Source organism: Streptomyces sp. NPDC026092 (assembly GCF_040638605.1).
Lineage (GTDB): Bacteria > Actinomycetota > Actinomycetes > Streptomycetales > Streptomycetaceae > Streptomyces.
In genome coordinates this window covers 114038-228929 of record NZ_JBEZYN010000014.1, presented here as the reverse complement: position 1 = coordinate 228929, position 114892 = coordinate 114038, and the positions used below count along the sequence as shown (strand labels likewise).

At 71.2% G+C, this 114892-nt stretch carries 102 protein-coding genes and 1 pseudogene (2 of these 103 cut by a window edge); 43 read left to right on the top strand and 60 right to left on the bottom strand.

Going from position 1 to position 114892, the window contains the following annotated elements; translation table 11 throughout:
- From AB0F56_RS23450 to AB0F56_RS23440, 3 genes are all read right to left on the bottom strand, one after another.
- On the bottom strand, positions 1-1151 hold the 5' portion of the coding sequence (locus AB0F56_RS23450; RefSeq protein WP_362012914.1) for an ABC transporter substrate-binding protein. It extends 184 nt beyond the left edge of the window; only the first 1151 of its 1335 coding nucleotides appear in the window; the start codon lies at positions 1149-1151; its stop codon lies off the left edge, out of view.
- Positions 1152-1189: 38 nt separating this feature from the next.
- Positions 1190-2866 (bottom strand): glycoside hydrolase family 13 protein, encoded by a 1677-nt coding sequence (locus AB0F56_RS23445; protein WP_362012912.1) that lies wholly within the window; start codon positions 2864-2866, stop codon positions 1190-1192.
- Positions 2867-3094: 228 nt separating this feature from the next.
- Positions 3095-4366 (bottom strand): ABC transporter substrate-binding protein, encoded by a 1272-nt coding sequence (locus AB0F56_RS23440; protein ID WP_362012910.1) that lies wholly within the window; start codon positions 4364-4366, stop codon positions 3095-3097.
- Between the two features lie 162 nt (positions 4367-4528).
- Between AB0F56_RS23440 and AB0F56_RS23435 the strand changes: the two genes are divergently transcribed.
- The 3 genes from AB0F56_RS23435 to AB0F56_RS23425 are packed head-to-tail and all read left to right on the top strand — an operon-like array spanning position 4529 to position 8240.
- Positions 4529-5035, top strand: a complete 507-nt coding sequence (locus tag AB0F56_RS23435) for a PadR family transcriptional regulator (protein ID WP_362012908.1) — start codon at positions 4529-4531, stop codon at positions 5033-5035.
- Positions 5032-5799, top strand: coding sequence for an ABC transporter ATP-binding protein (locus AB0F56_RS23430; protein ID WP_362012906.1), 768 nt, complete (start codon positions 5032-5034; stop codon positions 5797-5799). The genes AB0F56_RS23435 and AB0F56_RS23430 overlap by 4 nt, the downstream gene beginning before the upstream one ends.
- A gap of 11 nt (positions 5800-5810) precedes the next feature.
- The gene (locus AB0F56_RS23425; protein WP_362012904.1) at positions 5811-8240 is read left to right on the top strand and encodes an FtsX-like permease family protein; all 2430 of its coding nucleotides are present in this window, start codon (positions 5811-5813) and stop codon (positions 8238-8240) included.
- 5 nt (positions 8241-8245) lie between these two features.
- On the opposite strand, the gene AB0F56_RS23420 is transcribed toward AB0F56_RS23425, so the two are convergent.
- Together AB0F56_RS23420 and AB0F56_RS23415 are read right to left on the bottom strand one after the other, a co-directional pair.
- Positions 8246-9679, bottom strand: a complete 1434-nt coding sequence (locus tag AB0F56_RS23420; protein ID WP_362012903.1) for a HAMP domain-containing sensor histidine kinase — start codon at positions 9677-9679, stop codon at positions 8246-8248.
- Positions 9676-10365 (bottom strand): response regulator transcription factor, encoded by a 690-nt coding sequence (locus tag AB0F56_RS23415; RefSeq protein WP_362012901.1) that lies wholly within the window; start codon positions 10363-10365, stop codon positions 9676-9678. Before AB0F56_RS23415 ends, AB0F56_RS23420 begins: the two co-directional genes overlap by 4 nt.
- 289 nt (positions 10366-10654) lie before the next feature.
- Between AB0F56_RS23415 and AB0F56_RS23410 the strand changes: the two genes are divergently transcribed.
- From AB0F56_RS23410 to AB0F56_RS23400, 3 genes are read left to right on the top strand one after another with little or no spacing between them, the layout of a single operon-like run.
- Positions 10655-11941 carry a ferredoxin reductase family protein gene (locus AB0F56_RS23410; RefSeq protein ID WP_362012947.1) on the top strand — a complete coding sequence of 429 codons (1287 nt, stop codon included), beginning with the start codon at positions 10655-10657 and terminating at the stop codon, positions 11939-11941.
- A 32-nt stretch (positions 11942-11973) separates the two neighbouring features.
- Positions 11974-12420 carry an FMN-binding protein gene (locus AB0F56_RS23405; RefSeq protein WP_362012899.1) on the top strand — a complete coding sequence of 149 codons (447 nt, stop codon included), beginning with the start codon at positions 11974-11976 and terminating at the stop codon, positions 12418-12420.
- A gap of 1 nt (position 12421) precedes the next feature.
- A complete protein-coding gene (locus tag AB0F56_RS23400) occupies positions 12422-13171 on the top strand; it encodes an FAD:protein FMN transferase (protein ID WP_362012897.1) in 750 nt (249 codons plus the stop codon).
- Here AB0F56_RS23400 and AB0F56_RS23395 read toward each other — a convergent pair.
- Complete coding sequence (locus tag AB0F56_RS23395) at positions 13161-16112, bottom strand: BTAD domain-containing putative transcriptional regulator (protein WP_362012895.1); 2952 nt, start codon at positions 16110-16112, stop codon at positions 13161-13163. The two genes, AB0F56_RS23400 and AB0F56_RS23395, sit on opposite strands and share 11 nt — an antisense overlap.
- Positions 16113-16192: 80 nt before the next feature.
- Here AB0F56_RS23395 and AB0F56_RS23390 point away from each other — a divergent pair, with 80 nt between their 5' ends.
- From AB0F56_RS23390 to AB0F56_RS23335, 12 genes and pseudogenes are all read left to right on the top strand, one after another.
- Positions 16193-16735: a carboxymuconolactone decarboxylase family protein gene (locus AB0F56_RS23390; RefSeq protein ID WP_362012893.1), complete on the top strand. Its 543-nt coding sequence runs from the start codon at positions 16193-16195 to the stop codon at positions 16733-16735.
- 13 nt (positions 16736-16748) lie between these two features.
- Complete coding sequence (locus AB0F56_RS23385; RefSeq protein ID WP_362012891.1) at positions 16749-17750, top strand: GNAT family N-acetyltransferase; 1002 nt, start codon at positions 16749-16751, stop codon at positions 17748-17750.
- Positions 17751-17796: 46 nt separating this feature from the next.
- The gene (locus tag AB0F56_RS23380) at positions 17797-18372 is read left to right on the top strand and encodes a dihydrofolate reductase family protein (protein WP_362012889.1); all 576 of its coding nucleotides are present in this window, start codon (positions 17797-17799) and stop codon (positions 18370-18372) included.
- Positions 18369-18746, top strand: coding sequence for a VOC family protein (locus AB0F56_RS23375; RefSeq protein WP_362012888.1), 378 nt, complete (start codon positions 18369-18371; stop codon positions 18744-18746). The genes AB0F56_RS23380 and AB0F56_RS23375 overlap by 4 nt, the downstream gene beginning before the upstream one ends.
- 68 nt (positions 18747-18814) lie before the next feature.
- On the top strand, positions 18815-20032 hold the full coding sequence (locus tag AB0F56_RS23370) for a glycosyltransferase (protein WP_362012887.1): 1218 nt from the start codon (positions 18815-18817) through the stop codon (positions 20030-20032).
- A 43-nt stretch (positions 20033-20075) separates the two neighbouring features.
- Positions 20076-21275 (top strand): annotated as a pseudogene (locus tag AB0F56_RS23365) (glycosyltransferase); the annotation flags it as partial.
- A gap of 9 nt (positions 21276-21284) precedes the next feature.
- Positions 21285-22016 (top strand): methyltransferase domain-containing protein, encoded by a 732-nt coding sequence (locus AB0F56_RS23360; protein WP_362012945.1) that lies wholly within the window; start codon positions 21285-21287, stop codon positions 22014-22016.
- Between the two features lie 138 nt (positions 22017-22154).
- Positions 22155-23033, top strand: coding sequence for a hypothetical protein (locus AB0F56_RS23355; RefSeq protein ID WP_362012885.1), 879 nt, complete (start codon positions 22155-22157; stop codon positions 23031-23033).
- Between the two features lie 373 nt (positions 23034-23406).
- Positions 23407-24492 (top strand): UDP-glucuronic acid decarboxylase family protein, encoded by a 1086-nt coding sequence (locus AB0F56_RS23350; RefSeq protein ID WP_362012884.1) that lies wholly within the window; start codon positions 23407-23409, stop codon positions 24490-24492.
- A gap of 108 nt (positions 24493-24600) precedes the next feature.
- A complete protein-coding gene (locus AB0F56_RS23345; protein WP_362012883.1) occupies positions 24601-26490 on the top strand; it encodes a glycosyltransferase family 2 protein in 1890 nt (629 codons plus the stop codon).
- A gap of 35 nt (positions 26491-26525) precedes the next feature.
- Complete coding sequence (gene galE, locus AB0F56_RS23340) at positions 26526-27548, top strand: UDP-glucose 4-epimerase GalE (protein ID WP_362012882.1); 1023 nt, start codon at positions 26526-26528, stop codon at positions 27546-27548.
- A gap of 55 nt (positions 27549-27603) precedes the next feature.
- On the top strand, positions 27604-29040 hold the full coding sequence (locus AB0F56_RS23335) for a UDP-glucose/GDP-mannose dehydrogenase family protein (protein ID WP_362012880.1): 1437 nt from the start codon (positions 27604-27606) through the stop codon (positions 29038-29040).
- Between the two features lie 93 nt (positions 29041-29133).
- Here AB0F56_RS23335 and AB0F56_RS23330 read toward each other — a convergent pair whose 3' ends face one another.
- From AB0F56_RS23330 to AB0F56_RS23290, 9 genes are all read right to left on the bottom strand, one after another.
- Positions 29134-30807, bottom strand: coding sequence for a right-handed parallel beta-helix repeat-containing protein (locus tag AB0F56_RS23330; protein WP_362012943.1), 1674 nt, complete (start codon positions 30805-30807; stop codon positions 29134-29136).
- A 156-nt stretch (positions 30808-30963) separates the two neighbouring features.
- Entirely contained in the window at positions 30964-31752 is a 789-nt protein-coding gene (locus tag AB0F56_RS23325) for an alpha/beta hydrolase (RefSeq protein ID WP_362012878.1), read from the bottom strand.
- Positions 31753-31796: 44 nt separating this feature from the next.
- Positions 31797-32813 (bottom strand): TIGR03842 family LLM class F420-dependent oxidoreductase, encoded by a 1017-nt coding sequence (locus AB0F56_RS23320; protein WP_362012876.1) that lies wholly within the window; start codon positions 32811-32813, stop codon positions 31797-31799.
- A gap of 12 nt (positions 32814-32825) precedes the next feature.
- Positions 32826-34229, bottom strand: a complete 1404-nt coding sequence (hydA, locus tag AB0F56_RS23315) for a dihydropyrimidinase (protein ID WP_362012874.1) — start codon at positions 34227-34229, stop codon at positions 32826-32828.
- Between the two features lie 29 nt (positions 34230-34258).
- Positions 34259-35539 carry an aspartate aminotransferase family protein gene (locus AB0F56_RS23310; RefSeq protein WP_362012873.1) on the bottom strand — a complete coding sequence of 427 codons (1281 nt, stop codon included), beginning with the start codon at positions 35537-35539 and terminating at the stop codon, positions 34259-34261.
- Positions 35536-36378 carry a nitrilase-related carbon-nitrogen hydrolase gene (locus tag AB0F56_RS23305; protein WP_362012871.1) on the bottom strand — a complete coding sequence of 281 codons (843 nt, stop codon included), beginning with the start codon at positions 36376-36378 and terminating at the stop codon, positions 35536-35538. The genes AB0F56_RS23310 and AB0F56_RS23305 overlap by 4 nt, the downstream gene beginning before the upstream one ends.
- 180 nt (positions 36379-36558) lie before the next feature.
- Complete coding sequence (locus tag AB0F56_RS23300; protein WP_362012868.1) at positions 36559-37818, bottom strand: UL36 very large tegument protein; 1260 nt, start codon at positions 37816-37818, stop codon at positions 36559-36561.
- A gap of 127 nt (positions 37819-37945) precedes the next feature.
- Positions 37946-38326, bottom strand: coding sequence for a PPOX class F420-dependent oxidoreductase (locus AB0F56_RS23295; RefSeq protein WP_362012867.1), 381 nt, complete (start codon positions 38324-38326; stop codon positions 37946-37948).
- A 34-nt stretch (positions 38327-38360) separates the two neighbouring features.
- Complete coding sequence (locus AB0F56_RS23290; RefSeq protein ID WP_362012864.1) at positions 38361-38612, bottom strand: helix-turn-helix transcriptional regulator; 252 nt, start codon at positions 38610-38612, stop codon at positions 38361-38363.
- 46 nt (positions 38613-38658) lie between these two features.
- Here AB0F56_RS23290 and map point away from each other — a divergent pair, with 46 nt between their 5' ends.
- Complete coding sequence (gene map, locus AB0F56_RS23285) at positions 38659-39426, top strand: type I methionyl aminopeptidase (RefSeq protein WP_362012863.1); 768 nt, start codon at positions 38659-38661, stop codon at positions 39424-39426.
- Between the two features lie 37 nt (positions 39427-39463).
- Here map and ggt read toward each other — a convergent pair whose 3' ends face one another.
- Positions 39464-41266 (bottom strand): gamma-glutamyltransferase, encoded by a 1803-nt coding sequence (ggt, locus tag AB0F56_RS23280; protein WP_362012860.1) that lies wholly within the window; start codon positions 41264-41266, stop codon positions 39464-39466.
- Positions 41267-41370: 104 nt separating this feature from the next.
- Between ggt and AB0F56_RS23275 the strand changes: the two genes are divergently transcribed.
- Positions 41371-42102 (top strand): hypothetical protein, encoded by a 732-nt coding sequence (locus AB0F56_RS23275; RefSeq protein WP_362012858.1) that lies wholly within the window; start codon positions 41371-41373, stop codon positions 42100-42102.
- Here AB0F56_RS23275 and AB0F56_RS23270 read toward each other — a convergent pair.
- Positions 42053-43327, bottom strand: a complete 1275-nt coding sequence (locus AB0F56_RS23270) for a cytochrome P450 (RefSeq protein ID WP_362012855.1) — start codon at positions 43325-43327, stop codon at positions 42053-42055. The two genes, AB0F56_RS23275 and AB0F56_RS23270, sit on opposite strands and share 50 nt — an antisense overlap.
- Before the next feature lie 44 nt (positions 43328-43371).
- Positions 43372-43962 (bottom strand): hypothetical protein, encoded by a 591-nt coding sequence (locus tag AB0F56_RS23265; RefSeq protein ID WP_362012852.1) that lies wholly within the window; start codon positions 43960-43962, stop codon positions 43372-43374.
- 160 nt (positions 43963-44122) lie between these two features.
- On the opposite strand from AB0F56_RS23265, the gene AB0F56_RS23260 reads away from it, so the two are divergent.
- Together AB0F56_RS23260 and AB0F56_RS23255 are read left to right on the top strand one after the other, a co-directional pair.
- Positions 44123-45307 carry an Ig-like domain-containing protein gene (locus tag AB0F56_RS23260; protein WP_362012849.1) on the top strand — a complete coding sequence of 395 codons (1185 nt, stop codon included), beginning with the start codon at positions 44123-44125 and terminating at the stop codon, positions 45305-45307.
- A gap of 137 nt (positions 45308-45444) precedes the next feature.
- Complete coding sequence (locus tag AB0F56_RS23255; RefSeq protein ID WP_362012848.1) at positions 45445-47010, top strand: alpha/beta fold hydrolase; 1566 nt, start codon at positions 45445-45447, stop codon at positions 47008-47010.
- A 52-nt stretch (positions 47011-47062) separates the two neighbouring features.
- Here the strand turns inward: AB0F56_RS23255 and AB0F56_RS23250 are convergent, their stop codons facing one another.
- The 11 genes from AB0F56_RS23250 to AB0F56_RS23200 all read right to left on the bottom strand — a co-directional run bounded on the left by AB0F56_RS23250 (position 47063) and on the right by AB0F56_RS23200 (position 56969).
- On the bottom strand, positions 47063-47935 hold the full coding sequence (locus AB0F56_RS23250) for an amino acid ABC transporter permease (RefSeq protein WP_362012847.1): 873 nt from the start codon (positions 47933-47935) through the stop codon (positions 47063-47065).
- Positions 47932-48576, bottom strand: coding sequence for an amino acid ABC transporter permease (locus AB0F56_RS23245; RefSeq protein WP_362012845.1), 645 nt, complete (start codon positions 48574-48576; stop codon positions 47932-47934). Before AB0F56_RS23245 ends, AB0F56_RS23250 begins: the two co-directional genes overlap by 4 nt.
- Positions 48577-48589: 13 nt before the next feature.
- Positions 48590-49507, bottom strand: coding sequence for a glutamate ABC transporter substrate-binding protein (locus AB0F56_RS23240; RefSeq protein WP_362012842.1), 918 nt, complete (start codon positions 49505-49507; stop codon positions 48590-48592).
- Positions 49508-49524: 17 nt separating this feature from the next.
- The gene (locus AB0F56_RS23235) at positions 49525-50271 is read right to left on the bottom strand and encodes an amino acid ABC transporter ATP-binding protein (protein ID WP_362012839.1); all 747 of its coding nucleotides are present in this window, start codon (positions 50269-50271) and stop codon (positions 49525-49527) included.
- Positions 50272-50409: 138 nt separating this feature from the next.
- Complete coding sequence (locus AB0F56_RS23230) at positions 50410-50847, bottom strand: DUF6278 family protein (protein ID WP_362012836.1); 438 nt, start codon at positions 50845-50847, stop codon at positions 50410-50412.
- 87 nt (positions 50848-50934) lie between these two features.
- Complete coding sequence (locus tag AB0F56_RS23225) at positions 50935-51714, bottom strand: exodeoxyribonuclease III (RefSeq protein WP_362012834.1); 780 nt, start codon at positions 51712-51714, stop codon at positions 50935-50937.
- A 30-nt stretch (positions 51715-51744) separates the two neighbouring features.
- Complete coding sequence (locus AB0F56_RS23220) at positions 51745-52392, bottom strand: MBL fold metallo-hydrolase (protein WP_362012831.1); 648 nt, start codon at positions 52390-52392, stop codon at positions 51745-51747.
- 25 nt (positions 52393-52417) lie between these two features.
- Complete coding sequence (locus AB0F56_RS23215; RefSeq protein WP_362012828.1) at positions 52418-53722, bottom strand: alpha/beta fold hydrolase; 1305 nt, start codon at positions 53720-53722, stop codon at positions 52418-52420.
- A 42-nt stretch (positions 53723-53764) separates the two neighbouring features.
- A complete protein-coding gene (locus tag AB0F56_RS23210) occupies positions 53765-54439 on the bottom strand; it encodes a class F sortase (RefSeq protein ID WP_362012825.1) in 675 nt (224 codons plus the stop codon).
- Positions 54440-54543: 104 nt separating this feature from the next.
- Entirely contained in the window at positions 54544-55053 is a 510-nt protein-coding gene (locus tag AB0F56_RS23205) for a sortase (protein ID WP_362012824.1), read from the bottom strand.
- 248 nt (positions 55054-55301) lie between these two features.
- Positions 55302-56969 carry an FAD-dependent monooxygenase gene (locus tag AB0F56_RS23200; RefSeq protein WP_362012822.1) on the bottom strand — a complete coding sequence of 556 codons (1668 nt, stop codon included), beginning with the start codon at positions 56967-56969 and terminating at the stop codon, positions 55302-55304.
- Between the two features lie 231 nt (positions 56970-57200).
- On the opposite strand from AB0F56_RS23200, the gene AB0F56_RS23195 reads away from it, so the two are divergent.
- The 7 genes from AB0F56_RS23195 (at position 57201) to AB0F56_RS23165 (ending at position 62526) form a co-directional block, all read left to right on the top strand.
- On the top strand, positions 57201-58322 hold the full coding sequence (locus AB0F56_RS23195; protein WP_362012819.1) for a SchA/CurD-like domain-containing protein: 1122 nt from the start codon (positions 57201-57203) through the stop codon (positions 58320-58322).
- A 66-nt stretch (positions 58323-58388) separates the two neighbouring features.
- Positions 58389-58859 carry a cupin domain-containing protein gene (locus AB0F56_RS23190; protein WP_362012817.1) on the top strand — a complete coding sequence of 157 codons (471 nt, stop codon included), beginning with the start codon at positions 58389-58391 and terminating at the stop codon, positions 58857-58859.
- On the top strand, positions 58856-60124 hold the full coding sequence (locus tag AB0F56_RS23185) for a beta-ketoacyl-[acyl-carrier-protein] synthase family protein (RefSeq protein ID WP_362012815.1): 1269 nt from the start codon (positions 58856-58858) through the stop codon (positions 60122-60124). Before AB0F56_RS23190 ends, AB0F56_RS23185 begins: the two co-directional genes overlap by 4 nt.
- Positions 60121-61368: a ketosynthase chain-length factor gene (locus tag AB0F56_RS23180; RefSeq protein ID WP_362012812.1), complete on the top strand. Its 1248-nt coding sequence runs from the start codon at positions 60121-60123 to the stop codon at positions 61366-61368. Before AB0F56_RS23185 ends, AB0F56_RS23180 begins: the two co-directional genes overlap by 4 nt.
- A 24-nt stretch (positions 61369-61392) precedes the next feature.
- Positions 61393-61653, top strand: coding sequence for an acyl carrier protein (locus AB0F56_RS23175; RefSeq protein ID WP_362012809.1), 261 nt, complete (start codon positions 61393-61395; stop codon positions 61651-61653).
- A 2-nt stretch (positions 61654-61655) separates the two neighbouring features.
- Complete coding sequence (locus AB0F56_RS23170) at positions 61656-62135, top strand: SRPBCC family protein (protein ID WP_362012805.1); 480 nt, start codon at positions 61656-61658, stop codon at positions 62133-62135.
- 58 nt (positions 62136-62193) lie between these two features.
- Complete coding sequence (locus AB0F56_RS23165) at positions 62194-62526, top strand: TcmI family type II polyketide cyclase (protein WP_362012803.1); 333 nt, start codon at positions 62194-62196, stop codon at positions 62524-62526.
- A 90-nt stretch (positions 62527-62616) separates the two neighbouring features.
- Here AB0F56_RS23165 and AB0F56_RS23160 read toward each other — a convergent pair whose 3' ends face one another.
- Together AB0F56_RS23160 and AB0F56_RS23155 are read right to left on the bottom strand one after the other, a co-directional pair.
- Positions 62617-63645 carry a methyltransferase gene (locus AB0F56_RS23160; RefSeq protein ID WP_362012801.1) on the bottom strand — a complete coding sequence of 343 codons (1029 nt, stop codon included), beginning with the start codon at positions 63643-63645 and terminating at the stop codon, positions 62617-62619.
- A gap of 53 nt (positions 63646-63698) precedes the next feature.
- Positions 63699-64763 (bottom strand): right-handed parallel beta-helix repeat-containing protein, encoded by a 1065-nt coding sequence (locus tag AB0F56_RS23155; RefSeq protein WP_362012798.1) that lies wholly within the window; start codon positions 64761-64763, stop codon positions 63699-63701.
- Positions 64764-64951: 188 nt separating this feature from the next.
- On the opposite strand from AB0F56_RS23155, the gene AB0F56_RS23150 reads away from it, so the two are divergent.
- Positions 64952-66499, top strand: a complete 1548-nt coding sequence (locus tag AB0F56_RS23150) for an MFS transporter (protein WP_362012795.1) — start codon at positions 64952-64954, stop codon at positions 66497-66499.
- A 33-nt stretch (positions 66500-66532) separates the two neighbouring features.
- Here the strand turns inward: AB0F56_RS23150 and AB0F56_RS23145 are convergent, their stop codons facing one another.
- From AB0F56_RS23145 to AB0F56_RS23115, 7 genes are all read right to left on the bottom strand, one after another.
- Positions 66533-67108: a hypothetical protein gene (locus AB0F56_RS23145; protein ID WP_362012793.1), complete on the bottom strand. Its 576-nt coding sequence runs from the start codon at positions 67106-67108 to the stop codon at positions 66533-66535.
- On the bottom strand, positions 67105-68283 hold the full coding sequence (locus AB0F56_RS23140; RefSeq protein WP_362012790.1) for an ROK family glucokinase: 1179 nt from the start codon (positions 68281-68283) through the stop codon (positions 67105-67107). The genes AB0F56_RS23145 and AB0F56_RS23140 overlap by 4 nt, the downstream gene beginning before the upstream one ends.
- A 94-nt stretch (positions 68284-68377) precedes the next feature.
- The gene (locus tag AB0F56_RS23135) at positions 68378-69169 is read right to left on the bottom strand and encodes an ATP-binding cassette domain-containing protein (RefSeq protein ID WP_362012787.1); all 792 of its coding nucleotides are present in this window, start codon (positions 69167-69169) and stop codon (positions 68378-68380) included.
- The gene (locus AB0F56_RS23130; RefSeq protein WP_362012785.1) at positions 69166-70221 is read right to left on the bottom strand and encodes an ABC transporter permease; all 1056 of its coding nucleotides are present in this window, start codon (positions 70219-70221) and stop codon (positions 69166-69168) included. Before AB0F56_RS23130 ends, AB0F56_RS23135 begins: the two co-directional genes overlap by 4 nt.
- A complete protein-coding gene (locus AB0F56_RS23125) occupies positions 70218-71237 on the bottom strand; it encodes a sugar ABC transporter substrate-binding protein (protein ID WP_362012782.1) in 1020 nt (339 codons plus the stop codon). Before AB0F56_RS23125 ends, AB0F56_RS23130 begins: the two co-directional genes overlap by 4 nt.
- Before the next feature lie 83 nt (positions 71238-71320).
- Positions 71321-72040, bottom strand: coding sequence for a GntR family transcriptional regulator (locus tag AB0F56_RS23120; protein ID WP_362012941.1), 720 nt, complete (start codon positions 72038-72040; stop codon positions 71321-71323).
- 129 nt (positions 72041-72169) lie between these two features.
- Complete coding sequence (locus AB0F56_RS23115) at positions 72170-72883, bottom strand: hypothetical protein (protein ID WP_362012780.1); 714 nt, start codon at positions 72881-72883, stop codon at positions 72170-72172.
- Between the two features lie 202 nt (positions 72884-73085).
- On the opposite strand from AB0F56_RS23115, the gene AB0F56_RS23110 reads away from it, so the two are divergent.
- Positions 73086-74090: a Gfo/Idh/MocA family oxidoreductase gene (locus AB0F56_RS23110; RefSeq protein ID WP_362012777.1), complete on the top strand. Its 1005-nt coding sequence runs from the start codon at positions 73086-73088 to the stop codon at positions 74088-74090.
- Positions 74091-74120: 30 nt separating this feature from the next.
- Here the strand turns inward: AB0F56_RS23110 and AB0F56_RS23105 are convergent, their stop codons facing one another.
- The 4 genes from AB0F56_RS23105 to AB0F56_RS23090 are packed head-to-tail and all read right to left on the bottom strand — an operon-like array spanning position 74121 to position 77647.
- On the bottom strand, positions 74121-74555 hold the full coding sequence (locus AB0F56_RS23105) for a PaaI family thioesterase (protein ID WP_362012774.1): 435 nt from the start codon (positions 74553-74555) through the stop codon (positions 74121-74123).
- A 4-nt stretch (positions 74556-74559) separates the two neighbouring features.
- Positions 74560-75744 carry a cytochrome P450 gene (locus tag AB0F56_RS23100; RefSeq protein ID WP_362012772.1) on the bottom strand — a complete coding sequence of 395 codons (1185 nt, stop codon included), beginning with the start codon at positions 75742-75744 and terminating at the stop codon, positions 74560-74562.
- Positions 75745-75764: 20 nt separating this feature from the next.
- Complete coding sequence (locus AB0F56_RS23095; protein WP_362012770.1) at positions 75765-76433, bottom strand: response regulator transcription factor; 669 nt, start codon at positions 76431-76433, stop codon at positions 75765-75767.
- Positions 76430-77647 carry a histidine kinase gene (locus tag AB0F56_RS23090; protein WP_362012767.1) on the bottom strand — a complete coding sequence of 406 codons (1218 nt, stop codon included), beginning with the start codon at positions 77645-77647 and terminating at the stop codon, positions 76430-76432. The genes AB0F56_RS23095 and AB0F56_RS23090 overlap by 4 nt, the downstream gene beginning before the upstream one ends.
- Before the next feature lie 146 nt (positions 77648-77793).
- Here AB0F56_RS23090 and AB0F56_RS23085 point away from each other — a divergent pair, with 146 nt between their 5' ends.
- The 3 genes from AB0F56_RS23085 to AB0F56_RS23075 all read left to right on the top strand — a co-directional run bounded on the left by AB0F56_RS23085 (position 77794) and on the right by AB0F56_RS23075 (position 79799).
- On the top strand, positions 77794-78012 hold the full coding sequence (locus AB0F56_RS23085; protein ID WP_362012765.1) for a hypothetical protein: 219 nt from the start codon (positions 77794-77796) through the stop codon (positions 78010-78012).
- Positions 78013-78145: 133 nt separating this feature from the next.
- Positions 78146-78880 carry a hypothetical protein gene (locus tag AB0F56_RS23080; protein WP_362012762.1) on the top strand — a complete coding sequence of 245 codons (735 nt, stop codon included), beginning with the start codon at positions 78146-78148 and terminating at the stop codon, positions 78878-78880.
- 79 nt (positions 78881-78959) lie between these two features.
- Complete coding sequence (locus tag AB0F56_RS23075; protein WP_362012760.1) at positions 78960-79799, top strand: hypothetical protein; 840 nt, start codon at positions 78960-78962, stop codon at positions 79797-79799.
- Positions 79800-79802: 3 nt separating this feature from the next.
- Here AB0F56_RS23075 and AB0F56_RS23070 read toward each other — a convergent pair whose 3' ends face one another.
- The 3 genes from AB0F56_RS23070 to AB0F56_RS23060 all read right to left on the bottom strand — a co-directional run bounded on the left by AB0F56_RS23070 (position 79803) and on the right by AB0F56_RS23060 (position 81829).
- On the bottom strand, positions 79803-80177 hold the full coding sequence (locus AB0F56_RS23070) for a hypothetical protein (RefSeq protein WP_362012758.1): 375 nt from the start codon (positions 80175-80177) through the stop codon (positions 79803-79805).
- A gap of 11 nt (positions 80178-80188) precedes the next feature.
- Complete coding sequence (locus AB0F56_RS23065; protein WP_362012939.1) at positions 80189-81115, bottom strand: DMT family transporter; 927 nt, start codon at positions 81113-81115, stop codon at positions 80189-80191.
- Positions 81116-81217: 102 nt separating this feature from the next.
- Positions 81218-81829: a dihydrofolate reductase family protein gene (locus tag AB0F56_RS23060; protein WP_362012755.1), complete on the bottom strand. Its 612-nt coding sequence runs from the start codon at positions 81827-81829 to the stop codon at positions 81218-81220.
- Positions 81830-82061: 232 nt separating this feature from the next.
- Between AB0F56_RS23060 and AB0F56_RS23055 the strand changes: the two genes are divergently transcribed.
- Positions 82062-82811, top strand: a complete 750-nt coding sequence (locus AB0F56_RS23055) for an SDR family oxidoreductase (protein WP_362012754.1) — start codon at positions 82062-82064, stop codon at positions 82809-82811.
- Between the two features lie 217 nt (positions 82812-83028).
- Here AB0F56_RS23055 and alc read toward each other — a convergent pair whose 3' ends face one another.
- Positions 83029-84144 (bottom strand): allantoicase, encoded by a 1116-nt coding sequence (gene alc, locus AB0F56_RS23050; RefSeq protein WP_362012752.1) that lies wholly within the window; start codon positions 84142-84144, stop codon positions 83029-83031.
- A 3-nt stretch (positions 84145-84147) separates the two neighbouring features.
- Positions 84148-85482, bottom strand: a complete 1335-nt coding sequence (allB, locus tag AB0F56_RS23045; RefSeq protein ID WP_362012750.1) for an allantoinase AllB — start codon at positions 85480-85482, stop codon at positions 84148-84150.
- A gap of 335 nt (positions 85483-85817) precedes the next feature.
- On the opposite strand from allB, the gene AB0F56_RS23040 reads away from it, so the two are divergent.
- Complete coding sequence (locus AB0F56_RS23040) at positions 85818-86627, top strand: IclR family transcriptional regulator (RefSeq protein ID WP_362012747.1); 810 nt, start codon at positions 85818-85820, stop codon at positions 86625-86627.
- A 54-nt stretch (positions 86628-86681) separates the two neighbouring features.
- Here AB0F56_RS23040 and AB0F56_RS23035 read toward each other — a convergent pair whose 3' ends face one another.
- Positions 86682-87365 (bottom strand): ABC transporter ATP-binding protein, encoded by a 684-nt coding sequence (locus AB0F56_RS23035; protein WP_362012746.1) that lies wholly within the window; start codon positions 87363-87365, stop codon positions 86682-86684.
- Positions 87362-88447, bottom strand: a complete 1086-nt coding sequence (locus tag AB0F56_RS23030; protein WP_362012744.1) for an ABC transporter permease — start codon at positions 88445-88447, stop codon at positions 87362-87364. Before AB0F56_RS23030 ends, AB0F56_RS23035 begins: the two co-directional genes overlap by 4 nt.
- A gap of 112 nt (positions 88448-88559) precedes the next feature.
- Between AB0F56_RS23030 and AB0F56_RS23025 the strand changes: the two genes are divergently transcribed.
- Positions 88560-89729 (top strand): sensor histidine kinase, encoded by a 1170-nt coding sequence (locus AB0F56_RS23025; protein WP_362012742.1) that lies wholly within the window; start codon positions 88560-88562, stop codon positions 89727-89729.
- Positions 89726-90358 carry a response regulator transcription factor gene (locus tag AB0F56_RS23020; protein ID WP_362012739.1) on the top strand — a complete coding sequence of 211 codons (633 nt, stop codon included), beginning with the start codon at positions 89726-89728 and terminating at the stop codon, positions 90356-90358. Before AB0F56_RS23025 ends, AB0F56_RS23020 begins: the two co-directional genes overlap by 4 nt.
- A gap of 30 nt (positions 90359-90388) precedes the next feature.
- Here AB0F56_RS23020 and AB0F56_RS23015 read toward each other — a convergent pair whose 3' ends face one another.
- Together AB0F56_RS23015 and AB0F56_RS23010 are read right to left on the bottom strand one after the other, a co-directional pair.
- The gene (locus tag AB0F56_RS23015; protein ID WP_362012736.1) at positions 90389-91141 is read right to left on the bottom strand and encodes a class I SAM-dependent methyltransferase; all 753 of its coding nucleotides are present in this window, start codon (positions 91139-91141) and stop codon (positions 90389-90391) included.
- Between the two features lie 96 nt (positions 91142-91237).
- Complete coding sequence (locus AB0F56_RS23010) at positions 91238-91558, bottom strand: DUF5955 family protein (protein WP_362012734.1); 321 nt, start codon at positions 91556-91558, stop codon at positions 91238-91240.
- 169 nt (positions 91559-91727) lie between these two features.
- Between AB0F56_RS23010 and AB0F56_RS23005 the strand changes: the two genes are divergently transcribed.
- From AB0F56_RS23005 to AB0F56_RS22995, 3 genes are all read left to right on the top strand, one after another.
- Positions 91728-92342, top strand: a complete 615-nt coding sequence (locus tag AB0F56_RS23005; RefSeq protein ID WP_362012731.1) for a nucleotidyltransferase family protein — start codon at positions 91728-91730, stop codon at positions 92340-92342.
- Between the two features lie 237 nt (positions 92343-92579).
- A complete protein-coding gene (aceB, locus tag AB0F56_RS23000; RefSeq protein WP_362012729.1) occupies positions 92580-94211 on the top strand; it encodes a malate synthase A in 1632 nt (543 codons plus the stop codon).
- Between the two features lie 262 nt (positions 94212-94473).
- The gene (locus AB0F56_RS22995) at positions 94474-95646 is read left to right on the top strand and encodes a GDSL-type esterase/lipase family protein (protein ID WP_362012726.1); all 1173 of its coding nucleotides are present in this window, start codon (positions 94474-94476) and stop codon (positions 95644-95646) included.
- Positions 95647-95671: 25 nt separating this feature from the next.
- On the opposite strand, the gene AB0F56_RS22990 is transcribed toward AB0F56_RS22995, so the two are convergent.
- The 7 genes from AB0F56_RS22990 to AB0F56_RS22960 form a co-directional block, all read right to left on the bottom strand.
- Entirely contained in the window at positions 95672-97558 is a 1887-nt protein-coding gene (locus AB0F56_RS22990) for a hypothetical protein (RefSeq protein WP_362012723.1), read from the bottom strand.
- 97 nt (positions 97559-97655) lie between these two features.
- Positions 97656-99788, bottom strand: a complete 2133-nt coding sequence (locus AB0F56_RS22985; protein WP_362012721.1) for a DEAD/DEAH box helicase — start codon at positions 99786-99788, stop codon at positions 97656-97658.
- Entirely contained in the window at positions 99785-101116 is a 1332-nt protein-coding gene (brxD, locus tag AB0F56_RS22980) for a BREX system ATP-binding protein BrxD (RefSeq protein ID WP_362012718.1), read from the bottom strand. The genes AB0F56_RS22985 and brxD overlap by 4 nt, the downstream gene beginning before the upstream one ends.
- Positions 101113-103857: a BREX-2 system phosphatase PglZ gene (pglZ, locus tag AB0F56_RS22975; RefSeq protein WP_362012715.1), complete on the bottom strand. Its 2745-nt coding sequence runs from the start codon at positions 103855-103857 to the stop codon at positions 101113-101115. Before pglZ ends, brxD begins: the two co-directional genes overlap by 4 nt.
- A complete protein-coding gene (locus tag AB0F56_RS22970; protein ID WP_362012713.1) occupies positions 103857-107717 on the bottom strand; it encodes a PglY protein in 3861 nt (1286 codons plus the stop codon). Before AB0F56_RS22970 ends, pglZ begins: the two co-directional genes overlap by 1 nt.
- Before the next feature lie 126 nt (positions 107718-107843).
- Entirely contained in the window at positions 107844-108281 is a 438-nt protein-coding gene (locus tag AB0F56_RS22965; RefSeq protein WP_362012712.1) for a hypothetical protein, read from the bottom strand.
- 325 nt (positions 108282-108606) lie between these two features.
- Positions 108607-110013 carry a PIN-like domain-containing protein gene (locus AB0F56_RS22960; protein WP_362012709.1) on the bottom strand — a complete coding sequence of 469 codons (1407 nt, stop codon included), beginning with the start codon at positions 110011-110013 and terminating at the stop codon, positions 108607-108609.
- Positions 110014-110430: 417 nt separating this feature from the next.
- Here AB0F56_RS22960 and AB0F56_RS22955 point away from each other — a divergent pair, with 417 nt between their 5' ends.
- Complete coding sequence (locus tag AB0F56_RS22955; RefSeq protein ID WP_362012707.1) at positions 110431-111810, top strand: hypothetical protein; 1380 nt, start codon at positions 110431-110433, stop codon at positions 111808-111810.
- 78 nt (positions 111811-111888) lie between these two features.
- On the opposite strand, the gene AB0F56_RS22950 is transcribed toward AB0F56_RS22955, so the two are convergent.
- Both AB0F56_RS22950 and AB0F56_RS22945 read right to left on the bottom strand, forming a co-directional pair.
- The gene (locus AB0F56_RS22950) at positions 111889-113817 is read right to left on the bottom strand and encodes an AAA family ATPase (RefSeq protein WP_362012704.1); all 1929 of its coding nucleotides are present in this window, start codon (positions 113815-113817) and stop codon (positions 111889-111891) included.
- A gap of 114 nt (positions 113818-113931) precedes the next feature.
- Positions 113932-114375, bottom strand: coding sequence for an ATP-binding protein (locus AB0F56_RS22945; protein ID WP_362012702.1), 444 nt, complete (start codon positions 114373-114375; stop codon positions 113932-113934).
- 152 nt (positions 114376-114527) lie between these two features.
- Between AB0F56_RS22945 and AB0F56_RS22940 the strand changes: the two genes are divergently transcribed.
- A protein-coding gene (locus AB0F56_RS22940; RefSeq protein ID WP_362012937.1) for a helix-turn-helix transcriptional regulator crosses the window boundary here: on the top strand, positions 114528-114892 show its beginning. Its footprint extends 490 nt past the window's final position; only the first 365 of its 855 coding nucleotides appear in the window; the start codon lies at positions 114528-114530; its stop codon lies beyond the right edge, outside the window.

Sequence of the window (114892 nt, the reverse complement as noted above, 5' to 3'; positions counted from 1 at the left end):
GCCGCGGTGGCCCGCGTGGTCGGGTCGCCGTACGCGTCGGGATCGACGTTCTTGTTCGGGGAGAGGAAGCCGCCGGCGCCGGCCCACACCTCGGCCGCCTCCGGGGTGGCGAGGAACTCGAGGAGCTTCATGCCGGCGTCGGCGTTCTTGGCGTCCTTGAGGACCACCGCCGCGTCGCCGCCGCTGACCACGGGCGCGGTGCCCGCGCCGACCGCCGGGAACGGGAAGAACTTGGCGTCCTCGCCGGGCTTCTTGCCGAACTCGTCCTTGGCGACGCCGCCGACGAAGTCGCCTTCGTAGACCATGCCGGCCTCGGGCTGCGGACCGAAGACCTTCTCCACGGAGCCCGGGAAGTCGGTCTGCAGGGCCCCCTGGGCTCCGCCGGCCACGAGCTGCTTGTCCTTGAAGACCTCGGCGAGCGTCGTGAGGGCCGCGACGACGCTCTCGTCCGTCCACTTGATCTTGTGCTGGGCGAGCTGGTCGTACTTCTCCGGTCCTGCCTGGGAGAGGTAGACGTTCTCGAACCAGTCGGTGAGCGTCCAGCCGTCCTCGCCGGCGACCGCGAAGGCGGGCCGGCCGGAGTCGGCGAGGGTCCGTCCCGCGGTGAGGAGCTCGGCCCAGGTCTTCGGCTCGTTCACGCCGGCCTGGGAGAGCGCCTCGGGGGCGTACCAGATGGTGGATTTGTGGGCGGCCTTGAAGTAGAGCCCGTAGTACTTCCCGTCGACCGTGCCGTAGTTCTTCCAGACGGGGGCGAGGCCCGCGGTGGCGGTGTCCGTGGTCTTCGGGGACAGGGGCGTGAGCCAGCCCTCCTTGGCGAACTGCTGGAGCACGCCGACCTGCGGGACGAGCACGACGTCGGGGGCGTTGCCGCCCTCGATCTTGCTGCCCACGAAGGTGGAGACGTTGTCGCCGGAGGGGACGAAGACGGTCTTGGCGCCGGTCTTGGCGCTGAACGCGTCGAGCACCTTCTTGAAGTTCTTCTGCTCGCTGCCGGTCCAGACTCCGGCGACGGTGACCGTCTTGCCGTCGAGTTCGCCGCCGCCGGAGGCGGGTTCGGCGTTCCCGCCACAGGCGGTGGCGGTGAGGGCCAGGGCCAGCACCGTGGAGGCGGTGGCGGTGGTACGGAGGGCTATGGCGGCGGATCGTCTCATGACGGTCCTTCCTTCCTTGGGGAGAGGGGCGGAGCAGGTCAGGAGGTGGGGGTGTCGACGGACCACCAGGCGGCGGTCGCGCCGGGGAGTTCACCGGGCGGGCAGGGTCCGCTCGCGAGGAGCGGCGCACCGGGCACGGGGGCGGGGACGGTCTCGGAACCGAAGTTCACGGCGCAGACCAGACCGTCCCCGCGGGCCATGGCGAGGACCTGGGGCGGCGCCTCCAGCCAGCGCAGCTCCCCCTCGCCCAACTGGGGCAGTCCGCGCCGCAGTTGGAGCCCGTCACGGTAGAGGTGCCAGAACGAGCGGGTGTCGGCGAGGGCGCGGTCGGTGGCGTACTCGGCGAACCACTCCGGCTGCGGCAGCCAGGGGCGCACATCGGCCGCGCCTTCGCTGAACCCGAACGGGGACGCCTGCCCCGACCAGGGCAGGGGGACGCGGCAGCCGTCCCGGATCCGCGCGCGACTGCCCGTGCGGTGGAAGATCGGGTCGGTCAGGACGTCGTCGGGCAGGTCGAGCACCTCGGGCAGTCCGAGCTCCTCACCCTGGTAGACGTACGCGGCGCCCGGCAGCGCCAGCATGAGGAGCGCGGCCGCGCGGGCCCGCGCGGAGCCCACGTGCTCGGCGCCGGGGCCGCCCGCGTACCGGGTGACGGTGCGGACCTGGTCGTGGTTGTTGAGGACCCAGGTGACCGTGGAGCCCGTACCGGCGATGTCGCGGAGGGCCTCGTCGATGACGGCCCGGAAGGCGTTGGCGTCCCAGGGGGCGCTGAGCAGGTCGAAGAAGAACGCCTGGTGCAGCTCGTCCTCCCGTACGTAGAGGGCGTGTTCGCGCGCGGTCGGCACGGACACCTCGCCCACGAGGAGCCGCTCGATGCCGTCGCGCGCGGTGTACTCCTCGCACACGGACCGCCAGCGGCGCCACACGTCGTGGACCTCGGGCTGGTTCCAGGCCAGCGGGTTGACCGAGTCGCGGGTGCGCTCGTCGGCCGTCGGGTCGTCGGAGTCCGGGAGCTCGGGGTGCTTGAAGAGGCCGGCGGCCACGTCGATGCGGAAGCCGTCCACGCCGCGGTCCAGCCAGAAGCGCAGTACCTGCTCGAAGTGGTCGCCCACGCGGGGGTCGCGCCAGTTGAGGTCCGGCTGTTCCGGGGTGAAGAGGTGGAGGTACCACTCGCCGGGGGTGCCGTCCGGTTCGGTGACGCGGCTCCAGGCGGGGCCGCCGAACATGGCGTGCCAGTTGTTCGGCGGCAGGTCGCCGTTCGGGCCGCGGCCCGGGGCGAAGTGGAACCGTGACCGGGCCCGGCTCCCCGGTCCGTCGGCCAGCGCCTTCCGGAACCAGCGGTGCTCGGTGGAGCAGTGGTTGGGGACGATGTCGATCAGCAGTTTGAGCCCGAGCCGGTGGGCCTGGGTCACCACGCGCTCGAACTCGGCAAGGTCGCCGTACACGGGGTCGACGTCCTGGTAGTCCGCGACGTCGTACCCGTGGTCGTGCTGGGGCGAGGGGTAGAACGGGCTCAGCCAGACGCCGTCGACGCCGAGCTTCCGCAGGTACGGAAGTCCGGCGCGGACGCCGGCGAGGTCTCCGACGCCGTCCCCCGTGCTGTCGAGGAAGCTGCGGACGTAGACCTGGTAGATCACCGCGTCCCGCCACCAGGGGGTGGCTGCGGAGCGGGGGTGGGAAGAGCGGCCGGCATCGGCCGCAAGAGTGCTGAGCATCTCGCGTCGACCTGTCTGCAGTGAAGGCGAGAGCACCCGATCGGGCCTCTGCTATGCATTCATGTTAAGTATCAGTGACGGCGCGATGTCAACGACGCTGCAGAACTTGCTTGTCGAAATGCGTTTTTGGGCAGGCTGTTTGAACCATGAGGTAGGACAAAGGGGAAGGCCACTACCCAACAAGCAGGTAGTGGCCCAGGGAGGAGCGTAGGGGGCGGCGCGGGAACCTCACGAGCCGCCCGAGATGGCACCCAGCTCGCGCGTCAGTCGCCGCACGGCTTCCTCGGGGGTCTCGCGGAGCGCCAGCACGTCCTGGCCGACCGCCTGGACGACCAGGCTGACCTGGCCGTACCGCGCGCTCTTGGGGCGGGGCACGGCCGCGAGCACGCTCTGCCGGAGGATCGGGAGGTACGGATGGGAGGCGACGAGGGCCGGGTCGTCGTAGAGCGAAGCCCGCACCGGTGGCAGCGCGCCCCGCGTGAGCACCTGGCGCTGCACCCGCTCGCTCGTCATGTACGCGAGGAAGTCGGCGGCCGTGGCGGCGCTCTTCGAACGGGCGGAGACGGCGAGGTTCGATCCGCCGAGCACGCTCGAACCCGGCCCGTCGAGACCGGGCAGCGGCACGGCGCCGAAGCGCCCGGCGACCTTCGATCCGGGGCCGTTGGCGTCGGAGTACACGTACGGCCAGTTCCGCAGGAAGAGCAGCCGGCCCTCCTCGAAGGCGGCCCGGGACTCCTCCTCCTTGTACCGCAGGGCCTCGGCGGGGATCCAGCCCTCGCGCAGCCCGTCCGCGAGGAACGCGAGCCCCGCCCGCGCCGCGTCCGAGTCGACCGCGACCCGAGTGCCGTCGTCGCGCAGGACGGTCCCGCCCGCCGACTGGATCGCCTCGGTCACGTTCACCGTCAGGCCCTCGTAGGGCAGGAACTGCCCCGCGTACCCCTCCAGGCCGTGCCGCGGCGCGAGCGTGCGGGCCTGGCGGGCGATCTCGGCCCAGGTCGTCGGCGGCTTCTCGCCGGCCGCGTCCAGAATGTCCTTGCGGTAGTACAGCAGCCCGGCATTGGTCACGTACGGGACGGCGTAGAGCCGCCCTTCGAAGGTGGCGGTGTCGACCACGGGACGCAGGAAGGCGTCCAGCTCGAACCGGTCGCGGTCCAGCGGGCTGATCAGACCGGCAGCGGCGAACTCCGAGGTCCAGGCCACGTCGAGGTTGAGCACGTCGAACCGGCTGCTGCCGGAGCGCAGTTCGCTGAGCATCTGCGCCCGCGTCTCGTCCGCCGAGTCCGGCAGCTCGACGAGGGTGACCCGCTCGCCCGGATGCTCCCGGTTCCAGTCGGCGACCAGGGGTCCGAGGTAAGTGGTGAGGTCGCCCGCCGTGACGAACGTCAGCGGGCCCCGGCCGCCGGCCGCCGGCTCACCGGCACCCTGCGCGACACCGGTGTACCCGGCCAGCACGATCGCCGCCGCGAGAATCCCCCTCCGTACGGCTCGCATCCACCGCATGGGCTCCTCCTGCACGTGGTCCCGGACGCGACGGGGACCATCGTGGCATATGTCGAGCCGGGGGAATCGGGGATACTGGGCCCCCAGATCACTTGGCCGTCGCCCGATCCACCGGTCACAGCTCCGCCATCGGGTGCCGGAACGACACAGAAGGGGGAGCGTGTGCGGCAGCAGTTGCTGGCACTCCTCACCCGGGGTCCTGCCCACGGTTACGAGCTCAAGCAGGGCCTTGAACAACTCCTCGGCTCCGCATACCCTCAGCCGAACGTCGGCCAGGTCTACGTGACCCTCGGGCGGCTGGAGAAGAGCGGTCTGATCAAGGGTGAGGATGTCGAACAGTCCGGTCGCCCCAACAAGCGGACGTACGAGCTGACGGACGCGGGACGCGACGCCGTCTCCGCGTGGTTCGAGGAGACCGCCGACGAGCCGAGGGTCCGCGACGAGTTCTTCATGAAGCTCGCGCTGGCTCCGTTGTCGGGGCTCGCCGACCCGATCACCTTGATCAACAAGCAGCGGCGCCAACACCTGAACACCATGCGCACCCTCTCCAAGCTCGCCGCGACCGAGGACCGCGGCAACAAGATCGCCCAACTCCTGATCGAGGGAGCCATGCTGCACCTGCAGGCCGACCTCGACTGGCTGGAGCGCTGTCAGGAGGAGCTGGAATGACCGGAGGTCCCGTCGCGGCGCCCCCACAGGAGACGATCGTCCACGCCGAGGGTCTGACCAAGACCCATCACGGCGACAGCGCCCCTGTCCAGGCGGTACGAGGCGTGGACCTGACCGTGCGGCCGGGTGAGTTCGTCGCGATCACCGGCCCGTCCGGGGCCGGGAAGTCCACCCTGCTGCACCTCGTCGGCGGCCTCGAACGGCCCGACAGCGGGCGCCTGTGGCTGGACGGAGAGCAGGTCGACGGCTACTCCGAGGCCCGCTGGGCGATGCTGCGGCGCCGCCACATCGGCATCGTCTTCCAGTTCTTCAACCTGGTCTCCAACCTCACCGTCGCCGACAACATCGAACTGCCGGCGCTCCTCGCCGGGGTCTCGCCCAAGTCGGCACGCAAGAGCAGAGCGGAACTCCTCGAAGAGCTGGGGCTCGAAGGCCGCGAACGGTCGATGCCGGGAGAGCTCTCCGGCGGCGAACAGCAGCGGGTCGCGCTCGCCCGCGCCCTGGTCAACAACCCCGCGCTGCTGCTCGCCGACGAGCCCGCGGGAAGCCTCGACAGCAAGGGCACCCGCGACGTCGCGCGGCTGCTCTCCCGCTTCCACGCGCGCGGCCAGAGCATCCTCATGGTCACCCACGACGCCCGGATGGCCAGCGCCGCCGACCGGGTCATCAGCTTCTTCGACGGCCAGGTCGCCGACGACGCGGCCCTCGGCGACGGCGGCACCGCACGGCCGGGAGTCTCCGGCGTGCTCGAACTGCGAGACTGAGGCGGTGCGTCGTGCGGGCCATTCTGCGGTGGGCTCACTCCGACCTGCGCGCCCATCGCGGCGAGGCCCTGTTCGCGGTCCTCGCCAGCGCCGGCGTGATCGCCTCGCTCCTGCTGTCCGGGGCGCTCCTCAGCTACGCCGTCAACCCCTGGCAGCGGGTCTTCAACCAGTCCGAGGGCGCGCACATCTGGCTGCACACCCGGGGTGACCTCGACGCCTCCTCGGTCGCCTCGCTCGCCTCCCTCGACGAGGTCGCCGGGGTGTCCGGCCCCTTCCGTACGACCGAGACCACCGTCGAGGTGGCGGGCGCGCGGGCACGGGTCGTCCTGCGGGGCGCGGGCCCCCAGGCGCCCACCGTGGCCCGCCCCCTCATCACCGAGGGCGGCTGGCTGGAGTCGGCGCCCACCGGCGCCGGCCCGGGCGAGATCGTCCTGGAGAGCGGGCTCGCGCGGGCCCTGTGGGCCGATCCCGGCGAGACGGTGACGGTCACCGGCGCGGACGGCGCACCGCTCGCCCTGCGCATCGCGGGTATCGCGGAGAGCGCCGAACCTCTCTACCGGGCCGGCCAGGGAGCGGGCGTGGCCTGGGTGCTGCCGGGGGCGCTCGACCGGGTGGCCTCGGCCGGTACGAGTACGGGTACGGGTACGGGTACGGGTCAGGCGGCCTCGACCTCGGCCGGTAGGGGTACAGGGACGGGTCAGGCGGCCTCGACCTCGGCCGGTACGGGACAGAGTGTCGGGCTGCGGCTCAAGGACCCCGACGACACCGACTACGTCGTCCAGCGAGCCGTGACCCTGCTGGGCGCGCACCGGGTCGACCGGGTGACGAACTGGCAGGAGGCCAAGGCCGATGTGGGCGGCGACGACCGGATGCTCGGCCAGATGTTCGCCGCCTTCGGCCTGGCCGCCCTCTTCGCGGCGGCGGTCGCCGTCTCCGGCGCGGTCAGGGCGCGCGTACGGAGCCAGCTGAAGGACATCGCCGTCCTGAAGGCCATCGGCTTCACCCCGGGCCAGGTGACGCGCGGGTTCCTCGTCCAGCACCTGGGCTTCGCGGTCCTCGGCGCCGGGCTCGGCACGGTCGCGACCCTGACGCTCGGCCGCTGGATACCGGGCCGGATCGGCGAGGCCGTGGTCCTCTGGCCCGAGCTGCCCGGACACCGGGCGATCGTGGCAGGACTGCCCGTCGCCGCCGTCCTCCTCATCGGCACGGCCACCGGGCTCGCCGCCTGGCGGGCCGGCCGCGTCCCGCCCGTCCCCGCCGCCAGGTCGGCGCTCCTCACCGCCGCCCCACTCACCCGCCTCGGCCGCCGCGCCATCGCCCTGCGCCTGTCGCCGGCCCTGGTCCTCGGCTGGCGCTCCGCGTTCTCCGGCCGCGGCCGCAGCCTGGTGCCGATATCCCGGCTCGCGCTCCCCGTGGCCCTGATGACCGTGGCCCTCGTCGCCTGGTCGACCCTGGACCAGTTCGGCAGCGACCCCGCCCGGATGGGCCGCGCCGCCGCCCTGACCGTACGCGCCGAGAAGCCGGGTCCGGCCGACGATCCGGCTCTCGCACGGGCCCTCGCCCAGGTCCCGGGCGTCGAAGACAGCTTCCCGGGCGCGGAGTTCGTCGCGCTCGTCCCCGGCCAGACCGGGACGATCACCCTGCGCGGCCTGGGCAGCCAGGAGCGACCGTACCCGCACAGCGTCGTCGAGGGCCGGGCGCCGTCCGGCCCGGACGAGGCGGTCGCCGGGCAGGGGCTGCTCGACCTCCTCGGCGTCCGGGTCGGGGAGTGGGTCCGGATGACGGTCGAGGGCCGCCCGCAGATCCTGCACGTCGTGGGCCGCAGCGTCGAACCCGAGCAGGGCGGCCGCGTGATCTCCACCTCGCTCGACAGCCTCAGGGAGGGCGACCCGGCGATGCAGGCGCGCTTCCACGCCCTCGTCCTGAGCCCGGGTGCCGACCCGAGGGAGGTGGCGGCCGCCGTCTCCGGAACCGTCGACGGCGCCCTGGAGATACGGGAGACCCCCACCCCCGCGGATCGCCTCGACACCCCGCGCGGAGTCATCGCGGCGCTCATCGCCGTCCTCGGTTTCATCGCTCTCGTCGAGCTGCTCACGCTGATCAGTTCCGGCGTACGGGCCCGGATCCGCGACCTCCTCGCGATGAAGGCCATCGGCCTCACCCCCCGCCAGATCGGCGCCGTCATCGTCACGGCGGCGGCGCTCACCACCCTGGTCGCGGCCCTTCTGGGCACGATCGTCGGAGCGGCGCTCGGGAGGTGGCTCGTCGACGCGGAGGGCCGCTCCAGCGGCATCGGCTCGGGCATCGCCCACGTCCCCTCGCCGGTCGTCCTGGCGACCCTGGTCGCCGCGGCGACGGCGGTCGGCGCGGCCGCCGCCCTGGCGCCCGCCGTGAAGACGGCCCGCCGCCGCCTCATCGACTCGGCGAGCGAGACGCTGTAGGGGACTCACTCCACGCGCGGCAGCTCCAGGACGAAGGCGGTGGCGCCCGGCTGGCTGCGCAGGGTCAGGGTCCCGCCATGCGCGGTCACCAGGGAGCGGGCCACCGCGAGGCCGAGGCCGCTGCCGCCGTTGTCGCGGCTGCGGGCCTTGTCGACGCGGTAGAAGCGGTCGAAGATCCGGCCGTGGTCGGCGACCGGTATGCCGGGCCCCGTGTCGGCCACGACCACCCGGAGGACCTCCGCCGTCACGTCCACCGTCACCGACACGGACGTCCCCTCCGTTGTGTGGACGGCCGCGTTGGTGAGCAGGTTGTCGAGGACCTGGCGGATGCGGACCGGGTCGAGGCTCAGGGGCAACGGCCCGGACCCGGCGTCGAGGGTGAGCGGATGGCCGGGGTGGGCGGCCCGGAAGGCGTCGGCGGCCTGCCGGACGAGGTCCGCCAGATCGTACGGTTCAAGCCGCAGCGGCGTGTCCACCTCGGCGGCGTCGAGCCGGGCGAGCAGCAGCAGGTCGTCGAGGAGGACGCCCATGCGGGCGGCCTCGGAGCGGAGCCGGGCGAGGTGCCGGTCGCGCTCCTCGGGGACGTTGGCGGCGGCGTACTGGAACAGGTCCGCGTAGCCGCGCACCGACATCAGCGGGGTGCGCAGTTCGTGCGAGGCGTCGGCGACGAAGAGGCGCAGCCGCTGCTCGGCCTCGGCGCGCACGGCGAGCGAGTCGTCGATGTGCTCCAGCATCGTGTTGAAGGCGGTCCGCAACTCCTCGACCTCGGGTCCGCCGCCGGCGCGGTCGGCGCGCAGCGGCAGCCGGGCCGCCGATTCGCTGAGGTCGTGCGAGGCGATGCCGTGGGCGGTGTGCGCCATGTCGCTGAGGGGTTTCAGGCCGCGGCGCAGCAGGATCCGCCCGAAGACGACGAGGGCGAGCAGGGCGACCGTGAACGCGATCACCTGGACCGTGATCAGCTGCTCCATGGTGTCCTCGATCTCCGCCATCGGGGCGGCGCTGACCAGGACGACTCCGGGCACGACCTCGCAGGCCCGCAGCCGGTAGGCGCCCTTCCCGTCGACGTACGTGGTGCTCGTCATGTCACCGGTGGCGTCGGCGCGCGCCTGGGCGAGGGCGGTGAACCCCGCGGTGTCGTCGGGCACGTCGGCGGGCCTGCGCAGCGCGGCCGTACCGTCGCTGACGTCGTACACGGCCGTGTACCAGCCGTAGTACGGCTGTCGCTTGACCGTGCCGTGCTGGGCGGCGTCCTTGGCCTGGACGTTCTGCACCAGCTTCAGCTGGGCGACCTGCTGGTGGCCGAGGTAGTCGCGCATGTACGCGGTCAGGCTCGTGCCGACGACGGCGAACGCCACGAGCGACAGCACGCCGAGGCCGAGCGCGAGCCGGGTTCCGAGGCGGAGTCGGCGGTACGTGTCGCGCAGCCGCGGCCTGCTCATGCGGCGGCCTCCCGCACCACGTAGCCGAAGCCGCGCACGGTGTGGATCAGGGGGCTGCCGGTGGCGTCGAGCTTGCGGCGCAGCCGGCTGACGACCAGCTCGACGACGTTCGAGCGGCCACCGAAGCCGTACTCCCACACGTGGTCGAGGATCTGCGCCTTGGTGAGCACGGTCGGGGACTTGCGCATGAGGTAGCGCAGCACCTCGTACTCGGTCGGGGTGAGCGTCAACCGGTCGTCCCCGCGCCGTACTTCACGTGTGTCCTCGTCCATCGTCAGATCGGCGACGCGCAGGACGGACCGCTCGTATTCCGGCCCGGAACTGCGCCGCAGCACGGTGCGCAGCCGGGCCATCAACTCCTCCACGGCGAACGGCTTGACCAGGTAGTCGTCGCCGCCGCGGGTCAGTCCCGCGACCCGGTCGGCGACGGTGTCGCGCGCGGTGAGGAAGACCACGGGCACCATCGTCCCGGCCGCGCGCAGCCCGTCGAGCACGCCGAAGCCGTCGATGTCGGGCAGCATCAGGTCCAGGACGACGATGTCGGGGGCGAAGTCGGCGGCAAGGCGCAGCGCGTCCCGGCCCGAGTTGGCCGTGGCGGCGTCCCAGCCCTCGTAGCGGGCGACCGTCGCGACGAGGTCGGCGATCGGCGGATCGTCTTCCACCACCAGCACACGTATCTTCTCCACCCGCCCATCTTGCGCCACGCGCGCGGCGGCGCAACCCCCGTCGATCAGGGCCGGGGCACTTCGATACGGAGTTGAAAGTCTCCTGACAGGGGATCGACAGGTACCTGCGGCCAAGCTCTCTCCAACGGGTCGACCGACGCGACCCGCTCGACCGACACAAGCCGTTCGGCCAACTCGACGCACTCGATACCGGAGGTTCCGGCCCGTGACCGCTGCTGTCCCCGCGACGTCCGCGCCGCCGTCCCCGACGCCGGCCCCGCCCGATCCCCGCTCCGGCCCGCGCCCCCGGGTGGTGGCCCGCACCGGCCTGTACGCCCTGCTCGCCGCGAACGCGGCGGTCGTCGCGTACTTCTTCTCCCAGGCGGGCTTCGCGTCCAACGCGCTGATCGTCCTCGGCCGCCTCTTCGGCCTCTACGGCGCCCTGTTCATGGCCTTCCAGCTGCTGCTGGTCGCCCGGCTGCCGTGGTTCGACCGCCGCATCGGCATGGACCGGCTCACGTCCTGGCACCGCGTGACCGGCTTCGGGCTGCTGTGGACGCTGGTCGGACACGGCGTCTTCATCGCCTTCGGCTACGCCGAGTCGTCCTCGCTCGGCCCGGTCGACCAGCTGATCGACCTCGCCGAGACCACCGAGGGCGTGCTCCGCGCGATCGTCGCGATGGTCCTCATCCTGGTCGTCGGCGGGGCCTCGGCCCGCTGGGCGCGGCGCCGACTCGCGTACGAGACCTGGCACTTCATCCACGTGTACACCTATGTCGCGGTGGTCCTCGCCTTCACGCACCAGGTAGCGGCCGGCACCACGTTCACGACCTCACCGGCGGCCACCGCGTACTGGTACGGCCTGTGGGGCTGCGCGCTCGGCGCCGTGTTCGTCGGCCGCGTCGCCCTTCCGCTGCGGCGGAACCTGCGGCACAAGCTGCGGGTGTCGGCGGTCGTGCCCGAGTCCGACCACGTCGTCTCCGTCTACCTGACGGGCCGCGACCTGGACCGGCTCCCCGCCCGCGCCGGCCAGTTCTTCCTGTGGCGGTTCCTGACGAAGGACCGCTGGTGGCAGGCGAACCCGTACTCCCTGTCGGCCGCCCCCGACGGCACCCACCTGCGGCTGACCGTGAAGGCGTCCGGCGCGGGCTCCGCCTCCCTGCGCCACCTTCAGCCGGGCACCCGGGTCTTCGCCGAGGGCCCCTACGGCGCCTTCACCACCCTCCACCGCACCCGCCCGGACGCCCTGCTGATCGCGGGCGGAGTCGGCATCACCCCGATCCGCGCGCTCCTGGAGGAGCTGCACGGCCACGCCGTGCTCGTCTACCGCGTCTCCGCCCCGCAGGACGCGGTCCTCTACGGCGAACTGCGGGAGCTGGCCGCCGCCAAGGGCGCGGAGCTGCATCTGATCAGTGGCCCGCCGACCCCCGACCCGCTGGCGCCGGACGCGCTGTCCGCACTCGTCCCCGACCTCGCCGAGCGCGACGTCTACGTCTGCGGCCCGCCCGGCATGACCGGCGCCGTGCTGCGCAGCCTGCGCACCCTGGGCGTACCCAAGCGGCAGGTCCACTTCGAACGCTTCAGCCTGGCCGGCTGACCGGCGACACAGCAGACACAGAGGAACCTCACGTGAAACGAGCACTCCCCGCCCTGGTCCTGTCCGTCGCGGCCCTGATCCCGGTCTGGTTGTACACACCGGGGATCGCCACCACCTCCGAGCAGCCGCCCCCCACCCCGGCGGAGGCACTCCCCGCACCCACCCCCTCCTCGACCTCGACCACTCCCCCGAAGTCCTCGCCGACGGCGCCCTCCACCACTCAGGTGATAGCCGGTTCGACGGTCCCGACCGAGAAGGGCGAGGTCCAGGTCGAGGTGACGCTGACGGCAGGCCGGATCACCGCGGTACGCGCCCTCAAAGCGCCCCCGCACCCGCAGACCACGTCGGCTCTGCCGAAGCTGGTCGAGTCGACCCTGGAAGCGCAGAGCGCCGACATCGACGCGGTCACGGGGGCGACGATCACCAGCGACGGCTACAAGGAATCCCTCCAGGCCGCCCTCGACCGGAAGAGCGCCTGACGTGAACCGGGTCGAGCACGTCATGGGCCTGCCGGTCTCCCTGCGCGTCGACGACGCGTACGTCCCCGAGGGGGCCGCGGACGCGGTCTTCGCGTGGCTGCGCGAAGTCGACGCACGGTTCAGCCCGTTCAAGCCGGACAGCGAGGTGTCCCGCCTGGACCGGGGCGAGCTGAGCACCGCCGAGATCAGCCCGGACCTCGCCCATGTCCTGGAGCTGTCGGAGCAGTACCGCAAGGAGAGCGGTGGCGCCTTCGACGTACGGATCCCGGGCCGGGGGCTCGACCCGTGCGCCGTCGTCAAGGGCTGGTCGGTGCAGCGCGCCGCCGAGCTGCTGTCGGCGGCCGGGGTACGGCGGTTCTGCCTGAACGCCGGCGGCGACGTGGTCGCGGCCGGCGGCCCCTGGCGGGTGGGCATACGCCACCCCGAGCAGGCCGACCGGCTCTGCGCGGTCCTGGACCTGACCGACGCGGCGGTCGCCACTTCCGGCCACTACGAACGCGGCGCCCACATCCTCGACGCCCGCATCGGCCGCCCCGCCACCGGCCTCCTCTCCCTCACCGTCGTCGCCCCCACCCTCACGGAGGCGGACGCGACGGCGACGGCGGCGTTCGCCCTCGGCACGGACGGCATCGCCTGGGCCGCGGCCCGCCCCCACTGCGAGGTCTTCGCCGTCGACACGACGGGCAAGGTCGTGCGTACACCGGGGCTGCCCACTGCACGCGCCGATGGGCTTACGGCGGTCAGGAGTTGACGGTGGGCTCGTTCGCGGCCGGCGGCAGCTCGGTGAGGAAGGCGCGGATCTCGTCGGCCTCGGGGACGGCGAGGGCGGTGTAGAGGTCGAGGGCCTGTCGGGCGTGGTCGTGGGCGAGGTCGATGTGGCCGAGGTCGCGGTGGACGTGGGCCAGGCCGTCGTGGGCGCGGGCCTGCTCGGGGCGGTAGCTGAACTCGCGGGCGAGGGTCAAGGCGGTGTCGTGTTCGGCGGCGGCCGTGGTGAGGTCGCCCATGGAACGGGCGGCTTCCGCGAGGGCGTTGAGCGACTCGGCCTCGTCCCCGGGGAAGTCGAACTTCCGGCTGAGCTCCAGGGCCTGGTGGTGATGGCGCCGGGCCTCGTCGTGGCGGCCCTGTCGTCGGTACAGCAGGCCGATGTTGTTCTGCACGACGGTCTCGCCGATGCGGGATCCCACCTCGCGGTACGCGTCCAGCGACTGCCGATGGTGCTCGTGGGCTTCCTCGTAGGCTCCTCGGCGTCCGTGGACGATGCCGAGGTCGGTCAGGCACCTGGCCTGGCCCACGCGGTCGCCGAGCTCCCGGAAGAGCCCGAGGGCCTGCGCGCTGTGGTCGTGGGCCTGGTCGAATTCTCGCCGCCGCCTGGAGACGTTGCCGAGGGCGTGCAGTGCGGCGGCCGCGGTGCCCTGGTCGCCGGTCTCGCGCGCGAGGTCCAGGGCGTTCCGGTAGTGCTCGGCCGCCTGCTCGTAGGCGCCGTGCCACCAGAAGTGCACCTGGCCGAGATCGATGAGCGTACGGGCTTCGGCGGCTTTGTCGCCGCTCCGGCGGGCGGCTCGCAGTGCCAGGTCGCCGAGGGCGAGCGCGTCGGCCTGGTGGGCGTGGCCGAGCAGGTAGCGGTGCAGGGTGGCGGCCAGTTGGCCGGCGTGCGGGAGCCGGTCGTGCTCGGCCGCGTAGTGGCCGGTCGCCAGGAGGTTCGCGCGTTCGGTGTTCAGCCAGGTGATCGCCTCGGCCTCGTCCCGCGGGAGCCAGGTCGGGGTGTCCGGGGCGGGGATGCGTGGCCTGCGGTTCTTGCCCTCGGGGTAGAGGTGGTCGATGGCCGCGCTCGCGGTGTGGAGATAGTGGCGGAACAGCCGGCCGAGGGCCTCGCTCCGGTCGTCGGCGGACTCCTGGGCGGCGGCGGTGGCAAGGGCGTGCTCGCGCAGCAGGTCGTGGAAGGTGTAGCGGCCCAGCTGATGCTGGGTCAGGACGTGGGCGTCCAGGAGGTCTTCGAGGAGCATCTCGGCATCGTCCAGCGGGAGGTCGGCCAGCGCGGAGGCCGCCTCGGGGCTGATGTCACGACCCGGCTGGAGCCCCAGGAGCCGGAACATGCGCTGCTGATCCGGAGTCAGCTGCTCGTACGACAGCGTGAACGCGGCCGCCACTCCTCGCTCCGACGTGGCCAGTTCGGAGAGCCTGCGGCGCTGGTCGCGGAGCCGGTCGGCCAGGTACGCGACGGTCCAGCGGGGCCGGTGGTGCAGGCGGGCGGCGGCGATGCGGACGGCCAGCGGCAGGAATCCGCACAACTGCAGGACATCGAGGACGGCGAGGGGTTCGGCGACCGCCCGTTCGCCGACGATCGCCGTGAACAGCTCCACGGCGTCCGCGGCGGGCAGTACGTCCAGGGACAGGGCGTGGGCCCCGTCCAGGTCGGTCAGCCGGCGACGGCTGGTGATCAGGACGAGGGCTCGGGAGGTTCCGGGCAACAACGGGCGTACCTGGTCGGCGCCGAGGGCGTTGTCGAGCACGGCGAGGACGCGTCGGCCGGCGAGTTCGGACCGCCACAGCGCGGCGCGATCGGCGACCGACGCGGGTATCTGCTGGGCGGGCAGGCCGAGTTGCCCCAGGAGGAGTTCGAGCGCGGCACCGGCGTCGAGCGGCGCCTGGCCCGCGGTGTGCGCCTGCAGGTCGACGAAGAGCTGTCCGTCCGGGAACTGTTCCGCGAGGCGGTGCCCCAGGTGGACCGCGAGCGTCGTCTTGCCGACCCCGGCCATCCCGTCGATGGCCGAGATCGTCACGACGCCGCCGTTGTTGCCCGACCACAGGCGGATCAGCCCGTCGAGCTCGCCTTCGCGTCCGGTGAAGTCCGGGACGTCGTACGGCAGGAAGTTGATCCCCTGCGGCTTCGCCGGCGGCGGCTCGGTGACCGGCGGCCGTAGATCGGGGGCGTCCCGGAGGATGTCCTGTTCGAGCTTGCTGAACGCGTGGCCGGGGTCGAGGCCCTGCTGTTCGGCGAGGGTGGCCCGGAAGGTTCTCGCCGCCTCCAGCGCGTCGGTCTGGCGTCCGGCGCGGTGGAGGGCGAGCATCAGCTGGCAGCAGAGCCGTTCCCGCAAGGGGTGGGCCGCCGTGTGGACGGACAGTTCGTCGATGAGGTCCTCGTGCCGGCCCCTGGCCAGTTCCAGCTCGGCCAGGCGCTCGACGGCGGTCAGCCGCTGCCCGGTCAGACGCGCTCGGGCGCCCTCGGCGTAGTGGGCGGTGATGCCGGCCAGCGGCTCGCCCTGCCACAGGGCCAGCGCGGCACGTATCTGGTCCGCGAAGTCCGCGGAGTCGGCGGAGTCCGCCATGTCCCCAGCGCCCCCCGGGGCGTCGGAGCCGGCCGGGGCCTTGGCGACCAGGCCGGTGAACTCGTCCAGATCGAGCTGCCCCGGCTCGGGAGTGATCACGTACCCGGCGGGCCGCGTGGCCAGCATCCCGTCGGCTCCCGAAGCGCGCAGCATCCGCCGGATCGCCGCGATCGTGGTCTGGATCTGCGCGCGGGCGGAGTCCGGCGGCAGCGGCCCCCACATGGCGTCGATCAGGCGATCCGTACTGATCACGACCCCGGCATGCAGCAGCAGATAGGCGAGCACGGCGCGATGCCGGGGCGCCAGGCCGGGCGCGTCCGAACCGGGTGCCACGGCCTCCACCGGGCCGAGGATCGTGAACCGCATGCCGTCACTCCAGGGGTCGCCGGCTCGTGCATCGAGGAAGCATCGGGAATGTATCAAGATCGACCTGCATGGTTACCGGCATGTCACTCCACACCGTCGAACCGGAGATCGCGACCGGTGAGTCCGCGGCTCTGTTCACCGCCACCCACCAGGCCCTGGGGGTCGTCCCCAACCTGGCCAGGGTGATGGCCAACAGCCCGGCCGTACTGAAGGGGTACGTGGACCTCCTCACCACCCTGAACACGGAGGGGACCCTGTCGGCGGCCGTGCGCGAGAGCATCGCGCTGCTGGTGGCGCAGGAGAACGGCTCCGACTACTGCCTGTCCGTGCACGCGTTCCGCGGGACCAGGACGGCCGGGCTGAGTACGACGGAGGCCACCCTGGCGCGCCGGGGCAAGGCCGACGACCCCTGGGCCGCCGCCGTCCTGGACCTGGCCGCCGTGGTGGTCCGTGACCGCGGAACCGTCGCCGACGAGCAGCTGGCCGCGGCCCGCCGCGCGGGCCTGTCGGACGGGCAGATCGTCGAGGTCGTCGCCCATGTCGCGCTCAACGTGTTCACCAACTACCTCGCGGCGGCCGCCCGTGTCGCCATCGACTGGCCGCTCGTACGCCACACCGACTGAAGGAACCATCACCTTGCTCACATCGATACAGATCAACCAGCTCCACGGCGTTTCGGCCGCCGAGGCTCACGCCTGGCACCAGGTCGTCGTGGCCTCGATGGCCCACGACCTGCCCGGAGTGCCGACCCCCGACCCCGGACAGATCCACGCCCAGCTCACCGGGCCCGCCCTGGGCAGCCACCGGCTGACCTGGCTGGCCACGGGCGCGGACGGCACCACGGTCGGCGTCGCCGCCCTGCGGGTGTTCACCTCGCCCGGCCAGGAGCACCTGGCCGAACTGGAACTCCACGTCGACCCCGCACACCGCCGCCTGGGAACGGGCTCCCTCCTGCTGGAGGCGGTCGTGGCGGCCTGCCGCACCGAGAACCGGCGCAGCCTGATCACGACGGCCCCGGCCGACGGCCCGGGCGAAGCCTTCGGCGCACGGCGGGGCTTCCGCCGCGCCCTGACCCTGAACCACCTCATGCTGCGCCTCGACGAGCCGGCCCGGGCCGAACTGCTCCGGTACGCCGATGCCGAGCACCCCGGCTACCGGCTGACCTGCTGGACCGGGACGGTTCCCGACGGCCTCGCCGACGCCTTCGCCGCGGCCAAGAACGCCATGAACGACATGCCCGTCGGTGACCTGGACTACGGCAGCGTGGCCTGGGACGCGGACCGCGTCCGCGCCATGGCCAAGGTGGTCGCCGACCGCGGGGACACGCTGCTGACCCTCGCGGCCGTCCACGACGACGGCACCATGGCCGGCTACACCGAGATCCTGCTCCCGCAGGGCGCCGGGCCGCGCGCCCAGCAGTACGACACGGCGGTGGTTCCCGAACACCGCGGCCACGGGCTCGGGTTGTGGGTCAAGGCCGCCATGGTGCGCCGGCTGGGCGCCGAGCACCCCGACGTCGTCGAGATCGAGACGGACAACGCCGACGACAACGTCCACATGCTGGCGGTCAACGACCGGCTGGGGTTCCGTGCCTACCGCCGTACGCGCGAGTTCCAGCTCGACGTGCCCACGACCTGATCCGTATCAACCTCCACCTCCTCATCCACCTGGAAGCGAGAAGCACTTGCGCAAGCTGATCTACTACATCTCCGCCACCCTGGACGGCTTCATCGCAGGACCCGAGGGCCAGTACGACTTCCTCCCCTTCGACGGGGAGGAAGCGGAGGCGATCCTGACGGACTTCCCCGAGACCATGCCCACACCCGCACGTGCGCCGTTCGGCGTCGCCGACCGGGCCGCCCAGCGGTTCGACACCGTCATCATGGGCCGCGCGACCTACGACCCGGGCCTGAAGGCCGGGCTCACCAGCCCGTACGCCCACCTGACGCAGTACGTCGTCTCCCGCACGCTCGTCAGCCCCGATCCGGCGGTGACCGTCGTCGACGACCCGGTCCCGCTCGTCCGAGAGCTCAAGGAGCAGGACAGCGGCCTGGACATCTGGCTGTGCGGCGGCGGCAAGCTGGCGGCCGTCCTGCGCGACGAGATCGACGAACTGATCATCAAGCGCCACCCGATCTTCCTCGGCTCCGGCATCCCCCTGTTCGACGGCCCGTTCACTCCGACGAGGTTCGCGCCGGTCGGCACGCGATCCTTCAACTCCGGGTTCTCCCTCACTCACTTCGCGAAGGTGCAGTCATGAACGTCTCCTCCTCCACCCTCTCCCTGACCGTCGCCGACGTGGACGCCTCCCGCGCGTTCCTGTGCACCCACCTCGGCTACGAAGTGGCCATGGCCGACGACGGATTCGCGTCCCTGACCCGCGGGGACGCCGCCGTCGATGTCGTCCTGCTCCGCGCGGGTACGGAGGTCCTCCCGCCCGAGCAGCGCGACCAGCGCGCGGCCGGTCTGATCCTGGCGCTCACCGTCACCGACCTCGCGGCGGAGGAGGCCCGGCTGCGCGCGGCGGGCGCCCCCATCACCATGCCGCTGCGTGAAGAGCCGTGGGGCGAGCGGCTGTTCCAGATGACCGACCCGAACGGTGTCGTCGTCCAGCTCGTCGAATGGGCGGCGTGACCACGGGGCCGCAGCCACAGAATCCACGGAATCCGAGTAAGAAACCACAGAAGCAGGAGATTCACGAAGTGCGAGTGCTGTTGTCGACGTATGGGTCGCGTGGGGACGTCGAGCCGCTGGTGGGGCTCGCGGTGCGGTTGCGGGAGCTCGGTGCGGAGGTGCGGGTGTGCGCGCCGCCGGACGAGGACTTCACGGAGCGGCTCGCCGGGGTGGGCGTGTCCGTGGTGGGTGTCGGGCAGTCGGCGCGCGCGCTGACGACCGCGGCTCCGCCGCCGTCGAAGGCCAATCTGCCGCAGCGCGCGGCTGAACTGATCGCCAGTCAGATGCGGGTGATGCCCGCGGCGGCCGAGGGGTGCGACGTTCTGATGGCGACGGGCGCGATGCCGGCCATCGCCGGGGCGCGGTCGGTGGCCGAGAAGCTGGGCATCGGCTATGTGTCCGCGATCTTCCAGCAGTTGACGCTGCCGTCGCCGCACCGCCCGCCGCTTGCCTACCCCGGGCGGCCGTTCCCGCCGGAGGTGACCGACAACCGGGCCCTGTGGGAGCTGGACGCGCAGAGCATCGACGCGCTGTTCGGTGAGGCGCTGAACACCAACCGGGCGTCGATCGGCCTGCCCCCGGTGCGCAACGTCCGCGACTACGGCTTCGGCGACCGGCCGTGGCTGGCGACGGACCCGGTGCTCGACCCGTGGGTGGAGACGCCGGACCTCGACGTCGTACAGACCGGCGCGTGGACGCTGCCCGACGAGCGGCCGCTCCCGGCGGACCTGGTGGCCTTCCTGGAGGCCGGCGCGCCGCCGGTGTACGTCGGGTTCGGCAGCATGGCCGTACGTGCGGGTGAGGAGGCGGCCCGGGTGGCCATCGAGGCGGTCCGCGCGCAGGGCCGCCGGGTGCTCGTCGGGCGCGGCTGGGCGGAACTGGGCCTGATCGACGACCGGGACGACTGCTTCGCCGTCGGCGAGGTCAACCACCAGCGGTTGTTCGGCCGTGTGGCCGCCGTCGTGCACCACGGCGGTGCGGGTACGACGACGACGGCCGCCCGGGCGGGCGCTCCGCAGGTGGTGGTGCCCCAGCTGGCGGACCAGCCGTACTGGGCCGCCCGCGTGGCCGACCTGGGCATCGGCGCGGCACACGACGGCCCGACCCCGACGTTCGAGTCCTTGTCGGCGGCGCTGAGGACGGCCCTGGACCCAGAGACAGAGGCACGGGCGAAGGCCGTGGCCGCCAGGGTCCACACCGACGGTGCGATGCGGGCGGCAAGGCTGCTCCTCGACACCGCCGGCTGAAGAACTCCCCCCCCCCACTACGGAAAGAATGGAGAAACACGATATGCGTGTGCTGTTGATGGCGTACGGATCCCGCGGCGACATCGCGCCGCTGGCGGGGTTGGCGGCGCAGTTGCGGACCCTCGGCGCGGAGGTGCGCGTGTGCGCGCCGCCGGACGAGGAGTTCGCGGAGCTGCTTGCCGGTGTCGGCGCGGAGCTGGTGCCCTTCGGGCGGGACGTACGGGCGCTGCGGACGGGGGCTCCGCCGTCGGACGCGGCCGCGTTCGCGGCCGAGCTGGTCGCCGCGCACTTCGACACGGTCGGCACGGCGGCCGAGGGGTGTGACGTGCTGGTGGCGAGCGGTCTGATGCCGGCCGGCGCGCGCTCGGTGGCCGAGAGGCTGGGCATCCGGTACGTGTACGTGGGCTTCCACCCGTTCGAGATGCCCTCCGCGCACTACCTCCCTTCAGGGCGGCCCGGCCCGCCGCCTCCTGCCGACATGACGGACAACCAGGCCCTGTGGGACTTCGACGCCCAGAAGGTCGACGCCCTCTACCTCCAACCCCTCAACGCCCACCGCGCGGCGATCGGCCTCGCACCCGTGGACAACGTCCGCGACCACGTCTTCACCGAACGGCCGTGGCTGGCGGTCGACCCGGTCCTCGGCCCGTGGCAGCACCTGACCAACCTCGACCCCGTGCAGACCGGCGCGTGGATCCTGCCCGACGAACGCCCCCTGCCCGCCGACCTGGAGGCGTTCCTGGACGCCGGCACGCCACCGGTGTACGTCGGCTTCGGCAGCATGCCCATGAGTACGGCGACGGACATCGCCCGGACCAGCGTCGAGGCGGCCCGCGCGCAGGGCCGACGCGTGCTCGTCTCCCGCGGCTGGGCAGACCTGGGTCTGGTGGACGACGCGGAGGACTGCTTCGCGGTCGGCGACGTCAACCACCAGGCCCTGTTCCGCCGGGTCGCCGCCGTCGTACACCACGGCGGCGCGGGCACGACGACCACGGCCGCCCGAGCGGGCGCACCGCAGGTGGTGGTCCCCCAGTTCGTGGACCAGCCGCACTGGGCCGCGCGCGTGGCCGAGTTGGGGATCGGCGCGGCGCACGACGGCCCGACCCCGACCTTCGAATCCCTGTCGGAGGCACTGAGGACGGCCCTGACCCCGGAGACGGAAGCGAGGGCGAAGGAAGTGGCAGCCACGCTCCGCACGGACGGGGCGGAGGTGGCCGCGAAGCTGCTCCTCGACACGGGCGGCCACGCCGCGATGAGCCGCGAACAGATCTCCATGATCGCCCACACCGACCACCCGATAAAGTCCCCGCTCGCCGACGACTCGGTCACCCGTCTGCTCGCACACGGCCTCCCTCGGGGCGACGAGCGCGTGCTCGACCTCGGCTGCGGGACTGCGGAATGGCTGCTGCGCGCCCTGAAGACCCACCCGCATGTACGAGCCGAAGGCGTCGACGTCTCCGAGCTCTCTCTGACCCAGGCCCGCGAGGCGGCGACCGATCGCGGAGTGGGCGACCGCCTGACCCTCCACCACCAAGAGGCGGCGGACTTCACGTCCACGCACCCGTACGACCTGGTGATCAGCGTCGGCGCGGCCCACGCCTTCGGCGGCCTCCTCCCCACCCTCGCGGCGGCCCGCGAGCACCTGGCCCCCGGCGGCCGCGTGCTGATCGGCGAGTCGTTCTGGGACCGCACCCCTTCGCCGGCGGCGGTCGAGATGTTCGGCGACCTCGCGGACCTGGCGACCACGATGGACCAGGTCGTCGCCGACGGCTGGGCCCCCGTCCACGGCCACGTCAGCACCCGCGCCGAACTGGACGCCTACGAGTGGTCCTGCTGGGGCTCCCTGGCCTCCTGGGCCCTGGACCACCCCACCGACCCGGCCGCCGCCCAGGCCCTGGAGACGGCGAACGCCCAGCGTTCGCAGTGGCTGCACGGCTACCGGGACAGCTTCGGCTTCCTCTGCCTGGTCCTGCGCCGGGCATAGGGGCGCGGGTCGGGCCGGGACACCAGCGTCGAGGATGCCCGCCCGGCGGGCCGGTCTCGGGGATCCTGACAGGGACCGAAGTCCGTTCCGCACCCCGGGAGGTGTGTCGTCGACAGATCCGCCTCCGCGCTGCTGGGCGTGTACAAGGGGTTCGGCGCCGAGGCCGTCGCCGCGACGGTACGGCACGAGGGACTTCTGGGCCGGCCCGTCGAGATCGGCAACGACTATCTGCCGCACGGGAGTTGGAAGGAGTTCGACCCGGCGACGATGTGCCGGTATCAGCTCGATCCGTGGCGCACGTGGCGGGACGAACGCCCGGGCTCGGCGTTCGTGTACGGCATTCCGCCGCTGGTCGACGGATTCGGCGGTGCGTTCGCGCGGGGGGTGGCGGGCGAGTTCGACGCCGCGTACGGGCGGGCGGCACGGGCGATGGTGGAGTCGGGGCACGGCGACGCGGTCGTCCGGCTCGGATGGGAGCCGAACAACCGGGCCATCGGCCCGTGGCAGGCGACGGACGACCCGGCCGGCTACGCGGCTCTGTTCCGGCACGTCGTCGACGTGTTCCGCGCGACACCAGGGGCGTGCTTCACGTTCGAGTTGTCGAGCTCGCTCGGAGTGCAGCCAGGACGGCGGCTGCGCGCCTTCGCCGACTACTACCCGGGGGACGGGTACGTCGACTGGCTGGGCATGAACGCCTATGACCTCAAGTGGGGCGCCGCGACGGTGTCCCCGGCCGACCGCTGGGCCTGGATCCGGTCGCAGGAGTCGGGCCTCGACGCACACGTGGCCTTCGTCCGTGCGCGCGGGAAGCGCAATGTGTGCTCCGAGTGGGGTCTGTACCGCCGCGGGGACGCGTTCGCGGGCGGCGGGGACAACGCGTACTTCGTCGATCGGATGGTCGAGTACTTCTCCTGGGGCGAGGTCGCGTACCAGTCGTACTTCGACCACGACTGGGGCGGCGGCACCCTGACGGACTTCCCCGGGGCGCGGGCCGCGTACGTGGGGTGGTTCCGGTGACCACGCACGGGCGACGCACCTGGGCGGAGCCGCGTCTTTCGAACTCACGCACCAAGGTCACATGTGCGCATGCGCCGGTCGTCGATCGGGCATACGCGACCCGACCTCACACATGCGTGTGACCCGGACGGATTACGCCGTTCGAAAGCGGGATGAGCCCCGAACTGGGCGGTGACCCGGTGCGCTGCCCCGCATGACAGCCGCCGAACAGCCCAGCCCTCGAATTGCCTCCGCAAAAATCACAACACATGCCCATATTCTCGTCCTACCTTCCGAGGGCGCTCCGCTTGTCGGCTCGTCCGGTCATCTGCCATTCACCTGTCCGTGCAAGCGGGGCGTGAGGCCATTCCGCTTCTCATTCCTGGAGAAACACATGCGCGTTGCCGTAACCGGTGGCGGTGGTTTCCTTGGGTCACACTTGTGCGAGGCGCTCCTGCGGCGCGGCGACTCAGTGGTGTGCCTGGACAATTTCTCGACCGGCGACCCCGCGAACATCGCACATCTCCGGTCCAACCCGGCCTTCGACTTCCAGCACGCCGACGTGAGCGTGTCCATGGAGGTCGCGGGCCGCATCGACGCCGTCGCCCACCTGGCGTCCCCCGCCTCCCCACCCGACTACCTGCGTCAGCCGCTGGAGACCCTCGCCGTCGGCAGCCGCGGCACCGAGAACGCGCTGCGTCTGGCGCTGCGCCACGACGCCCGTTTCATCCTCGCGTCGACGAGCGAGATCTACGGCGATCCCCTGGTCCACCCGCAGGAGGAGGCGTACTGGGGCAACGTCAACTCCATCGGCCCGCGCAGCGTCTACGACGAAGCAAAACGATACGCCGAGGCGGTCTCCGCCGCTTACCGCCGCACGCACCACCTCAATGTCGGCATCGCACGGATCTTCAACACCTACGGCCCGCGGATGCGCCCGCACGACGGCCGTGTGGTGTCCAGCTTCATCACCCAGGCCCTGACCGGGGAACCGCTCACCATCTACGGCGACGGCAAGCAGACCCGCAGCTTCTGCTTCGTGGACGACCTGATCCGCGGTCTCGTCGCGCTCCTCGACTCGTCCGAAATGGGCCCGTTCAACCTCGGCAATCCGGTCGAGCGCACCGTCTCCGAGCTCGCCGAGATCGTGCTGACCATGACCGGCTCGTCCTCCGAGGTGAAGTACCACCCGCTGCCGGTCGACGACCCGGTCCGCCGCCGCCCCGTGATCGACCGCGCCCGCGACGTGCTGGGCTGGGAGCCGGAGGTCGACATCACCGAGGGCCTGCGCCGGACCGTCGCGTACTTCAGCGCCCGCCCGGACCGGCTCGGCGCGTCTGCCGCGGCGATCCGCGGCGGCCAGGGCGAGACGGTCCCGCTGGACGCGGTCAAGGCCGTGATCACCACGCCGCAGACGATCCCCGGCCCGCAGGCCGCGGCCACCGGCGTGGCGTCCGGCTCGCCCGCGTCGGGGAGCTGATCCGCGCCGCGGCCGAACGGTCCGCCGGCCCGGCCGCGGCGCGCCCCCGACGCCCGCTCTCTCCCCTGCCCCACGGCCCGAATCGAACCGCCCGGAGAACTCGCTGTCATGACGTCGTTGGAGCAAGGTCCCGCGCTCGGGACCGGCACCGCCCAGGATCCCCCCGTCCTCGCCCCCGCCCCGGGTTCACCGGACGAATGGGCAGCGCTGGGGGACGAGATCAAGGCCCTCTCGAACGGCTCGGTGGCCTCCATCGGCCCGGACGGACCCGTCCTGGCGATGCCTCGGCACAACTTCGAGACCCGCCCGAGCAGCTTCGTGCGGGCGTTCTCCCGGGGCGACCGCTTCCTGGTCGCCCTGCTCTCCCTGGGCTGGGCGGCCTGCCTGGTCTGGTTCTGGACGTGGTGGCTCGAGCCGTCCCACCGGATCGGCTGGCTCGGCCTCGTCGTCAACAGCGCCCTGCTGCTCTACCTGGCCTACCTGCCGGTGCACTTCCTGGTCGCGCTGATCCGGATGCGGCGCTTCGACCCGGCCGTCGAGGTGCCGGTCCTGCGCACCGCGTTCGTCGTCACCCGCGCCCCGTCCGAGCACTGGGACATCGCCCGGGCGACCCTGGACGCGATGCTCGGCCAGGAGTTCCCCCACGCCTACGACGTGTGGCTGTGCGACGAGGACCCCAGTGACGAGATCCTCGCCTGGTGCCGCGCCCACGGCGTCGGCGTCTCGTGCCGGCGCGGCCGTGCCGACTACCACCGGGCCGACTGGCCGCGGCGGACCCGGTGCAAGGAGGGCAACCTCGCCTTCTTCTACGACCACTGGGGGTACGAGCGCTACGACGTCGTCGCCCAGCTCGACTGCGACCACGTGCCGCACCCCCGCTACCTCGCCGAGGTGGTCCGCCCCTTCGCTGACCCGGCCATCGGCTACGTCGCCGCCCCCAGCGTCTGTGACGCCAACGCCGATCAGTCCTGGGCGGCCCGCGGTCGGCTTCAGCGCGAGGCCCTCTTCCACGGCCCCGTGCAGCTCGGCTACTCCGCCGGCCTCGCTCCCCTGTGCATCGGCTCCCATTACGCCGTCCGCACCAGGGCGCTGCGGGACATCGGCGGCCTCGGCCCCGAGCTCGCCGAGGACTTCTCGACCTCCTTCCTGCTCAACTCGGCCGGATGGCAGGGCGCGTTCGCGATCGACGCGGAGGCACACGGCGACGGTCCGATCACGTTCGGCGCGATGATCACCCAGGAGTTCCAGTGGTCGCGCAGCCTGGCGGTGATGTTCTTCGGGATGCTGCCACGCCACCTGAGCCGTATGCCCGGCAAGCTGCGCCTTCGGTTCTCCTGCGCGCTCCTCTACTACCCGCTGCTCGCCCTGACGACCACGCTCGGCATCCTGTTGCCGCCGATCGCGGCGCTCACCGGCACCCCGTGGATCAACGTCAACTACTTCGAGTTCCTGGCCCGCTTCTGGACCATGTCCGTCTGGCTGATGCTGCTCACCCTGCTCTGCCGGCGGCGCGGTCTGCTGCGCCCCAAGGACTCCCCTGTCGTCAGCTGGGAGATCTGGCTCTTCGGTCTCGCCCGCTGGCCGTATGTCGCCTGGGGCGTCGGCGCGGCCCTGATGCAGAAGCTGCGGCCCCGTCCGATCACCTTCAAGGTCACACCGAAGGAGCGCGACGGTCTCGAGCGGCTTCCGCTGCGCGCCGTGGCCCCCTACCTGCTGATCACCACGGGCCTGTCGAGCGCCGCTGTGGTCGGCCAGTTCACCGGTCCCGCCGTGGGCTACGTCTTCCTCTGCATCCTCGGCGCCTTCTCGTACACGGCGGTGACGCTCGCCATCGGTGTGCTGCACATCGGCGAGACGGCACGCGCCGCGGGCGTCCGGCGCCACCGGGCGCTACGGACCGCCGCCGCCCCGCTGTCGGCCGGGCTGCTCTCCCTGGTGCCCCTGGCGCTCGCCGTCGTCGTCTTCCCCACCTACCTCGCCGGCTTCTACGCCTGGTGACGGCCCTCGCGGCCGATCGAGAAATGAGGTCCCCCGTGCCCCGAACGGTCCTGGTCACCGGCGGCGCCGGTTTCATCGGCAGCCACACCTGTGTCGAGCTCCTCCGCTCCGGCCACGAGGTCGTCGTCCTCGACGACCACTCCAACAGCTCCCCCGAGGCCCTCGAACGCGTCGTGAAGATCGCGGGGCGTCCTTTCGCCGCGACCCACATCGCGGACGTGCGTGACCGGCGGTCCCTGGACACCGTCTTCGCGAGCCACCGGATCGACTCGGTCATCCACTTCGCGGCGAAGAAGGCCGTCGGCGAGTCGGTGCGGATCCCGCTCACGTACTACGACATCAACGTCGGCGGGACCACCGCCCTGGTCTCGGCCATGCACGACCACGGAGTGCACCGGCTGGTGTTCTCGTCCTCCTGCTCGATCTACGGCGACGCGACGACCGTCCCGCTGACCGAGGACTCCCCGGCCTCGCCGACCAACCCGTACGCCACCACCAAGTGGACCTGCGAGCAGGTCCTCGCGGACCTGTGCCGGCACGTGCCCGAACTGCGCGTGTTGGCACTGCGGTACTTCAACCCGGCCGGCGCCCACCACACCGGGCTGCTCGGCGAGGACCCGCGCGGCGTGCCGAACAACATCGTGCCGTTCCTCTCCCAGATCGCCGTGGGCCGCCGCGACGAGCTGAACGTCTTCGGCGACGACTACCCGACGCCCGACGGCACCGGGGTGCGGGACTACATCCACGTCGTCGACGTCGCCGAGGGGCACGCCGTGGCCCTCGACCACATCGACGACGAGCCCGGCATGCGGGTCTTCAACCTCGGCACCGGGCGCGGCGCCTCCGTCCTGGAGCTCGTGCACGCCTTCGAGAAGGCGTCGGGGCGGCCGATCCCGCACCGGATCACCGGGCGTCGGCCCGGCGATGTCGCGGAGCTCGTCGCCGATCCGGCGAAGGTCGCCGCGGCCTGGGGCTGGAGCGCGCGGCGCGACCTGGACGAGATGTGCCGCGACGCGTGGAAGTTCCAGGAGCAGAACCCGTACGGCTACACACCCTGACCTGTTCCACCCCGTCCCCTCCCCCCACCTCCGCACCCAGACAGGAGAACAGCGCATGCGGTTGACCGTCATCGGTACGGGATACCTCGGAGCTGTGCACGCCGCGTGCATGGCCAGCATCGGACACGATGTCCTCGGCGTCGACGTCGACGCCGAGAAGATCACGGCCCTTGCCGAGGGCAGACCACCCTTCTACGAACCGGGTTTGGACGACGTCCTGACCCGGGCACTCGCCACCGGACGCCTGCGCTTCGGTACCAGCCTGCGCGAGGCGGCGCTGCACGGCGAGGTCCACTTCGTCTGTGTGGGCACCCCACAGCAGGCCGGCTCCCAGGCGGCCGACCTGCGGTACGTGGACGCCGTCGTCGACGGGCTCGCTCCGCACCTGCCCGCGTCGTGTCTGGTGGTCGGCAAGTCCACCGTCCCGGTGGGCACGACCGCACGTCTGACCAGCCGCATCGCCAGTCTCACGCCGACGGGTGTGCGGGCGGACGTGGCGTGGAATCCCGAGTTCCTGCGCGAGGGCTTCGCGGTCGAGGACACGCTGCGGCCGGACCGGCTCGTCGTGGGCGTCACCAGCCGGAAGGCCGACGCGACGTTGCGCCGGGTGTACGCCCCGATGCTGGAGGCGGGAGTCCCGTACATCAGCACCGACCCGAACACGGCCGAGCTGGTGAAGGTCGCGGCCAACTCCTTCCTCGCCACGAAGATCTCGTTCATCAACGCGATGGCCGAGGTCTGCGACGCCGCGGACGCGGACGTGGTCACGCTCGCCGACGCCCTCGGTCACGACACCCGGATCGGCCGGCGGTTCCTGAACGCCGGTCTGGGCTTCGGCGGAGGCTGCCTGCCCAAGGACATCCGGGCGTTCACCGCCCGCGCGCGGGAACTCGGAGTCGGTCCCGCGGTGGAGTTCCTCGACCAGGTCGACGAGATCAACCAACGCCAGCGGACCCGGACGGTCGCGCTCGCCCGTCAGATGGTCGGCGGCGATCTGACCCGCCGCCGGGTGACCGTCCTGGGTGCCACGTTCAAGCCGAACAGCGACGACGTACGCGACTCGCCGGCGTTGGCCGTCGCGATGGCGCTGCACCGGCAGGGTGCCGACGTCCGAGTCCACGACCCGGAGGGCACCGCGAACGCCCGGCGCGCCCACCCGGAGCTGCACTGCAGCTCGGACCTGCACACGGCATGCCGGGGTGCGGAGATCGTCCTGCATCTCACCGAGTGGGGCCAGTACCGCGAGGTGGACCCGGTGAAGCTGGCCCGCGTGGTCCACGAACCGGTCCTCATCGACGGGCGGAACGCGCTCCCGCACGACGAGTGGCGGGCCGCCGGTTGGACCGTCAAGGCGCTGGGCCGCCCCGCGTCGTCGGCCGGCCCGTGGGCCGCTCGGACCGAGGAACCCCTGCGGGCCACGATCGCTTCCCCGGCCTCCGAGCCGGACCGCGCCGGGTCCATGGCTCAGGCACTGCCGACCCACAGGGCCTGAGGTCTCTCGTCCGGATCCGACCGGCTCTGCCCCGCGCTCATGGTCCTCGACCGGTGAGCGCGGGGCAGAGCCATGCCATGCCGTCCGCTCGGGTCAGCGGAGCGTCTGCGCGGCTCCGGCCGTCGGTGACTGCGGGACCCGGTTGCCGAAGTAGTCGACGGGGCCCACGTCGACACCCGACGCCTCCGGTCCCAGGCCGACGGACACCTCGTCCTCGCAGCGCGGCACCAGGTTCCTGGGGCCGGCCTCGTCGGTGACCGGGGCGACCAGAGCACGCAGGCACGGGTCGTCGCTGGAGCCGGTCGGGTCGCCGTCGAGCAATTCCTGGCGGGACGTGGTGCGCCAGTCGTCCAGCGCCGCGAAGCCCCGGGTGCCCCACTCCAGCGACCAACGGCCGGTGCTGTAGTAGACGTTGCCCCGGAGTCGGAGCGTGCCCGGCCGGTACGACGACTGAGCCTGGACCAAGGGGCCGCCGTCGGTGGCGAAGATGTTGCTGTGGACGCGGACGCCGCGCATGCCGTCGCGCAGCCGCAGCGCCGGAGGCCGGTTCAGCCCTTCCGCCGAGGCCAGGTCCTCGGTCCGCATGACGACCGTGTTGTGGTAGATGTCCAAGTCCGTCAAGCGGGAGCCGTAGGCGACGATGCCTCCGTACTCGGGCAGCTTCCGTGCGTCGTCCCAGCTCATGTTGAAGCGGACGACGTTGTTCTTGTGGGCGCCGGTCGCCTGGCCTGAGTAGACGAGGAACCCCGGCCCGTCGTTGCCGTACGCGAGGTTGTACTGCATGACCGAGGAGGACACGTTGTTGTCGAGACCGAATCCGCCGCCGTCGACCCGTGAGCCGGTGCGGTTGCGGTACGACTTGTTGTTCTCCAGGACCACTTGGGTGGAGTCGTACGCCCAGATGCCCTCCGGGCCCTCCTGGGCGTCGGCGGCGGACTTCGCGCCGTTGTCATGGGCCACCGAGCGCATCACCTTCGCGTCCCGGACGCTGCCGAGCGCGATGCCGCTGCCCGTGTTGCGCGAGCCGCTTTCCGGGTCGCCCATGTTGGAGTAGGCCTTGACCCGCTCGATCCGGATCCCCTCGTGTGCGTAGGCAGGGCGATCCGCGTCGAACTCGGGCCCGTGGAAGACGAGTCCGCCCTCGAGATTGTGATGCACGGAGACGTCGGAGATCCGCACGTCGCTGTAGCCCCCGGCGGCGTCCTTCTCCGCGCCGACGCTGATCCCGTTCTGGAAGCCCCTCACTTCCACGTTCGAGACCCTGACGTGGTCGAGCCGCCGGGCGCCCGGGAGGCTGTTGCGGAAGGCGATCCCGCCCGCCTCGCGCAGCGCCTTCCGGTCGCCGACCAGCGAGACGTTCCTGATCTGCACGCCGCCGGTGTTGTGCACGGTGATGCCGGACGTGCCCCGTGGAGCGATCGTGGCGCGGCCGGTGCCGTACGACTCGATCACGACCGGCTTCGTCGAGTTGCCCGCCTCACCCTTCTCCAGGGTGATGTCGCCGCGGAACCGCTCACCGCCCTCGAGCCGGAGCCGGTCGCCCGGCTGGAAGCGCACGCCGTTCGCATGCTCGAGGGTCCGCCAGGGCTTCTCCGGCGAGAGGCCGTCGTTCTCGTCGTCGCCCTCGGGGCTCACGTAGAAGGTGTACGGACCGCCGGTGGCGGGGCGGGCCGGCCGGTAGACCCCAGGCACGTCGCACCCCGTCAGCAGCAGCAACACTGCGGCCGAGACTCCAGCGGCGGTCGCCGTCGTCCGGCTCCGCTTCACCGCGTTCAAGCGCACTCCCTAGGAACGTTCCTGCGTCACATAAAGCACACAACGGACCAGACTGCCAGAAACAGTGCATGCGAAACAGCGACGACAACGCGGCATCCGAGTCACCTGTGCGGTGGGCTCAGGAGTACGGGCGCCTGTGCGGTGGGCTCAGGAGTGGGCGCGGCAGAAGCCGCGCACGGCCCGGTTGAACTCCTGGGGCCGTTCCAGGTTGCTGACGTGTCCCGTGCCGGGGAACACGACCAGCTCGGCGCCGGGGATCGATTCCTGGAACTGCCGTGCGACGGCGAGCGGCGAGCGCACGTCCCGCTCTCCCCAGAGCAGGAGGGTGGGCACGGTGACGGTGGGCAGGAGATCCCGCTGGTCCGCCTCGGCCATGAGAAGCAACTGCGCCCGCAGGGTGTCCGGGCGTACGGCGGCGTCCATCGCGTCCAACAGTGGTACGTACGCGGCGGGCCGCTCGCCGGCGAACAGTCCGGGCAGGGTGGGATCGAACTCGTCGCGCGGTACGGCCAGCATCCTGCGCGCGCCCTCGACCCGGGCCCGCACTTCCCGCGCCGGCAGAGAGCCCTTCCAGCCCGCGTAGGTGTCGGCGAGGATCAGCGTCTTCACGAGGTCCGGGTGCCGGCGGTAGAACTCCAGGGCGAGAGTGCCGCCCCAGGACAGACCGGCGATGTGCGCCGGACCGAGCCGCAACGACTCCACGACCGCGGCCAGACAGTGGGCGTAGTCCGCGAGGCCGTAGGACTTCGGCAGGTCCGAGGACCGGCCCGCTCCGGGCTCGTCCCACGCCACGACCGTGAACGCGTCCGCCAGGGCGTCGAGCTGCGGCCGCCAGAGGCGGGCGTCCGACGCCGCACCGTGCAGGAACACCACGGGCGGCCCCTCGCCCACGCGGTCGTAAGCGATCCTCAACCCATCGACGTGCACGCTCGTCATGGGTTCAGGGTAGGTCCGCCCCGCGGATTTCTCAGGTTCTGCGGCTACGAAGCGAACTGAGGGATCACCTCGGAGCCGTACGCGTCGATCGTGAACTCACGGTTGTCGTGCATGTTGTAGACGGCGAACTGGTGGACGCCGAGGTCCTTCAGGTGACGGAGCTTGGCGATGTGGGCCTCCGCCGGGCCCAGGAGGCAGAAGCGGTCGACGATCTCGTCGGGGACGAACTCGGTGTCGGGGTTTCCGGCGCGGCCGTGGTGGCTGTAGTCGTAGCCGTGCCGGTCCTTGATGTACGCCGTGAGGGCGTCCGGGACCATGCCCGAGTGCTCGCCGTACCTGGCGACCAGATCGGCGACGTGGTTGCCGACCATGCCGCCGAACCAGCGGCACTGGTCACGGGCGTGGGCCAGGGCCTCGGGCGAGTCGTCGGCCGTGACGTACGCGGGCGCGGCGACGCAGATCGTGAGGGCGTCGGCGTCGCGGCCGGCGTCGGTCGCGGCCTGGCGGACCGCCTTCACCATCCACTCGGTCAGGAACGGGTCGGCGAGCTGGAGGATGAAGCCGTCGGCCTTCTGCCCGGCGAGGGCGAGGGCCTTCGGGCCGTACGCCGCCATCCAGACCGGGAGCTTGCCGCCGGCCACCCAGGGAAGGCGGATCGGGTTGCCGTCCACCTCCGCCTCGCGGCCCTCGGCGAGGTCGCGGATGACGTCGATGGCCTCGCCGAGGCGGGCCAGGGTGTTGGGCTTGCGGCCCGCCACCCGCATCGCCGAGTCGCCCCGGCCGATGCCGCACACCGTCCGGTTGCCGTACATGTCGTTGAGCGTGGCGAAGGTGGAGGCCGTCACCTCCCAGGTCCGCGTTCCCGGGTTCGTCACCATCGGGCCCACGTGGAGCTTGGTGGTGTGTTCGAGGATGCGGCTGTAGATGACGAACGGCTCCTGCCACAGCACTGCGGAGTCGAAGGTCCAGCCATAGCGGAAGCCGTTGCGCTCCGCCCGGCGCATCAGGCCGACGACCTCCGAGGCGGGCGGGTCGGTCTGCAGGACGAGTCCGAAGTCCACGTCGTCGTTCTCCTAGTTCAGGTACTGGCAGGTGGATCGCGGGGTGAAGACGCCGTGCCCGGCGCGCCCGGTGAACTTCCGCTGGTCGATGACGACTTCGCCGCGCGAGAGGACGGTCTCGACCTGGCCGGTGACGGTCCTCCCCTCGTACGCCGAGTAGTCGACGTTCATGTGGTGGGTCTCCGCCGACAGCGTCTGGACGGTGTGCGGGTCGTAGATCACGACGTCGGCGTCCGCGCCCGGCGCGATCGTGCCCTTCTGCGGGTACATGCCGAACATCCGCGCCGGGGAGGCGCAGGCGATCTCGATCCAGCGGCGGCGGGAGATGTGGCCGTCCACGACTGCCTGGTGGAGCAGGTCCATACGATTCTCCACGCCCGGCAGGCCGTTGGGGATCTTCGAGAAGTCCGCCCGGCCCAGGTCCTTCTGGCCCGTGAAGCAGAACGGGCAGTGGTCGGTGGAGACCACCTGCAGGTCGTTGGTCCGCAGGCCCCGCCAGAGCGCCGCCTGGTGCTCCTTCGGCCGAAGGGGCGTGCTGCACACGTACTTGGCGCCCTCGAAGTCCGGCTCCGCCAGGTTGTCCGTCGAGAGGAACAGGTACTGGGGGCAGGTCTCGCCGAAGACCGGCAGGCCCTTGTCACGCGCCGCCGCGAGCTCCGCGACCGCCTCCTCCGCCGAGACGTGGACCACGTACAGCGGCGCCCCGGCGACCCGGGCGAGCTGGATCGCCCGGTGGGTGGCCTCGGCCTCCAGGAGGACCTTGCGGACCTCGCCGTGGTAGCGGGGGTCGGTCTCGCCGCGGGCGAGCGCCTGCTCCACCAGGACGTCGATCGCGATGCCGTTCTCCGCGTGCATCATGATCAGCCCGCCGTCGTCGGCGGCCCGCTGCATCGCCCGCAGGATCTGCCCGTCGTCCGAGTAGAAGACCCCCGGATAGGCCATGAACAGCTTGAACGAGCTCACGCCCTCCTGGACGAGCCGGTCCATCTCCTTCAGCGTCGACTCGTTCACGTCCGACATGATCATGTGGAAGCCGTAGTCGATCGCGCAGTTGCCGTCGGCCTTGGCGTACCAGGCATCGAGCCCCTCGCGCAGGGAGCGGCCGACGCTCTGGACGGCGAAGTCGACGATGGTGGTGGTGCCGCCCCAGGCGGCGGCCCGGGTGCCGGTCTCGAAGGTGTCGGAGGCGAAGGTGCCGCCGAACGGCAGCTCCATGTGGGTGTGCGCGTCGACGCCGCCCGGGATGACGTAGCGGTCGGTGGCGTCGATCGTACGGTCGGCGGTCCAGCCGGCGGCCGCGTCGGAGCCGTGCGCCGCCAGAGCGGCGATCCGGCCGTCCTCGATGAGGACGTCGGCGTGGATCTCGTCGGCGGCGGTGACGACGAGGCCGCCGCGGATGAGGGTGCGGGTGCTCACGGGTGTTCCCCCTGGCTGATGGCGGTGAACTAGAGCGAACGGAGGGCCTGTTCGAGGATCGCGGCGCCCTCCTCGGCCTCGGAGACGGTGAGCGAGAGCGGTGGTGCGACCCGCAGGGAGCTGGTGTTGTGACCGCCTCCCTTCCCGATCAGCACACCGTTCTCGCGGGCGGCCTCCAGGACGGCCGAGGCCGCCGCCGGGTCCGCCTCGTCGGTGCCGGGTCGGGTGAGTTCGATGCCGATCATCAGGCCGCGGCCGCGCACCTCCCGTACCGCGTCGACGCCCGCGACTGCCGCGCGCAGCCGCTCGACAAGCAGGCCTCCGACCCGCCGGGCGTTGCCCTGGAGGTCGTGTTCGAGGAGGTACCCGAGGTTGGCGAGGCCCGCCGCCATGGTGATCGGCGAACCGCCGAAGGTGGAGATGGAGTTGGCGTCGATGCAGTTCATGATCTCGGCGCGGGCGACGACTCCGCCGACCGACATGCCGTTGCCGATGCCCTTGGCGAAGGTCAGGATGTCCGGCGGACCCGCCTGGCCGTGCGCCTGCCAGCCCCAGAAGTGCTCGCCGGTACGGCCCCACCCCGTCTGCACCTCGTCGGAGATCCACAGGATGCCGTGACGGTCGAGGACGCGCCGGAAGGCGGCGTACAGCCCGTCGGGCGGGGAGGTGAAGCCGCCGACACCCTGGATGGGTTCGGCGATCAGCGCGGCGACGTCCCGGGTGTGCCCGAGGAGGTCTTCGAGGTCGGCGACGCATGCCTCGATGAAGCGCTCGTCGCTGTACTGGGCGTAGGGGCCGCGGGTACGGACGCCACCGTGCACGTACAGGGTCTGGAGCGGGGAGAGGCTCGTCGGGGACCAGGCGCGGTTGCCGGTGATCCCGACGGTGGAGAAGGAGCGGCCGTGGTAGCTGTTGCGCATCGCGAGGATCTGGTTGGAGCGGCGGTACGCGGTGGCCAGCAGCAGGGCCGTGTCGTTGGCCTCGGTGCCGGAGGTGGTGAAGAAGACCCGGGCGTCGGGGATGCCGGAGAGGGTCGCGATCCGCTCGGCGAGCTCCACCATCGGGCGGTTGAGGTAGAGCGTGGAGGAGTGGATGATCCGGCCGGCCTGCTCGGCGACGGCCTTGGTCACCTCGGGCACGGCGTGGGCGGTCATGGTGGTGAGGATGCCGCCGAAGAAGTCGAGGTACCTCCTGCCGTCCGCGTCCCAGACGTGCCGGCCCTCGCCGTGGGTGATCTCGATCGGGTCCTTGTAGTAGAGGGCGACCCAGTCGGGGATGACGGAGCGGTGGCGGTGGTACAGGTCGTTCACGGCTGCACCAGCCCGTCGTAGGCGTCGGGTCGGCGGTCGCGGTAGAAGGCCCACTGCTGCCGCACCTCGTCGATGAGGCGGAAGTCGAGGTCCCGGACGATGAGTTCCTCGGCCTTGTCGGAGGCGACCTCGCCGACGAACTGGCCGCGCGGGTCGACGAAGTAGCTCGTGCCGTAGAAGTCGTTGTCGCCGTACTCCTCCTGGCCGACCCGGTTGATCGCGGCGACGAAGTACTCGTTCGCGACGGCGGCCGCGGGCTGCTCCAACTGCCAGAGGTAGGACGAGAGGCCGCGCGAGGTGGCCGACGGGTTGTACACCAACTGGGCGCCGTTGAGCCCGAGTTGGCGCCAGCCCTCCGGGAAGTGGCGGTCGTAGCAGATGTAGACGCCGACCTTGCCGACGGCGGTGTCGAAGACCGGCCAGCCGGCGTTCCCGGGCCGGAAGTAGTACTTCTCCCAGAACCCCTTGACCTGGGGGATGTGGTGCTTGCGGTACTTGCCCAGGTAGGTGCCGTCGGCGTCGATGACGGCGGCGGTGTTGTAGTAGAACCCGGCGCCCTCGACCTCGAAGACGGGGACGACGATCACCATGCCGGTCTCGCGGGCCAGCTCCCGCATCCGCGTGACGGTCGGCCCGTCGGGGACGGGCTCGGCCCAGCGGTAGTGCTCGGGCTCCTGCACCTGGCAGAAGTAGGGGGCGTTGAAGACCTCCTGGAACCCGATCACCTTGGCACCCTGCCGGGCCGCCTCGCGGGCGTGCTCCTCGTGCTTGGCGATCATGGATTCGGTGTCGCCGGTCCAGGTCGCCTGGACAAGTGCGGCGCGTACGACGTCGGTCATGAGCTGCTCCTTCGGCGCGGCGTCAGAGAGCCTCTACGCACGTAGACGCGGTGCGTAGGAGGAGAACGTAAGCCCCGTCACACCCCGGAGCAAGACCACCGCCGTGAACCGCCGGAGTCGATCATGTTTCCTACCCGAGTGGTCCATGTCGGACACGCACCGACACGTACGGTAAGCCCATCAGGTCACCGGCAGGCCCGCGACGCGCAGGGCGTGGACCAGGTCGCGCTCGCGGGCCGGGGACAGCGCGCGGGCCGCTTCCCGGAGTTGGGGCACGAGATCGCGCGGGTCGTCCGCGGCGAGCCGCGCGGCGTCCTCGGGGGTACGGACCCGCACGAAGGCCGTGAGCAGGGCCCGGGCCTCGCGGTGGTGGCCCTCGGCGCGCAGCGCGGCGCACGCCCCGGCGAGTTCGCCGACCGGGCGGGCGACGCCCTGCCGCAGCAGCTGCTCGCAGTCCTCGGCCCGGCCTGCGTCGGCGAGCGCCCCGGCGACGGCGGCGAGACGGCCCGGCGGCAGCGAGGCGGCTTCCCAGAGGAGGGTGGACCAGTCGGCGCCGAGGCCGACGCGGTGCAGCTCCGCCGCGAGCGCCGGAAGCCAGCCGGGCGGCCCGGCGACGGCCTCGCAGAGCAGCACGTGCGCCTCGCCGCTGCGCCCCTGGGCGCGCAGGCGCCGCAGGGCGTACACGGCGTTGCCGGCGGCACGGAGGGCGTCCGCCTCGGTCGCCACGGGGGCGGTACGGGCGGTGCCGGCAGCGGGTCCGTGCGACGCGTCGGCGCCGCCGAACCGGGCTCCTCGGGGCGCGGCCCCGGCCACGGGCAGCTCGACCGCCTCGGGGCTGGGCGCGGGTGCGGGGCCCTGCGCCTCCTCGACGCCGTCGAACCAGGCGTACCGGGCGCCGCGCGGCTTGCGCCGGGCGGCGGGGGCGGGGGCGGGAGTGCGTTCCCGGGCCGGGCCGAGCGCCGCCAGCCGCGCCGTCAGCTCCGCGACACGGGACGTCGCACGGGCGTGGTCGTCCCCCGCCCAGGCCAGCGCGTCGGCGATCCGGTCACCGTCCGGAGCGTGCGGGGTGTCGCGGAGGCGGGCGGTGAGCTCGTGGGTGCGGGTCTCGGCGTGCCGGCGCTCGTGCTCCATCGCCGCCAGCCGCTCCCGCAGCGCCTCCGCCCCGCCCGGTCGCCGGTCGTGGGCGGCGGCCGCCGCTCCGTGCAGGGCCCTGGCCCGGGCCGCCTCGGCGCCGTGGGGCGACTCGCCCAGGTCCTGGAGCAGTGACTCGACGACGTCCCAGGGCGGGATCTCCGTACCGCCGAAGCAGGCCCGCAGGCCCTCGGGGTCACGGCCGGCGAAGACCCCGTACCAGCCCTCGCCCGACACCAGGCGCCCCGCCACGCCGCCCAGCCAGCGCGCGAACGCGCCAATCTCCACCGGGAGTTGATACACCGTCATATCGCCCGCACCGCCCGTGCACTCGACTGGAACCTTCCGGTCCACGGGTATTCGACCCCAGTCGTGTTACGGGACGACTACAGACTGTTTTCGCCCCGCGATCACCTCGACGGCGAACGGGTCGGAATCAGAAGCTGACCGCGATCCCCGTGTGCGGCCGCTTGCCCAGCCGGGCGATCGTGGCGGGCCAGTCGACGAGCCAGTACTGCCAGGTGTACTTGCGCGCGAGCAGCTTCCGCACCCGTCGCAGCTCCTCGCCCTCCAGGAGCCGACCGGTGCCCTCCAGACGGACCGCGTCCTCGCTCACGTTCCCGCGCACGTCGCAGACCGCGACCACCGTGCGCGGGTCGCTCCGCAGCCGCTTGACCTTCCAGGCGTCAGCACGGGAGTAGGCGTACAGCTCGTCACCCTCCACGGCGTACCAGACCGGCGTCGGAACACCGGTGCCGTTCTTGCGGAAGGTGGTCAGGCTGACGTAGCGGCCGCGCCGCAGCTCCTCGGGAATCATGCGGTCGAGGGTACGCAGGGGCGGCCGCCCGATGTCAGACGGGGACCAGTGCGCACCGCACGACGAGGTCGTCCATCGAGAGGCCGAGGGCGGCCGCGAGGGCCGCGACGGTGAAGAAGGCGGGGGTCGGAGCCCGGCCGGTCTCGATCTTGCGGAGGGTCTCGGCCGAGAGTCCGGCCGTCGCCGCGATCTCGACCATCGAGCGGTCGCCACGCGCCTCGCGGAGCAGGCGGCCGAGCCGCTCGCCGCGCTCGCGCTCTTCGGGGGTCAGGGGTGTGCGCACCATGTCGCCATACTAATACCGGTATAGTAATTGCGGTATAGTAATTGGCATGGTGGAGATCAAGACGGACGAGAACCTGCGTGCCATGCGCGCCGCGGGACGGGTGGTCGCCGAGGCGCTGGCGGCCGTACGGAAGAAGGCGGCGCCCGGCGTCACGGGCAAGGAGCTGGACCGGGCGGCCCGGGAGGTCCTCACGGCGGCCGGGGCCGGATCACCGTTCCTGGGCTACCGCCCCGAGTGGGCGCCCGTGCCGTTCCCGGCCGTCGTGTGCGTCTCCGTCAACGACGCGATCGTGCACGGCATCCCGGAGGACCGCCGCCTCGCCGACGGGGACCTGGTCTCCGTCGACTGCGGGGCGCTCCTGGGCGGCTGGGCCGGCGACTCCGCCGTCAGCTTCACGGTGGGCCGGGCCCGCCCGCAGGACACCCGCCTGATCGACACGGCGAACGCCGCCCTGGAGGCCGGCATCGGCGCCGCCGTCGTCGGCAACCGGATCGGCGACATCGCGCACGCCATCGGCCGCGTCTGCCGGAACGCCGGCTACGGCATCCCGGACGGATTCGGCGGACACGGCATCGGACGCCGGATGCACGAGGACCCGGGCGTCCCCAACGAAGGACGGCCGGGCCGGGGCATGCCGCTGCGCCACGGCATGGTCCTCGCGATCGAGCCGATGGTCATCGCCGGGGGCGGCGACGACTACTACACGGCGCGGGACGGCTGGACGATGCGTACGGTCGACGGCTCGCGCGCCGCACACGCGGAACACACGGTCGCGATCACGGACGACGGCCCGAGGATCCTGACGGCGCTGTAGGGCCCCCGAGGGGAGGCGCCACAGCGTCAACCAGCAGCTACCCCACCGGCCGCACCACCATCGCCGACCCGCCTCCACGCCGTACGGTCTCGGCGGCGGCGACCCAGCGGCCGTCCGGCAGGCGCTGGACGCCGGTCGCCGCGCCGATCTCCGGATTCTGCCGGAAACCGTGGCCGATCGACTCCAGCTCAGCCTTCAACGGGCTGTTCCACAGGCCCGGTTCGAGCTCCGTCGTCGTCTGGTTGCGCTGGCTCGCGCGAGGCGCGGCGATGGCGTCGACGAGCGGCAGGTCGCGGTCCACGACGCCCGTGAGCGTCTGGAGCACGGTGGTGATGATGGTCGCCCCGCCCGGCGAACCCAGCGCGAGGACCGGACGGTCGTACCGGTCGAGCACGATCGTCGGCGACATCGACGAGCGCGGCCGCTTCCCCGGGCCGGGGAGGTTCGGGTCGTGGACGGCCGGGTTCGCCGGGGCGAAGGAGAAGTCCGTCAGCTCGTTGTTGAGCAGGAAGCCGCGGCCCGGGACGGTGATCCCGCTGCCGCCCGTCGACTCGATGGTCAGCGTGTACGAGACGACGTTGCCCCACTTGTCGGCCACCGTGAGGTGCGTGGTGTTCTCGCCCTCGTACGTGGTCGGCGCCGCCGTCCCGCCGCTCGCGCAGGCCTTCGGGTCGCGCGGGTCGCCCGGCGCGAGCGGACTGGTGAGCACGGCGTCGTCGCGGATCAGGCACGCGCGGGAGTCGGCGAACCGCTGGGAGAGCAGCTCCCGCGTCGGCACGTCCTCGAACGCCGGGTCGCCGACCCAGCGGCCCCGGTCGGCGAACGCGATCCGGCTGGCCTCGATGAAGCGGTGCAGGTAGGCGGCGCGCGAGGCGGAGGAGAGGTCCGTGCGCTCCAGGATGTTGAGCGCCTCGCCGACGCTCGTACCGCCGGAGGAGGACGGGGCCATGCCGTAGACGTCGAGGCCCCGGTACGACATCTTCGTGGGACTGCGCCGTTCCGTCTCGTACGTGGCGAGGTCACGCTCCGTCAGATCGCCCGAGCGAACCACCCGGGTGGCCCCGTCCCGTACCGGGGGCTTACGGACCGTGTTGACGATGTCCCGCGCCAACGGGCCCCGGTACAGCGCCCCGACACCCTCCCGGCCCAGCTTCTCGTACGTACGCGCCAGGTCGGGGTTCTTGAACGTCGAGCCCACCACGGGGAGTTGGCCGCCCGGCAGGAACAGCTCCGAGGAGGCAGGGAAGTCCCGGAAGCGGGCCTCGTTGGAGGCCGTCTGGGCGCGGAAGGTGGCGTCGACGGTGAAGCCATCGCGGGCGAGACGCTCGGCGGGTTCGAGGAGCGTGCGCAGCGACTTGCTGCCCCAGGTGTCGAGCGCGGCCTTCCACGTCGCCGGGGTGCCCGGGGTACCGACGCCCCGGCCGCTCGTCATGCCCTCCTCGAACGGGATGGGCGCGCCGTTCTCCACGAAGAGCTTCGCGTCCGCGGAGGCGGGCGCGGTCTCACGGCCGTCGATCGTACGGACCGTACGGGTCCTGGCGTCGTAGTGGACGAAGTAGCCGCCTCCACCGATGCCCGCGGAGTAGGGCTCGGTGACACCGAGGGCGGCGGCCACGGCTACCGCCGCGTCGACGGCGTTGCCACCCTTGCGGAGCACCTCGATACCCGCGGCGGAGGCGTCGGCGTCGACGCTCGCGACGGCGCCGCCGTAGCCGACGGCTACGGGTTCCTTCACAGGCGGCCGCAGGCCGCTCCCCGTCGGTGGCGCGGCCGCGCCCACCGAGAGCACCGTCACGGCGACGGCGAGCAGAGAGACCTTCCGAGCGGCGGAACGACGCATCCGTACCTCCAGTCAACAACCGTCCGCGCAGCGTAACTTCCGGCCCGCCCTCCCGTCAGGACCGCCTCGAACAGCGGTACGCCGTACCGCTAGCATGCGCGCCCATGAACGAAGACCTGCGCAATGTCGTGCTGGGTGTGCTGGCGACCGGGCTCAGCGCCTCACTGGGCTGGCTGACCCGGACGTATCTGTGGCGCCGGAAGCTCCGGCGCAAGCAGGCGTTCTTCGGGCTGCGCGACGGATCCGAGTGCCTGCTCGTGGTGAACCGTCAGGCGGGCAGCGAGCGGGCGGTGCACCATGTCGACGTCTCCGCGCTGCTCGAACTCTCCGCCCTGATCAAGGACTGCGGGGCGCGCCCGGAGATAGTCCAGCACGACGAGGCCAGGCAGGGGCTCGGCGACCGCGCGGAGTTCTGCGTCGGCGGGCCGTACTCCAACCACCGGATGGCGGCGCATCTGTCGTCCCTGCTGCCCGGTCTGACGATGAACGTGGAGACGGAGCCGGCGGCGGACCGGGGCATGTTCACGGTCGGGGGCGAGGTGTACCGGTGCGTGAACGGGTCCACCGAGCATGTGGTCCTCGCCCGTCTCACCGGCGGCGAGGGCGGGCTGCCGGTCTTCCTGCTCTGCGGCCAGGCCGCGGTCGCCAACCGGGCCGCGAGCCGCTATCTGGCCCGGCACCACGAGAAGTTGGCGCGGAAGTACGGCTCCGGTCCCTTCGTGCTGCTCCTGAAGGTCGTCAACTCGGACGCGTACGGCCCCGATGTGGTGGAGCTGGTCGCCGATGTCACGCGGGCGGCGCGGACTGCGCCCGCAGTCGAACCGGCAGCGACTTGAGGCCGTTGACGAAGTTCGAGACGAGGCGGCGGGGCGGGGCGGCGAGTTCGAGGTCGCCCAGGGTGTGACGCGCCTCCTCGTGCAGGACGCGGAGTTGGAGCCGGGCGAAGTGGGCGCCGAGGCAGACGTGCGGGCCCTCGCCGAAGGAGACGTGCGGGTTGGGGTGGCGGGCCAGGTCGAGGCGGTGGGGGTCGGCGAAGACGCGTTCGTCGTGGTTGGCGGAGGCGTGGAAGACGACGACCTTGTTGCCGGCGGCGATGTGCCGGCCGGCGAGTTCGGTGGCGTGGGTCGCGGTGCGCCGGAACGAGAGCACGGGCGGGTGGACGCGCAGGAGTTCCTCGACGGCCCGGTCGAGGGCGACCTCGCCGTTCCAGAGTCGTCGGCGTTCGTCGGGGTGGCGGGCGAGGGCGAGCAGTCCGCCGGGGGCGGCGCTGCGGACGGTGTCGTTGCCGGCGACGGTCAGCAGGAAGAAGAACATCTCCAGCTCGGCGGGCCGGAGTTCGGAGCCGGCCAGCACGCTCATGACGTCGTCGGCGGGATGCTTCCTCTTGTACGCGGCGAGTTCCTGGGCGTACGCGAACATCTCGGCGAGCATCGCGGGTGAGCGGGGGTTGACGGGCCGTCCCAGGTCGTCGAGGACGGGTGGCTCGTCGGGGTCCTGGTAGGCGATGACCCGCTCGGTCCAGGCGAGCAGCAGCCCCCGGTCGCTCGCGGGGACGCCGAGCAGGTCGGTGAGGTTGAGCAGCGCGTAGTCGTCGGTGACGGCGCGGACGAGGTCGACCTCGGGTCCGTCGTCGAGGGCGCCCTGCAGCAGCTCCCGGGCCCGTGCCCGCGCGGTGTCGGTGAACCGTTCGATCCGCCCGGGTGTGAAGGCCCGGCTGACGAGTCGCCGGAGTCGGCCGTGGTGGGGAGGGTCCTGATTGAGCATCATCCGTCGGATGAACGGCAGGTCGGCGGGGTCGGGATCACGGATCTGCGTGGCGCCGAGGTACGAGGAGTAGGCGTCGGGCTCCCTGAGTACCCGTACGACGTCGGCATGCCGCGTCACGGCCCAGAACCCGCTCCCGGCGGGCCATCCGAGGACCTCGTGCTCCTCCTGCCAGGCGACGGGCCTCCGGTCGCGCAGCGCGCGGTAGGCGTCGTGCGGGACGCCGTCGGCGTAGATCCTGGGATCGAAGACATCGCAGGCATCGAAGGCATCGGGAACGTCACTGTCACTCGCCACGCCCCCACCCTGGCCCGCCGGCCCCCGCTTTTCCAGACGGCCCCTCACTCCCCGGTGCGTGTCCAGAGGCTCAGGTCGCTGCTCGTCGCGACGGCGAGCGTCCGCCCGGACGGGGAGAAGCCGGCGGCGCGGAACTCGGACCAGGTCGCGTCGAACACGTGCCACCACGTCTCGCCGTGGAGCCCGCGCCAAGGCGCCCCGCCTTCGGCGGAGAGCAGGACGCGATGGTGGGGCCAGGCGGGCGCGACGGCGTCCACGCTCCACCCGCCGTGGGCGGTGGTGTGCAGCCCGCCGCCGTAGAGCCCGGCGATGTGCACCCGCTGCCGCGTCAGGGGCCCGAGTCCGGGGCAGGAGAGATCGGGGCCTTCGGGTATGTCGTCCTCGGGGTCACGGTCGCGGGCGATCTTCTCTCCGGAGACGGCGTCGAACAGCCCGTGCCCGGTGCTCGAGACGACCATGACGAGGTCGTGCCCGCTGCGGGGGTCGACCCCGAAGCCGATCCCGAGCAGTCCGCCCACCGCTGCGTACGGCTGGAACACCGAGCGCCAGGGCGGGGGCGGGTCGACCCGCGGTGCGGCGAGCACGCGCTCCCTCAGGTCCTTCTGGTACGGCGAGAGCCCGGGGGTGTCGGACATGCGGTGGTGCTCCTTCGGGGCGGGGCGGCCAGGCGGTTTCGGTGGCCGAGTATCGCCCATCTCACATCCGACATCACCGAAATAGATCGGATTATCGCAACCTCCTCCGTCCTGATGTCCTCTTCCCTCGGCAAGAGAGATCACTCAGGAGGTTGTCCCTGTGAACCGCATCCGCCCGCGCGCCCTGCTCACCGCCACCGCCGGGGTCCTCGCCGTCGCCGCGCTCAGTTCGTGTTCCGGGGGTGCGGCGGCCGCCGGAGGCGAGGGCGGGAGCGGCGGGGGGAAGGAGGTTCCGCCGATGCGGATATCCGTGAACCTCACCGGTGAGAGCGCCAAGGCCGGTGAGCCGGTCACCGTGACGCTCGCGGAGGGGAAGCTGCGTGAGGTGACGGTGACCGACTCCAAGGGTGCGCGGCTCGACGGGAAGGTGGCCGCGGACGGGAAGACGTGGACGTCGGCGCGGAACGCCACGCCCGGGACCGCGTACGCCGTCGAGGCGCGGGACGGCGCCGGGGCCACCGCGAAGGCCGCGTTCACCACGGCCGCCCCCGAGAAGGTCAACAAGCTGACGCTCGCCCCGGGGAAGAACACCACGGTCGGCATCGCCCAGCCGCTGTCGATCGTCTTCGACCACCCGGTGAAGAACAAGGCGGACGTCGAGAAGCACCTCAAGGTCACCACCTCGAACAACACCGAGGGCTCCTGGGGCTGGATGCAGGACTGGTCGGGCAAGGACCGGGTCGACTGGCGGCCGAAGGAGTACTGGAAGGCCGGTACGAAGGTCACGCTCGACGCCTCCCTGAGCGGGATCGACTCCGGCACCGCCGGCGGCTGGTTCGTGCGTGACTACACGACCACCTTCTCGATCGGGAAGAACCAGCTGGTCAAGGTGGACCTCGACAACCACCGGCTGACGTTGCTGCGCGACGGCGTCACCGTGAAGGACGTCCCCATGTCGGCCGGTACGCCCGGGGGCGAGAAGGCGTCCTGGCGCGGGAAGACCGTGCTGATGTCCAAGGAGGGCACCATCAACATGCGTTCCGAGACCGTCGGCCTCGGTGACGCCTACGACAAGATGGTCGACTACTCGATGCGGCTGACCTGGTCGGGCATGTACGCGCACGCGGCGCCGTGGAACGCGGCGTACTTCGGCAACGCCAACAAGAGCTCCGGCTGCATCGGGATGAGCGACGCCGACGCGAAGAGTGTGTACGACACGGTCCAGGTCGGCGACCCCTTCGAGGTCACCGGTTCCGACGCCAAGGGGACGCAGGCCCTGAACAACGGGTACGGGGAGTGGAACCTCTCCTGGTCCGACTGGCAGGCCAAGAGCGCCCTGCGCTGATCACGGTCCCTCGCGCGTTCAACAATCGTTACCGTCGCGTAACTTACCGACCAGTTACCTCAGGTAAGCCCAGCCGGTTACCGTCGGGTCACTTTTGCACTGTCCCCACCAGTGACACGAGCAAGGAGTGACCCCCCGTGCGCGTACCTCTCACCCTCGCCGTCTCGGCCGCCCTGGTGGCCGGGACGGCCCTCGGGCTCGCCCCCGCCGCCACCGCAGCCCCGTCCGCCGCCACCGCCGCCCCCTCCGTACGCTTCGTCGACATCGTCGGCGACGGCGGCACCGTCCTCAAGGCCAACGTCGTCACCCCGGCCGGCGCCGGCGCCTCGGCCCGCTACCCCGTGATCGTGCTGCCCACCAGCTGGGCCGTGCCGCAGATCGAGTACCTCGTCCAGGCCCAGAAGCTCGCCGACTCCGGTTACGTCGTGGTGAGTTACAACTCGCGCGGCTTCTGGCAGTCCGGCGGCGAGATCGAGACCGCGGGCCCCAAGGACGTGGCCGACGCCTCCAAGGTCGTCGACTGGGCGCTCGCGAACACGCCCGCCGACCCGGCCAAGGTCGGTATGGCGGGCGTGAGTTACGGCGCCGGGATCAGCCTCCTGGCCGCCGCGCACGACAAGCGGATCAAGGCCGTCGCCGCGCTGAGCGGCTGGGCGGACCTCATCGAGTCCATCTACAGCGGCCGCACCCAGCACCTCCAGGCCGCCGCCCTCCTCGGCGGCGCGGGCTATCTCACCGGACGCCCCGGTCCCGAACTCAAGGCGATCCTGGGCGACTTCCTCTCCTCCAACCTCGCCAAGGAAGGCGAGATGATCGCCTGGGGCGAGAAGCGGTCGCCCGCCGCCTACCTCGACGAGATCAACGCCAACGGCGCCGCCATCATGCTCGGCAACGCCTGGGGCGACACCATCTTCCCGCCCAACCAGTACGCCTCCTTCTACGAGAAGCTCCAGGGCCCCAAGCGCCTGGAGTTCCGCCCCGGCGACCACGCCACCGCCGAGGCGACGGGCCTGCTCGGGCTGCCCAACGACACCTGGACCAGCGCCCACCGCTGGTTCGACCACCACCTCAAGGGCGTCGACAACGGCATCGACCGCGAGCAGCCCGTCCAGCTCAAGTCGCGGTCCACCGGCGGCTACGAGGGCTACCCGGACTGGAAGTCGGTCGGCGCGAACGAGCGGAAGATCGCCCTCGGCGGCTCCCAGCGGATCTGGGCGAACGTCGACTCCGGCGCCAACGGCGGTGTGGTCCTGCTCTCCAACCTCCTGGACCAGCTGGTCAAGGCCCCGCCCGTCGCCTCCATCCCCCTCCTCCCCCGCTCCTTCGCCGGCGTGTGGCAGTCGGAGCGGTACGACACGCCCCAGCGGGTGCGCGGTACGGCGAAGCTGCACACCACGGTCACCTCCACCAAGGAGAGCGGCACCCTCGTCGCGTACCTCTACGACGTGGGCCCGCTCGGCCTCGGCAAACTGGTCAGCAACGCGCCGTACACCTTCCACGGCAAGACTCCCGGCACTCCTTTCCCCGTGGACCTGGAGCTGTTCTCCACGGCCTACGACGTCCCCGCGGGCCACCGGCTCGCCGTGGTCGTCGACACCGTGGACCCGCTCTACATCGAGCACAACCCGACCGGCGCGCAGCTGACCTTCTCCTCCCCTGCGGCCGACCCCTCGTACCTGTCGGTCCCACTGCGAGCGGAGTGATCACCGGCTGCTGCCGGGCGGGCTTGGCTCCCCGCGAGCTACTGCGCGGCCGCTACGGCCGCGTGGGGGGACCCCCACCCGGCAGCAGCGTCCCTGGTTCGGCCGGGGCGACATCCACGGCCTGTGTCTTGGGACTGCGCCGCTCCCTCCTGGCCACCCAGGTGGCGAACCAGGAGAGGAGCACGCACATCCCGATGTAGATCGGCGAGATGATCATGACGACGGGGATGAACGGCAGGTCGTAGTCGAGGTTCGACGCGATCAGCTTCCCCGCGTGCAGGAACTCCTCGTAGGTGATGAGGTATCCGAGCGAGGTGTCCTTCAGCGCCACCACCAGCTGGCTGATGATGGCGGGCAGCATCGCGCGCAGCGCCTGCGGTGCCAGGACGTAGGTCATCACCTGGGTCTTGCGCAGTCCGAGTGCGTACGCGGCCTCCCCCTGGCCCCGGTCGACCGAGTTGACGCCCGTACGGAACACCTCGGCGAGCACCGAGCCGTTGTAGAGGGTGAGTCCGGCGACAAGGGCGGGCAGCGGCTGGACCTTCAGCGCCACGAAGATGAAGAAGATCATCACAAGCACGGGCATGGCGCGGAAGAACTCGACGAGCAGCGTCGAGACCCAGCGGAAGACCGCGCGTTCCGAGAGCCGGCCGACCGCGAGGACGGCGCCGAACGCGAGCGAGAGCACCGAGGCGTACGCGAAGGCCTTGAGGGTGTTCCCCAGTCCGCGGAGCAACAGCTCCTGGATGCCGACGTATTCGAAGGGCGACCACTTGGTGGCCGTGAACTGGTCGGTGTCGAAGAGGAGATAGAGGATCCAGCCGGCCAGGGCCAGGATGACGACGGTCGAGATGAGGCCGTAGAGGAGGTGGCGTTGACGGGTGCGTGGTCCCGGGATGTCGTAGAGGGCGGTGGAATCGGTCATCGGGCGACTCCCCAGCGCTTCTCCATGACGTTGAAGATCGCGCTGATGGTGAGGGTGATGATGAGATAGCCGACGGCGATCCAGACGAAGGTCCAGACGATGTTGTAGCCCAGTTCGCTCAATGTCTTGTAAGTGCCGAGGAGTTCGTTGACGCTGAACGCCCCGGCGATGGCGGAGTTCTTGGCGAGCGCGATCAGGGTGGAGCCGATGGGCGGGATGACGGAGCGGAACGCCTGGGGCAGCACGACCGCGTTGAGGGTCTGACTGAACGTCATGCCGAGGCTGCGAGAGGCCTCTCCCTGGCCGCGTGGGACGGTGTTGATGCCGGACCGCAGGACCTCGCAGATGAAGGCCGAGGTGTAGCAGCCGAGCGCGAGGACGGCGAACAGCTCGAAGGGGAGCACGAGTCCGAAGCGCGGCAGGCCCAGCATCACGGCGAAGAAGAGCAGCGTGAGCGGGGTGTTGCGCAGGATGGTCACCCAGACCGTGCCGAAGACCCGGAAGGAGCCGACCGGTGCGACCCGGAAGGCAGCCATCACGAAGCCGAGGACGAGGGCCAGGGCCGAGGAGTAGACGGTGAGTTCGACGGTGCCGAGGAAGCCTTCGCCGTAGGTCTCGAAGTTGTCTGTCAGGACGTCCATGCCGGGCTCCTCCTCAGCTCGCCGGGTAGCGGTCGATGGCGGGCGGCTGCGGGGCGGGCACCCCCGAGAGGCCGAGGGTCACGTCGTAGGCCTTCTTCCAGTCGCCGTTCTTCTCGTGGAACGCGAGGGCGTCGTCGAGGGCGAAGCGCAGGGCGTTGTCGTTCCGGGGGACGCCGACGCCGTACGGCTCCTTGGAGAACGGCTTGCCGACGACCTTGAGTTCGTTCGGGACCTTGGCGGCGTAGCCCATGAGGATGGTGTCGTCGGTGGTGACCGCGTCGACCTGGTAGGTGAGCAGGTTGTCGACGCAGACGGAGTACGTGTCGTAGGCGACCAGTTCCGCCTTCGGGTAGTCCCGCTCCATCCGCTGGTACGGGGTCGATCCGGCGGCCGAGCAGACCCGCTTGCCGTCGAGGTCCTGGGGGCCGTGGATGTCGTTCTCGTCGGTGCGCACGAGCAGTGACTGGCCGGCCATGTAGTAGGGGCCCGCGAAGCCGACGAGCTTCTTGCGGTTGTCGTTGATGGTGTAGGTGCCGACGTAGTAGTCGATCTGGCCGTTCTGCAGGGCGGTTTCGCGGTTGGCCGAGGCGATGGTCCGGAAGCTGATCGTGGCCGGGTCGAAGCCGAGGGAGGCGGAGAGCATCTTGGCGATCTCGATGTCGAAGCCGGAGTACGTTCCGGTGGCCGGGTCCTTCTCCCCCATGTAGGGCTGGTCCTCCTTGGCGCCGACGACGAGGTGGCCGCGCTTCTTCGCCCGTTCCCAGGTCGGCGAGTCGGGCAGTTGGAACGCCGACTGGACCTGGTAGACGGGGAGTTCGTCGGGCTGCGGTCCCTTGACGGGCGGACTGCCCTCCTTGCCGCAGGCAACCAGGGCGGTCAAGGAGACGGCGAGCAGCGCGAGGACGGTGAGAGGACGTCGCGTACGGTGCATGTGGTGTCCGCCCCCGCTCAGTGCTTGAGGATCTTGGACAGGAAGTCCTTGGCGCGTTCACTGCGCGGGCTGGTGAAGAACTCCTCGGGTGTGCGGTCCTCGACGATGCGGCCGTCGGCCATGAAGACGACCCGGTTGGCGGCGGAGCGCGCGAAGCCCATCTCGTGGGTGACGACGACCATGGTCATGCCCTCGCGGGCGAGCTGCTGCATGACCTCCAGGACCTCGTTGATCATCTCGGGGTCGAGGGCGGAGGTCGGCTCGTCGAAGAGGAGCGCCTTGGGGTCCATGGCGAGGGCGCGGGCGATCGCGACGCGCTGCTGCTGGCCGCCGGAGAGCTGGGCGGGGAACTTGTCGGCGTGGGCGGCGAGGCCGACCCGGTCGAGGAGCTCGCGCGAGCGTCGGTCGGCCTCCTCCTTCTTGCGCTTGCGGACCTTGATCTGCGCGAGGGAGACATTGGCGAGGACGGTCTTGTGCGCGAAGAGGTTGAAGGACTGGAAGACCATGCCGACCTCGGCACGGAGCCGGGCCAGCGCCTTGCCCTCCTCGGGGAGGGGCTGTCCGTCGATGATGATCTCGCCCGACTCGACGGCCTCCAGCCGGTTCATGGCCCGGCAGAGGGTCGACTTCCCCGAGCCCGAGGGCCCGATGACGACGACGACCTCCCCGCGCCCGACGGTGAGACTGATGCCTTGAAGGACGTGCAACGTGCCGTAGTGCTTGTTGACGTCACGCAGCTCGATCAACGGATCGACGACCGCCATACGCTCCCCTGCCCCTTTTCAGCCGTGTCGAGGTCAGCGCAAACTATCCGGCGCAAAAGGGGACTTCATGGTCGACACGCGTAATACCGGTATAAGCCGTATTTACTGCAAAGGGGTGTTCGGCGGGGGTGCGGGCGCTCAGAACTCGGCGGCCTCTCCGTACATCTGGGAGAGCTCCGGCGACCCGGTCATGGCCCAGTCGAGCCCGGCCTCGACCACGTTGATCTCCCGGCCCGAGGCGAGCCGCACCACCGGCTGCCCGCCGGGCCACACCTGCCAGCTCGCGCCCGGCACGTTCCGCACGATGACGGTGCCGAGATAGAGGCCGGCGTCGTTGCCGATCCAGGGCAGCTCCTCCGGATCGTCGCGCCAGCGCGGCGAGAGCTGGTCGAGGGCGGCGAGCGAGCGGGGGCTGTCGTCGAGGGTCACCCCGCGGTCCTGGACTCTGGCGCGCAGCAGCTCGCACTCGGCGAGCAGCTCACCCACCCCTTCCGGGTCGCGGTCGAAGGCCGCGGCCAAGGGGGGCTGATCGGCCTCATGCCGCTTGCGCCAGTTGTCCAGGAACGGGATGTTCATCCGAACAGCGTCGCATTTCACCCTCCCGTGGCACCACCCGGCGCGCGGAGATCATCCACGCCGGGCGCCAGGGAGGCGGATCAGGGGCTAGACGTCCAGGTCGACGACGACCGGGGCGTGGTCGGAGGCGCCCTTGCCCTTGCGTTCCTCGCGGTCGACGTAGCCGTCCTTGACCGCGTCGGCGAACGGCTTGTTGCCGTACACCAGGTCGATGCGCATGCCCCGGTTCTTCGGGAAGCAGAGCTGGCGGTAGTCCCAGTACGTGAACGGGTGGTCGTACTTCAGCGGGCGCGGGACCACGTCCTGGAGGCCCGCCTCGCGGAGCCCGGCCAGCGCGGCCCGCTCCGGCTCGGTGACGTGGGTGAGGCCCTCGAAGGCCGAGCGGTCCCAGACGTCGTCGTCGGTCGGGGCGATGTTGTAGTCGCCGAGGACGGCGAAGGGCCGCTCCCCCGCCGCGTCCTCGGCGACGGCCGCGCGGAGCGCCTCCAGCCAGCGGAGCTTGTACGCGTAGTGCTCGTGGGCGACCTCGCGGCCGTTCGGCACGTACACCGACCAGACCCGGACCGGTCCGCAGGTCGCGGAGATGGCCCGGGGCTCCTCCAGGTCCTCGTAGGCGGGCCCGCCGGTCAGGCCCATGGCGACGTCCTCCAGGCCGACCTTGGAGATCAGGGCCACGCCGTTCCACCGGCCGGTGGCGTTGACCACCGACTCGTACCCCAGCTCGCGCAGCTCGTCGGTGGGGAACTGCTCGGCGGTGCACTTGGTCTCCTGGACGCACAGCACGTCCGTGCCGGTGCTCTCCAGCCAGGCCAGGAGTCGAGGCAGGCGGGCGGTGATCGAATTGACGTTCCAGGTCGCGATGCGCATGAGCGCAAGCCTAACGGCGGGGTGTGACAGTCACAGCTGCGTGGAGTCGCCCGGGGTGAGCCGGCCGTGGTCCGTGCCGCCGAGCGCGCCGATCTGCCGGTCGTAGATCGGCCGGGCGAGGTCGGTGAGCAGGGCGTCGTGGATGTCGATGGCGCGGCGCGGCTTGACCTCGCGTACGTACTCGATGACCTCGGAGATCTTGTTCCAGGGGGCCATCACCGGCAGCATCAGCGTGTCCACCGGCCGGTCCGGGACGGTCAGCGCGTCGCCCGGGTGGAAGACCGCGCCGTCGACGAGGAAGCCGATGTTGGTGATCCGGGGGATGTCCGGGTGGATCACCGCGTGCAGTTCGCCGTGGACCTGGACGTCGAATCCGGCGGCGGTGAACGTGTCGCCGTGGCCGACGGTGTGGACGCGGCCGGGGAAGGCGGCCGACATCTGGTCCGCGACGCTGCGCAGGGTCCAGATCTCGGCCGCCGGGTTGGCCTCCAGGCCGGCCCGGAGCCGGTTCTCGTCGAAGTGGTCGGGGTGCTCGTGGGTGACGAGGAGGACGTCGGCGCCGAGGGCGGCGTCCTCCTCGCTGAAGTTCCCGGGGTCGATGACGAGCGTCCGCCCGTCCTTCTCCAGGCGGACGCAGGCGTGCGACTTCTTCGTCAGCTTCACGGGACTCCCCCTCACGACGGGCCGTACGGGCCCGGCCAGCCTACGCCTGAGGGGTGGTCTCCTCCTTGATCGCCCTGCCCACGACGCGCAGGGCGCTCTCGGCGGCCGGAAGGCCGCAGTAGACGGCGGTCTGGAGCACGACCTCGCGCAGCTCGTCGGGGGTGAGGCCGTTGCGCAGGGCGGCCCGGGTGTGGTCCGCGAGGGCGTCGAGATGGCCGCCCGCGATCAGCGCGGTCAGGGTCACGCAGCTGCGGGTACGGCGGTCCAGGCCGTCCCGGTTCCACACCTCGCCCCAGGCGTAGCGGGTGACGAGGTCCTGGAGGTCGGCGCCGAACGCGTCGGCCCTGGCCTGCTCCACATGGGCGTCGCCGAGGATCTCGCGGCGAAGCCTGTCCCCCCGTTCGTACGGGTCGGGGCGCGCGCTCCCGGTGGCCTCGTCGGCCGGCTCGGCGGGCGCGATCTCGGCGACGGGCACGACGGAGGCGGAGACGGGCGGCATCGGCGGCGCCGGCAGCGTGGCCTGGGTGTCGTGGACGATCCCGGCGAAGTGGTCGATGAGCAGCTCGGTGACGGCGGCCGGCTGCTCCACGGGGGCGAGGTGGGAGGCGCCGGGGACGACCGCGAGCCGGGCGTCGGCGATCCCGGCGACCAGGGTGCGTGCCTCGGCGGGGCCGGTGACCTGGTCGTCGGAGCCGACGAGGACCAGGGCGGGGACGCCGATCCGGCCGATGGCCTCGCGGACGTCGAAGAGGGCGAGCGCCTCGCAGGCGCCGATGTAGCAGCCGGGGTCGGTGGTGCGGACCATCTGCACGGCCCATTCGACGATGGCGGGCTGGGCGGCGCAGTAGGCGGGGGTGAACCACTGCTCGGGGGCGGTACGGGCCATGGGGTCGAGGCCGTTGGCGCGGACGATCACCCCGCGCTGGCGGAACTCGTCGGCGCTGCCGAACCGGGGCGACGTGGCGACCAGGGCGAGCGAGGCGACCCGGTGGGGTGCGCGCAGCGCGAGGTCGAGGCCGACGGCGCCGCCGATGGAGCAGCCCGCGTAGCCGAAGCGCTGGACGCCGAGGTCGTCGAGGGTGGCGAGCAGCCGGTCGCCGAGCTCGGCGACGGAGGTGAAGGGCCGGGCGGGCGCCCCGCCGTGGCCGGGCAGGTCGAACCGGACGACGCGCCACTGCCGGGTCAGCTCGGGTATCTGCCGGTCCCACATGTGCATGGTCGTGCCGAGCGAGGGGCCCAGGACCAGAACCGGGGCGTCTTCTCTCCCGTCGAGGCGGTATTGCAGGGTGTTCGTCGGTGTCTCACTCACCCGCAAGACCCTCTCATCTCTCACCGGCTCCGACATCGCCGGGTCGAAACTTGCGGCTCCTGTCCCACATGGCGGGCGCTACTTCGTCCCTGTGAAGGTCGCGAAGACCACCGTGTTGGCCCGATAGCCGGTGTCGCTCGACCAGTCGCCGCCGCAGGTGATCAGCCGCAGCTCGGGGCGGCCCGAACCGCCGTAGACCTTGTCGTCGGGGAATCGGTCCTTGGGATGGACCTCGACCGCGTCGACGGTGAAGAGGGCCGTACGTCCGTCCTCGCGCTCGATCTCGATCCTGGCGCCCCGGGAGAGGGCGTCGAGCCGGTGGAAGACGGCGGGGCCGAGCGGGGTGTCCACGTGTCCGGCCACCACGGCCGTGCCCGGCGCCCCGGGGGCGGGGCCGTCGGCGTACCAGCCGGCCACGGTCGGGTCGGACGTGGGCGGGGGACGCAGCGCTCCGGCGCGGTCCAACTCCAGGGGGATGAGGCCGACGTTGATCCCGATGTCCGGAATCCTGAGCCACGCCGCGTCGGACGCGGGCAGCGGCCGGGGTCCGCTGCGGTCCCGTTCGGCCCCGGCGGCGGGCCGGGCGGGCGCCGGTGGGGCCTGCGCGGTCGTCGGCGGCCGCGAGCCGCCGTCGCCGCCGGGTACGTGGACGAGCAGGACGATGCCGACGAGCGTCGCCCAGGCGAGCGCCCTGACCGAGGGGACGCGCCGGGACGGCGCTCCGTCCGGCCTCGGCCCGGAGCCGTTCTTCATGCGGATCGTGCCTCCGCTGGATGACGGCCCCGGATCTCCTCGCGGAGCCGGGGCCGTGGCTGTGGCTGTGGGGCGTGGGCCCGTCGGGGCGTGGCCCCGTGGGCTCAGGAGGAGTTCCGGTCGGCGGTGGCGCGGCGGTGCCTCCTGATCAGGAAGCCCGCGGCGGCGCCGCCGATGAGCAGCGCGCCGACGGCGTACGGGCTGCCGCCGCCGTCCCCGTCCGCGGCGGCGGCGGCCCAGCCGAAGCCCGCTGCCACGGCACCGTTCGGCCGGCCGGAGATCTGGTAGGTGAGGGTCTGCTTGATGCGGGGCGGGCACTTGAGGGTCACGGTGTCCGTGCCGGAGCGAGCGTCCCACGGGAGCGTGAACTCACCGACGAGGACGCCCTTCCGGTTGCCCGGCAGGAGGTGGAACTGCCCGGCCACCTCCGACTCCCCCTTGCCGTAGGTCTCGTTGCCACAGGCGGTGGTGGTGACGGTGACGGTGCTGCCGGGGGTCGCCTTCCTCGGGTTGACCCAGGCGTCACCGGTGGGCGCCGCGACGGCGGCGGGTGCGGACAGGGCGAGGGTGCTCAGGACCAGGGCGAGCTGGATTCCTGTACGTGCGAGACGCATGCTTCTTCTCTCCTTCGGCGGAGCTTTCCTGGCCGGCTGGACCGCGCGGCACCTGTGCTGTGCTCCGAGCACGAGAAGATCCCCGACCGGTGATCACCGCAACGGGAGGATCGCGCCCGATGTCCCCCGGTCGGGGCCTTGATCATCCTTGCCTCTGATCATCGCCGCAGGTCACGGCGGCCCGTGCGCTGCGCGGAAACGCATGGCGTCCCGCGCGCGAACGGGCTAGGCGTGTCCCCGGGAAGCGGTCAGCCCCGGCCCAGGATCGCCGTGACGGCTTCCCGCAACGCCGCCACGGGTTCCGCCGACGCCCCTTCGGACCGCCACGCGACGAACCCGTCGGGGCGGACGAGCACCGCGCCGTCCGCGGTGACGCCGTGGGCCTCCGCCCAGTCCGTGTCGCTCTCGGGCGCGAGCTCCGCGTCGGACCCGTCGCCGATCCGGTACGAGTCGAGCGGCACCGCCAGCTCCTGCCCGACGCGTGCCGCCGCGGTGTGCCAGCCCCCGGGGCCGGCCTCGGAACTCAGGAGCACCAGGGACCGCTCGTACAGGTCGAGGGTGGAGACCCGGCCACCGGCGCGGTTCAGCCACAGGTGGGGTGCCCGGCTCCCGGGTTCGCCGGTCAGCCGCAGTCCGTCGGACACGACCGGCAGCGTCGGGTCGGCGCCCAGGACGGCGCCCTGCGGATAGCGGTAGCCGAGCACCTCGTTGAGCAGGCCGCCCTTCCTCCCCTTCGGGCTACCGGCGCCGGCGCCGGGGCCGGGGGCGTACCCGGGGTGGCTGTGTTCGACCGACCGCGACGAGGCGCGGGCGCTCGTCGCCTCCGCCACCGGCCGGCGCTCCGCGTCGTAGGACGCGAGCAGGCCGGGGCCGGCCCAGCCGCCCAGGACGGCGGCGAGCTTCCAGGCGAGGTTGTGCGCGTCCTGGATACCGGTGTTGGAGCCGAACGCGCCGGTCGGCGGCATCTCGTGGGCGGAGTCGCCGGCGAGGAACACCCGGCCGTCCGCGTACCGTTCGGCGACTCTCTGGGCCGCGTGCCAGGGAGCTCTGTCCGTGATCTCCACATCGAGGTCCGGCACTCCCACGGCCCGCCGGATCTGGTCCCTGCACCGCTCGTCGGTGAACTCCTCGAGCGTCTCGCCGTGTTCGGGGTGCCAAGGGGCGTGGAATACCCAGCGCTCCCGGTTGTCGACCGGCAGCAGGGCCCCGTCGGCCTCCGGGTTCGTCAGGTAGCAGACGATGAAGTGCCGGTCGCCGACGACGTCCGCGAGGCCGCGGGAGACAAAGGTGACGCTCACGTTGTGGAAGAGGTCGCCCGGACCGTTCTGCCCGATGCCGAGCAGCTCGCGGACCGGGCTGCGCGGGCCGTCCGCCGCGACGAGGTAGTCCGCGCGGATGGTGGTGTGCTCGCCGGTGTCGCGGCTCTTGACCTGTGCGGTCACCCCTTCGGCGTCCTGCTCGAACGACATCAGCTCCGTGGAGAACCGCAGATCCCCGCCCAGCTCCCGGGCGCGTTCCAGCAGCACCGGTTCGAGGTCGTTCTGGCTGCACAGGCACCACGCGGCGGGGCTGAAGCGGGCGAGACCGCCGCCGGGGTCGATCTCCTTGAACAGCCACTCGCCGACGTCGCCCACCAGGCTGGGCGTCTGCAGGATGCCGCTGTTCTCCGCCAGAACCGAGGCGGCCTTCTGGATGGACGGCTCGAGCCCGGCCGAGCGGAACACCTCCATCGTGCGCACGTTGTTGCCGCGGCCGCGCGGGTGGATCGAGGTGCCCGAGTGGCGCTCGACCAGGGTGTGCGGCACTCCGAGACGTCCCAGGAACAGCGAGGTGGACAGGCCCACCAGCGAGCCGCCGACGATGAGTACGGGCGTGCGGTGACCTGCTGCTTCGCCGGTCACGTCGAATCGGTTCATTGTTCGTCTCCCGGCGTCCTGCGACGCGAGTCGGGGATGGGATCCAGATTCAAGCCCTTCGGTGACGTGTCCGCGTGCCGGGGGCACCCGGATGACACGCGGTTCACTCGTCCGCTCGTTCGGGCTCGCGCGCTCTCGGCGCTGCTGTCAACCATCGACACATCACGACTCCGGCGTTTCGGTCGCGTAGGTCGTTCCCACCCCCCACCGAGAAGAGAAGAGGTGTGCCGGATGGCCCCCTCGGGACGCATCTCGCAGTCGGCGTTCGACGGCTCCAAGCTGCGAGTGATCCTCCTGCTCGACCTGTACGAAGGAGCTCAGCAGCAGTTCCTGGACGCGTACGAACTCATGCGCAAGCAGGTCGCCTCCGTTCCCGGTCACATCAGTGACCAGCTCTGCCAGTCCATCGAGAACCCCTCGCAGTGGCTCATCACCAGCGAGTGGGAGAGCGCTCCGCCGTTCCTCGCCTGGGTGAACAGCGAGGAGCACGTCCAGACGGTCAAGCCGATGCACAGCTGTGTCCGGGACACCCGTTCGATGCGCTACAGCATCCTCCGGGAGACCGGTCCGGGTCAGCGGGCCTCGCGGGCCGCGGCAGCGGCGGACGTGCAGGTCGCCCCCCGCGTGGGCGACGGTGTGGCGCGCCACGCCCTCACCTTCACCGTCAAGCCGGGCTCCGAGTCGAAGGTGGCGGAGCTCCTGGCCGGGTACGAGTCGCCCCGGGCCCAGGTCGACGAGACCACACGGCTGCGCCGTACCTCCCTGTTCATGCACGGCAACCGTGTCGTGCGGGCCGTGGAGGTGGAGGGCGACCTCCTCGTGGCGCTGCGGCACGTGGCCCGTCAGCCCGAGGTACGCGCGGTCGAGGAGGCCATCAACCCGTACCTGGAGCAGGACCGGGACCTGACCGACCCCGAGTCGGCGCGGGTGTTCTTCACCCGGGCCGCGCTCCCGGCCGTCCAGCACGTGGTGTCCAGCCGGCCGGCACCGGCCGAGCTGCGGCGGCACGCGCTGTACTACCCGGCCAAGGAAGGCCGCGGGATGGAGCTGGCCCGGCTGCTCGCCCACCAGGACCGGGCCGCGGCGGACGATCCGGACAGCCCGGTGTACGGCAGCACCGTGTTCCAGCGCGACGACATCGTGGTGCGCCTGGTCGACCTCACGGGCGAACTCGACCTCGACCCCGTCGCCTCCCTCGGGCTCAAGGGCTCCGGGAAGGCAGCGGAGCTCGAACTCCTCCTCGACGGCGCCGCGATCGGCGTCGAGGGCTCCCTGAAGACGGAGCGCAACCTCAACCGGCTCCTGTCGCACGCCGACATGCTGCCCGTCACCGACCGCTCGGCGGATTCCTGACGGCCGGTCACGGCCCCGTCGCAGTCGCTCCCCAGCACGTCACTGCCACATCCGGAGGTACCAACCATGCTCAAGCAGCGTCCACGCATCGTGAACCTGGACGAGACGGAACCCAACCGCAGGCGGGGAGGTGACCTGCGGGCCATGCTCACGCCGGCCACGGTGGGTTCCACCAGCGGCTTCATGGGCCTGGCCATCGTTCAACCGGGCGAGCGCATCGGCGAGCACTACCACCCGTACTCCGAGGAGTTCGTGTACGTCGTCTCGGGCGCGCTGGAAGTGGATCTGGACGGCGAGACGTACGCGCTCACGACCGATCAGGGTCTGCTGATCCCGATCGACATGCGGCACCGCTTCCGCAACGTGGGTGACGTGGAGGCGCGCATGGTCTTCCACCTGGGCCCGCTCGCCCCCCGGCCGAGCCTCGGCCACGTCGACACGGAGGGCACCGACGAGGCCGAGCTCGCCGCGGCGGGCCCGCACCTGACCGTGGGCGACCCGGGACAGGTGTCCGAGCGAAGCGGGGCCATCGAGTGACCCGGCGAGTGGCCGTCACCGGTATCGGTGTGGTCGCTCCGGGCGGCACCGGAGCGAAGGCGTTCTGGGACCTCCTCGCCGCCGGCCGTACCGCGACCCGCGGCATCACCCTGTTCGACCCGGTCGGGCTGCGCTCCCGCATAGCCGCCGAGTGCGACTTCGACCCGGCGGACCACGGCCTCGACCCGGAGCTGAGCCGCCACGCCGACCGGTACATCCAGTTCGCCGTCGTCGCCGCCGGGGAAGCCGTCCGCGACTCCGGACTCGACACCGAAGCCGAGGACCCGTGGCGCGTCGCCGTCTCCCTGGGCAGCGCCGTCGGCGGCACCACCCGGCTCGAACACGACTACGTCCTGGTCAGCGAGGGCGGGCAGCGGTGGGACGTGGACCACCGCACGGCCGACCCCAAGCTGCACCTGGCGTTCTCGCCGAGCACGCTCGCCTCCGTCGTGGCCGAACAGTTCGGCGCCCGCGGCCCGGTGCAGACCGTCTCCACCGGCTGCACCTCCGGCCTCGACGCCGTCGGCTACGCCTTCCACACGATCGAGGAGGGCCGGGCGGACGTCTGCATAGCGGGTGCGTCGGACTCCCCGATATCCCCGATCACCATGGCCTGCTTCGACGCCATCAAGGCCACCTCGCCCGACAACGACGACCCGGAGCACGCCTCCAGGCCCTTCGACAACAACCGCAACGGTTTCGTCATGGGCGAAGGCGCGGCCGTGCTCGTGCTCGAGGAGTACGAGCACGCCAGGGCCCGCGGTGCGCACATCTACTGCGAGATCGGCGGCTACGCCACCTTCGGCAACGCGTACCACATGACCGGTCTGACCGGCGAAGGCCTGGAGATGTCCCGGGCGATCGACTCCACGCTCGACCAGGCCCGGCTCGACCCGACGCTGATCGACTACGTCAACGCGCACGGCTCGGGCACCCGGCAGAACGACCGGCACGAGACCGCCGCCGTGAAGCTGTCCCTGGGGGCGCACGCCTACGACACGCCCATGAGCTCCATCAAATCCATGGTGGGGCACTCGCTGGGCGCGATCGGCGCGATCGAGGTGGCCGCCTGCGTCCTCGCGCTGAAGCACCAGGTGGTACCTCCGACGGCGAACTACGAGACCCCCGACCCCGAGTGCGACCTGGACTACGTGCCGCGCACCGCCCGCTCCCGGAAGCTCAGGAACGTGCTCTCCGTGGGCAGCGGATTCGGCGGCTTCCAGTCCGCGGTCCTCCTGACGGGGCCGGGCGGGAGGACACGATGAGCACTGAGCGCCCACGGCGGGCCGTCGTCACCGGCATCGGTGTGATCGCCCCCAACGGATTGCGTGCCGACGCGTACTGGAAGTCCGTCCGGGAAGGGCTGGGCGTCCTGGACCGGATCACCCGTGAGGGGTGCCAGGACCTGCCGCTCAAGGTCGCGGGCGAGGTCCGGGGCTTCGACGCCTCCGCCCTGATCGAGGAGCGTTTCCTCGTCCAGACCGACCGCTTCAGCCACTACGCGATGGCCGCGGCCCAGCTCGCCCTCGACGACGCCGGCATCGCCCACGACGACCCGGCGGAGCCCTTCGAGATCGGCGTCGTCACCGCGGCCGGTTCCGGCGGCGGCGAGTTCGGCCAGCGGGAGCTCCAGAAGCTCTGGGGTCAGGGATCCAAGTTCGTCGGCCCGTACCAGTCCATCGCCTGGTTCTACGCCGCGAGCACCGGCCAGATCTCCATCCGGAGCGGCTTCAAGGGACCGTGCGGGGTGGTCGCGAGCGACGAGGCGGGAGGCCTGGACGGCCTCGCCCACGCCGCCCGGGCCGTACGGCGTGGGACCGGTGCGGTGATCGTCGGAGCGGCGGAGGCGCCGCTCGCCCCGTACTCGATGGTGTGCCAGCTCGGATACCCGGAGCTCAGCACCGTCGAGGACCCGGACCGCGCCTACCGGCCCTTCACCCAGGGAGCCTGCGGCTTCGTCCCCGCGGAGGGCGGCGCGATGCTCGTCGTGGAGGACGAGGACCGCGCCCGCGACCGGGGAGCCACCGTCCGGGCCGTCGTGGCCGGTCACGGCGCCACGTTCACCGGCGCCTCCCGGTGGGAGGAGTCCCGGGAGGGACTCGCCCGCGCCGTCCGCGTCGCCCTCGACGAGGCCGGCTGCGCGCCCGAGGAGATCGACGTCGTCTTCGCGGACGCGCTCGGCGTACCGGAGGCGGACCGCGCCGAGGCGCTGGCGATCGCCGACGCCCTCGGGGCACACGCGACCCGCGTTCCCGTCACGGCGCCCAAGACGGGCATCGGCCGTGCCTACTGCGGGGCGCCCGTCCTGGACACCGCCGCCGCGGTCTTCGCGATGGAGCACGGCGTGGTCCCGCCCACCCCCAACGTGTTCGACATCTGCCACGACCTCGATCTGGTGATGTCCCGCGCTCGCCCCGCCGAGCTGCGCACGGCCCTGGTCCTCAGCCGGGGACTCATGGGATCCAACGCGGCGCTGGTCGTGCGCCGCGGCGACGACTCCGCCCGGTAGGACCGGGCGGGAAGGAGAGCACAGATGATCACCACCACCCTGACCTTCGACGAACTCGCCGCGCTGATGAAGCAGTCGGCCGGGGTCACCGTCGACGCCCGGGAGCTGGAGAAGGCGCCGGACGCGCCGTTCGCCACCCTCGGCGTCGACTCGCTCGGCCTGCTCGGGATCGTCGGCGAGCTGGAGAACCGGTACAGCGTGGCGCTGCCCACGGACGCCGAGCGCTCCAAGACGCCGGCCGAGTTCCTCGGCCTGGTCAACACCGCCCTCAAGACGGGAGTCTGACGTTGTCCGGTCACACTGACAACAGCATCACCATCGACGCCCCGCTCGACCTCGTCTGGGACATCACCAACGACATCGAGAACTGGCCGCGCCTCTTCAGCGAGTACGCCTCTCTCGAAGTGCTCTCCCGCGAGGGCGACTCCACCACCTTCCGCCTGACCATGCACCCGGACAAGGACGGGAAGGTCTGGAGCTGGGTGTCGGAGCGCACCGTCGACCGCCCCGGGCGGACGGTCCGCGCCCGCCGGGTCGAGACCGGCCCGTTCGACCACATGAACATCCGGTGGGAGTACGAGGAGACGCCGGCCGGCGTCCACATGCGCTGGGTGCAGGACTTCGCGATGAAGCCCGAGGCTCCCGTCGACGACGCCTGGATGACCGACAACATCAACCGCAACTCCCAGACGCAGATGGCCCTCATCCGGGACCGCATCGAGCAGGTCGCCCGCGACCGCCGGAGCGCCTCGGTCCTGCCCGGCTGACCGCACCCGGCCGGGTCCCCGCCCTCCCCCACACCCGCACTCCCAGGAAGGACGCTCGATGCACCACGCTCTGATCGTGGCCCGCATGGTGCCCGATTCGGCGCCGGCGATCGCCGATGTGTTCGCCGCCTCCGACCGCGGCGAACTCCCGCACCTTGTCGGCGTCACCCGGCGTCGCCTGTTCCAGTTCGGTGACGTGTACCTGCACCTCATCGAGTCGGAGCAGGACCCCGCGCCGGCCATCGCGAAGCTGACCGGCCACCCGGAGTTCCGGGACACCAGCGAGCGACTGTCGGCGTACGTCAGCGCGTACGACCCGCAGACGTGGCGGAGCCCCAAGGACGCCATGGCCCAGTGCTTCTACCGCTGGGAGCGCGACGGGGGTTCCTGACCCCGAGATACGCACGGCAGCACAACCCGAGGCCGCCCGCCCCGCGAACGACGCGGAGCGGGCGGCCTCGGGTTTCGGGTCTGCCGGACCTCAGCCGGGAACGGTGCACTCGAAGGCGTGGAGGTACGCGTTGACCGGGCGGATCTCGTCGATGACGAGCCCCGCGTCCGTCAGCCGGTCGACCATGCTCTGCCGGGTGTGCTTGGCACCGCCGACATTGAGGAGCAGCAGCAGGTCCATGGCGGTCGTGAACCTCATCGACGGCGTGTCGTCCACGAGGTTCTCGATCACGACGACCCGGGCGCCGGGGCGGGCCGCCCCGCGGACGTTGGCGAGGGCCCTGCGGGTGCTGTCGTCGTCCCACTCCAGGATGTTCTTGATGATGTACACGTCCGCCTGGACCGGGATGGACTCCCGGCAGTCCCCGGGCACGACGCGGACCCGGGAGGCCAACGGACCGTCCGCCCGCAGGCGCGGATCGGCGTTCTCCACCACCCTCGGCAGATCGAGCAGCGTGCCGTGCAGGTCGGGGTACTTCTCCAGCAGACTCGCCAGGACGTGGCCCTGACCGCCGCCGATGTCCACGACCGACGTCACGCCCCGCAGATCCAGCAGCTCGGCGACATCCTGCGCCGACTGCCGGCTCGACGTCGTCATGGCCCGGTTGAAGACGTACGCGGACTCGGGCGCGTCCTCGTTGAGGTACGCGAAGAACTCCCTTTCGTACACGTCCTCGAAGACGTTGCGGCCGGAGCGCACCGCCTCGTCGAGCTTCGGCCAGACGTCCCACGTCCACGGCTCGGTGCACCACAGCGCGATGTACCGCAGGCTCTGCGGGTCGTCCTCGCGCAGCAGCCGGGACATCTCCGTGTGCGCGAAGGTGCCGTCGGCCAGCTCGGTGAACACCCCCTGGCAGGACAGGGCGCGCAGCAGCCGGCGCAGGGTCCGCGGCTGGGTCTTGACCGCCCCGGCCAGGTCCTCCACGGTCATGGGCGTGTCGCCCAGGGCGTCGGCCACGCCGAGGCGGGCGGCCGCACGTACGGCGGCGGCGCAGGCCGCCCCGAATACGAGTTCCCGCAGCCTCATGGGCGGCGGCGGAGCCGGATCAACAGTCGTCATCTGTCGCCTTGTCTGTGCAGTCGTGCCGTGGGTGAGGGAGTGGGTCCGACCGTTCAGCACATGCCCGCGGGCTCCGAGACCTCACAGGTGTTGCCGCTGAAGGTGTTGCCCTTGCCGGTGTCCCGGTTGGCCAGGTCGGCCGAACCGTTGCGCAGGACGACGTTGTCGCGGATCTCGTTGCGCTCGTTGAGGGCGCCGACGAAGCTCTTGAAGAGCACGATGCCGCCCGACAGCGGCGAGGCGCCGACGTTGTCCTCGATCCGGTTCCGCTCCACCAGCGTCTCCTCGGCGCCGGTGAGGACGATGCCCGAGCCCTGCAGGAAGGGCAGTCGGGGCGTCTTGGGGCAGTGCTTGTTGTTGGCGTGGATGTAGTTCCGGCGCAGTTTCATCGCCCCGGCGCGCGGCGTGGACTCGTCGCCCACCACGAACACAGCGGCGCAGTTGCCGGTCGCCTCGTTGCGGTCGACGGTCAGGTTCCGCAGGCGCCGCACCGTGATGCCGATCCGGTTGCCGGAGAGCCGGTTGTGGCTGATCCGGGTTCCCTCGGCGTCGACGGCCCCGGCCTCCGTGTCGGTGGTGTTGGAGACGAACAGGCCGGCGTCCGCGTTGTCGCGGGCGACGTTGTGGGTCAGCTCGCTGCGGACGGACCGCTCCAGGGCGATGCCCCAGTTGCCGTTCTTCTCGGCCGTCACCCGATGGACCTTCAGGCGGTCGGTACGGGACGCCCACAGGCCGTTCTTGGCAAAGCCCTGGAGCGTGAGCGAGCGCACGGTGACGCCCGTGACGGGACTGCCGTCCTTGCCGGTCACGCAGACGCCGTGACCGGCCTTGGCGCAGATGTCGTCGGAAGCGGCCTTGCTGGGCGCGATGACCGTGGGGAAGACGGTCGAGCCGCGCAGGGTCAGGTCCGATGTGGTGATGCGGACGCTCTCACGGTAGGTGCCGGGAGACAGGACGACGGTGTCGCCCGGCTTCGCGGCGTCCACGGCCTTCTGGATCGATTCGCCGGGCTTCACCCGGTGCACCGTGCGGCTTGCGGTCGTCGGGGCGGCTGCGCCGAGACTCGTGGCCACGACAGCCACGGTGCAGGCCAGGACGGCGATCTGTCGTTTGGTCATGTGTCGAAGCTATGAGCGGGCGTTCCGACCTGCCACCGCTGATCCTCCAGGCGGACCTGGGCATACCTCCCTGCGGTCCACGCGATGGGCGTGGCGCGCGGGTCCTGAGGGGAAACGCCGCTCCGCCGTGGACCATGGGGGCCGCCGAGGGCACCGCTGCGGTGCGGCGGGCAGGGAAGAGGTTTCGGATGCGCAAGTGGTGGCCCTTGGCGGCGATCTGTCTGGGCACCTTCATGCTGCTCCTCGACGTCACGATCGTGGTCGTGGCGCTGCCCGCCATGGCGGCGGACTTCGGCACCACGCTCTCCGACCTGGAGTGGGTGGTGGACGTCTACGCGCTGGCCCTGGCGTCGCTGCTGCTCGGCGTCGGTTCCCGCGCCGACCGGATCGGCCGCAGGAAGGTGTACCTCGTCGGGCTGGTCGTCTTCACCGCGGCCTCGGTGGTGTGCGCGATCGCCCCGAACGCGGGTGTGCTGATCGGCGCCCGGGCGGTCCAGGGTCTTGGCGCCGCCGGGATGTTCGGTACGACGATCGCCCTGCTCGGCATGCACTACAGCGGCCGGGAGCGGGGGGTGGCCTTCGCCGTGTGGGGCGCCACCAACTCGGTCGCGGCGGCGGCCGGGCCGATGGTCGGCGGGCTCCTCACCCAGTACCTGGACTGGCGATGGATCTTCTTCGTCAACCTGCCGGTCTGCCTGGCCGCCGTCGTGATGACCCTGCGCTCGGTGCGCGAGGCCAAGGGCGAGGGCCGGCAGCGTGCGGACGTCCTCGGCGTGGTGACCTTCACGGTGGCCAGCGGGGCCCTCACGTTCGGGCTGATCCGGGCCCACTCCGAGGGCTGGACGGCGCCCTTCACGCTCGGCCTGTTCGCGGCGGCGGCCGTCGGCCTCGCCCTCTTCGTCGTAGTCGAGACGAGACACGAGCACCCCGTCCTCGATCTGTCGCTGTTCCGCAGGCCGTCGTTCACCGGCATCATGATCAGCGCCCTGTTCCTGCAGGGCGCCGCGTTCGCCTATCTGCTGTACGAGTCGCTGTGGATGCAGTCCGTCCTGGGGTACGAGCCCGTCCAGGCGGGTCTGTACATCCTGCCCATGTGCGCCGCCGCGTTCGTCGTCTCGGCGCTCGCGGGCCGCTTCGGCCCCTGGCCGCCCCGGGCGTGCATCGGCGGAGGTCTCGCGCTGATCGCCCTGGGCTCCGGCATGCAGGCCGGCCTCGACGCGGGGTCCTCGGGCAGCAGCCTGGTGGCGGGGCTCGTCGTCGCCGGCCTGGGGGTCGGGCTCGTGACACCGAGCCTGTCGGCGGCGGCCCTGGCCACGGTCCCGCCGGAGCGCGCGGGCATGGTGGGCGGTGCGGTCAACACCTTCCGCCAGTTGGGCTTCGCCCTGGGGATCGCCGTGTTCGGCGTGATCTTCCAGTCGCGGATCGAGCGGGTGCTGAGGGCCGACGGCGGTGTCCCGGACCCGCACGGGACGGCCGCCGCTCTGAGCGGCGGACAGGCCCGGTCGATCATCGCCGGCCGGCCGGAGGGCGAACGCGCCGAGATGGCAGACCTGGTACGGGGGGCGTTCGCGTCCGGCCTGAACGGGGTCCTCGTCGTGGCGGCGGCGCTGGGGGCCGTCGCCTCCCTGCTCGTCGTCGCGACGGTACGCGTCCCGACGGGCGGCGCCGAGCGGCGGAAGCCGGACACGGGCGCGAGCCCGCGCGGACGGGAGACGCAGACGGACGCCGCCCGGTAGCGGGCGGGCGTCTATGCGGGTCCGCGGGGTCCGTCAGGGCGTCGTCGTGGACACCACGTACACCGTGGGGGACGCGGGGTCCGTGAGGTCGACGGTGATGTCCTGGTTCGGCCGGGGCTTGGGGCGGTCGACGGTGGTGGAGGACCAGACGCGGTCGGCAGGGAAGGTCCAGCCGACGATGTCCGCGTCGCGGTCGCTGACGGTGACCGTGCCGGAGGTCAGCGCCGAACGGCTGGAGCCGACCCCGTTCAGGAAGGTGTCGAGGCGGGCCGCGGTCGTCGTGAACTGGACGTACAGCCGGCTGGTCTTCCAGTTGCTGGTCTCGAAGTAGGCGACCTTCGAGCTGCCCTGTGGGATCGGCACCTCGAAGACCCGGCGCTTCATCAGCGAGGGCCAGTTGTCGCTCAGGCCCGTGGCCGAGGACTCGCGCTCCTTGTCGCGGCCGCTGTCGCGGCTCTGACCCGCGGAGATCATCAGATACCCGGCGGGGATGCCGACGAGCAGCACGATGATGATCGCCGTCAGCCAGCGCCGGCGGATCATGTGGCGCCGGTCCTCCGGCATCTTCGTGCTCTGTTCGGGCGAGGTGGTCGGGGAGGGGACGGTCATGAAGGCGGGTCCTGGGTGGTGCGGGAGGAGGTGCGTGGTTCGGTGGCGGCCCGGAGGACCTGGGCGTACCGCTCGTACCGTTCGTAGCGCTCGACGCGGCGCCGGTTGGCGCGGCGGAAGCGGCGGGCGACGAGCCGGGCGAGGTCGGCCGCGCCGACCATACCTGCCTCGGGGCCGAGCTGGGCCTTGGTGATCCGGGCCTCGGGGCGGTATCCCCGGCCGGTGAGGTGGCGCCGGAAGGCGTCCCTGGCCGGGCCGATCAGCAGGTCGTCGGCGGCGCTGACGCCCCCGCCGATGACGAAGCAGGAGGGGTCGAGGGCGGCGGCCAGGTTGGCGATGCCGACGCCCAGCCACTGGCCGATGTCCTGGAGGAGCTCGACGCACATGGCGTCGCCCTCGCGGGCCAGCTCGGTGATGAGCGGTCCCGTGATGTCCGGGACGTGGCCCTTGACCCGCTCGATGATGTTGTACGCGACCGGGGAGTCGGCGGCCGCCAGCTCCTTGGCCTCGCGGACCAACGCGTTTCCGGAGCTGTACTGCTCCCAGCAGCCCCGGTTGCCGCACGGGCAGCGGTGGCCACCGGGGACGACCTGCATATGGCCGAACTCGCCGGCCACCCCGTACTTGCCGCGCTTGACCCGGCCGTCCTCCAGGATCGCGCCGCCGATGCCGGTGCCGAGCGTGATCATGACGAGGTGGTCCTCGCCGCGCCCGGCGCCGAAGCGCCACTCGGCCCAGGCGGCCGTGTTCGCGTCGTTGTCGACCATGACGGGCACGGCGAGCCGGGACTGGAGGGAGTCGCGCAGCGGCTCGTTGCGCCAGGCGAGGTGCGGGGCGAAGAGGACGGTGGCCCGCTCGGCGTCCACCCAGCCCGCCGCGCCGATGCCGACGGCGTGCACGTCGTGCCGGTCGGAGAGGTCCAGGACCAGTTCGACGATGGTGTCCTCGACGACCTTGGGGCTCTTGGACTTGTCCGGCGTCTCGGTCCGTACCTTCTCCAGGATCGTGCCGTCCGCGTCGACGACCCCGGCCATGACCTTCGTACCGCCGATGTCGATGCCGACGGTGGGCACCCGGGGCGCGGTCAGGTGGGAGCGCCGCTCCCGGGTGCCGACGGTCCGCAGCACCGTGGCCCGGGCGGCGCCGCGGTGGGAGAGGTCGCGGTAGGTACTCATCGGCTCGATTCTGCCAGGTGCGGTGTAGGAGGGCCGTGACGAGCGAGCGGGCGGGTCACGAGGGCCTGTCCGACCCTGATCGGCCGGACAGGCTCTAGCCCTGTGGGCGCTCCAGCTCGTGTCGGAGGTCGTCCAGCTCGCTGCCGCCCGCCATCTGCCGGGTCAGCTCGTCCAGCGTGACCGAACTCTTGGTGTGGCTGCCCGCCATGACTCCGCGCTTGAGCAGGACGAACCGGTCGCCGACGAGGTAGGCGTGGTGCGGGTTGTGGGTGATGAGGACCACGCCGAGGCCTTGGTCACGGGCGGCGGCCACATACTTCAGGACCACTCCGGACTGCTTGACGCCGAGCGCGGCGGTCGGCTCGTCCAGGACCAGGACCTTGGCGCCGAAGTGGACCGCCCGGGCGATGGCCACGCACTGGCGCTCGCCGCCGGAAAGGGTGCCGATGGGCTGGTCGACGTCGCGCAGGTCGATGCCCATGCGGAGCAGTTCGGTACGGGTCGTCTCGCGCATCAGCTCGACGTCGAGGCGCTTGAAGGGGCCCTTGCCCTTCGTGGGCTCCGAGCCGAGGAAGAAGTTCCGCCAGACCGGCATGAGGGGGACGACGGCCAGGTCCTGGTAGACGGTGGCGATGCCGCGGTCGAGCGCGTCGCGCGGGTTGGCCAGGGAGACCTCCTCGCCCTCGATGCGGAAGGTGCCTGCGTCGTGCCGGTGCAGTCCGGCGACGATCTTGATGAGGGTGGACTTGCCGGCGCCGTTGTCGCCGAGGACGCAGGTGATCTCGCCCGCGTGGACCTCCAGGGAGACCCCTTCGAGGGCGCGGATGTTGCCGTAGAACTTGCTGACGTCGTCGAGCTCGACGAGAGGGGTGGCTTCCGTCGTCATTTGGTTGCCTCCACGCGCCTGCGGATCCAGGCGTTCAGCAGGGTCGCGAGCAGGAGCATCGCTCCCAGGAAGAACTTGAACCAGTCCGGGTTCCACTCCGCGTACACGATGCCCTTGCTGGTCATGCCGAAGATGAACGCGCCGACCGCCGAGCCGATGGCGGAGCCGTAACCGCCGGTGATCAGACAGCCGCCGATGACGGCCGCGATGATGAAGATCAGCTCGTTCCCGACGCCCTCGCCGGACTGGACGACGTCGAAGGAGAAGAGCAGGTGCTGGCCGGAGATCCAGGCGCAGAAGGCCACGCCCATGTAGAGGCCGATCTTGGTCCGGTGGACCGGGACGCCGACCGCGCGGGCCGCGTCGGCGCCGCCGCCGACGGCGAAGATCCAGTTGCCGAAGCGGGTGCGCAGCAGGATCCAGGTGGCGACGGCGACCAGGCCGATCCACCACAGGATGGTGACCTTGAGGTCGACGCCGCCGATGGTCACCTGCGAGGCGAAGAGCTTCTTCGCCGAGGAGAAGCCCTCCATGTCGGCGATCGACTTCGTGGAGACCGTGCCGCTGATGAGCTTGGTGAAGCCGAGGTTCAGGCCGGTCAGCATCAGGAAGGTGCCGAGGGTGATGATGAAGCTCGGCAGCTTGGTGCGGGTCAGCATGACGCCGTTGAAGACGCCGATGGCGAGGGTGACGAGCAGCGAGACGCCGACGCCGACCCAGACGTTCGCGGTCATCTGGTAGCTGAACATCGAGGAGATCAGCGCCGAGCTGGTGACCAGGACGCCCGCCGAGAGGTCGAACTCGCCGCCGATCATCAGCAGCGCGACGGGCACCGCCATGATGCCGAGGGTGGAGGCCGCGTAGAGGACCGTGCCCAGGCTGGACGCCTTCAGGAAGCTGTCGGCGACGAGCGAGAAGAAGACGAAGAGGGCGATCGCGCCGACGATCGAGCCGAGCTCGGGCCGGGCCAGGAGCTTCTTCAGCGGCGAGGTGCGCAGCAGCCGCTCGTCGACGTGGTCGATGCCGTCTCCTGTCGGGGCGATCCCGCTCATCGGGTGCCCCGCTCCGTGTAGCCCTTGAGCGCGGTGGCGTCGTCCTTGGTGATGATCTGCGGGCCGGTGAGGACCGGCTTGCCGCCGCCGAGGACGTCGGCGTTGTACTTGTACAGCCAGAGCAGGTCGACGGCCTCGTAGCCCTGGAGGTAGGGCTGCTGGTCCACGGCGAAGCCGAGGGCGCCCGAGGAGAGCCCGGTGGCGACCTTGGCGTTGAGGTCGAAGGTGTCGATCTCGGCCGCGGATCCGGCGGTCTTCTTCGCCTGGACGGCGGCGTCCGCGAAGGGCGCGCCGAGGGTGACGACGGAGTCGATGGCCGGGTCCGACTGGAGCTTGGCCTCGATGGAGGCCTGGACGTCGGGCATGTTGGTGCCGTCGACGTACAGGTTCTCCATCTCGCCGTCGAAGGTCTTCTTCGCTCCGGCGCAGCGCTGCTCGTGGCCGACGTTGCCCTGCTCGTGCAGGACGCACAGGGCCTTCTTCTTCCCGCGCTCGTCCAGCTCGTCGCCGACGGCCTCACCGGCGACGGTCTCGTCCTGGCCGATGTGGGTGAGCGCCCCGAAGGCCTTGGACTGCTCGGAGCCGGAGTTCACGGTGATCACCGGGATGCCGGCCTTGACCGCCTTCTCGACGGCCGCCTTCATCGCGTCGGGCTTGGCGAGCGTGACGATGAGGCCGTCGACGCCCTTCGCGATGTACGAGTCGATGAGCTGGGCCTGCGCCTGCGCCTCGTCGCTGTGGGCGTAGAGGAAGTTGATGTTGTCCTTGACGGCGGCCTGCTCGGCGCCGTTCTGGACGATGTCCCAGAAGGTGTCCCCGTCGCCCGAGTGGGTCACCATGGCGAAGGTCCACCGGGGGGTGTTCACGGCCGCCTTCCCCTGGGCCGCGGCCGCCTTGCGGGCGTCCTCCGCGCGCTTCCCGCCGGTGCTGCTGCACCCCGCGAGTGCGGCGGTGAGCGCCACCGCGAGCACGGCGCCGACTGCGGCGCGTACCCCTCCTGTCCGAAGCCTGGTCACGAGGCCGTGCCCTCCTTTGTGTCCTTCTGCGTGCATTGCAGTATCGGTCATGGGGGTCGCGCGGACTTCAGCGGGTCTGCAGGTCAGGGGCGGACCAGGAGCTGGAACTCGAAGGAGTACCGCGAGGCCCGGTAGAGGTGGGAGCCGAACTCGACGGCGCGGCCCGTGTCGTCGAAGGTGGTGCGTTCCATGGTGAGCAGCGGTGCTCCCTCCTCCTCGGCGAGCAGTTCGGCCTCGGCGGCCGTGGCGGCGCGGGCGCCGACGGTCTGGCGGGCGCTGTGCAGAGTGATACCGGCGCCGCGCATCAGCCGGTAGAGGCCGGTCGCCTCGAGGCGGCCCGCGTCCAGGTCGAGCAGTCCGGCCGGGAGGTGGTTGCGCAGGTACGCCATGGGCTCGTCGTGCGCCGTACGGAGTCGCTCCACGTACCGGACGTCGCTGCCCTCCGGTACGCCGAGGGCCGCCGCGACCGGGGCTGCGGCGGGTTCGACGCGGTCGACGAGGACCCGGGTGGCGGGGCGCTGGCCGGCCGTCTCCAGGTCGTCGTAGAGGCTGCTGAGCTCCAGCGGACGCCGGACCTGACTGTGCACGACCTGCGTGCCCACGCCGCGCCTGCGGACCAGGAGCCCCTTGTCGACCAGCGACTGGATGGCCTGCCGAACGGTGGGCCGGGACAGGCCGAGGCGGGTGGCGAGGTCGATCTCGTTGCCGAGCAGGCTGCCGGGTGCCAGGGAACCGTTCTCGATGGCCGCTTCCAGCTGCCGGGCGAGCTGGTAGTAGAGCGGGACCGGGCTGGTGCGGTCCACGGCGAGTGGGGGCGGCTCGGCGGACGGCGGCTGCTTGGACACGGACGGGAGCGTAGCCCGAGGAGATGATGACAGGAAGTGGTGAAGTCCGATTGTCCTGACAAATCCTCGGGCGAATGCCTCCCAGGGCTACCGCGCGCTCCACACGGTGATCTTCAGCTTCAGGAACCCGGAGTCCCGCCTCGACTTGAAGGAATTGCTGACGACCTCGGCGTACGCGATGGTCCCCTGCGCGTTGTAGAGGCACAGACCCGCCCCGGCGCGCAGTGTCACGAGGTCGAGCCGATACTCGAACCTGGTCACGGACTTGCACGTGGCGAGGGAGCCCGATTCCCCGGACCGCAGCACCACCAGCCGCGTGCCCTCCTCACCGTTCTGGAAGTCCTCGGGAAGGCTGTAGAAGTCCACTCCTTCCTCGTACGGTCGGACCTGCAGCGGATTCTCGTCGAGCCGAATCCCGTAGTCCGATCCGATTTCGACCGTCTGCGTCCGGGCGCCCCCATCGGCACCCGGCCCAGGACCGCCCGACGCCGAGGGCGTCGGCGCGGTGGACGGCGCGGCCGTGGCCGGCGCCTCCGGTGCGGCCGGGACGGTGACGGTCCTGGTGACGTACACGGTCTCGGTCACGGTCCTGGCCGTCGGAGAGTTGAAGACCACCGGAAGCCCGAAAAAGCCCAGGATGAGGCCCAGCACCGCGGTGACGGCGGAGACCAGCGCCGCCACCTCACCGAGACGAGCACGCGACCCGCGCCCGTCGGTCGCGTCCGGGCTCCCCGGCGCGGGTGTGGAGGTGGCGTCCGGTCCGGAGGTCGGAGTGGAGCCGGAGCCAGGCGTGCCAGTCATCGAAAATCACTCCCCCGTGTGGTGACTGTCGTTCGTTCGGTACCCCTGACGAGCATGACCATTACAACCTGACGCAGCCGGAGGCGCGGCCGGTTTCACCTTCGGCACGTCGACAGCGGGCCGAGGAGGCGGGTCGCCTGTCGACGTCCGATTGTCCTGACAAATCCTTGACAGGGTCCCGGTCCGGCACCACCTTGGGGCCATGCGTATCGGACTGATCGGAACGGGTCGTATCGGGGCCTTCCACGCGGGCGCGCTCGCCCGCCACCCGGAGGTCGAGTCGCTGGTGGTGGCGGACGCGGACGCCGAGCGGGCGGCGCGGGTGGGTGGGGCGATCGGCGCGGAGCCGGCGCCGAGCGTCGACGCCCTCCTGGACCACCACGCGCTCGACGCCGTCGTCATCGCCTCCGCCACCGCCGCCCACGCCGAGCTGATCGCCCGCGCGGCGGGCGCGGGGCTGCCCGCCTTCTGCGAGAAGCCCATCGCCCTGGACGTGCCGGGCACGCTCGGGGCGCTGCGGGCGGTCGAGGCGGCGGGTACGGAGCTCCAGCTCGGCTTCATGCGCCGCTTCGACGCCGGTTACGTGGCGGCCCGGGAGGCGGTGCGGTCCGGGCGGCTCGGCCGGCTGCACACCGTGCGGGCGGCGACCTCGGACCCGGCCCCGCCGCCCGCCGCGTATCTGCCGCTCTCCGGGGGCCTCTTCCGGGACTGCCTGGTGCACGACTTCGACATACTGCGCTGGGTGACCGGGCGGGAGGTCGTCTCGGTGTACGCGACCGGCTCGGACGCGGGCCCCGCGATGTTCCGCGAGGCGGACGACGTGGACACGGCGGCGGCGGTGCTCACCCTGGACGACGGCACGCTGGCGGTGGCGACGGCGACCCGGTGCAACGGCGCCGGGTACGACGTACGGATGGAGCTGGCCGGCGAGCTCGACCAGATCGCCGTCGGCCTGGACGACAGGACCCCGCTCACCTCGGTGGAGCCGACGGGCCCCGCGGCCCCGGTCAAGCCGTGGACGGGCTTCCTGGAACGCTTCGCTCCGGCGTACGAGGCCGAACTGGACGCGTTCGTACGCCTGGTACGGGGCGAGGCCCCGAACCCCTGCGACGGCCGGGAGGCCCTGGAGGCGCTCCGGATCGCGGAGGCATGCGAGCGCTCACGGCGCGAGGGCCGCCCGGTCCGCGTGGACGAGATCGCGTCGTAGACGGACCGGGCGGGGCGCTCGTGGGAGCTCTCAGCCCGTCGCCGCGAGCACCGTGCCCTGGGCGACCGCGCACAGGGTCTCGGTGCCCCCGCCGTCCACGGTCAGCAGGTCGCAGCGCACCACGGCCTGCCGACGGCCCGCGTGGACGACCGAGGCGCGGGCGCGCAGGGTCACGCCGACGGCGGGGCGGACGTACTGGATGGAGAACCCGGCCGTCAGGACGGCCGGGCCGAGGGCCGCGCCGGCCGCGAAGGTCAGCGCGTTGTCGGCGGCGTACGAGAGCACCCCGCCATGGACGAAACCGTTCTGCTGCTGGAGTTCCTCGCGGAGGTCCACCTCCAGGGTCGCCCCGCCCGCGCCGAAGGCGGTGAGCCGGGCGCCGACGAACCGGCTGAACGGCTGGGCGTCGAGGACCTTCCGCGCGACATCGAGGTCGAAGTCCGGGGTGGGTGCGGTGTCGGTCATCGGGTCACCACCGGACGGGCAGGCGGCGGACACCGCGGATGAGGAGGCCGGGCATCCACTCCCAGGGAGCGGCTTCGGGCTCGAGTTCCAGCCGCGGAAAGCGCTCCAGGAGTGTCCGGATCGCGATGGTGCCCTCGAGGCGGGCGAGCGGGGCGCCGAGGCAGTAGTGCAGGCCGTGCCCGAAGGCGAGGTGGCCGCGCGGTTCGCGGCGGATGTCGAAGCGGTCCGGTTCGGGGAAGCGGGCCGGGTCGCGGTCGGCGCCCGCGAGGGAGACGAAGACCGGCGCGAGGGCCGGGATCTCCGTACCGCCGACGGCGGTCGCCTCCTTGGCGATCCGGAAGGTGGTGGTCTCCACCGGACCGTCGTAGCGCAACCCTTCCTCGACGGCCCCGTCGATGAGCCCGAAGTCGGCGCGCAGGTCGGCGAGTTGGTCCGGGTGGGCGAAGAGGGCCCGCATCGTGTTGGAGATCAGATTGACGGTCGTCTCGTGCCCGGCGATGAGCAACACGTAGGCCATCGCCCGCAGTTCGGGCAGCGACAGCCGGTCGCCGTCCTCGTCGCGGGTGGCGATCAGCGCGGACAGCAGATCGCCGGCGGGCCCGGCCGCCCGCTTGTCCTCGATGAGCTCACCGAGGTAGGCGCCGAACCCCTCGACGACCTCCCGCTCGGGCGTGCCCCCGGTCGGCGCGACCAGCTCGTTCGACCAGCGGCGGAAGGAGTCACGGTCGGCCGCCGGAACGCCGAGGAGCTCGCAGATGACGGTGATGGGCAGCGGGAAGGCGAAGGCGTCCACGAGGTCGGCACGGCCGGCCGGCTCCGCGGCCATCGCCTCGACCAGCTCGTCCGCGAGCTCCTGGACGCGCGGCCGCAGCGCCTCCACCCTCCGGGCGGTGAACTCCCGCGCGACGAGCTTGCGCAGCCGCGTGTGGTCCGGCGGGTCGACGGCGAGCAGGTTGGGACCGATGACCTCCTCGTCGATCGGCGTGAAGCCGATGACCGAGGGCGACTTGACCAGCCGCGGGTCGGTGAGCGCGGCCCGCCCCTCCTCGTGACCGACGACGAGCCAGAACTCCCAGCCGTCGGGCATACGGACGTGGTGGACGGGACCGCTCTCACGGAGCTTGGCGTAGTAGGGATACGGGTTCGCGGTGAAGTCCGCGCCGTACTCCCCCAGATCGATGACGGACATCGTCCCAGCCTAGATCGCGGCTATCGGCCGTCCTCGTCCAGGAGGCCCGCGTCGTGGACCAGGAGGGCGATCTGGACACGGTTGTTGAGGTCGAGTTTGGCCAGAATGCGTGAGACGTGGGTCTTGACCGTCGGCACGCTCAGGTACAGGGCGGCGGCGATCTCGGCGTTGGACTGGCCTCGGCCGACGGCGATCGCGACCTCGCGTTCCCGGTCGGCGAGTTCGGCGAGGCGGACGGTGGCGGTGGTGCGGCGCGGCTGTTCCTGATGGCCGACGACGTGGGTCATCAGCTGGCGGGTGACGGCCGGGGAGAGGACCGGGTCGCCGGAGGCGACGCGGCGTACGGAGGCGACGATCTCGGCCGGCGGGGTGTCCTTGAGGACGAAGCCGGCGGCTCCGGCCCGCAGCGCGCGCAGCACGTGGTCGTCGGCGTGGAAGGTGGTGAGGACGAGGACCTGGGGCGCGTCGGGGCGGGCGCGGAGCCGTTCGGTGGCGGTGAGGCCGTCGACGTACGGCATCCGGATGTCCATGAGGACGACGTCGGGGGCGAGCCGGGCGACGAGGTCGGGGACGTCCCGGCCGTCGGCGCCCTCCCCGACGATGTCGATGTCGTCGGCGCCGCCGAGCATCAGGGTGAGTCCCGCGCGGACCAGGGGGTCGTCGTCGACGATGAGCAGCCGGATGGTCATGGGGGCCACGGTAGCCAGGCGTGGAGGAGGAAGCCGCCGTCGGGGGCCGGACCGTGGTCGAGGCGTCCGCCGGCGAGGGTCGCGCGCTCGGTGAGGCCGATGAGCCCCTGGCCGGATCCGGGGACGGGCGGGACAGGGCCGGTCGGGGCGGGGTTGTGGACGTCGACGGTCAGGCCCTCGCCGGGGCGGCCGCGCACGGTGACGGTGACGTCGGTGCCCGGGGCGTGCTTGCGGGCGTTGGTGAGGCCCTCCTGCGCGATCCGGTAGACGGTGCGACCGGTCGCGGTGGGGACGGCGGCCGGGTCGTCGACGGTGGTGTCCAGGACGACCTTCGCCCCGGCGGCGCGGGACTCGGCGACGAGCTCGTCCAGGGTGGCCAGGGTGGGCTGGGGGCGGTCGCCCTCGCCGCCCTCGCCGGGCGCCCGCAGTACCCCGATGATCTCGCGGAGGTCCTGGAGCGCCTCGTGGGCGCTGTCGCGGATGACGCCGGCGGCCCGGGCGACCTGCTCGGGCGGGGCGTCGGGGCGGAACTCCAGGGCTCCGGCGTGCACGCTCAGCAGGGTGAGGCGGTGGGCGAGGACGTCGTGCATCTCGCGGGCGATGGCCTCCCGGGCGAGCCGCTGCGCCTGCTGGGCGCGGAGCTCGGCCTCGGCCTCGGCGCGCCTGGCCCGTTCGCGCAGCGCCTCGACGAGCTGGCGCCGGGAGCGTACGAGCATGCCCCACGCGGTCATGAGCAGGATCAGGATCAGGCCGATGGCGATCCCGAGCGGCGCCCCGGTGGAGGGGTCGGGGCGTACGAAGACGGCGGCGACGGAGCAGGCGGCGGCGAGCGCGCCGATCCAGGCGATCTCCCGGAAGGGCTTGCGGACGGCGACGCTGAACAGGCTCACCAGGAAGGCTCCCCCGGCGACCGGCGCGACGACGCTGACGAGCGAGAGCACGACGGCGAGGCCCACGGGCCAGCGGCGGCGGAGCCAGAGGGCGCAGCAGGCGACGGCGCCGGCGACCTGGTCCGCGAAGGCCACGACCTCGCTGTTGTACTGGTCGCTGGTCTCGGCGGCGAGAAGGCCGACGAAGACGGCGCAGAGGAAGAGCGCCGTGTCGACGACCCAGTCCCGTACGGTCCGCCGCGGCCTGCGGCCGGATGCGCTGCCGGCCGTGGGGTCGGCCATGGCTGAGGGCAGCAGCCAGGCGTAGGGGTCCGTACGTGTCATACAGACCAAAGTACGCACGTCAGGGGCGCGGAGCCGGTCCTGAGCCGCCGGAAGCGACCAAAGTCGCGAGGGAGGCGACTTCGGTAGCACGGGGTGTGGCCTCCTGGCCGACGCGGGGGCCGCGCCCCGGGCGCCAGGATCGGCGCATGAGGAAGTTCCTGGAGTTCGTGGGCGGGGTCGTGCTGGTCGGCGGCCTCGCGGGGGTGGTGCGCGAGTTGACCGGTTGGTTCCCCATCATGGGGTTCACCCGGGCGCTGACGGACAACGTCTGGTTCCTGGAGGGCCGCGAGATCCTCGCCAACGTGGCGATCGCGGTCGTCGGCTTCGCGATCGTCATGATCGCCGACACCAAGCGCCGTACCTGAGTCGGGTGGGGGAGGTCGGTCGTTCCGGTGACCGGATGCCCCCGTACGGATCGCGGGCGGTGCGCGGCTCGCCGAGGTGTAGTGGGGTGGGCCGCACCGAACGGCCCATTTCCACCGACAGGGGGCGACCGCCGTGAGCCGAGAGCACGCCCCCGGACCGACCGGACCCACCGGGCCGATCGAGCCGACCGGGCCGACCGGGCCGACCGGGCCGGAGCGGCGGGACGAGGTCGTCGGCGAGGCCCGCTGGCCGATGGCCACCGCCGTCGTCGCCGCCATGGTGCTGACCCTGTTGCTCCCCGACGACCTCCGCCTTGCCCCCGTCTGGGTGCTCCCCAGCGTCGAGGGGCTGCTCCTGCTGGCGCTGATCGCGGGCGACCCGGGCCGGATCGACCGCCGCTCCTCCGCCCTGCGCACCGTGGCGGTCGCCCTGGTGGGCGTCCTGGCGCTCGGCGCCGTCTGGTCGACCGTCCAACTGGTCGACGACATCATCCACGACGGGGCGGAGACCGCCTCCGCGACGAGTCTGCTGCAGACCGGCGGCACCGTCTGGGCCGGTACCGTCCTCGCCTTCTCCCTGCTCTACTTCGAACTCGACAGCGGCGGCCCGGGCGCCCGCGCCCACCACATGCCCGCCGCCCCCGCGCTCGCCTTCCCCCAACAGCTCAGCCCCGAGATCAGCCCGCCCGACTGGCGCCCGCGCTTCGTCGACTATCTCTACCTCGGACTCACCAACGCGACGGCGTTCAGCCCGACCGACGTCATGCCGCTGGCCCCCTGGGCCAAGATCGCCATGGCGGTCCAGTCGCTCGTCTCCCTCCTCATCCTCGGCCTCGTGGTCGCCCGCGCCGTCAATGTGCTCGCCTAGGGGCCGCTGGAGGCCGCCGCGGCCCGCCGCAGCCCGCCCGAAAAGGCATGATTCATCCCCCAGCGGATAGAGTCGGCGGGTGGCCAGAGGCACAGAACACGCCGAGGGACCGGGACCGTTCACGACCCGGCTCACCTGGCGGCTCGGGGACGGCGGCACCGCGGTCTGGGAGTCGCGCCTGGCGCGCAAACGCGCGCGGCTGACCGTACGCGCCGCCGGGGAGCCGGAGCCTCGCTCCCGTACGGCGGACAGCGTGGCCGTCGCCCGGACCCGCAGGCTCAACGCCGTCGCCGCGGGCGCGTTCACCGTCGGCGGGGCGCTCTTCGCCCTCGGCGCCGCCTTGGCCCAGTTCGGCCCGGGTGATGTGACGGGTGCCTGGATCTACTTCGCCGGCGGCCTGTTCTTCAACACCGGCGGGTACGCCTCACTCCTCCAGACCGTCAACACACCCCTCCGGGACGGAGCGGCCGGCGCGCTCGCCGCGCGGCCCTGGTCCTGGTGGAGGTACGAGCCCTCCCGGATCGACTGGCTCAGCGCGTTCCTGCTGTTCGCCGGCACGATCGTGTTCGGCATCAACCTCGTGGGCTCCCTGCTGCAGGGGCTCACGGTGCAGCAGGCGAACCGGCTCATCTGGGCCCCCGACATGGTCGGGTGCATCCTGTTCCTGGTCTCGGGGCACCTCGCGCTGGTCGAGGTCTGCCACGGCCGGCCCCGGGTGCGCGCGCACGACCTCGCGTGGTGGATCGTCGCCGTCAATCAGCTCGGCTCGGTCCTCTTCATGGTGTCGGCCCTGGCCGCCTTCACCCGACCCGCGACCGGGAGTCTGGTGAACGTCGACATCGCCAACTGGGGCACCCTTGCCGGAGCGGCGTGCTTCTCCGCCGGCGGGGTGCTCCAGTTCTACGAGCGCCCCGACTGAGGCCTACGAGCGACCCTGACTCGCCTCGTTGAGGCGGGTGACCTCGGCGAGGTGTTCGGCCATCCGGTGGGAGACGGAGCCACTGGTGTAGAGGACCCCGCCGATCACCGCGAACGGGATCGAGCCGCCGAGGATCGCGACCATCTCGGGCCAGTCGCGCTCGGCGACGCACGCGTCGCGCTCGCTGTGCAGGTACTCGGAGCTCCAGCGGGACTCGCACTCGTCCTCGCTGCGGCCGTCGACGGCGGTGTACGGGAGGAAGATCCCGACCACGAACCAGATCCACAGCAGCCCGGCGACCGTGAGCAGCCCGAGCCCCCAGCCCTGGGTGCGCCGTGCGCGGGCGCGGAAGTCTATGTCGTACGGCAGTGAACGCATGGGCCAAGAACCTACCGGGCGCTCTCGTCGGCGGCCCGGCGGCCCCAACTCGTGCCCGCGAGCACCAGGATGGCGCCCGCGAAGCCCAGCGCGCCGGGGCGGTCGCCGGCGATCGCGATGCCCGCGGCGGCGGCCCACAGCGGCTCCGTACCGAGCAGCAGGCTGACCCGGGAGGGGGACGTGCGGCGGACGGCCCACATCTGCACGAAGAAGGCGAAGAGCGTGCAGAAGACGGAGAGGAAGAGCAGGCCGGCCCATTCGCGCGGCCCGAAGTCGAGCGCCACCGACCAGGGCGAAGCGCCGGTGCCGGGGACGGTGGCCAGCAGCGCGAAGACGGCGACGGCCGAGCCGAGTTGGACGGTGGTGAGGGAGAGCGAGTCGGCTTCCTGGACGGCCTTGAGCCGGGCCATGGCCATGACATGCACGGTACGGGCGAGGGCGGCGAGCAGCATCAGGAGGTCGCCGAGGGACGGGGCGGTGAAGCCGGCGCCCTGGGTCAGCAGCACCACACCGGCCACGGAGAGCCCAGCGGCGCCGAGGAACGCGCGGGGCGGCCTGGTGCGGGTGACGGCGGCCTCGGCGAGCGGGGTGAGGATCATGGTGAGGCTGATGATCAGGCCCGCGTTGGTGGCGGAGGTGTGGACGACGCCGTAGGTCTCCAGGAGGAAGATCCCGCTGAGGATCAGGCCGAGGAGGCCCGCGCCGCGCCACTGGTCCGCGCGCAGCGCCCGCAGCCCGCGCCATCCGGCGACCGCGAGCGCGGGCAGGACGACGGCGAAGCGCAGGACGAGGACGGCCACGACGGTGTGCGTGGTGGTGATGCCCTTGGCGGCGAGATAGCTGGCGCCCCAGACGACGGCGACGAGGAGCACCGGGAGGTCGGTGAGCCAGGCGCGGCGCGGGGCGCGAAGGGGTACGGAGGCGGCGATCGTGGACATCGGGGCGGCCTGCTCCAACACGTCGGACGGGGTGGAGACTTCAGCGGCTCGCACGCGGGACGATCACCGTACCGGGAGAGTCCTGTGGTGACTACACCTTTCTTACTCGAACGTTCCGTACTCGGGGCGGCCGGCCAGCTCGTACGTGTTGATGGAGATGCCCGTGCTCGTGGTCCTGGACCCGACGTTGCGGAAGGCGGTGGGCTTGGCGCCCTCGGCGAAGAACCGGAAGCCGCTGCCGAGGACGACCGGGAACACGAGCAGGTGGAGCGTGTCGATGAGGTCGGCGGCCATCAGGGACTGCGCGAGCCCGCCGCTGCCGTGCATCTGGATCTCGCCGTCGACGCGGTCCTTCAGGGCCGCGACCTCCTGGACGGCGTCGCCGGAGAGGATCGTCGTCGGGGCCCAGTCGGCCGTCTTGAGGGTGCGGGAGGTGACGTACTTGGGGAGGGCGTTGAGCTGGGAGGCGATGAGGTTGGCGGGGTCGGTCTGCTTGGGCCAGTACGAGGCGAAGATCTCGTACGTGTGGCGGCCGAGCAGGAAGGCGGCGGGCCGGCCGAAGATCTCGTCGACGAAGGCGCCGAAGTCGTCGTCACCGAACGGGAAGGCCCAGCCGCCGTGCTCGAAGCCGTTCCTGCGGTCCTCGTCGACCCCGCCGGGCCCCTGGTAGACGCCGTCGAGCGTCACGAACTGGGTGAGGGAGAGCTTGCCCATGGTGGTGCCCCTTCGGTGTGGTGCCGCTGTGAGTGCCGGGTGCGGTGCCCCCCGGTTCATCGTGTCTCAGAAGCTCAGACCTCACCGCCCGGCGAAACTCATCGGCGCGTGATCGCCGGCGCGTGATCGTCGGCGCCTGATCCTCGGTGTCCGATTGCCGCCAGCGTCCGACACCCCGCCCGACTTTGATTGAACCCGCAACGAGTGATGGGTTCTTCTCACGGAGGTCGAGATGTCCACGACGAACGGCATGAACGGCAAGGCGGTCCTGGTGACCGGCGGCAGCCGGGGGATCGGCGCGGCGACGGCGCTGCGGCTGGCCCGGGAGGGCGCGGACGTGGCGTTCACGTACGTCACGGGCGAGGAGCGGGCGAGGGAGGTGGCCGAGCGGATCGAGGCGACCGGGCGCAAGGCGCTCCCCCTCCGGGCGGACGCGGCGGTGGCCGGGGACGCGGCGGGCGCGGTGGAGTGGGCGGCGGACGCGCTGGGCCGGCTCGACGTGCTGGTCAACAACGCCGGGGTCGGGGTGATCGCCCCGCTGGACTCGCTGACCCTCGCGGACACGGACCGGGTCCTCGCGGTGAACGTACGGGCCGCGTTCCTCGCCGCGCAGGCCGCCGCCGGGCGGATGGAGCGGGGCGGGCGGATCGTCACGATCGGTACGTGCATGACGGCCCGGGTCCCGGCCCCCGGAGGCACGCTCTACGCGACGAGCAAGTCGGCCCTGATCGGCCTGACCAAGTCCCTCGCACGGGAGCTGGGCGGTCACGGCATCACCGCGAACATCGTCCACCCCGGCCCGATCGACACCGACATGAACCCGGCGGACGGCCCGTACGCTGCGGGCCAGGCGGCCATGACGGCCCTGGGCCGCTTCGGCACGGCCGACGAGGTCGCCGCGATGGTGGCCTTCCTCGCGGGCCCGGACGCGGAGTACGTGACGGGCGCGGAATTCGCGGTGGACGGCGGGCACGCGGCGTAGGGCACGCACGAGAGCCGGCGAGTGAGCCGAAGGGCGCGCCGGGGGAACGGCCCCGAGCGCGCGGAGCCTCCCGAGGAACGAGGGAGGCGAGCACGGTCGGGGCCGTGAGCCCGGCTCAGGCGCCCGGAGGCGAACCGAGCCCAGAAAAGAGGGGGGTTCGCGAGGGCGCGCCGGTGCTGTCGGGTCGGTGCGCCCTCGCGGGCCGGGCGGGGTGTCGTTACCCGCCCAGTTCCTGGTGGCGGGCCGTCAGGCGCGCCGCGCCCTCCTCGGTGAGCGAACCGAAGAGGCGGAGGCGGGAGATGCCGCCGTCGGGGTAGATGTCGACCCGGACGCGGGAGCCGACCGCCGGGGTGTCGAGCACGAAGCGGTGGTTGGTGTCCGGCTGGAGGCGGGTCCGGGGCAGGACCTCGGTCCAGTCCTCGGAGCCCTCCGCGGCGACGGAGAGCGCCGCCCAGCCCGCGCTGTTGCCCTTGAGGTACGCCGTGTCGATCTCGACGGCGCGGATCTCCGACTCGGCGGCCAGGCTGTAGCGGATCCAGTCGTTGCCCTTGTCGCGGCGGCGCCGCGTCTCCCAGCCGTCGTCCATCTTGCGGGAGCGGCCCGGCTGGATCGTGTTGGTGGCCGGCGAGTAGAAGCGGTCGGAGGCGTCCTCGACCTGGCCGCCGTTCTCCAGGGCCGCGAGGTCGAAGGTGCCGAGGACGGCGAGCCAGCGCGGGTCCGGGGCGACCTCTCCGTACACCCGCAGCCGGGCGATGCCGCCGTCCGGGTGCTGGTTGACGCGCAGGTGCGTGAAGCGCTGCTCGACGTCGACGGCGAAGCCGTTGGCGGCGTGGCCGCCGATCGCGGTGCGCGGGACGAGCGTCGTCCACTTCACGTCGTCCGCGAGGAGCTCCTCCGGCGACGGGGAGCCGGCGACCGAGGTGGCCTCGACGGAGACGGCCTGCGGGTAGTTGCCGCGGAAGTGCGCGGTGTCGACGACGATGCCGCGTACGACACCGGGGGCGCCGAGGCGCACGAGCGCCCAGTCGTGGTCGTCCTCGGTCGGGTGGGGCTGCTGGGCCGAGACACCACGGCGGCGGCGGGTCTCCCAGCCGTCCATGATCTTGCCCTTGTGCCCGAAGTGCTCGGGGTCGAACTCGGCGGCCTCGGGCTTCAGCATGTTCTCGCGCTCGGCGAAGAACTCGTCGTTGGCGGCGGTCACGCCCGCGCCGAGGCGCCGGTCGGCCAGGTCCGCGTACTGCGTGAACGGGAAGTCCGCGGTGCGGTAGTCCGCGTACGGGTCACCGCCGCCGTAGGGGCTGGCGTCGCCGGTGAAGGAGGGTATGCCGGTCACGGGTCAGTTGGTCCTTTCGAGGAGGCGGCCGGTGGGCTCGGCGAGGCTGCCGCGGTCGGCGATGCGCTCACCGCGCAGCCAGGTGGACGTCACGACGCCGTGCAGGGTCTTGCCGGCGTAGGCGGTGACGCGGTTGCGGTGCTCGAGCTCGGCCGGGTCGACGGTGAACGTCGCCTCCGGGTCGAGCACGGCGAAGTCGGCGTCGCGGCCCACCTCGATCGCGCCCTTGCGCTCGAGCCCGGCGAGGGCGGCGGGGGCGGCGGACATCCAGCGGACGACGTCGGTCAGGTCGTGGCCGCGGCGCCGGGCCTCGGTCCAGATCGCCGGCAGACCCAGCTGGAGCGACGAGATGCCACCCCAGGCCGAGGCGAAGTCCGGGGTCTTCAGGTCGGCCGTCGACGGCGAGTGGTCGGAGACGATGCAGTCGATCGTGCCGTCGGCCAGACCCTCCCACAGCGCGTCCTGGTTGGACGCCTCGCGGATAGGCGGGCAGCACTTGAACTCGGTCGCGCCGTCCGGGACCTCCTCCGCCGTGAGGGTGAGGAAGTGCGGGCACGACTCGACCGTGATCTTGACGCCCTCCGCCCTCGCGGCCCGGATCAGCGGCAGCGCGTCGGAGGAGGACAGGTGCAGCACGTGCACGCGCGCGTTGAGGCGGCGGGCCTGGTTGATCAGGTTCTCGATGGCCGTGTTCTCGGCGTCGCGCGGCCGGGAGGCCAGGAAGTCGGCGTACTTCTCGCCCGCCTTCTGCGGCGCCGCCGCCAGGTGGTGCGGGTCCTCCGCGTGCACGATCATCAGGCCGTCGAAGCCGGCGATCTCGGCGAGGGAGGCGGCCAGCTGCTCCTGGTCGAGCTGCGGGAACTCGTCCACGCCGGACGGCGACAGGAAGCACTTGAAGCCGAAGACGCCGGCGTCGAAGAGCGGTCGCAGGTCCTTGACGTTGTCGGGCAGCGCGCCGCCCCAGAAGCCGACGTCGATGTGCGCCTTGGTACGGGCCACGTCCTGCTTGATCCGCAGGTGCTCGACCGTCGTGGTGGGCGGGAGCGAGTTCAGCGGCATGTCGAGCAGTGTGGTGATGCCACCGGCGGCGGCGGCGCGGGTGGCGGTCCAGAAGCCCTCCCACTCCGTGCGGCCGGGGTCGTTCACGTGCACGTGGGTGTCGACGAGCCCGGGGAGCACGACGTCGTCGCCGACGTCCTCCAGCCGGGCGCCGGCCGGTACCTCGGCGTCGTACGGCAGCACACCGGCGATCGTCCCGCCGGAGACGGCGATCGACGCGGCCCGCGTCCCCTCGGGGGTGATGACGCGAGTCGAGCGCAGTACCAGGTTGACGTCCACCCGTACCCCTTCCAGCAAGAATTTCAACGAACTGTTGAAGGAGTCTTCACTCAGGACGACATGTCGTCAAGGGCACACTTCCAGCATGGGCCCGTCGAGCGGCACCGCCCGTCGGCGGGCGATTGCCACTTGGATGTTTCCATGAAGTGGAATAGAAATTTCGTACAGTAGAACGTAGCTCCGTACATGCGGGGCGGAGACGGACGCCGCCGGGCGCCCGTCGACACCGGACAAACACCCCTTGACCGGCCTTTACGCCGGGACCGGGACCGTGTGTCCGACCGGACGGCCCGGTAGGCTGCTGCCTTGCCCGCCTGCCCCGAAAGGACCTTGACGTGCCGACGTCCAGCGCCAGCACCTCCGACGCCGCCAAGCCCGCTGCCGCGAGCGGTGGCGTCCAGTCCCTTGAGCGCGCCTTCGACCTTCTGGAGCGGATGGCGGACGCCGGGGGCGAGGTCGGGCTGAGCGAGCTCTCCGCCAGCAGCGGGCTGCCGCTCCCCACGATCCACCGCCTGATGCGCACGCTCGTGGCCTGCGGCTACGTACGCCAGCAGCCCAACCGCCGGTACGCGCTCGGCCCCCGCCTCATCCGCCTGGGCGAGTCCGCCTCCCGGCTTCTCGGCACCTGGGCGCGCCCGTACCTCGCGCGGCTCGTCGAGGAGACCGGCGAGACCGCGAACATGGCCCTGCTCGACGGCGACGAGATCGTGTACGTCGCCCAGGTGCCGTCCAAGCACTCGATGCGCATGTTCACCGAGGTCGGCCGACGCGTGCTGCCGCACTCCACGGGCGTGGGCAAGGCGCTGCTCGCCTACACCCCGGCCGACGAGGTGCGCGCGCTGCTCTCCCGTACGGGCATGCCGGCGGCGACCGAGAAGACCATCACCACGCCCGAGGGCTTCCTGGACGCGCTGGCGGCCGTGCGGGACGCGGGGTACGCGGTCGACGACAACGAGCAGGAGATAGGAGTCCGGTGCCTCGCGGTGTCGGTCCCCAACTCCCCCACGGCGGCGGCGATCTCGATCTCCGGCCCGGCGGGCCGGGTGACGGAGGCGGCGACGGAGAAGATCGTCCCGATCCTCCAGGAAGTGGCCCAGGAACTCTCCACGGCCCTCGCGAACACGGCGGCCAACGGCCAGGCGTAAGCACGCGGAAAGGCCCTCTCCCCGGCGGGGAGAGGGCCTTCTTCGTACTTCCGGTCAGGCAGCCGCCGCCCGCTCCGAGAGCCGGCCGTCCTCCACCAGGACCACCGTGTCCGCGCGCGTGGCGTGGGTGCGGTCGTGGGTCACCAGGACCGTCGCCGTGCCCCGCTCCCGGGTCAGGCCCGCCAGCAGGTCCATGACCGCCGCGCCCCGCTCGTGGTCGAGGGCGCTCGTGGGCTCGTCGACGAGCAGGACGGACGGCTCGTTCATCAGGGCCCGCGCGATGTTGACCCGCTGGCGCTGGCCGCCGGACAGCTGGTGCGGCCGCCGCGACGCCTGGTCCGCGAGGCCGACCGCGTCCAGGAGCGCCAGCGCCCTCCCCCGTACCGCCGAAGGCCTCGCACCCGACAGATGCGCCATCACCTGCACCTGCTCCAGGGCCGTCAGCGACGGCAGCAGGTTCGGCTGCTGGAACACGATCCCGATCCGCTCGCGCCGCAGCTCCGCCCGCCCGGCCCGGTCGAGCGCCGCCGTGTCCGTACCGGCCACGACGACCCGTCCCCGGTCCGGGGTCACCAGTGTCGCCGCGACCGCGAGCAGGCTGGACTTGCCGGAGCCCGAGGGCCCGACGACCGCCGTGAGGTGACCGGCGGGGACCTCCAGGGAGACGGCGTCGAGGGCGGTCAGACGGCCGTCGCCGTCGGGGTACGTCAGGGTCACGTCGTCGAGGAGGAGGGTCATCGGGCACTCCCGAGCGCGGTCAGGGGGTCGACGGCGGTGATCCGCCGGATGGACAGGGCGGCGCCGAGGACGCCGAGCACGATGATCACGGCGGCCGGACCGAGCACGGTCAGCGGCTCCAGGACGAACGGCACGTTCCCGCCGCTGATCAGCACCCCCGCGCCGACCGCGAGGGCGGTGCCGAACAGTGTCCCGGCGCCGAGCATCAGGACCGCCTGCCCGAGGGCGTCCTTCAGGAGGTACGGGGTCGAGGCGCCGAGCGCCTTCAGGACGGCCACGTCACCGCTCCGCTGGATCGTCCAGACGGTGAAGAAGGCCCCTATGACCAGCGCGGAGATGGCGAAGAGGAAGCCCCGCATCAGCTGCAGCGAGCCGTTCTCGGCCTGGTAGGACCCTATGGCGGTGAGCGCCCCGTCGATCGTCCGCGACTCCGTGCCGAGGGCCGCGTCGGCGGCCCCGAGATCGGCGCCGTCCGTCACGCGCAGGGCGATGACGGTGGCCTGTTCCTCGGGGGTCGTGCCGTTGTGACCGACCTTCTGCCAGTCGTCGAGCGAGGTCCAGACGACGGGCGTGTGGCTGTACGAGGCGTCTCCGGCGACGGCCGCGACCTGGGCCTCCAGCGGACCGAGGCGTACGGCCCCGCCCACGCCGACGCCCAGTTCCTCGGCCGCGGACTCGGAGAGGACGACCCGCCCGGGGCCCAGCTTCCGGCTCTCGGGCGCGAGGGCCGCCGACGGCTCCGTACCGAAGACGGAGACGGCGACCGTACGGTCCCCGGCGGCTCCGTTGAGCGTCCGGATCGCGAGCGGCTCCGCGCTCACGACCCCCGGCCGCTCGGCCCACCGCCGCCACTGCCCCTCCGTCACCGTCGAGTTGGTGAAGGAGACCGACTGCCCGGACGGCGGCGCGGCGAAGGCCAGCCGGTCCGCCGGCAGCCCGGTGATCCCGGAGATGTTCTCGCGGGCGAGTCCGGCGGTCAGCCCGGACAGCAGTCCGACGAGCAGCGTGATCAGCACGATCACGGTCCCCATCAGCGTGAATCGCCCTTTGGCGAATCTCAGGTCTCTCCATGCCACGAACATGCGGACCAGCTTTCCCGCCCCCGGTGCCTCCCGGCATCGCGCCACGGATGGCTCCGGAATCAATCCTTTGGTTGAGTCCGGATTGTCTGCCCCGGCCTAGGCTGGACGGACCATGGATCCGCGTTCCCTCACCCCCGCCCTGCGCGCGCTGCGTCTCTGTCTGCATCTGCTGATGGCGGGGCTGCTCGCCCTGGCGGCGGTCCGGGCGGGCTCCGGGGCCGGGGTCGCGCTCGCCGTGGTGACGGGCGGGGTGTACGCGGCCGGGTCCGTGGTGCCCTCGGTACGGGACTCGCAGCGGGCCGCCGCGCTCTGGCTGGCCGTGCTGTGCGCGTCCTGGCTGGCGCTGCTCTGGGCCACGCCCGACGGGCTGTGGGTGGCGTTCCCGCTGTACTTCCTCCAGCTGCACCTGCTGCCGATCCGCTGGGCGCTGCCCGCGGTGGCCCTGACGGCGGTGGCGGCGATCCTGTCGTACGTGGGCCATGGCGCGACGCTCAACCCCGGGGTCTTCATCGGGCCGCTGCTCGGCGGTGCGGTGGCCGTGGCGACGGTCCTCGGCTATCAGGCGCTGTACCGGGAGAGCGAGCGGCGCCGGCGGATGGTGGAGGAGCTGATCGCGACCCGGGCGGAGCTGGCGGCGGCCGAGCGGCACGCGGGCACGCTCGCGGAGCGCGAGCGGCTTGCGCGCGAGATCCACGACACGCTCGCGCAGGGGCTCTCCTCGATCCAGCTGCTGCTGCGGGCCGCCGAGCGGGCGCTGCCGCCGGGCTCGCCGGCCGCCGGGCACATCGAGGCGGCGCGGCGGGCGGCGCAGGACAACCTGGCGGAGGCCCGGAGGTTCGTACGCGCGCTCTCGCCGCCGGACCTGGAGCACGGCTCACTCGCGGCGGCGCTTGAGCGGCTGTGCGAACCGGGCCCCGAGCCCTCCCCGCGCGCACGCCTCACCGTGAGCGGGACGCCGGTCGAGCTGCCGACGCCGTACGAGGTGGCGCTGCTGCGGATCGCCCAGTCGGCGCTCGCGAACACGGTGCGGCACGCCTCGGCGGCCCGCGCGGAGATCACGCTGTCGTTCATGGACGCCTCGGTGACCCTTGACGTGGTGGACGACGGCAAGGGCTTCGACCCGGCGCTGCTCTCGCCGTCGTCCGAGGACGGCGGTTTCGGGCTGCCGGCGATGCGCGCCCGGGCGGAGTCGCTGGGCGGCACGTTCACGGTGGAGTCGGCCCCCGGCCAGGGCACGGCGGTCGCCGTGTCCCTCCCCCTTCCCGCTGGAGTGTCGACATGACGATCCGTCTTCTGCTGGCCGACGACCATCCGGTGGTACGGGCCGGACTGCGCGCGGTCCTGGACACCGAGCCGGACTTCGCCGTGGTCGGCGAGGCGGCCACCGCCGAGCGCGCGGTGGAGCTGGCCGAGGCCGGTGGAGTGGACGTGGTCCTGATGGACCTGCAGTTCGGCGCGGGGATGCACGGCTCGGAGGCGACGGCGGCGATCACGGCCCGTACCGGCGGGCCGCGCGTCCTGGTCCTCACCACGTACGACACCGACGCGGACATCCTGGCGGCGGTCGAGGCGGGCGCCTCGGGCTATCTGCTGAAGGACGCCCCGCCGGAGGAGCTGGCGGCGGCGGTCCGCACGGCGGCCGCGGGCCAGTCGGCGCTGGCCCCGGCGGTGGCGCACCGCCTGATGGACCGGATGCGGACCCCGGCGGAGGCGCTGACGAAACGGGAGCTGGAGGTGCTCCAGCTGGTGGGCGAGGGTCTTTCGAACCAGCAGATCAGCAAGGCGCTGTTCCTGAGCCAGGCGACGGTGAAGTCCCACCTGGTGCACATCTTCGCGAAGCTGGGCGTGGACTCCCGCACGGCGGCGGTGGCGACGGCGACCTCACGACGCCTGATCCGACGCCCGTCCTGACCAGGCTCCTTCTCAGGACTCTGAGCACTCTCAGGACTCCTTCTCCCACACGGACACATGCCGGCTGCTCTCCCCGGTGAACGGGGTGCCGTCCCAGTCCTGCCACCGGTCGCGCAGCCGCATCCCGGCGATCCGCGCCATCAGGTCGAGCTCCGAGGGCCACACGTAACGGAACGGGATGGCCCGGTGCACGGCACGGCCGTCGCCCGTGAGCGAGAAGTAGTGGGAGCTCATCGCCTGGGTGGCCGGATCCACGGTGTCGAAGCCCCACGAGGCCGCGTCGACGTGGAACGGGACCGCGCTCTGTCCCGGCGGCAGGAGGCGCAGCGGCGGCACCCCGACCTCGATGACGAAGGTGCCGCCGGGCGCGAGGTGGGCCGCGGCGTTGCGGAAGCAGTCCACCTGGGCGTCCTGCGAGGTCAGGTTGTTGATGGTGTTGAAGACGAGGTACGCGGTGGTGAAGGTGCCCGCGCCCGTGAGGCGGGTGGTCGCGAAGTCCCCGATCGTGACGCCGAGGTCCGCGCCGCCGGGCTTGGCGCGCAGCCGCTCCACCATCGCCCGGGAGAGGTCGATGCCGTGCACCCGGACGCCCCGGCCGGCCAGCGGCAGCGCGATACGGCCCGTGCCGATGCCGAACTCGAGGGCGGGTCCCCCGCCGGCGAGCCCGGTCAGCAGGTCGACGGCCGGGTCGACCGCCTCGGGGCGGAACATGTCCGCCGAACCGGTGTCGTAGCGCGCCGCGACATCCTCGCCGAAGTATCCGTCGTCATCAGGATCAGCCATGACCCGGGAGGCTAGGGCGGGGACGGGCCGCCGCGCACGTGGTTTTCGGGGGCCTCACCGGTCGTCCCGGCCCGTCCCCGCCGCCCGTCCCGTCCGTCAGACCTCGCGCGGCGGTTCGCCGAAGAGTTCGACCGCCTGGCGGACGTTCGCGAGGCCGTTCGCGAGGGCGCTGACGGAGCCGATCGAGCCGGCGATCAGGAGCAGGGAGCGGCGCAGGCGCCGTACCTCGGGGACGCCGCTGACGGCCATCGCGTCCAGTGCGGCGAGTTCGTCCTCGGCGATTCCCCGGTCGGTGAACTCGGCGCGGTGGCCCGCAAGTTCGCGACGGAGCCGGGAGACGGCGGCACGCAGCTCCGCCACTCTCGGGTCCTCGTCGCCGCCGGTTGTCACACGCCTCTGCCCAACGCTTCGCAACAACAGTTCTCCCCCTCGCACGACACTGTGCGCCGAACTCCCCCACTCCGAGCCGACCGGTCGAACGGTGGTCAGGCGCCCGGAGTCGCGAGCCAGTTAACGCCATGGCGCGCCCGGCGCGCCACACCGCGGACACAATTCAGGCGTCCGTGTCATGGGGTATGCAGTCAGCATGACGAACACACGGCAAACCACCCCTCTGGTGGCCGGTCTGCTCCTCGCCGCGGGCGGCGGGCGGCGCCTCGGCGGCCGCCCCAAGGCGCTCCTCACCCACCGCGGCCGCCCGCTGGTCGAGCACGCGGTGCGGGTGCTGCGCGAGGGGGGCTGCGAGGTGATCCATGTCGTCCTCGGGGCCTCGGCCGAGCTCGTACGGGAGCGGGCGCGGCTGCCCGGGTGCGTCCTGGTCGACAACCCGGAGTGGGCGGAGGGCATGGGGTCCTCACTGCGCGCCGGGCTCGCGTCGCTCGCGGCCGAGACGCTGCCGGTGGACGCAGCGCTCGTGTCCCTGGTGGACCAGCCGGGGATCGGCGCGGAGGCGGTGGACCGGGTCCGGTCGGCGTACCGGTCGCGGGACGCGCTCGCGGCCGCTTCGTACGACGGGAAGCGCGGCCATCCGGTGCTGTTCGGTGCGGACCGCTGGGCGGGGATCGCGGCGGGGGCGGTCGGTGACCAGGGGGCGCGGGACTACCTGAAGACGCACCGGGATGCGATCACCCTGGTGGACTGTTCGGATGTGGCCGAGCCCTACGACATCGACACGGAGGCGGACCTGGCGCACCTTGAGTGAAGGATGTGGCACTGAGCGCCATGGTCTGTCGATCCAGAGAATCTCGATATCAACAAACGATTGAACTTCCACCATGAGGAAACTAGTATCCACTGTTCAGAAGCGCCTGATCCCCTGACGGCGCTCCGCGGCCGTATCTCGGCGCCTGCGGCACTCCGTGCCGATCCGTGACGCCCGGCGGCCGCACAGGCACCGCCCAGCACCGCCCGCGAAGTCCGCTGAAGGAAGTGACAGTTCATGTCCGCACCAGCGCCGTCCCCCCTGGCGATCGTCGAAGCCGCGCCCCTGCCGAGGCAGGAGGAGGTGCTGACCGACGCGGCTCTCGCCTTCGTGGCGGAGCTGCACCGTCGGTTCACCCCGCGCCGGGACGAGCTCCTCGCCCGCCGGGCGGAGCGCCGCGCCGAGATCGCCCGTACCTCGTCCCTCGACTTCCTGCCGGAGACCGCCGCCGTCCGCGCGGACGACTCCTGGCGGGTCGCGCCGGCCCCGGCGGCCCTGAACGACCGCCGTGTCGAGATCACCGGCCCGACCGACCGGAAGATGACGATCAACGCGCTGAACTCGGGCGCCAAGGTCTGGCTCGCGGACTTCGAGGACGCCTCGGCCCCGACCTGGGAGAACGTCGTCCTCGGTCAGGTCAACCTGATCGACGCGTACACCCGGCAGATCGACTTCACGGACCCGAAGTCGGGCAAGTCCTACGCGCTCAAGCCTGCCGACGAGCTGGCCACGGTCGTCATGCGGCCGCGCGGCTGGCACCTGGAGGAGCGTCACCTGACGTTCGAGGGCCGCCCGGTCCCCGGCGCGCTGGTCGACTTCGGCCTGTACTTCTTCCACAACGCCAAGCGCCTGATCGAGCTCGGCAAGGGCCCGTACTTCTACCTCCCGAAGACGGAGTCGCACCTGGAGGCCCGCCTCTGGAACGACATCTTCGTCTTCGCGCAGGACTACGTCGGCATCCCGCAGGGCACCGTCCGCGCCACCGTCCTCATCGAGACGATCACGGCCGCGTACGAGATGGAGGAGATCCTCTACGAGCTCCGCGACCACGCCGCGGGCCTCAACGCGGGCCGCTGGGACTACCTCTTCTCCATCGTCAAGAACTTCCGTGACGGCGGGCAGAAGTTCGTCCTGCCGGACCGCAACGCGGTCACGATGACGGCCCCGTTCATGCGCGCGTACACCGAACTCCTCGTCCGCACCTGCCACAAGCGCGGTGCGCACGCGATCGGCGGCATGGCGGCGTTCATCCCGTCCCGCAAGGACGCCGAGGTGAACAAGGTCGCGTTCGAGAAGGTCAAGGCGGACAAGGACCGCGAGGCCGGCGACGGCTTCGACGGCTCCTGGGTCGCCCACCCGGACCTGGTCCCGATCGCGATGGCCTCCTTCGACGCGGTCCTCGGCGACAAGCCGAACCAGAAGGACCGGCTGCGCGAGGACGTGTCGGTGGCGCCCGGTGACCTGATCGCCATCGATTCGCTCGACGCGAAGCCGACGTACGACGGCCTGCGCAACGCGGTCCAGGTCGGCACCCGCTACATCGAGGCCTGGCTCCGCGGCCTCGGCGCGGTCGCCATCTTCAACCTGATGGAGGACGCGGCCACGGCGGAGATCTCGCGCTCGCAGATCTGGCAGTGGATCAACGCGGGTGTTGTATTCGAGCACGACGGAAAGGCTGTGACGGCCACTCCCGAGCTGGCCCGCAAGGTCGCGGCGGAGGAACTGGCCGCGATCCGCGCGGAGATCGGCGAGGAGGCCTTCGCGGCCGGCAAGTGGCAGCAGGCGCACGACCTGCTCCTGCACGTCTCGCTCGACGCCGACTACGCGGACTTCCTGACCCTCCCCGCGTACGACCAGCTCATCGGCTGAGTCCCCTTCTTCGGCCGACCCGCACAGCGGCCGAACACCTGAAAACGGCTCCGCCCCCGGTGAACGCACAGCACTGGGGGCGGGGCCGTTCTCCGTCCCTCACCGCTCCCCCGACTTTCGCTCCAGTGCGTTTCACAGGGCACGTGACGCAACCGAAACCAGACGCTACCTAGCGGTAACAAGCCACGGCGTGCCAGATTCCGCATGCCACCGGCCGGCGGCTGTCCCCCACTCCTCTGCACCGACGCAGGAGAACACAGCCATGCCCAGAACCCCCCACAGCACGGCCCGAAGACTCGTCACCGCCCGCAGGCTCGTCACCACCGCCCTCGCCGCAGGCGCGCTCCTGACCGCGGGCATCGCCCCCACCGCCGCCGCGAACGGCTCCGGGCCCACCGCCGTCGTGTCGATGGGCGACAGCTACATCTCCGGCGAGGCGGGGCGCTGGCAGGGCAACAGCCTGACGACGAGCGGCAACCGGAACGGCACCGACCGGGCATGGACGGGGAGCGCGTACGACCCCAGCCGGGTGTACGGGACGACGGCGGCCAACGGCTGCCACCGCTCCGACTCGGCGGAGGTGAAGAGCGCGGGCCCGATCGCCTCGGCGCTGATCAACCTGGCCTGCTCGGGGGCGACGACCCGGAACGTCTTCCGCGCCTCGAACGGCGGCGTGGCGTACAAGGGCGAGGCCCCGCAGGCCGACCAGCTGGCGGCCGTCGCCGCCTCCCACGACGTGGGGACGATCGTGCTGTCGGTCGGCGGCAACGACCTGGGCTTCGCCGACATCATCCGCAGCTGCGCGACCGACTACATCGTCTGGTACTCGTACTGCCACGACGACCAGCAGACCGAGGTGGACGCGAAGATCGACGCGGCCATGGCGGGCGTCGGCAAGTCCGTGGACGAGATCCGCGCGGTCATGACGGCCGCCGGCTACGCCGCGTCCGACTACCGGATCGTGCTCCAGTCGTACCCCTCCCCCATCCCGCGCGGCGCCGAGAACCGGTACCCGGAGAGCGGCTGGAGCCGTACGAACACGGGCGGCTGCCCGTTCTGGAACCTGGACGCCGACTGGGCGCGGGACACCCTGGTCCCCCAGGTCTCGAACCGGCTCAAGGGGGTCGCGGCCGCCAAGGGCGTGCAGTTCATGGATCTGCGCGACATGCTCCAGGGCCGTGAGGTGTGCGCGAAGACCAGCAAGCTGGTCAGCGCGACGGTGCCCGCCTCGGCGGCGACGAGCGAGTGGGCGCGCTGGATCGACCCGAACGAGACCCAGGGGCCGATCCAGGAGAACGTCCACCCCAACCACTACGGGCAGTTGGCGCTCGGCCGCTGCCTCGCGCTGATCCAGGCGAAGCCGAGCGGGAACTTCTCCTGCCGCAACACGGCGGGGGCCGGAGCCTCCGGCATGTATCTGACGGCCGTCTCCTGACGGTCGCACCGACCCCCCACGGGGATCAGCGGGTGCGGCGTCCGCTCCGGCCGCGGCGCCGCACTCGCTCGTTCGTCCGCCCGTTCCCCCGGCCGTTCGCCCGCTTCCTCTCCGGCAGCGGGATGCGGAGGGGCACGAGGGTCCGCTCCGCGAGGTACGGGTCGACGGCCGCCATCTCCGCCACCAGGGCGTCGACGCCGCCCGGCCAGTTCGCGGCGGCGGTGTCGAGGACCGTACGCCGGTCCTCGCCGTGCCGGGAGAGCCGGTCCAGGATCAGGACGGCGCGGGCGGATCGCGGCACCGGGGCCTCGTCCGCCGGCTCGCCCCGGGCGCGCAGCACGCCGTAGGCGTACGCGCCCATCACCGGGTCGTCGAGGGCGCCGCGCAGCGCCTCGACGGGGACGGCCTCGGGGTCGAGGAAGCCGAAGAGCGCGCGGGTCCCGGCGGCCTCGAAGGTCCCGGCGTGGACCGTGCCGAGCGCGTCGAGCAGCGCGGACCAGGCGTCGACGGAGTCGCCGTGGGCGTGCAGCCACTCGGCGAGGACGCGGGTCGCCGCGGCGGCGGACCAGCCCTCGGCGGCGGCGATCACGGTACGGGCGTCCCAGGCGGCGGCCTCCTTGCTGTCGGGCGCCGCGACCCACCGCACCCGCAGCAGGTAGTGGAGGACCTCGACGCCCCAGGGCGTGAGGCCGAAGGCGTCGCCGGTACGGAAGACCATGCCGGTGCCGGCCAGCCGGTCGACGGCGTCGGCCATGGCACGGGCGCCCGGTTCGAGCGCCGCCCGGTCCTCCTCGGTGGCCTCGGTCCCGGTGAGCCGGGACAGCTCGTCGAGGGGCGGGAGCACGTACTCCTCGGGGGCGTTCACCGGTACGAGGACGGGGGCGTCCTCCAGGCGGGGGTCGACCGGCCAGTCCTCGAACTCGGCGGCCCTGCGGGCGACCGACTCGGCGCAGGCGCCCCGCTGGTAGAGCGCGTAGAGCAGGTGCGCGGCCTCGCCGTCGTACAGACCACCGTCCTCGCCCTTCATCTCCTCGACGGCCGCCGCCAGCAGGTCCGCACCGGCCTCGACGGAGCGCTGGGGCTCGTGGGCCTCGACGGGCGGGGGCGGGAGCGGGACGGCGGAGTCCTCGTAGTAGTTGAGGTGCTCGTCGAGGAGGGTGTCGGCGAGGACGAGGTGCGGGAAGGCCTCGGGGCCCGGGGCGAGATGGGCGTACGGTCCCGTGAGCGCGCCGGAGAGCCCTTCGGCGGTCCACCGGTCGACCAGCAGGCCGCCCAGCCTGCCGAGGCCGTGCGCGACCTCGGCGTCGGTGAGCAGGGGACCGGCGGGCGAGGGCCGCTCCGCCTCGCGCACGTAGGCGCCGCTGAGCGCGTCGGCGAGGAGGGAGTCGGCGACGTCGCTGCGGTTCATCAGGTCCGCCCGGTTGAGCCCGTCCGGCGGCCGCATCCCGTCGTGCCCGGCGAGCCAGGCGCGTACGGCGCCGGGGTCGGCGGGGTCGGTCCCGTCGGCGCGCAGGAGGGAGGCGTACCAGCGCTGCCAGGTGTAGTTGGCGGGGTCGTTCATGGCCCGCTCGAAGTCGGGCACGATGTCCTCGACCGCGGCCACGATCCGCTCCTGCCGCTTGCCGTTCAGCCGCCCGGCCTCCCGCACGCGCGCGGTGAGCGCCACGAGCACGGCCGGGTAGGCCGCCAGCTCCTCGGGCGTGGCGTAGACGAAGGCGGGCGCGTCCTCGACGAGCAGCCTCCGCACCAGCTCCACGCTCGGCTCGGGCAGCCCACTCCTGCGATCGGCCCCGCGCAAGGCCAACAGAGCGAGCACCGCGTCGGCGGCGCGTACGGACGAAGGGTCGCGGAATTCCGGTGTTCCGTCGAGGAACGCGTCAAGCCCGGTATTGCTCAGAGGTGTGCCAGCCACTCTTCCCAGCGTAGTTCCGAGCAGCAGCAGATGCGGATTCCGAGACACCGATCACTCGGAGTGGTGAAAGGGGCGGACGGCGAGGCCCCGGACCGGCTCAGATGCCGAGGTCGGCCACGAATCTCGTCGGTTCGTCCAATACCGTCCGTGCTCCTGTCAGGTCGGAGAAGCGGATCGCGAGGGTCGATTCGGCGAGTCGCGCCGGAAGCGCCTCGCCGAACTTCAGCCCCTTCACGGCTCGGGTGTCCACCTCAGGAAGGCACAGCTGCCCCGACGCATCCGCGAGAGCCTGCTTCCAGATCTGCGGATTGACGTCCTCCCTGAGGCGGACCCAGCAGTCGTTGATGCGCTGCGCAGGGGCGGCTACCTCGCCGAGCGACGCCGCGAGCGTGGCATTGGCCCGGTGACCGGCCCAGGTCCACCACCGTGCGTAGCCCCCGCTTCCGCGCACAATCAGCGTTCCGCCCGGATGGACCGTCTCCATGAAGGTGTCCCTCGCATCGGCGAGGGAGGCCACAGCTCGCTTGGTCAGGCTGACTGGAGGATCGGCTCCGAGCAGCACCTCACGGACTGCCCGGGTCAGCTCGAACGACGTCGCCCTGTTGAATCCGAGTCCACTCCACTTCGCCTTCCCTCCACCGTCGGTCGGCTCCACATAGCAGCGTTTGCGACGCCAGTCAATGTAGGTGACCACCCAGCTGCGCCCCGCCAGGAGGAGCTTCCGCGGTCCTTCGACCTCCTCCGTCAAGAGATCCGGATCGGTGCGCCCGATCTCCACGCGTCCTTGGAATACGGTGAATTGGGGAGGTGCGGTGAAGACAGCTGTGAGCCCCATGAAGTGTCGATGACCGAAGCGGCGCTCTGCTTCCGGTCCGATGAACAGCATGCCGCCGTCCCGGTCGAGGTAACCCTCGTTCACCAGGTGCCTCAGGATCGGCTCCGCGGGCTGTCCGAAAGGCCCCAGCCCATTCCACCAGTCCCGCCACAGCTGGTCGCCTACCTGATGTTCCTGCAAGCAGAGGGCCAGTAGCTGCTGCGCGACGATGTGACGCGGCTCGGGTGGGGCGACGACCGGCTCGACCCAGCCGCGTGACCACTGCAGGAGCATGCCGGCCGCTGACAGCAAACCGTCCTCGGTCAGCGCCAGGAAAAGACAGTTACGCGTCGTGTCCGCCCTCCGCCCCGTTCTGCCGAGCCTCTGAAGGAAGGAGGCGACCGTTGCAGGGGCGTCGATCTGGATGACCCGGTCGAGGTCGCCGACGTCGATGCCCAGCTCCAGTGTGCTCGTGGAGACGATCACGCAGTCCCGCGCCTCCGCGAACGCCTGCTCGGCGCGCCGCCGTTCATCGACCGACAGGGACGCGTGGGAGAGGAACGTGGTGACTCCTCTGAGACGCAGCTTCTCCCCCAGCTCCTCCACGAGCCGTCGCGATTCGCAGAAGACGAGCCTTTTCTCTCCCTGGTGCAGGGAAGAGATCACGCGGGCTGCGTTGTCGACGGAACCGACATAGTCGAGCTGGATCTCACCGGCGGGAGGCTGTGGCACGGCGCTCGTGTCACTCGGAACAGCGAGGTGGGGTGCGACCACTCGCGCCGGACGGTTGCCCGCCCCGGATCCCTGAAGCCAGTGAAGGAGCTCCGTCGGATTGCCTACGGTGGCTGACAGGCCGACGCGCTGGATCGGACGTCCGACGGACTTTTGCAGCCGCTCGAGGAGCGCGAGCAAGTGCCATCCCCGGTCGTCTCCAGCGAAGGCGTGCACTTCGTCGACCACGATGGCTCTCAGCCCGGACAAGAACACCTTGTGGTCGACATTCGCACTGACCAGCATGGCTTCCAGCGACTCAGGTGTCGTCAAGAGCACATCAGGCCGGTCCCTCAGGATTCGCTTGCGGTTGCCCGCGGTGACGTCGCCGTGCCAGAGAGCGGCGGTACGCCCGAGCCACGACGTATACGTCTCCAGTCGAGGCAACAGGTTGTTGAGCAGAGCCTTGAGGGGACAGACGTAGAGGATCGAGGTGTGCTGCCACCGCTCCGCGGTCATCCGCGACAGCAGGGGGAAAGACGCAGCCTCGGTCTTTCCACCTGCTGTAGGCGCCAGCAGAATCGCGTCTTCGCCGGCCATCAGCGGCTCGATCGCTTCCTCCTGCAGCGGGCGTAGCCCCCGCCAGCCGAGGGAGTTGACAATGTGGTGGGTCAGCACAGGATCGAGGTCGTCGAGTGCGCTCACGGGAGTTCCAGTTCGATGTCGCCCGCATCGGCCTGGGCAGCATTTCTCTCGACTTCGTTGAGCTCGGCGCTGGAGACGGTGAGCGCGTAGTGAAGGCGCGGGTCGAACTCATCGAACTCATCGACGCGGTCCAGTACATCGGCGACGAGCTTGCGCAAGAACAGCCGGGGGGCGACTCCCACCTTGCCCCCGAGGCCGCCGGTGACCGCAACGGCAAGCTCCCTCAGGTACGCATCGTCGACGCGCGCTTCGATCCTTTCCGGGTTCCGCGCCGCACCCGCGTACAGGTCCCGGACATGACGGCCGAGCTCTCCCAGCCTCGTCAGATCAAAACCCGCCAGGCGCAGTTGGACTGCGCGCGGCGAGTCAAAACGCGGGTCGGTGGTGAAGTCGGTGGCGAGCCGTTGAGCAAGAGGGGGAAGCCGCTGTACGCCCTGCTGGCCGTCGTAGAACGCGGGTGTTCCTGTGATCACCAGGAACAAGCCGGGAAAACGACCGGCATCGATCTCGTCCAGCAGCTGTCGCAGGGCGTTGAGCCCCTTCTCCCGTACATCGCCGCGCACCCGCTGGAGGGTCTCGATCTCGTCGAGAACGACGAGGAGTCCCGGATGCCCGCAGTCGCGCAGTACGGTCAGCAGTCCTTGCAGGAATCCCATGGCACCGAAGTGATCCAGGTCTCCGCGTACCCCCGCAGCTCTGCGGGCCGAGGCCGCGACCGACTTCTGCCCGCCGAGCCAGGCGATGAGCGCGTCGGCCGTCGCGCTGTCGCCCGCGGAACGGGCCTCGCGATAACCGCGCAGGGCCGCCGCGAACGCAGGCGTCGTCCGGGCGACCTCGGCAAGTCGCTGCTCCATCAGGTCGTCGACGGCTGCGGCGAGTGCCTTCTCGTCGTCGTCCGACACCTCACCTGCGTCGAGGATCTCCTCCTCGAGGGTGTAGAACCACGAATCGACAACCGCCTTGAGCGCGCTGGGCTGATGGGTGGCCGTCGTGAGCCGCTCTATGAGGCGCCGGTAGACCGTCTCCAGGCGGTGCAGAGGTGTTTCGGTTTCGGAGATCTGTACTTCCGTGGTGGCAAGCCCCGCGCGCTTGGCCCGCTCCGCGAGCCAGCGGGCGAAGAATGTCTTGCCGGACCCGTACTCGCCACGGATGGCGTGGAAGGCCGACCCGCCACGCGCCACCGTCGCGATGTCATCGTCCAGGGCAGCTGTGAAACGCTCGAGGCCAACCGCGAACAGATCGAGGCCCGCTTGCGGCACGGTGCCGCGCCTCAGCGCGTCCACCACCTCACGGCGGCGTGCCGCGCTGACCTCAGTAAAGCCGGTCACGGCTGCTCCGTTCCGAATTGCTCGTGCAGAAGAGGGACGTTCAGCTCCACAGTCCGGCCCGCGTCCACCAGATTGATCACGCCATAGCCTTCAACATTGAGAAGACGCTGCACCACGGTGACGAAGATTTCGGGGTTCCGCTGGGACCTGCCGGTGGCAGCAGTCGCGGAGGCAGCGACGGCGTCCGGGGTCAGCCTTCCGCCGGCCTCGGCGAGCGCGTCGATCACCGCAGCCACGACCTTGGCCTCGGGCGCTCGGCGTACGAACGCCTTCTGCGCCTGGTAGCGCTGCGTCCGTACGATCCTGTCGCCGAGTGTCACCGACTCCGGTGCCACATCGGCCGCGGCGAACAGCCCCTCGCCGACCTGGGTCTCCTTGGGCCTCCGGCCCCGTCGACTCACCGAAGGCTCCGGCTCCGCGGCCGCTGCAGCCTCTGTACGGGGTTCCCACCACGACGGCACGCTCTGTTCGGGAGGCAGGACAACCCACCCCGTGGGCAACAATTCCTGTGAGGGCACCAGAGTGATCACCGGCACGGTCACTTCGGCGATCGAGGCTCCGCCGTGGTAGCCGGCCTTGCGTGGCGTGTACCTGATGTCCTCGCGCCATGGCGCCACAATGGAACCGCCGTCTGCCAGGACGCGCGGTCCACTCAGCTCGACTTCGCCCTCGTCGGCTGTGCCCATGCGCCAGCGGGCGCTCTGCACGCCCGCGGCCTTCACCGGCCCGCGGCCCTGGGGCGTGCGATCGATGACGTGACCGTGGTCGGAGACAAGCAGTACGGGACGGCCGTAGCCGCGGGCCGCGTTGAGCAGATCCAACAGGTGGCTGATGTCCTTGAGCCGCCAGACGGTGCGTTCGCCCTCCTGTCCGTGGTCCAGCGCATCGTCGATGGTGTTCAGAACGACTCCCACCACGCCGTCGCCGGCGAGCGCGTCGAGCAGTTCAGGGGCGAGGCGGTGGCCTTCGACACCACCGATCTGCCCCTTGTGGAAGAGCGTCCCTGTGCGCCGATGCCGCTGCCACAGCGCAGCGAACCCCTTGCTCTCCGCCGGCTGCTTGCCGCTCGTCGCCGTCCCCGCCAACAGTGAGGCTCGGCTGATGGTGGTGACCGAAGGCAGCATGGACACGGCAGCCTGACGCCGTGCGGCTCGCGCCCCCTGCGGTGCGGGGACGATCTCCGTCCAGACTCGGCGGTCGATCTCATCGCCGAGCTGCGCCGCTATGGCCGCGCTCATGCCGTCCAGTACGAGCACGAGCGGCGCCGCTGCCGTCTTGCCTGCACCGGCCAGTGGTACGGCCAGGGTGGCGAGTACGTCCTCGATGAGCAGAGCACCCGCGGGCGCCTGTGTCGAGGCGGCCAGGGTCCAACCCGAGAGCCGGGCGGCGAACTGCTCGTCGATCGCCGTGCGCCGGGCGCGGGCCTTGCCGATAAGCCGGTGGTACGCCTGACCTACGACTGATTCACCCAGCGGGTCACCCTCCGCCAGGACCGCGAGCGCGCGGTCGACCCAGGCCCATTGCGCGAAATGCTCGCTGACCGCTTGCCCCACCGAAGCCACAGCGGGCTCGGGTCCGTCTAGCCATCGCACGACGCGTACAGCCATGCATGCGGCGTTGCAACTTGCCGGGTGCAGGCGGGCCAGCTGATGGGCCAGAACGTGGTCCAACGCTGCCTCGGCCTCTTGGGAGGAGACGTCAAGTGCGGTCGCGAGGTCTCTCAAGCGTGCCTTGAGGCCGGAGGGCAGCAAGGGGTCGACGCGTAGGGCCTGCCCGAGTCCCGCTTCGTCTGCAAGTTGATCGGCGCGTTCGAGTACTGCGTAGACACGCTGCCGTGCCTCGGCGCCCGAAGCGCTGTTGGCCTCGGCCTCGCCGATCCATCGGGCAAGTGTGCCGATCACCGAAGAGGTGAAGGGAGGAAGGTCGTCCACCGAACGCAGGCTCGAACCGAAAAGACCTCCGAGCGCGAAGCTCGTTCCGGCCGGAGCGTCCGGCGCGCTCAGCACGGAGCCGAGGACACCGAGCGCCATGGCGTCCTGACCCCTGCCGTCCGCGATGAGCGCGAGGAGCGTGGGTGCGGCCGCCCCGATGACTCCGCTGAGCCAGTCCGTCAGACCGCCACGCTCCGATGCGGCAAGCTCCCGGAAGCGTGCGGGGCCGGCCGTGGTCCGGGACCAGGCGAGCAGGGTGTTGGTGTCAAGATCGAGCGAGAGCCCCCCTGCCGTACGTCCCAGCCCGAGACGTTCTCCGACAAGGGCCTTCACTGCGGCATCCCGCGTGAGGACGGAGCCGTCGCGCAGCCAGCCGTCGGCAGGCTCGGCCTCGATCAGGGCGTCGAGCAGCCAGGCCTCGCGAATCATGCGAGGGTCGAGGTCGGCAGCCCCGAAGAGCTGCTTGACGATCTCGGCCCGGTCCACGGCAAGGCTGCGGCGTCCGACGGCGTGGGCGCGCAGGTCCCAGCCCAGAGCGGTGGCCGACACGTCGCTCGTGACCACGAGCACCCTGTCGGCCTCGGAATCCGCCAGGAGCCGCTCCCACGCGTCGACGATTCCCAAGACGGAGTCCTGATCGGTGACCCGCACCAGGCGCTGCCGACCGTCGACCCGGGCCGTGAAGTCGGTGGGGGAAGCGCTGTCGTATCGCGCGTGGACCAAGAGGAGACGGCGGTCCCTGGCCCGACGCAGCTCCGTCTCGAGGAGCGCCTCGACGATTCTCCGGTCGATGAGCGGCCGTACCGCCATCAGGACTGTGCCTCGTCGCCGGTAGGTCCGCTCTCCTCCGGAGGCACGACCTGCCACGTGATCTCGACTGCCATCCCCGGGTGGGCCGCGGAGTAGGCGAGGATCTCGTCCCAGAGGTTGTCGATCGCCTTGTTCAGGGCGTTCTCCATGTGGCTCGGCTGCAGGCGCACGGTCCGCGAGCCCGGCATGCTCCCCGTGGCCCCGGTGTGGACAGGTCCCGGCGTCGAGCGGGTGGACGAGACGGGCGGTGTGCCGTGCTGAGTGAGGGGGACATCGTCCGGGGTCGGCTCGACACGGGGCGTCGGTGCAGCGGGTTCCGCCACCTGAGCCAGCCGAGCGGCGTCCTTGACCAGAGCGACAGCCTTGCTGCGGATGGAGTCCAGGACCGGGACCAGCGAGCGCTCGAATTCACTCGCGGCCGCGGCCTCGGCGATCTCCCCAATGAGCCGCTCGGCGCGCTCGCCGACGCCGTCCCGCCGCCCGGCGAAGCCACGGACGCTGTCGAGAAGCTGCCAGTCGGCGTCGTCGAGCGCCTTGAGTACCTCCGGGGCAGAGGTGATCGCCGAGGCGAGTACGGCATCCGACGTCCCGTACGAGGCGCCGGCCAGCTCCTTGACCATCGCGGTCGCCTCGTGGTGACGTCCGAGGCGCGCGAGGAGATCCGCAGCGTCCTTCGCTGACGACGTCCGCGCACTGGTCTCCTGCAGGAGCCCCAGGGCTTCCGCATGCCGGTTCAACGACGTCCGGACCCCGTTGACCGACTGCTCGTACTGGTTGATCTTCTCCCGTGCACCGGTGTGCAGCTTGTTCACGTTCCGGGCAAACAGGGTGGGCTGGACCGCCACTCCGAAGATCTTGGCCGCCCTTTCCCTGGCGGTTGCGTACTCCTCGTCCGTGGGCAGCTGCTGTGCGCGCAGGCCGTGGCCGGCCCCGATGTCGTTCAGCTCGGGCGCCTGGGAGAGGGGGCTGCCGCCATGGAAGATCCAGGCGCGGTCGTCGAGGAGTGCATAGGTGGCGATGATCAGGCTGCTGACGTTCTTGTCGAGGCCGGTCCAGCCGTGGTCCCTGGCAATCCACCCGCGGATCTCCTCGACGGAGAGGTCCTCGGCGCCGGGCCGGTGCTGGTGGGCAGCCTGGTTGATCCGTGCGCGCCAGTCGTTACGCAGGACGAGAGGGCCGTCATGGACCTGGCCGAGCTCCAGCGGTTCGACGATCTTCTTGACGGTCTTGAGGTGGTGGCTGTCGACCTCGATGCGCCGGCCACCGTCGTCCATGGCGCGGGTGATCCAGGTGAGCGCGGTCTTCAGCTCGGCGGGCGTGACGGGCTTGCGGTCTCCGGCCCGGTCGAAATCGGGATGCTTGGGGTAGAGGGCGCCGAAGACTCCGTCGGCCAGGTGCTGCAGGTTGTCCATGAAGGACTTTCCGCCCTGCAACTGGGGTCGACTGAATTCGGGCAGCAGCGACAGGATGTGCTTCCCCTCGCTGACCTCTGCGGACACGCTGTTCTCGTCGACCTTGGCGATGCCGTAGAGCTGGGTGAGCGTGGCAGTCAGCTGCGAGGTGAGGGTGTCGCGCTGGGCGGCCAGCTGATGGCGGACGCGGACGCGGTCGTCGGAGGCGAGGTGCCCGGCGTAGTCGTCGAGACGGTCGCGCTCCAGAAGATAGTTGATCTTGATCAGGCGTCCCAGTTGGGCGTTCTTCTGCTCCGAGAAGAACGACGGCAGCCAGACGACGGTCGGCGCCATGAGCCCTTCGGAGCGCAGCAGCTCGACCCGCTGGGCGTCGTCGTTGGGGAAGTGCTGACCGTCGTCGAAGGGGTAGTCGAGGATGAACCGCACACGACCGTCCACACCGGGGCGGAACTGCTCGGCGGGCAGCTGGGCGGTGTCGCGGACGTTCTCGAAGACGAACTCGGCGGTGCGCCGGCTGCCCTTCCAGACGATGTCGTGCTCACAGACGAAGGCGCCGGTGTCTTTGAGTCCGAGTGCCTTCCAGAGCTGGTCCTTGACCCAGATGCGGCGGGCTCCCGTACGGTCCTCGTCGGCCACCATGTCGAGCAGCGGCTCGATGTCCAGATCGGACAGATGGAGGGTGAACACAGGATCCTGGTCGCCGTCGGCCCGGATCTCGCCGAACTCGGCCTGCAGTTCCCGCAGTCGAGTCACGACGAGCGAGCCGGGAGCGACCGTACGGGAGCGGATGGAACCGTGGTTCAGCGCGGCGATACGCCCGCCGGTGAGTCGCTTGAGGGCCGGTACGTCGGGCGCGAGCGCGGCAAGCAGCAGAGTCTTGACGAACCGGTCGTCGGCGATGAACTTCTCATTCTCCTCCGAGCCGTACTTCTCCAGCAGATGTGCGCGTACTTTGCCGTGGAAGGTGTGCGCTGCCTCCGCCTCGTTCTTGAGGCGGTCGGTGAATGCCTCGCCGGTGCCGTCGGAGAGTACGTCCCAGAGGTCGCCGAGGGGGATCAGCTCACCCAGCTTGAAGTCGGCGCGCCGCCTGCGCAGCATCTCCTGGAGCAGCTTGAGGCCGGTCCGCTCGCGTTGGAGCGCACCGGACAGTGCCACGAGGACGTTGAGCAGCGCCGGCGAGAGCGGGTACACCGCCCGGAAGTCCGCCCAGTCGGCGTGCGTGGCGCCGTGTGCGTCGAGCAGGACGTCCTTGACCTGCGAGCTGGTGGACTCGATGGCTCCGAATGCCCCGTCCAGAGCCGCGCGCGCCTGCTCGTCCTTGGGCTTGAGAATGCGCTCCTTGATGATCTCCGGAAGGTTGCGGTCCTCAAGACTCACGACGTCGAAGCGGCCCGCCAGATACTCGACCTGCTGCTCCAGGTTCTTCACGTCCGCGCCGACGACGTCCGCACCGACGAGTTGGGAAAGGTCACGCTGCCGGGAGATGAAGGACACGATCGGGACGGGGCGAGCACTGTCGCCGGACTCGATCAGCTTCACCAGCTTGCTGACCTCGGAGTTCACCTTCTCCCGGTTCGACATGTGCGCCTGGAGCCACAGAATCAACTCGTCGAGGAAGAGGACGAGACCGTCGTACCCGAGGGACTTCGCGTGCCGGCTGATGACGGCGAGGCCGTTCTCCAGCGGCAGGAACGCCTGGGCATCGCCTCGGGCACCCTCCGCGTACGAGGACATCGGCCCGGTCAGCAAGGCAGACACCAGCCGGTCGCGGCGAGCGTCACCAGCCGGCGCGGCAAAGGCCGCCTCCAGATCACCGGGGGTCCAGGCCGCGCCCGAGCCGTCGATCACATCGAGGTCCTCGAGGTCTCCGCCCCCGCTTCCGAGCTCCGTACCGGCAGCGGGAAGGAGGGCCACGAAAGCATCGTGGCCGATGCTGTTCCGGAGCTTCGCGGCGTCGGCCAGCATCGAGTCGGCACGGTAGACGGCAGGGGTAGGGGCGCCCGGGTGCAGGCGCCGCACCTCGGCGACGTATCCGCCGAGCAGAGCCGAGTCCAGGTCGGTGGAGCCCACGAGGTGGTACGGCACCATCAGGAATCGCTTGCCGCGAAGCCACTCGTCGTGTTCGGCGATGACTTCCTGGAGCCGTGGCTTGGCGCGGGCGGACGGCTCGTTGTTCAAGACCGCGTGCAGCACGGTCAGGAAGTGGCTCTTACCGGAACCGAAGGACCCGTGGAGGTAGGCGGCATGTGAGTTCCCACCGCGGACGGAGGCTCGGACGATGCCGAGAGCCTTACCGAAGGCCAGCTTCAGCTGATCGGTGACCACGTATTCCGCGACCCTGGCGGCGGTCTCGGTGAAGCCCCCTGTGAGCTCCACCTTGAAATCGCCGGCGTGGACGTCTTCCTTGATGTCGATGACATCCCGCAGGAAGAGTTCATTCGTGGACATCGGTGGCTCTCGTTCCCTCACTCGGCGGTTCACATGGTCCGCGCAGCGCGCTCGTCCCCCATATCTTGCCAGCTCGCAGGGGCTCTCAACCGGCGCATGGGAACTTCCGTGATGATCAATCGATCATCACGGTCCCTTGCCCGTGTACAGAGGCAGCGCCTCCACATACGACCAGGTGAACGTCCGGTCGTCTTCGAGGTGCGCCTCCCCCCAGTGAATGGAGTGAATGCCCTCGCCCCGGGCGGCGGTGAAGAAGACGGAGACCAGCTTGGTGCTGCGTCCCAGTTCCTCAAATGCCTCGTGGAGCTTGTCGTAGTCCGCTGTGGTCGGAACGTCCTCCAGCGGGAAGAGACCTTCCCGCGGTTCCGGACCATGCGCTGTCAGCAGGCGCTTTCGCTGGGCCGAAACATCGGCACGCAGACGGGCACGATCGAGAGGGATCGGCCGGTCCGAATACTTGAAGGGGAAGAGGGCCCACCCGTTGATGACCGCGAAGTCGTAGCCGCGCAATTCACGGACGGCGCCCCCGAGGGCAAGGGCTTCGTCGGCAAGTTCTTCCAGCACGGCCTCGGCCAGGACGTTCCCGTACGGGCCACGCTTCTTGAGCTCGGCCTGGTCATGGACAGCCCTGGCCCGCTGGTGCGCTCGCGCCAGCCGCTTCGGAACCCCTGCGACAAGCCCCCTCGCCCGCTTCCCGAACCGTTCTTCCGCCCAGCCCGAGGGCGCCGAGTCCCCTCGACCGCTTCCGTTACTTCCTGCGTCCCCACCCAAGGCTCTCCCCCTGCCCTCGATCCGCTCCCCCTTGTGTGACATGGGGGCGAGACGCAGGCAAGGGTGCGATTTCAGCCTTGAGGAAGGGGGCGCGGCGCAAGTATTGCTGCCCGCGCCTCTACTGCCGTTCCTTCTCTGAAGGCGTCGAGCCATCACCAGGTTCGGCGTCGCCCTTGCCAGGCTGCGCCGACCGGCCAGGGCCTTCGAGGAAGGTCTCGATGAGGATCGGCACGGCCTCGTCCGGGATGCGGAAGCCAGTCGCCCACGAGGGCTCTGTCACCGAGCCGTAGATGGTGTGGAGCAGGAAGGACTCCTCGCCCGTCAGCAAGCCCTGGTCTTCCAGCTCCCGTGCCACGGTGCTGATGGGCCGGGTGAATCCCTTGAGCTGCCGGTCGTCCGGATATCCGGCCAGGTCGTACACGGTCGCCCGGTCCACGAATCCACCGTTGGCCGCAGCCGCGATGATCACCTTGGCGTGTGCCGGGTAGCGCACACGAAGGTGCTCGACGAAGGTTCCGAGGGATTGCCGGGTCCACCCGGTCTCGACGGTCGTGTCCTCGCGGTCCGCCTCACGGAGCTGTTCGAGGTCATCGACGGAGTCCTTGTCGACGTCGAGTCCGTCGAGCAACTCCTCGGCCCATGTGAGGAGTTCGGCGGGGGTCAACATGTAGAGCTGTGCGCCCGCGCGCTCGCGGAGCTCCACCAGCAGCTCGGCTCTCGGGCGAGCGGGGATGTCGCCGTCCCTCGGGTGCCACCAGTCCTTCTTGACGTCACCCGTCACCAACAGGACATCGCCGTCGTGATTCTGCGCTTCCTTGAGCAGCTGCACCCAGAGGAGATAGTCACCGGCCGCACGCTCCGGAGGCTTCGTCTTGAAGTCCTCGTACCCGGGCGGGATCTCCTCGTCCGCTCGCTTCTGTGCCGCCTGCACCGCCTTGTCGTACTCGTCGGTCGGCAACGGCTCTCCGATACGACCTTGAAGGAGCGGTTCCAGCTCGGCCAGTACGGGATCACTGTGCGTCTGGGCCGTCCCCAGCAGAGCATCCCGCTCGGCCTGCGCATCGATGATCTCCCGCAGTCCGTCGATCGCCTCTGCCAAGGTCCTCAGACCGGCGTCAATGCGCAGGGTGACGCCCTCGTCCTGCTTCAGCCGCACGTCCTTCATCCACCGGTCGACTGCGTCGTGCGCGGACCGGCTGGCCTTGTCCAGGGCGAGCGACGTCTCCTTCGCCCGAGTGCTGTGGTGATGACGGATCGACTTCAGCTCACGATTGCGCCAGAACTCGGTGAGCACCTGATGCGGGACCCAAAGCCGGTCCCGGAGCTTGGAGAGGACGGCGAAGGTGTCCTGCCGGGTCCGGGCGTTGGATCGGTAGAGGTTGAGCAGCACGTTGGTGTCGAGAACGACCATGCCGGACTGGAAGACCCGCTCGTAGTCGCTCTCGAGCGGGGTGCGGTGAGCTCCGTCGCAGTCGAAGATCCCGCGCCCGGTGGGCTGATCGTCCGGGTTGTTCGTGTACCCCATACTGCTCCGCGCTTCCCCTCGTTGGCCCGGTACGTGCCTCAGGCATAGGGGGCATGGTTCCAGGGTTGGCCGTGGTGCGGGAGTGCCGTCTCGGCCAAATCCGACCTGGGGTGAATCTGATCACGGAGGTGCAAAGTGTTGCCTGCGGAGCGGGTGTCTCGGCAAGCGGCGACAAGGGCGGTACCGGAGCAGCGAGGTGTTGGCGATTCCGGCGGGCGGCAGGACGACGCGGCTCCGTCGCTGTCGCCGCTTCCTGTTGAGCCATTCAATCGACGAGTCGAGGTACTTGTCGCGGTGGTCGACAGTCCCGAGGAGACGGGACTGGCAGCGCAGTTGCTGGAGGGACGGGGATGGTCAGTACAACACTGGGTGCCAGGTGCTGGAGAAGAGGACGCTCTTGGGAGCGGGCGGCGGGGGATGCTGGTGGAAGTACGCCTGCACGGGGCACGGTTCAGGGCGGTACAGGCGGCGGCCTCGGAGATCGAAGAGCTGGCACGGCGGCATCAGGCGGGGATGTGGGTGGTGGATGCGGCGCTGATCGGTCACGAACTGTCCGTTGACCATCGGACGGTGCTGCACGCCTACCACAGGCCCCCAGAGATTGAGCCTGACTCCTCCGAGCGGCCAGACCTCAGGAGTCAACTATTCATCTGGCGCACGCTGTTGGGCCTGGTGACGAGCGTCCGAATCGTCAAGCTGGAAGGGCGGCCGCATGTCGGGGCAGTCGCCGACCGCTTGGCGCACGGAGCGTTCACTCGCCGACGGTACGACTCTGAGACTCTCCAACTACGCATTCCCGTAGGCATGGAGGGCCGGAATCCCGAGGATCCGCCGGCTGAGTCTCGGAGCCCCTGGCCTGCCGCACTGCTCTTTTCGGCCTGGCTCCTCACGGGAGTGGCATGTGGGTACGTGGCCGCCCTTTCAGAGGGCATGCTTGCCATGGTTCCGCTCCTCATCGCATGCGCGTTGGTACGGCCAGTAGGGCTGCAGCTCTTCCCCCACCACGAGTCCCGTCCGTGGAGCGTCCCGCTTGCAGCGGGCTCACTCTTCGTGGGCGCACTGGTCGCGATCGGGATGCGGATCCCGAGCATCGCGTCGAGTACGCCCTCCGCAGCCACGGTTGCATGGGCTGCCGCCAGTGTGGTTCTCGTTCCCCTGTTGTCGTACGGCCTCAGGTACGCGTTCGTGCACTCCTGGTTCAGCCGCAATGCCAATTGGGCAGTGCCCGCTTTGGTCCCTGTGCTCGGGCTCATCCTCCCGTGGTTCGGAGGCTTGATGCACACGGTCTACCTGCAGCGGGCATTCGGACTTCCGTCAGAAGCAGCACCCGTGTCTCTCTACTGGTCCTACGCCGCATCGCTCGTGCCGGTCGGCGTCGCAGCCCTGGGGGTCGCGGTGGTTCTGGCAGTCGCCGGGTGGGCTCGCCATTTCCACTTCATTCAAGTGCGCGGCATGCAGCGAGTGGGCCTTGCGCTGATCACCCTTTTCATCGTGGGCATGACCTTGTTGACCGGCCTCGCCGTTGCCCAGCTCGGCGCAACCCAGGCCCGGACAACAGCGGCATCCGGACGTAACCCGGCTCCGTACTACGGTGTCCAGGGCGCCCTCGTCTGTGTGAAGCCGCTGAACAAGGACATCGCTGTCTTCAATGGACCGTTTGCTTCCACCCATCCCGTGCTGACTTTCGGCCCGTCCGGCGACCGGGTCTGGCTGTGGGACCCCCAGCGCGGCAAATCCTTGTCGGTACGGCTGGAGGACGTGGTGGTGACGGAGAAGACGGCGAGGGCATGCCGCTGAGATCACCCCTCGGCCCGGGACCGGTGGAGCGCGCACGGTACGCGCTCCACCGCGCCCAACGTCGACTGAGCGTAGGCGTCAGCCGACCATCGCCCGGACGTTCTCCAGCATCGCCTGAAGGACGAAAGGCGGGTCCGTCACGGCAGTGCGGGCCGCCTCCCGGTACGTGGCCGCATTCTTGTCCGGCGCACCCTCGCCCGCGTCGACCAGCTGCTGCTTCCGCTCTCCCCAGGACGGCCAGCTCTCCACGAGGTATGTCTCCAGGTTGTCCTCGAACACCGTGTACGTGCCCGCCGAACCCGTCGCCGGCCACGGTGAGCGGGACTCTCCCAGGTAGCCGAGCAGGTCGGCATTGCTCCCGGAGATCTTGCGGGCCTGCTGCGCGAAGGCCGCCTCCTTCTCCGCACGCTTCTCCTCGTCGAAGTGCCGCACCGACTCGCGCTTTCGCTCTTCCATTCCGGCATCACCGTCGAAGACCACGTGACAAGGGACGCCCATAGCCGACAGGATCGCGTGGCTGAGCAGAAGGTTGTCCCTTCCGGTCACATCGACGTAGGTGATTCCCTCGGCGCCGAGATTGATCCCGTTCCGCTCTGCACAGCCCTCGAGCAGCGCACCGTCGGTCGTCCCCTCACCGAGCACCGCGGCGTGGGCGAAGAACGCCTCGGCGAGCGAGCCGGCCATCGCCACTCCGGTGCGCCGGCGGACGGCCTCCTCCTTAACCAGCCCCTCCAGCGACCGGCACAGCTCGTCCTCCGTCACCTGCCTCACCCTGGTGACCGGGTGCTCGGCTCCGGTGTCGCGGGTGAGACGGCGGACCTGGTGGTAGCCGGCCGGCTCGATGAAGACGGGGCTGTGCGTCGCGTACATCACCTGCGTACGCCCCTCAGCGGACCCGGTCACCAGCTCACGCAGCACCTTCGCGAAGGTCCGTGCCTGTGGCGGATGTTGGAACAGCTCCGGCTCCTCGACGGCCAGGCACAGCGTCCGCGTCCCGCCCTCTGGTCGCCTGCGGTCGGCCAGGTACTTGAGCGCGGCAATGATCAGCGCCCGCTGGAAGCCGTGCCCTTGCCGGTGCACAGACGTCTCGGCGGCCCCATCCTTGATGCTCACCTGGAAGGCGGTCTTTGCCGGCCTGGGTGCGCGCACTGTCGGTGTCACAACCACCTCCCGGCCCGTGGTCAGTTTGGCAACCTCCGCGGACAGGGCGGCGGAGATGTCCTTCAGGACGGGGCCGTAGACGTTGTCGTGGACCGCCTGGCGGGCGAGCTGGGCGTACTCCTCGATCTCGCCGAGCTGGGCATCGGCCTCGGTGCGGTCGACAGCGTGGTCGAGGATGCGGGCGATGGCGGAGGCCTTCTGGTCGTTGGCCTCTTCGTACGCGCGCAGGTCGGCGGAGACGAAGACGAAGTCGATGAGCTCGGCAAGCTTGCTCTGCCCGGCGAACCCGAAGAAGTGCGTGTCCTCTACCTCGGCCTCGGTGAGCTGGTCCCGGTGGGCCCGCTCCCAGGCGAGCATCGCCTCGTTCATGGCCTTCTCGCTGCCGACCGCCGGCAGACCGAGCCTGGGGGTGCTCTCCCGAAGCTCGTTGTACGCCCGGCGCTTCGGCATCGCGCCGCCGGGCACGCTCCGGATCTCCTCGAAGGGCGCGTACGCGAGGGCTTTTCCGGTGATCTTGTCGTCACCGTCGTCCCAGGTACGCCAGATGCTGACGGTTGTGGCGTTGTCGGGGGCGTACCGGCCGAGGGCGTCGCGGTCGAAGTCGGTCAGCCCGTCGAACTCCACCTCGACGGAGATGCGCTCGCTGCCGTCGGCCGCGACCGCCGAGTGTATGTCGTCGGTGGTGAGGGCGACCGACTTTTCGCCGTTGAAGAACCAATCGAGTGCGCGGAGCACGGTGGACTTGCCGACGCCGGTCGGGCCGATGAACGAGGTTATCTCGTCGAAGTCGATGTCCACCTTGTGCAGGCAGCAGAAGTTCTCGATACGTATGCGCTTGATCTTCACGGTCGTCCTGAAACCTGGTGCGGGCGGGCACGTTTGGGCCCGCTGTGACAAATCAAGGCTAGCGAGGTGGATGACGCCGCATCAGCTCTTTTTGCATTCGCGGGAATGCATCGCTTATCGGGGCGGTACCGGCAGATCGAGTTCCGCCCAGACGGTCTTTCCGGGAGCGCCGACGCGAGGGATCCAGCCGAAGCGGTCGGCGATCTCGGAGACGAGGTAGAGCCCGCGGCCCGACTCCTCGGTGGGTAGTGGGGTGCGGGCGGTGTCGGCGGTGGGGTGCCTCTCGGTGCGGGTGTCGGTGACCTCGATGCGGAGCCTTGCGGTGACGAGGAGCAGGCGGAGTTGGAAGTCCCGGCCGGGGACGTGGCCGTGGCGGACGGCGTTGGCGGTGAGTTCGGAGGCGATGAGGGTGGCGGTCTCGTTGGGGGTGGAGGTGTAGGGGTGGCCCCAGTCGTCGAGCCGGTGCGAGACGAGCCGGCGGGCAAGCCGGGCGCCGCGCGGCGTGGAGGTGAACTGCATCGTGAACTCGTGGGTGGTGGTCGGGTGTTGCTGATCCACCACGGGAGGAGTAATTGCTCGGTTCATGAGGAGAACGGTTGCGGAGCGTGCGTACCGTTGACCAGGAGTGACGCACTGACGGGTGCTGGCTGTACGCGTTGGTAGGCACGGTGTACGTGGTGCGGGGCGTGTCGTGAGAGGTACGGGACGTGGTGGAGCAACAGGGGCCTGAGGATGACTACGAGTACGGGGGTGGGGGCGGGGACGAGTCCGGATCGGGCATCTTGCACGTCTTCGGACAGCAGTTGAAACTGTGCCGCGTTCGGGCGGGGATGGAACGGGCGGAGCTGGGGGCGCGGACGGGGTACTCGGCCTCGACGATCGCGTCGTTCGAGCAGGGAAGGCGGATTCCGCCGCCGAAGTTCATCGACTTGGCGGATGAGGTGCTGGATGCGGGTGGGGTGTTGAAGGCGGGGAAGAAGGAGGTGGCCAAGGCGCAGTACCCGGCGTTCTTTCGGGATGCGGCGCGGTTGGAGACGGAGGCCGCCGAGATTCACGTATACGACAACCACGTGGT

Coding starts and splice junctions, on each gene's coding strand:
- AB0F56_RS23240 (WP_362012842.1), bottom strand. CDS start 49,507: ATGCACCGTACGCGACGTCCTCTCACCGTCCTCGCGCTGCTCGCCGTC.
- AB0F56_RS23150 (WP_362012795.1), top strand. CDS start 64,952: ATGCGCAAGTGGTGGCCCTTGGCGGCGATCTGTCTGGGCACCTTCATG.
- AB0F56_RS22995 (WP_362012726.1), top strand. CDS start 94,474: ATGCCCAGAACCCCCCACAGCACGGCCCGAAGACTCGTCACCGCCCGC.
- AB0F56_RS23445 (WP_362012912.1), bottom strand. CDS start 2,866: ATGCTCAGCACTCTTGCGGCCGATGCCGGCCGCTCTTCCCACCCCCGC.
- AB0F56_RS23295 (WP_362012867.1), bottom strand. CDS start 38,326: ATGATTCCCGAGGAGCTGCGGCGCGGCCGCTACGTCAGCCTGACCACC.
- AB0F56_RS23155 (WP_362012798.1), bottom strand. CDS start 64,763: ATGACCAAACGACAGATCGCCGTCCTGGCCTGCACCGTGGCTGTCGTG.
- AB0F56_RS23215 (WP_362012828.1), bottom strand. CDS start 53,722: ATGTCGGAGCCGGTGAGAGATGAGAGGGTCTTGCGGGTGAGTGAGACA.
- AB0F56_RS22970 (WP_362012713.1), bottom strand. CDS start 107,717: ATGTCCACGAATGAACTCTTCCTGCGGGATGTCATCGACATCAAGGAA.
- AB0F56_RS23345 (WP_362012883.1), top strand. CDS start 24,601: ATGACGTCGTTGGAGCAAGGTCCCGCGCTCGGGACCGGCACCGCCCAG.
- AB0F56_RS23350 (WP_362012884.1), top strand. CDS start 23,407: ATGCGCGTTGCCGTAACCGGTGGCGGTGGTTTCCTTGGGTCACACTTG.
- AB0F56_RS23305 (WP_362012871.1), bottom strand. CDS start 36,378: ATGACCGACGTCGTACGCGCCGCACTTGTCCAGGCGACCTGGACCGGC.
- AB0F56_RS23250 (WP_362012847.1), bottom strand. CDS start 47,935: ATGACCGATTCCACCGCCCTCTACGACATCCCGGGACCACGCACCCGT.
- AB0F56_RS23065 (WP_362012939.1), bottom strand. CDS start 81,115: ATGTCCACGATCGCCGCCTCCGTACCCCTTCGCGCCCCGCGCCGCGCC.
- AB0F56_RS23070 (WP_362012758.1), bottom strand. CDS start 80,177: ATGCGTTCACTGCCGTACGACATAGACTTCCGCGCCCGCGCACGGCGC.
- ggt (WP_362012860.1), bottom strand. CDS start 41,266: ATGCGTCGTTCCGCCGCTCGGAAGGTCTCTCTGCTCGCCGTCGCCGTG.
- AB0F56_RS23095 (WP_362012770.1), bottom strand. CDS start 76,433: ATGACCATCCGGCTGCTCATCGTCGACGACGACCCCCTGGTCCGCGCG.
- AB0F56_RS23140 (WP_362012790.1), bottom strand. CDS start 68,283: ATGAGTACCTACCGCGACCTCTCCCACCGCGGCGCCGCCCGGGCCACG.
- AB0F56_RS23430 (WP_362012906.1), top strand. CDS start 5,032: ATGACCGGAGGTCCCGTCGCGGCGCCCCCACAGGAGACGATCGTCCAC.
- AB0F56_RS23290 (WP_362012864.1), bottom strand. CDS start 38,612: ATGGTGCGCACACCCCTGACCCCCGAAGAGCGCGAGCGCGGCGAGCGG.
- AB0F56_RS23275 (WP_362012858.1), top strand. CDS start 41,371: ATGAACGAAGACCTGCGCAATGTCGTGCTGGGTGTGCTGGCGACCGGG.
- aceB (WP_362012729.1), top strand. CDS start 92,580: ATGTCCGCACCAGCGCCGTCCCCCCTGGCGATCGTCGAAGCCGCGCCC.
- AB0F56_RS23375 (WP_362012888.1), top strand. CDS start 18,369: ATGAACGTCTCCTCCTCCACCCTCTCCCTGACCGTCGCCGACGTGGAC.
- AB0F56_RS23005 (WP_362012731.1), top strand. CDS start 91,728: ATGACGAACACACGGCAAACCACCCCTCTGGTGGCCGGTCTGCTCCTC.
- AB0F56_RS23245 (WP_362012845.1), bottom strand. CDS start 48,576: ATGGACGTCCTGACAGACAACTTCGAGACCTACGGCGAAGGCTTCCTC.
- AB0F56_RS23200 (WP_362012822.1), bottom strand. CDS start 56,969: ATGAACCGATTCGACGTGACCGGCGAAGCAGCAGGTCACCGCACGCCC.
- AB0F56_RS23265 (WP_362012852.1), bottom strand. CDS start 43,962: ATGTCCGACACCCCCGGGCTCTCGCCGTACCAGAAGGACCTGAGGGAG.
- AB0F56_RS23175 (WP_362012809.1), top strand. CDS start 61,393: ATGATCACCACCACCCTGACCTTCGACGAACTCGCCGCGCTGATGAAG.
- AB0F56_RS23440 (WP_362012910.1), bottom strand. CDS start 4,366: ATGCGGTGGATGCGAGCCGTACGGAGGGGGATTCTCGCGGCGGCGATC.
- AB0F56_RS23020 (WP_362012739.1), top strand. CDS start 89,726: ATGACGATCCGTCTTCTGCTGGCCGACGACCATCCGGTGGTACGGGCC.
- AB0F56_RS23145 (WP_362012793.1), bottom strand. CDS start 67,108: ATGACCGTCCCCTCCCCGACCACCTCGCCCGAACAGAGCACGAAGATG.
- AB0F56_RS23300 (WP_362012868.1), bottom strand. CDS start 37,818: ATGACGGTGTATCAACTCCCGGTGGAGATTGGCGCGTTCGCGCGCTGG.
- pglZ (WP_362012715.1), bottom strand. CDS start 103,857: ATGGCGGTACGGCCGCTCATCGACCGGAGAATCGTCGAGGCGCTCCTC.
- AB0F56_RS23230 (WP_362012836.1), bottom strand. CDS start 50,847: ATGAACATCCCGTTCCTGGACAACTGGCGCAAGCGGCATGAGGCCGAT.
- AB0F56_RS23030 (WP_362012744.1), bottom strand. CDS start 88,447: ATGTTCGTGGCATGGAGAGACCTGAGATTCGCCAAAGGGCGATTCACG.
- AB0F56_RS23100 (WP_362012772.1), bottom strand. CDS start 75,744: ATGTCCGTCATCGATCTGGGGGAGTACGGCGCGGACTTCACCGCGAAC.
- AB0F56_RS23160 (WP_362012801.1), bottom strand. CDS start 63,645: ATGACGACTGTTGATCCGGCTCCGCCGCCGCCCATGAGGCTGCGGGAA.
- AB0F56_RS23035 (WP_362012746.1), bottom strand. CDS start 87,365: ATGACCCTCCTCCTCGACGACGTGACCCTGACGTACCCCGACGGCGAC.
- AB0F56_RS23015 (WP_362012736.1), bottom strand. CDS start 91,141: ATGGCTGATCCTGATGACGACGGATACTTCGGCGAGGATGTCGCGGCG.
- AB0F56_RS23205 (WP_362012824.1), bottom strand. CDS start 55,053: ATGCGTCTCGCACGTACAGGAATCCAGCTCGCCCTGGTCCTGAGCACC.
- AB0F56_RS23165 (WP_362012803.1), top strand. CDS start 62,194: ATGCACCACGCTCTGATCGTGGCCCGCATGGTGCCCGATTCGGCGCCG.
- AB0F56_RS23085 (WP_362012765.1), top strand. CDS start 77,794: ATGAGGAAGTTCCTGGAGTTCGTGGGCGGGGTCGTGCTGGTCGGCGGC.
- AB0F56_RS22955 (WP_362012707.1), top strand. CDS start 110,431: ATGCTGGTGGAAGTACGCCTGCACGGGGCACGGTTCAGGGCGGTACAG.
- AB0F56_RS23110 (WP_362012777.1), top strand. CDS start 73,086: ATGCGTATCGGACTGATCGGAACGGGTCGTATCGGGGCCTTCCACGCG.
- AB0F56_RS22960 (WP_362012709.1), bottom strand. CDS start 110,013: ATGGGGTACACGAACAACCCGGACGATCAGCCCACCGGGCGCGGGATC.
- AB0F56_RS23135 (WP_362012787.1), bottom strand. CDS start 69,169: ATGACGACGGAAGCCACCCCTCTCGTCGAGCTCGACGACGTCAGCAAG.
- AB0F56_RS23325 (WP_362012878.1), bottom strand. CDS start 31,752: ATGACGAGCGTGCACGTCGATGGGTTGAGGATCGCTTACGACCGCGTG.
- AB0F56_RS23190 (WP_362012817.1), top strand. CDS start 58,389: ATGCTCAAGCAGCGTCCACGCATCGTGAACCTGGACGAGACGGAACCC.
- AB0F56_RS23025 (WP_362012742.1), top strand. CDS start 88,560: ATGGATCCGCGTTCCCTCACCCCCGCCCTGCGCGCGCTGCGTCTCTGT.
- AB0F56_RS23115 (WP_362012780.1), bottom strand. CDS start 72,883: ATGACTGGCACGCCTGGCTCCGGCTCCACTCCGACCTCCGGACCGGAC.
- AB0F56_RS23060 (WP_362012755.1), bottom strand. CDS start 81,829: ATGGGCAAGCTCTCCCTCACCCAGTTCGTGACGCTCGACGGCGTCTAC.
- AB0F56_RS23395 (WP_362012895.1), bottom strand. CDS start 16,112: ATGCGGTTCACGATCCTCGGCCCGGTGGAGGCCGTGGCACCCGGTTCG.
- AB0F56_RS23390 (WP_362012893.1), top strand. CDS start 16,193: ATGTCACTCCACACCGTCGAACCGGAGATCGCGACCGGTGAGTCCGCG.
- AB0F56_RS23105 (WP_362012774.1), bottom strand. CDS start 74,555: ATGACCGACACCGCACCCACCCCGGACTTCGACCTCGATGTCGCGCGG.
- AB0F56_RS23335 (WP_362012880.1), top strand. CDS start 27,604: ATGCGGTTGACCGTCATCGGTACGGGATACCTCGGAGCTGTGCACGCC.
- map (WP_362012863.1), top strand. CDS start 38,659: ATGGTGGAGATCAAGACGGACGAGAACCTGCGTGCCATGCGCGCCGCG.
- AB0F56_RS23090 (WP_362012767.1), bottom strand. CDS start 77,647: ATGACACGTACGGACCCCTACGCCTGGCTGCTGCCCTCAGCCATGGCC.
- AB0F56_RS23225 (WP_362012834.1), bottom strand. CDS start 51,714: ATGCGCATCGCGACCTGGAACGTCAATTCGATCACCGCCCGCCTGCCT.
- AB0F56_RS23235 (WP_362012839.1), bottom strand. CDS start 50,271: ATGGCGGTCGTCGATCCGTTGATCGAGCTGCGTGACGTCAACAAGCAC.
- AB0F56_RS23210 (WP_362012825.1), bottom strand. CDS start 54,439: ATGAAGAACGGCTCCGGGCCGAGGCCGGACGGAGCGCCGTCCCGGCGC.
- AB0F56_RS23195 (WP_362012819.1), top strand. CDS start 57,201: ATGGCCCCCTCGGGACGCATCTCGCAGTCGGCGTTCGACGGCTCCAAG.
- AB0F56_RS23420 (WP_362012903.1), bottom strand. CDS start 9,679: ATGAGCAGGCCGCGGCTGCGCGACACGTACCGCCGACTCCGCCTCGGA.
- AB0F56_RS23055 (WP_362012754.1), top strand. CDS start 82,062: ATGTCCACGACGAACGGCATGAACGGCAAGGCGGTCCTGGTGACCGGC.
- AB0F56_RS23360 (WP_362012945.1), top strand. CDS start 21,285: ATGAGCCGCGAACAGATCTCCATGATCGCCCACACCGACCACCCGATA.
- AB0F56_RS23180 (WP_362012812.1), top strand. CDS start 60,121: ATGAGCACTGAGCGCCCACGGCGGGCCGTCGTCACCGGCATCGGTGTG.
- AB0F56_RS23130 (WP_362012785.1), bottom strand. CDS start 70,221: ATGAGCGGGATCGCCCCGACAGGAGACGGCATCGACCACGTCGACGAG.